Here is a 115,343-nt window from a genome sequence, read left to right on the forward strand (position 1 = left end):
AACCTTGCTCTTTCAGCCAGGCTGTCAAACGCTCCTGGGCCTGATTGAACTTGCGCTGTTTGTCGTTTTGTTCTTTTTGACGCGCTTGTTCACGTTCTTTTTGGGCCTGCTCCCAGCGCTGACTGCGTTGCTCGCGATCGCGCTGTTCGGCCTGTAACTGCCACAAATAGGTCTGCGCCAAAGGCATGGACTGCCAGGCCTGCACTAAAGCCTGCAAGCGCGGGCCGCGCTCGGCTTCGGGCCAGTTCTCGCTTAAAGGCAAGGACTGGGAGGCTATCGCTCCGGCCAATTGAGCGCGCTGTTCAAGCAGTTGCTCACGCAAGGCTTCATAAATATCCGCTTCCAGCTTGTCCACGCTCATTTGATACAGCAGGCGCAGGGTACGAATCACGACCTCGGGCACACCTTGGGACTGTAAACGCTGGTCCGCATCCTTCAAACCCAGTTCGGCAGCGATGATCTGATTGAAAAAGGCGGCGTCCTGCGGCAAGCGCCAGGCTTTCAGCCACACGCGCCGTATGCCTGCCCGGTCCTGAAAACGCGCTTTCTTGGCGACCTGACGAGCCACACCTTCCAGACGAGGGTAATCCAGCCATTGAGGATGGAGCAGCAAGCCCGCTTGAGTGGGAACGGGAGAATCGGAAACAGACGAAGCGCGACGCGCAGCCATAGGGCGGGGACCTGAAAATACGGGAAGAAGAGAACGAGAAAGGCAGACAAGCCGGTTCAAGCAAGCATGAGCAGCATTATACGGGTCTGCTCGGGGACGTTCAGAGGATACAGGCAATCACCGTGCTGCACGTCTTTGTGGGCAAGAAGACACAGGACTACTCAGCCAACCATTCCAGACAAGCTTGCGGCAAAGCAGCCAAACCGGACTGGCTGTGATTACAACCCGGCACGATGCGAAAACGCGGCTCACCACCTTGTTGCTGCGCCAAAGCCTGCGCCAGTTCGCGGGTGCCATCCACCATGCGGCGCTCTTGCAAACGTAAACGACGCAGCTCGCGCTTGTCCTCAGGCATGGCTTCTTCTGCCGGGCCCAGGCTTTGCTCGAACTCGCCAACGGAGAACTGTACGGGCATCGTCATAGCGGCTTTGGGCAAGGGTTGGGCCAGCAGTCGAGCCAGATAGCCCTCCCCCCACCAGACCGAGGGGCTGGACACCACCAGTGCATCGAACAATTCTGGCTGTTGATACAGCAGATGCAAGGCAAACAGGCCACCCAGGGAATGGCCGCAGAGCAAACGCCGCTGCGCATTCAAAGGCGCCTGTGCGTAGGCCCAGGGCAAGAAAACGTCCTGCATCATGGCCAGAAAATCTGGCGCGTGGCCCGCTTCTCCATTGAGCGCGGGGGTGAAGTCCTGATCGCGCCAGACCTCCGCGCCATAACCTATCCCCAGCACGGCACAGGCTTGTGGAGCCTGCTTTTCAAAGGTGGCCAACACCGCTTCAAATTGCGGTAGATCAAGCACACACAGCAATGGCCAGCCCTGCGCAGGCGCTGGCACGTCCGGCCAGGCCAAAGTCAGACGATACTGTCGGCCCAATGGGGAAAGAAAATCCAAATGTTCAAGCTGCATAAAAGAATCGCGGTAAGGACGCCAAAGCCCGGCTGATGAACTATACTTTCTTTCTATGTAAACGGTTATCATTCAGACACTTAATGTCCACATCTGCTGTTCCGGCTCCTGCGCTGGCCGACTATCAACACATCCTCAGACGTCGCTGGCTCCTGGTTGGGGCCCTGGTTCTTGTGATTCTGGCCTCGATTGTGGCCGACTTCATGTTGGGGCCCTCGGGTCTTAGCCTGGGAGAACTGAGCCATGCGCTGTTCAACCCGGAACAGTCCGACCCGACCACCCGCGTTATCGTCTGGGAAATCCGCCTGCCTTATGCCTTGATGGCCATGGCCATTGGTTTGGCACTCGGCCTGTCCGGTGCGGAAATGCAGACCATTCTGAATAACCCACTGGCCAGCCCCTTTACCTTGGGGATTTCCTCGGCAGCGGCGTTTGGCGCGTCCCTGGCCATTGTGCTGGACCTGTCGATTCCCGGCATTCCGCAAGCCTGGACCATTGCCGCCAATGCCTTTATTTTCGCCCTGCTGTCCGCCATGCTGCTGGACGCGGTCGCCCGCTGGGGCGCCATGAGCACCGCCAATCTGGTGCTGTTTGGCATTGCGCTGGTGTTCTCCTTCAATGCACTGGTTTCGCTGGTGCAGTTTGTGGCCAGCGCCGAAGCCCTGCAAGGGCTGGTGTTCTGGACCATGGGCAGCCTGTCGCGCTCCTCCTGGGGCAAGGTCGGCATCATGCTGGCGGTGTTTGCGCTGATTCTGCCGCTGTCGCTGCGTGATACCTGGAAACTGACCGCCCTGCGTCTGGGTGAAGACCGCGCCACCAGCTTTGGTATCAATGTCTCACGCCTGCGCCTGGTGTCCTTGCTGCGTATCAGCTTGCTGGCCGCACTGGCCGTATCCTTTGTGGGCACCATCGGCTTTGTGGGCCTGATTGCGCCGCATATTGCCCGCCGCCTGTTTGGTGAAGATCACCGTTTCTACCTGCCCGGCAGTGCACTGGTCGGTGGGGTGATTCTGTCGCTGGCCTCGATTGCCTCGAAAAACATTGTGCCCGGCATCATTATTCCGGTCGGCATCGTCACCTCGCTGGTGGGTGTGCCCTTCTTCCTGGGCGTTGTGCTGCGACGCCAAATAAAGTGAACCATGCTTGAAGTCCACGATCTGAGCCTGTCTTACGGCAAACGCGAAATTCTGTCCAAGTTGACCATCGAGCCTTTGCAGCCCGGTCAGCTGGTGGCTTTGCTGGGCCCCAATGGTAGCGGCAAATCCACTCTGCTCAAGTCCCTGGCGGGGCTGCTCAAGCCCACCACCGGCGAGATCCTGCTGGACGGTCAGGAGCTGAGCGGCGTCAGCTTCGAGCAGCGCGCCCAAAAAGTGGTGTACCTGCCCCAATCCCTGCCCGCCTCGGTCCACCTGCGTGTGTTTGAATCCGTACTGGTGGCGGCCAATGCCTCGGCCCCTGGTGGCCACGCCCGCGATGTGGATCATGAGCACATCATGCACATCCTGCAACGCCTGGGCATTGCGCACTTGTCCATGCACTATCTGGACCAGCTTTCGGGCGGTCAGAAACAGCTGGTGGGCCTGGCGCAAGCCCTGATACGCAAGCCTACCCTGCTGCTGCTGGACGAACCCTTGTCGGCTCTGGACCTGAACTATCAATTCCACGTAATGGACTTGCTGGCCCAGGAAACCCACGACAACAATCTGATCACCCTGATCGTGCTGCATGACCTGAACGTAGCTCTGCGCCATAGTGACTATGCGCTGATGATTGAAGGCGGTGGTCTGCTAGCGCAAGGCGAGCCAGCCAAGGTGATTACCCCCAACTCGCTGGCCCAGGCTTATGGCGTCCGTGCCCGCGTGGAAAGCTGCTCGCAGGGCACCTTACAAATCATTATCGACGGGCTGCAAGAGCCTGTGCTGTGACCTTCGGAGAACCCATGAACATCCTGCGCCACCTGCTGCTGTCGCTGACCTTGCTCTTGCCTTTGGGCGTGCAGGCCCAGCCCATCGAAGTTACTGATGCCATGGGTCGTACCGTTACCCTGCCTGGCCCCGCCAAACGCATTGTGCTGACTCAGGCACGTCACTTCCCGGTACTGGCTTTGGTCCACCCCGAGCCAGCAAACCTGATTGCAGGCTGGTCGGACGAGTTCAAAACCTCCTTCTCCAACGAGTACAAGACCTATCTGAAGCGCTACCCGCAACTGGCCAGTATCCCTATTGTGGGTCGCCATACGGCAGACACCTTCTCGATCGAACAGGCCCTGGCCCTGCGTCCGGATCTGGTCGTGCTGACGGCCGCCTTTGCGGGCCTGACTCCCGGCCAGGACACACGCGACTCGGCCCTGATCCAGCGCCTGACTGCCGCCAAAGTGCCCGTCATTGTGATCGACTTCTTTGTGAACCCGCTGGAGAACACCGTACCCAGCCTGCGCGCATTGGGCTACGCCGTGGGTGAGAAAGAACGCACCGACGAGTTCATCCAGTTCTACGAAGAACACATGCAGGGCGTTGCCCAGCGACTGGCCGATCTGCCCAAGGAGGATCATCCGCCCGTTTTTGTGCATGCCCATGCAGGCAGCACGGACTGCTGCAACTCGCCCGGCGCAGGCACCTTTAACGACATGATCAGCTATGCAGGTGGCCACAATATTGGCGCGGATGTCCTGAAAAGCTCCACCGGCAAGCTGAATTTTGAATACATCAATTCCCGCGCGCCTGTGGTCTATGTGGCTACGGGCACAGGCGCAGGCAAGCGCACCACCTCCGGCGGATTGGCTATTGGCACAGGCGTCAGCGAAGACCAGGCTCGTAAAAGCCTGCAAGCCATTATTGACGGCAATCGTCTGCAAGCCCTGCCAGCCGTGCGCAGCGGCAATAGCCACGGCATCTGGCATGCCTTCAACGATTCGCCTTTGCACATGATCTTTATCGAAGCACTGGCCGCCTGGATTCACCCCGACCGCTTCCAGGGCGTCTCGGCTCTGAAAACACTGGAAGAAGTGAACCAGCGCTTCCTGACCGTGCCGATGGAAGGCACCTACATGATTGATTTGAAGTCCGCCCTCTAAGCCTTCATGTCACGCCTGATTCCACTGGAACTGCCGCCTGCGGGCGGCCATCCCCATCACGTCTTGCTACGCCTGCCAGACAGCAAGCCAGAACACGGCCCCCTGCCTTTGCTGTGCCTGCTCGATGGTCAGTGGACCTTGCCCTTGCTGGAAGAAAGCGGCCACCCCGCCTTGCAGCACTGCGCGATTCTGTCGCTGGGTTACCAAGGCGAGCGCGATCAGATCACACGTTATCGCGCCCTGGATTACACCCCGCCCAGCCCGGACGGCACTCTATGGGAAGACCCACGCGTCCCCCAATGGCAGGCGGGTGGCGCTCCTGCCATGATCGAACAAGTGCGTATGGCACTAGCCTTGGCCCAAAGCATGGAGCCTGCGCTGACCCGTTCGCGCATCAGCCTGTACGGCCACTCCTACGCTGGTCTGTTTGTGCTGTATGCCCTTAGCCGGCAAAGCCTGCCCATTCAGCACTACCTGTGCGCCAGCCCTTCCTTGTGGTGGCGTGATCCCCTGATCTGGACCTTGCTGGAGCGGGTAGACAAGCCGGTACTGGTAGATATTCTGGCCGGTGCCTCCGAGGCCTGGTATCCGCTTAGCGCTCAGGCAGCGGGCCCGGAAGGACGCAAAAATGGTGTGCCTACCCTGCCCACCATGCAAAAACTCCAAGCGCACTTGCAAGCCCAAGGCATGCAGGCGAATCTGCATGTTCTGCCCGGAGCCGGCCACGGCCACGTTCTGGCACAAGCCACCTTGCGTGCCCTGGAACTGGCTTGTGGCGCGGCTTAGCCGTGTTCTCCCGGCGCGCATGACACGCCTTTTCACTTCATATCCAAGTTTTCCCGCCCTAGGGTAACTCCCCCCATTCATCCTCTTGTTTTAGGCCTCAACTTCTTTTAGTCTGTATTTATATGCAAGTGCATAGAAATCAAAAAAAGAGATTGGAGACAAACATGAAGGTAGCGGTATTAGGTGGCGGGCACGGTTGTTACGCAGCAGCGGCAGACTTGAGCGAACAGGGCCACGAGGTCCGTTTATGGCGTCGTGATACGGCCCAGTTGCAGCCCTTGCTGGACCGTCCAGTCATGACCTTGAAAGACGAAGCAGGCGAGCGCGAAATCCCCATTGCCAAAGTCTGCGCCGATATTGGCGAGGCCATCGCCGGTGCCGATCTGGTACTGATCCCTTCGCCCGCCATTGCCCAAACCGATATTGCCCGCGTCATGGCTCCGCACCTGACAGACGGCCAGGTCGTATTTCTGCCCCCAGGCACCTTTGGCTCCTTCATCATGAGCGAGATCGTGCGCGGCACCGGCAACAAGGCCGATGTCAGCTGGGCCGAAACCGGCACCCTGCCCTGGCTGGCTCGCAAACATGGCGATACCGTCATCAACATCACCACCCGCGCCACCCGCCTGCCTACTGGCGTGTACCCTGCGCGCAATACCGATCACGCCCTGGATGTGATTGGCAAGGTCTTCCCCAGCGTGGAGCGCTGCGAAGATGCCCTGTCCGGTGCCCTGATGAACGCCGGCCCCATCATCCACCCACCGCTGATCATGATGAACGCCGGCCCGCTGGAGCACTTCCCGGCCTGGGACATTCATAACGAAGGCACTCAGCCTTCGGTCCGTGCCGTGACCACGCAACTGGACAATGAGCGCATGCGCATTCGTGAAGCGCTGGGCTACGGTGCCCCGCACTTCCCGCTGTCCGACCATTATGAAAACGATCAGTGGATGTATGGCGACCGTTCCTCGCACTCCAAGCTGGTGAAAAGCGGCGACTGGCGCGAGAAGATCGACCTGCACGAACACCGTTACATGCGTGAAGACACCATGCTGGGTCTGGCCTTCTTTGCATCGGTAGCCGACTGGGCCGGTGTAGATGCTCCCGTCACCAAAGGCTTGCTGGCGATTGCCGGTGCCATCGTGGGTGAAGATTTGCGCCAAGGCCAACGCACACTGGCCAGCCTGGGTCTGGACACGATGAGCCGCGAGCAACTGCAAGAGATGTTGCAAGCCGGGAGAGCCTGATGAACGCGCCCGCCCCGATCAAACGTATCGTTGCGGTGGGCGCAGGTCGCATGGGGCGGGGCATCGCCCTGGCCTATGCGCTGCGCGGCCAAGCCGTGACCTTACTGGATTTCAAACCCCGTCAGCCTGCTGATAGTGTCCGTCTGGAAGCCGAAATACGCCAGGAATTGCGTGCCACGCTGGAACAACTGGCCGACCTGGGCATGTTCGCCACCGAACAGATCGACGGCCATCTGGCCTGCATCAGCGTCGCCCCCTTGAGCGCAGCGGCGCAAGTGCTGGGCCAGGCCGATCTGATTTATGAAGGCGTGCCCGAAACACAAGAAGCCAAGACCGACGCCCTGGGACGTATCGGTGAACTGGCCCGGCCCGATGCGCTGATCGCCTCCACCACTTCCACCATGCTGGCCTCGGATCTGGCCCCCATGTTGAGCCATCCGGAGCGTTTCCTGAACGCACATTGGCTTAACCCGGCATTCCTGATTCCACTGGTCGAAATCAGTGCCCACCCCGGCACCAGCGAGCAGACCTTGAGCCGTCTGCAAAGCAATCTGGAATCCATCGGCAAAGTGCCTGTGGTCTGTGGTTGCCACCCCGGTTTCATCGTTCCACGCCTGCAAACCCTGATCATGAACGAGGCCGCTCGCATGGTTGAGGAAGGCGTAGCCAGCGCAGCCGATATTGATAAGGCCACCCGATACGGCCTGGGTTTCCGCTTTGCCAGCATCGGCGTGCTGGAGTTCATCGACTACGGCGGCAACGACATTCTGTATCACGCCGGGCAATACCTGTCGCAGAACCTGGACCCGGAACGCTACGCCGTACCCGACATCATCACCCGTTATATGGAAAGTGGACGCAACGGTCTGCGCAGCGGACAAGGCTTTCACGAATACCCGGTGGACCAGCAACAAGCGTATCGACGCGACGTGCTGGCCCGCGTACTGGGAATGCTGGATCACATCGGCCTGGCCCCTGCCCGCGCCGAACACCTTGCCAAGGAGACACAGGAATGAAAAAAGACTCCCACGCTGCGCCTTCGTCTTGCTGCCCTCCAAGAGGGCGCTCTTCATCTTGGGACGGCCCTGCGATGAAGAAAACCGCTGCGTTGCTGTTTGCCCTGATGAGCTGTCACGGTCTGAGCCAGGCTCAGGAAGTCCCCACCTTGCGGGTAGGCTGGACCATTCCGGGCGAGGAAGCCAAATACCTGATGGCCAAGCGCCCCGAGCTGTTCCCGCAACTGGGCAAGAAATATCAAATCCAGTGGACTCAGTTCCAGGGCACTTCGCCCATGGTGCAAGCCATGCGTGCTGGCGTTCTGGAATGCTCCACCATGGCCCCCATGTCGCTGGCCAATGGCGCTATTGAAAGCGGTCTGGAAGCCTATATCGTGGCCCAGCACGTGCACTCGGACGATGACCACTTCTCCGTCTACTGGGCCGTGAAGGAAGACAGCCCGATCAAGACCGCGGCGGACCTGAAAGGCAAGGTCATTGGCACCAATGCTTATGGAGCCGGTGTGTACTTCGACATGCTGCTGTGGCTGCGCCAGAACGGTATTGACCCGGACAAGGATGTAAAAATCGTTGAAACCGGCTTTCCACCTGCAGCTGACGCGATTCGCAGTGGCCGTATTGATGCCGGTCCCATGGCCCAGCCCTTTGCCCTGCTGAACGAGAAGAAAGGCGGTTTGCGCAAACTGTTCTCCCTGTCCGAAGTGGCCAGCCCATCCGTACAGATTTTCGAAGCCTGCAGCAAATCCTATAGCGACGCCAATCCCGAAGTGGTGCGCGCCTATGTGCAGGACTTGAAAACAGCCATGGGCATGCTCAGCAAAGATCCTGCACTGGCCGTAGAAGTCACGGCACAAATTACCCGTGCGCCCAAGGACTTGCTGGCCCAGTACCTGTTCACCGACAAGGACTTTGCCCGCGTCCCGGATATGCAGCCCAATCTGGAATCCATCCAGGGCACCTACGACCGCTATCACAAGGCTGGTTTCCTGAAGAAAGCCTTGAACGTGCAGGACTTTTATCGGGCTGATTTACGCGAGGCAACACCATGATTGAACTGGATGGTGTCGGTAAAACCTTTAACACCCGGCAGGGCCGCAGCCATACGGCCCTGCAAGACATCGCCCTGAACATTCCGGCAGGGCGTTTTGTGTCTATTCTGGGACCCAGCGGTTGCGGCAAAAGCACCCTGCTCTATATGTTAGGGGGCTTTGAGTCCTGCTCCAGCGGCCAGATCCGCGTCAAGGGCAAGCCCATTACCGGCCCAGGCCCAGACCGGGGCCCGGTATTTCAGGAATACGCCCTGTTCCCCTGGAAAACCGTGCTGGGAAACGTGGCCTACGGCATGCGCGAACAAGGCATGCCCAAGGACCAGGCCGAACAGCGCGCCAGCGAATGGCTGGACAAGGTCAAGCTGGGGCCTTACGCCTCCTTCTATCCACGTGAACTGTCCGGCGGTATGCGTCAGCGTGCGGCCATCGCCCGCACCCTGGCCTATGAGCCGGACATCCTGCTGATGGACGAGCCCTTCGGGGCGCTGGATGCCCACACGCGCGTCACCCTGCAAACGGAACTGCTCAGCTTGTGGGAGCAGTTACGCAACACCGTGGTCTTTGTGACGCACGGCGTGGACGAGGCCGTCTTCCTGTCCGATACCGTGATTGTCATGACTGGCTCGCCCGGCCGTATCAAGGAGGTGGTGGAGATTGACTTGCCCCGCCCCCGCGTCCGTAGCGAGCTGCTGCGCAATCCGGTCTATCAGGAAACCATTATTCGTCTGGAGCAATCCTTGATGGCGGAGGCCCACCCATGACGCCACAGCACTGGTATGAACATCGCTGGGCCTCCTTGGTCATGGCGGCCATTCTGGTGCTGCTGGCCTGGGCAGGGCTGGCACGTTGGGTAGGGCTGGATTCCTTCCCCAGCCCTTGGGCGGCCTTGGGCGAACTGCCTGCCCTGATCAGCGACCCGATGGCCTGGTCGGCAATCCTGCAGTCGGTTGGCCGCATGTTTGCCGGTTATGCCCTGGCACTGGTCGTGGCCGTCCCCCTGGGTCTGGCCATGGGCCGCAGCCGCCTGGTCTATACCGCTTTCTATCCTCTGGTGGCCCTGGCCTATCCCATGCCCAAAGCGGCCTTGATGCCGATCTTGATGCTGTGGTTCGGTCTGGGGGATTTCTCCAAGATCCTGGTTATTGCGCTGGGCGTGTCCCTGCCTTTGCTCTATCACAGCTATCACGGCGCAACCCGCATCGAGCCCAAGCTGATCTGGGTCGCCCAGTCCATGGGCATGGGGCCCATTGCCCGTCTGGGCAAGATTGTTCTGCCCGCCTCCTTGCCGGAAGTCATGATTGGCTGCCGGGTCGGGGTGGTCATGGCCCTGATCGTGATGGTGTCCTCCGAGATGATTGCGCGTCAGGAAGGTATAGGCAATCTGCTGTTCACCTCCATGGATATGGCGCAGTACTCCACGGTGTATGCCGTCATCATGCTACTGGCCGTGCTGGGCATTGCCTGCGATGCGCTGTTCGAGTTTGTCCGCAAACGCTGCACACACTGGCATGACTCGACCCAGAGCCTGATGGACAAAGGATGACGCTATGACCACCAAAACCTTAGCCTCACCGGGACAAGCTATGCGTTCTACTCAAACCCGCCCGGCCAAACGCCGGGATTTGTCGGGACTGTCTTTATGCATCAGTCCGGCCCTGATGCTGATTGTCTGGGAGCTGTGCACCCGCTCGGGCTGGGTCAGCCCGCAGTTGCTGCCTGCCCCCTCTTCCATTCTGATGCGTGTATTGGAACTGGCCGGTCAGGCGGACTTCTGGCAGAACCTGGGCATCACCGTCTACCGCCTGATCAGTGGTTTGCTGATTGCCTGTGTGGCCGGTGTGGCCCTGGCGCTGATTGCACAGCTGACGCGCTGGAGCTCGTTTCTGCTGGATGCCCTGATCCGTCTGCTGGCCCCTATCCCCAAGATCGCCCTTTACCCGGCACTGATCCTGATCATGGGGTTTGAAAGCTCATCGAAAATCGCTCTGGTGGTCTCGGATGCGATTTTCCCTGTGCTGATGGCCAGTTGGGTGGCTGCGCAAACGGTGGACCGCAAGCTGATCTGGTCGGCGCGTGCCGCCGGGACATCTCGCAGCGCCTGCCTGTGGAAAATCATTTTGCCCGCCATCAGCCCGACCGTGCTGGCCGGTGTACGGGTGGCAGGCGTCATTGCCTGCGTGGTGGTCTTTCTGGCCGAGATGATTGCCTCCACCGACGGTCTGGGCCATATGCTGACCGCCGCCGCACGCAGCTACCGCACGATTGATATGTTTGTACCCTTGGTCTGGATCTGTGTGCTGGGCTTCGCACTGAACCTGACGATTGCCGCTTTGCAGCGCAAAGTGGATCATACGAACTGACACTGAACCAACCACTTGCCCGGCCAATGGCAGCGCTGGTCGGGCTTTCGCAGGCTCACTCAATCACTCTGAACGAGTAGCCTGCTTTTTTTTTGCATCAAGGAAGCCGCTTCACTATGGCCAGCCGTACTCTGACTGACGCCTATACCGGGCACGATACGTTTATCCCCTATCTGCTCAATCGCAGCACCTCGGCCTTAAATGCTGACTTTCAAACCTTGCTGCGCAGCCATGAACTGACCTTGCTGCACTGGCGCGTGCTGGCATTTCTGAACGAAACCGATGGCCTGGGCGTCAGTACCCTGGCGCAATATACCGACGTGGATCAAACCACCTTGTCGCGCGCCCTGGTGGTAATGGAAAACGCGGGCCACCTGTCCCGCCAGCCCGACCCGCTGGACCAGCGCCGTGTACTGATCCATCTGCATGAGCAAGGTCGCCAGCACTTTCTGCGTGTTCTGCCCGCGGCTCTGGACATTCATCACCGCGCCATCCAGGGCTTTTCGGCGGAAGAACTGACCCAGTTGCGCCAGTTCCTGAACCGCATTCGCGCCAATATCAATGGAGATGCGCGCTAAATAGCCCGCCCCTGTGCGTTTTTATAAAGCGTCCGCGTGACCGTTTTCATACCGTTGTCACCCTGAATCCGCCCCCAATCGGGGCGCGTTGCCTTTAAAGACCCACGCACGAAATGGACATTCAAGGGTATGAGCCTTTATTTACGTCAGGAAAGACCATAAAATGATAATGATTAACATTTAGTAGCGCAGCCTCCTGCCTGAGATGTCCTGCCAGGCAAGCTTGGCTTTCTTACGGAAAATAAGATCTCGTGACTCTCTCCCCTACCCGTGCTGGACGTCGCCAGCTTTTGCTGGCTGCCGCAGCCAGCCCTTTGCTGTTTGGCGTTCCCCGCCTGCTTCGCGCCCAAGACGGTCCCCTGAAAATTGCCCTGCTGACATCCTTGTCCGGCCCCTTCGCCTCCTTGGGCGAAAGCATGCGCGCCGGTCTGGAGTTGATGCTGCAACAGTGCAATTACGAGATGGGCGGGCGCAAGGTGCAGTTGCTGGTAGAAGACGACCACGGCAAACCGGACGAAGCCATCCGTAAAGTGCGCAAGCTGATCGAGCGCGACAAGATCGACGTTCTGGGCGGTGTCATCAGCGCCAATATCGCACTGGCCATTCGTGACATCGTGCACGATGCGCAACTGCCTACCTTCATTTCCAATGCCGCTGCCAATGGCCTGGCTCGTGAAGCAGCCAGCCCCTACGTATTCCGCCCCACCAAAACCAGCTGGATGCTGGGCCACACCGGCGCCTTGTGGGCCTTCGAGCACATTGAAAAATCCGGCGGCATCACGCTGGGTTCGGACTACACCGCTGGCCGCGAATACATTGAAGACTTCGCCAATACTTATCAGGAACAAGGCGGCACGCTGGGTGAGCGGATCTGGACGCCCTTGGGCACACCCGACTTCGCACCTATCCTGATGAATCTGGCCGCCAGCAATCCCAAGTTTGTCTACACGTTTCTGGCCGGTGCCGACGCTGTGCGTTTCCACCAGCAAATGCAGGACTACCAACTGCACGGCAAGATCCAGATCGTGGGCCCCGGTGCCCTGTTCGATCAGGAAGACGTGATTACCGCTGTGGGCGAAGCTGCTTTGGGTGGCGTCAGTACCTTCCACCAATCGCCCGGCGCTCCGGCTGCCCAGGACTTTGTGGCTGCTTACCAGGCCAGCCGTGGCCGTTTGCCCGGCGAAGCCAGCACCTCCGGTTACGTGACCGGCCAGGTCATCAAGGCCGGTCTGGATGCGGTCAAGGGTGATTTGTCCAACAAAGTGGCCTTCAAACAGGCCCTGCTGGACAAACCTATCAACACCGCCTTTGGCCCCATGGCTTTTGACCCGCGCAATAACCAGTCCATTCTGGATATTTACGTCAACCGGGTGGAAAAAGACGCGCAAGGTCGCCCCTTTAACACGGTGGTCCACACTTACCAGCGTATCCAGGACCCCGGCCCGCGTTCTTGAGCTCCACCTTGTCTTATTTTCTGCTTCAAATCCTCAATGCCCTGTCCTTCTCAGCACTGCTGATGTTGGCGGGGCTGGGGCTGTCTTTAGTGCTCAGCCTGATGAACTTCATCAACCTGACACACGGCTCTTTTTTCCTGCTGGGCGGCTATATCAGCGTCCAGTGGCTGGCATCCGGCGCGCCCTGGTGGCTGGCCTTTCCCGCCGCTTTCGCACTGTGCGGGCTGATGGGCCTGTTGCTGGACCGCTTCCCCTTTCGCCAGTTCTACCAGCGCACCCACTTGATGCAGGTGCTGCTGACCTACGGCCTGTCCGTCATTCTGGCGGATTTGATGCGCTGGGGCTTCAGCGCCGACACGCTCTCGCCCATGCTGCCGCAAGTGCTGCGTGGCGGCGTGTGGATCATGGGCCTGCCCTTCCCCACCTATCGTCTGTTCCTGATCGTCACCGGCCTGACGCTGGCCTTGCTGTTCTGGTTCCTGCTGGATCGCACCCTGTGGGGTGCCGCCATTCGCGCTTGCGTGCAGGACGCCCAGATTGTCGAGACCCTGGGCTTGAACTCGCGTCGCCTGTTTGCCATCGGCATGGCGCTGGCCGCTGGTCTGGCCGGTTTGGGCGGCGCCCTGGGCGCTGGCATGCTGTCGGTTTACCCCGGTCTGGATGAAGAAATCCTCTTGCTGGCCTTGCTGGTGGTGGTCATTGGCGGCTTGAACTCGGTACGCGGCACCTTGCTGTGCGCGCTGATTCTGGGTTTCGTCACCACCTTTGCCCGCGTCTGGGTTCCAGCCTTTGCCAATGCCGCCACCCTGGCCGTCATGCTGGGCCTTCTGCTTTGCTGGCCCAATGGCTTGAGCAAATCCGCTACGCGTCAGGTTTAAATGAACAAGCTCAACACCTGTCTGCTGCGCACTGGACTTTGGCCTGCTCTGGCTTGCCTGGTCTTGCTGAGCAGCTATTTCTGGGGCGACGCCTTCTTATGGCGCTTTGGCACCGAAGCTCTACTGATCGGTTGCGCTGTCCTTAGCATCAACCTACTGATAGGTTACGGCGGCCTGGTAACCCTGGGCCACGGTGCGGTTTTCGGCTTTGCCGCCTACGCCACCGCCGTCAGCAGCCAGTATTGGGGCGCGTCCCTGCCGCTGATGCTGCTGGTGGGCATTGGGGCGGGCACCCTGTTGTCCATATTGATGGCGCTGATCAGCCTGCGCAGTTCCGAGCTGTTTTTCATGGTGGCTACGCTGGTCGCCGGTCAATTGATCTGGGAAGTCGCGTTTCGCTGGCGTGATGTCACGGGCGGTGCCGATGGCCTGCGCGGTTTCCCGCGTCTGAGCCTGGGCGATCTGCCCTTGAGCGCCCCCTACACCCTGATGATTCTGGCCCTGGCGCTGGCGGTCATCTGCTGGTTGCTGCTGCGTTCTTTCAGCCGCGCCCCAATCGGGCTGGCCTTGACCGGTCTGCGCGATCAGCCCTTGCGCATGGCCGCCCTGGGTTATCAGGCATGGCGTATCCGCCTTTACACCTTCATGATTGCAGGTGCGGTAGCAGGTGCTGCTGGCGGCCTGTATCCCTTTGCGAATCAGTACGTCAGCCCGCAACAAGTGCATTGGAGCTTCTCGGCCACGCTCATCATCATGGGTGTGATCGGTGGCATACGCACCTGGCGCGGCGCATTTATTGGGGCCACCTTCTATCTGTTTGCCCAGACCTACCTGAGCTCCTACACGGATCGTTGGCAGTTACTGGTAGGTTTGATCTTTGTGCTGACAGTTCTGTTCATGCCCAATGGTCTGGCAGAACGACGCAAGAGGTCTGCATGAGCGTTTTATTAAGCACTCGCGAACTGGCCTTGCATGTAGGCGGTCTGGATATCCTGACGGACGTCAGCCTGGAGCTGCGTGCGGGCGAAACCCTGGGGCTGATTGGCCCCAATGGCGCAGGTAAAACCACACTGTTCAACATCATCAGTGGTCTGGCCACTCCTTCCAGCGGTCAGGTGTTCCTGGAAGGCAAGGACCTGCGCAGTCTGGGCCCGATTGAACGCGCCAAACAAGGTATGGTGCGCAGCTTTCAGACCAGCCGTATTTTTCCTGAACTGACCCTGCTGCAAAACCTGGCTCTGGCCGTGCGCATCAAAAAAGATTGCGCCTACCTCTGGTGGGGCCGCAAGGCCGCCCGCGCCGCCAGCCAAGAAGCAGCCGAAGCATTGCTGGAACATAGCGCCCTGGCCGGCCGGGGCCATGTGCTGGGTCGATCCCTGTCCTATGGAGAGCAGCGCATTCTGGATTTGCTGATCGCCCTGGCGCAGCAACCCCGCGTGCTCTTGCTGGACGAGCCTACCGCTGGTCTGTCCGAGTCCGAATCGCGTGAAGTCATGGCATTGGTCCACGCCATGCGCGGCCAATGTGCCGTGCTGCTGATCAGCCATGACATTGATATTGTTTTCCAGGAATGTGACCGGATTGCCGTGCTGTCATCGGGCAGCTTGTTGACCTGCGACACCCCGGACGCCGTGCGCCAGCACGAAGGCGCGCGTCAGGCCTATCTGGGCGAACTGGCTTTGGAGGCGGCATGAGCACAGCGCTGAACATCTCCGGCCTGCATGCACGCTACGACCGTGCCGACATTCTGCAAGAAATTTCGCTGGATATCCCCGCCGGGCAAAGTGTGGCCCTGCTGGGCCGCAACGGCGCCGGAAAAACCAGCCTGCTGCACTGCCTGTTCAATATGGGCCCGCAGTGGAGCGGACAAATCAATGTGCACGGGAAAAACATTGCAGGTTGGCCCACGCACAAAATCGCCCTGCTGGGCATGGCTTTAGTGCCCCAAGGCCGAGGCCGTTTCCCAACGCTGACCGTGCAGGAAAGCCTGCGTTTGGCCGGGCTGGCACGACGTCCGCGCTCGGATGATCGTTGGACGCTGAACAGCATCTACGAAGCCATGCCGCGTCTGTACGAACGCCGCCAGTCCTCCTGCTCCGCCTTGAGCGGTGGCGAACGACAGTTGCTGGCACTGGCCCGTGCGCTGCTGACGCAGTCCTCCATTATTGTTCTGGACGAACCCAGCGAAGGCCTGGCACCCATGACGATTCAGGACACCTTGCTGCCGCAGCTGCAAACGCTGAACGAGCAAGGCATTACCGTACTGATCGCCGAACAGAATTTAAGTCTGGCTCTGCAGTTGGCCGAACGCGCTTTGTTATTGGGTAATGGTCAACTGGTGTATGACGGCCCTGCCGAGCAACTGCGCCAGGACGCCGCCCTTTTGCAACGCCATTTGGGACTTTGACATGCTGTCCGTATACAGTTTGTCGCTTCCCTTACCCGCTGGTATGGAATCCTGGTTACGAAACCAGGTTCCCGACCATACCTTGGCGGTGATTGCCCGTCGCAGACAGCAGTCGGACCAGCATTTAAGCCTGCTGGCCCACGGTGCGCTGCGCCATTTTCTGGCGCCCTTGCTGGGCTGCACGCCACGCGCCGTTCCCATCACCCAACTGGAACATGGCAAGCCCGTGCTGGATCTGGACGATGCCGATCTGCACTTTAGCCTGTCGCACAGCGGCGAGCGCGTGCTGATTGGAATTGCCGACCGAACTATAGGCGTAGACATCGAGGCCATGCGCCTACCCGTCAAAGCAGGGCTGGTCGAACATTGCAGTGTGCCGTCCGAGCGTTCTTGGCTAAAGAGCGATCTGGACTTCTACGCGCTTTGGTGTGGCAAAGAGGCCGCCCTGAAACATGCAGGCACGGGTTTTCATATTCAGCCTCAAGAATTATCCTTGGACGGTCACCCAGATCATGGATGCACCGTACAATCCCCCCATCCCATCTTGCAAGGTTTGGTGGTGCGCAGTCACCGGCCGGTGGAAAACTATGCCGCCGCCATCTGCCTGAACACCCCCTTTGCTCCGTGGACAGTCAGCTTTTTGGACAGCGCTCAACTGCCTGACACCAAGCTGACTGAGCACGAGTAAATCTGACAAGCCTACTTATTTATGTAATAGTTCTCATTACCATGATGAAATCTATTCCTGTTGAACAAATTTGGCCTGACGCTTTTGCCCAGCGATACCGCGATGCTGGACACTGGCAAGGGGAAACTTTTGGCGCTTTGCTGCGCACGCGCGCGCAAAACCACCCGGAACGCGAAGCCATTGTTGGCGGCACCCAGCGCTGGACCTATGGCGCGCTGGACCAGTACGCCAGTCAGATCGCGGCGGGCCTGCTGCAAGCCGGTCTGCGCAAGGGCGACCGCGTCCTGGTGCACCTGCCCAACATCCCTGAGTTTGTCAGTGTGATCTTTGGCCTGTTCCGTGCCGGTCTTTTGCCCGTGTACGTCCTGCCTGCGCACCGCATCACCGAAGTCGAACACTTTGCCAATACTGCTCAAGCGCGCGCCTATATTGGTGTGGACGCTCATGCCGGTTTTGACTACCTGCCTTTGGTACGCGAACTGCGTGAACGCTGCCCGCAGGTCGAGCAGGTTTACATCGTGGGCGACGCACAAGAATTTACGTCCCTGGCCCAGTTGCAAAGCAGCGCTGCCAATGTAGACGTACCCGTATCGGCGGCCCAGCCTTCCGAAGTGGCGTTCCTACAAATCTCGGGGGGCAGCACCGGCTTGTCCAAGCTGATCCCCCGCACGCACGACGACTACATCTACACCTTGCGCGAAAGCGCCAAGACTGCCGGACTGGACGAGAACAGTGTGTTTCTGGGCGCTTTGCCCATTGCCCACAACTTCCCCATGAGTTCGCCCGGTTTTCTGGGTGCTCTGTACGCCGGAGCCAAAGTGGTGCTGAGCCCCGCCCCCAGCCCGGACGTTTGCTTTGAGCTGATCGAGCGCGAAGGCGTAACCGACACCAGTCTGGTCCCCCCGCTGCTGATGCTGTGGATGGATGCAGCCACCAAGACCGATGCCAAGCTGGATTCATTGAAAGTCATCCAGGTGGGCGGTGCCAAATTGAACGCCGAAGCGGCCAAGCGTGTACGTCCCACTCTGGGTGTGACCTTGCAGCAGGTGTTCGGCATGGCCGAAGGCCTGGTGAACTACACCCGCCTGGACGATCCCGAGGACACCATCATCAACACACAGGGCCGCCCCATCAGCCCGGACGATGAAATCCTGATCGTGGACGACAACGGCAATCCGGTCGCCCCTGGGGAAACCGGCTATCTGCTGACACGGGGTCCTTACACGATCCGTGCCTACCACAACAACCCCGCGGCCAATGCCCGCTCCTTTACCGAGGACGGCTTCTATCGCACAGGCGACGTGGTACGCATGACGCCCGAAGGCTACTTGATGGTTCAGGGTCGTGCCACTGACCACATCAACCGCGCTGGCGAAAAAATCTCCGCCGAGGAAATTGAAGATCATCTGCTGGCTCACCCGCAGGTCTTTGATGCTGCCGTGGTATCGGTGCCCGACGAGTTTCTGGGCGAGCGCAGCTGCGCTTTCATCATCCCCAAGGATGACAAGCCCCGCGCGATTGAACTGAAGAAATGGATACGCAGCCGCGGTCTGGCCGACTTCAAAGTGCCGGATCAAATCGTGTTTGTGGACCGTTTCATGGAAACTGCGGCCCTGAAGATCAGCCGCAAGGAATTGCGCGCCCAACTGCGCGAACAACTCGAAAACACAACGCAAGAACAATCATGAGTACTGCACTTACCCTGGAACGCATGCGCGCAGATATTGCCGCCATGCTGCATGAAGACCCCCAGGACATTCTGGATGATGACAATCTGATCGACCTGGGTCTGGACTCCATGCGCGTCATGACCCTGGCCACCCGCTGGCGCGAAGCTGGCGCTCCTATCGAGTTTTCCGAGATGGCCTCGGTGGTCACCTTGGGCCAGTGGTGGTCCCTGATCGAACGCGCCCAACAAAACGGCCGTTGATTTTCTTACTGCAACACGCTTATGTTTAGCTCCCCTTCCGAACTGCCATTGCGCCCCCTGACCGAAGCACAAGAAGGTCTGTGGTACGCCCAGCGTTTGGACCCGCTCAACCCGATTTTCAATACCGGGCACTGCACGCATATCCATTCGGCGCTGGACACCGCGCTGTTTGCGCAAGCCATCAATCTGACGCTGACCGAAGCCGATGCCTTGACCTTGCGCATGGTGGACACGCCCGACGGCCCGGCCCAGTACCTGCGCCCGCAAGAGCCCATTCAACTGGAAATTGTGGACCTGTCTGCCCACGCAGACGGGGCCGAACAAGCCCAAGCCCAGCTGATGGCAGACCTGCGCACACCGCTGGACCCAACCGTTGCGCCACTGGCACGACACATCCTGTTTGTACTGGGGCCCAAGCACCATCTTTGGTATCAGCGTATCCATCACCTGGCCGCTGACGGCTATGGCATGGCGCTGATCGAGACGCGAGTGGTCAAGCTCTACAAGGCGCTGCTAAGTGGCCGTGAAGATCATGGGCATAAGCTGGAATCGTTCACCCTTTTGCAGGATGATGATCAAAGCTATCGGAGTAGCGAGCGCCGCAGCAAGGACAGACAGTTCTGGCTGGACACATTAAGCGATGCAGAGCCCGCCCAAAGCCTGAGCGAATCCCAGGCTTTGAGCGATCATCATTTCCTGCTGGCACGCAGCGCCGTCAAGCCCGAACTGACAGCCAGCCTGCAAGCATTGGCACAAAGCAGCGACATCAGCTGGCCAGACATTCTGACGGGCCTGACCGCCGCCTATGTGCGCCGTCACAGCCGCCAGGACGAATGCACGGTGGGCGTGCCCTGGATGGGCCGTCTGGGCCATATCAGTGCCCGTATTGTCTCCACCGTCATGAACGTGGCTCCGCTGCGTTTGCAGATCGACGAATCCCAGCCGTTGAATCAGTACCTGATTCAGGTTTCCAAGGCTCTGCGTCAGGCACGTCGTCATGGCCGCTACCGTAGTGAACAACTGCGCCGTGATCTGGGTTTGCTGGGTGGCATGCGCCGCCTGCACGGCCCCATCATCAACGTGCTGCCGTTCGATGCGCCCTACGAACAAGCGGGCCTGACCGCCAGCCAGACCGTGCTGTGCGCTGGCCCCGTGGAAGACTTGAACTTCACCTTCCGCGCCCAACCCGATGCCAGTGGCTTGCGTCTGGAAGTGGAAGCCAACCCGCGTCTGTACACCGACGCACAGATTCAAACCCATCTGGTCCGTCTGGAGCAGTTCCTGCTGCGCGCTTTGCAGGCTGAAACCCTGTCTGCCGTGCCGACCTTGACGGATGCCGAACACCACCACTGGATTGAGACCGTCAACCAGACCGCTCACCCGGTTCCTGAAACAACGCTGTGGGCACTGATCCACGCCCAGTTGCAGGCTCACCCGGAACAAAGTGGCCTGGAATTTGAGGGCAAGAAGCTCAGCTACGCCCAGATCAACGAACAAACCGCCAATCTGGCCGCGCAACTGCGTCTGGCCGGTGTGCAGACCGGCGATATTGTCGCCGTGGCCCTGCCTCGTTCGCTGGAGCTGGTGCTGTCCTTGCTGGCTATTCACCGTGCTGGTGCTGCCTACTTGCCGCTGGATCTGGACCAGCCTGCCGATCGCCTGAACACCATCTTGCAGGCCGCTCAACCGCGACTGCTGGTCGGCCAGCCCGGTTGCACGCTCAATGCCTCTTTGCTGGTCCCGCAGCCTGAACAAACCTGCACTGCGCCAGACTGGGCCGCCGCCGGTCCGCACGATCCTTCCTACCTGATCTACACCTCCGGCTCTACCGGCACACCCAAAGGCGTGCTGGTTAACCACGACGCCATCGTCAATCGTCTGGTATGGATGCAGACGCACTACAGCATTGGTGCCGGTGATCGAATTTTGCAGAAAACCCCGGCCACGTTTGACGTGTCGGTGTGGGAGTTCTTCCTGCCCTTCCTGTCAGGGGCAACCTTGGTCATCGCCCCACCACAAGCGCACCGCGATCCGGCTCATATTGCCCGCCTGATGCGCGAACAAAGCATCACAGTGCTGCACTTTGTGCCCTCCATGCTCAGCGCCTTCCTGGATGAGCCTGCCGCTCGTGGACTGGCTCCGCGTCTGGTGTTTTGCAGTGGTGAAGAACTGTCGGCCGCTACCCGCGACCGCTTCCATTCTCTGCTGAACGCCGAGCTGCACAATCTGTACGGCCCAACCGAAGCTGCCGTGGACGTGTCCTACTGGCCTGCGTCGCGGGATGACCAATCCCAGCCTGTGCCCATCGGTTTCCCCGTATGGAACACCGCCCTGTACATTCTGGACGAGCAGTTGCAACCTGTACCGCCCGGCGTGGCCGGTCATCTTTACCTGGCTGGCCGACAGTTGGCACAAGGCTACTGGGGCCGCCCGGACCTGACTGAAGAACGCTTTGTGCCCGACCCTTACGCCCTGCATGGCCACCGCATGTACGCCACTGGCGATGTGGCCCGCTGGCGTGAAGATGGCGCGGTTATTTTCCTGGGCCGCTCCGATCACCAGATCAAACTGCGCGGTCAACGTATCGAGCTGGGTGAAATTGAAGCCTTGCTGGCGCGTCATCCCGATGTGGCCCACGTAGCCGTGATTGCCCGTGAAGACATACCCGGTCAAATGGCGATTGTGGCTTACTGGGTACCGCAAGCAGGCAGCCAGTGCACGGACAACACGCTGGCCGCTTATGTAGGCGAGCACTTGCCGTCCTACATGGTGCCCAGCGCCTGGATCAGCCTGGATGCCCTGCCGGTGACAGCCAATGGCAAGCTGGACCGCAAGGCGCTGCCCGTCCCTGCCTTGCAGGCCCGCTCGGCAGGTTTGCAGCTGGACGGTGCCACTCAGCACCAAATTGCCGCCGCTTTCGCCACCGTGCTGGAAAGCAGCGAAGCGTTTTACGCCGACGACGACTTCTTCGCCCTGGGCGGACACTCGCTGCTAGCTGCCAAACTGGCCTTGATACTGCGCGAAGCACGCGGTCAGGCCGTATCAATTGGCACTATTTTTGAATACCCCACTATTGCCCGTCTGGCCAAACATCTGGATCAGTCTGGCAGCGCGGCAGCCGATGGTTTTGGTCCCGTCATCACCTTGCGTCCGGGGCCGAACGATCAGCCCGCGCTGTTTGTGGTTCACCCGGCCGGTGGTTTGTCCTGGTGCTATGCGGCACTGGCACGTCACCTGCCTGCCGGCCGCGCTGTTTATGGCTTGCAAGCCAGTGTGCTGTCTGACGCCTCGCTAGGTCTGGATGGCAGCCTGGATGCCATGGCCAAGGTGTATGTGGATCGTATCGAGCAAGTTCAAGCACAAGGCCCCTACCATCTGGCAGGCTGGTCCGTGGGCGGCATTATTGCTCAGGCCATGGCCGTGGAGCTGCGTCGTCGCGGTCAACTGGTAGGCATGTTGTCCTTGCTGGACGCCTATCCCAGCGACGCGTGGCGTAACGAACCGGCCCCCGAGCCCAATGCCATCTACAAGGCGCTGCTGCATATTGCGGGCCACGACCCAGACAGCTTGCCCGACGTTTCCCTGACCCGTCAGGGTGTGGTGGACTTCCTCAAGCGCAGCGGTCACCCGCTGGCCGAGTTGCCCGACACGCGTCTGGACAGCGTATTTCAGGTAGTGGAAAACAATAACCGCCTGGTGCGCCTGTACGAGCATCACGTCTATGACGGCCCCATGCTTTATTTCCGCGCAGCGCTGGATCACGCCGGCACACAATTGCATCCCGATTTGTGGAAGCCCTACACAGGGCAGTTGGATGTGCACGACATTGCCTCCTTGCACGCGCATTTGACCGGTACTGAAGCCGTGGCCATCATGGCCCCGCTGATGGACTCGGCCATGGCTTTTGCCGAACAGGCACAAGCCCAACCTGAACTCGATGTATAAGCCATGTCTGTAAGACGTTTCTTTCTGGATATCTCGCCACTAATCGAAAGTCGAGCATTCCGCTTTGCCTACTTCGCTCGGGCCGCCACGGTGCTGGTCACCGGCATGTTGATGGTGGCTGCCAGCGTGCAGCTTTATGAACTGACCAAATCCAGTGTGGCCGTTGCCTTTCTGAACGTATCCATGGCCACCCCCATGGTGCTGGCACTGATTGCCGGCGGTGTCTTGTCGGACCGCATGGACAGGCGCAGCCTGATGGTCTGGTCGCGCAGTGTCTACATCATCAGCGTGGTGCTGTTCCTGCTCAATACGCTGATGCCCAACCCGCAGGTCTGGTTGATCTATGTGGCCGCTGCCATTGGTGGTGCGGCAGGCGGGATCAGCGTCCCGGCCATGATGTCCGCTACCCCGGCACTGGTCGGTCGAGACAAGCTGGCCGCTGCGGCAGCCCTGTCCGGTCTGGCCATGCAGTTGGGCGGCATTATCGGCCCCGCACTGGCTGGCGTGTTGATCTCCGGTCCCGGCCTGATTTTCTGCTACGTGATCGTGCTCTGCGGTGTCATCATCACCCCTTTGCTCTTGCGTGCTCTGCCGCCCTTGCCTCCGCAAGCGGGCAAGCAGCCTCAGAAAAACGCCTTCCAATCCCTGCGTGATGGCCTTGGTTTTGTGGCCAGCCACCCCTTGCTGCGCGCCCTGTTGCTGATTGATCTGGCTGCCCTGATTCTGGCCACGCCTTTGGCCCTGATGCCCGAGTGGGGCGACACTATTTTGAAAATGGGCGCCACCGCCACCGGCTATCTGTATGCCGCTCCGGCTGTGGGTGCCACGCTGGCCGCCCTGTCCAGTGGCTGGTGCCGTCAGGTATCCCGCCCAGGTGCCGCCATCGTGATTGCCGTACTGATCTGGGGCCTGGCGGTAGCAGCCCTGTCCGTGCAAGCGACCCTGTGGTGGGCGCTGATCTGCCTGGCCATCATGGGTGCTGCCGACACCATCTCCAAAATCATGCGTATGGCGCTGGTTCAGCACCACACCCCCGATTACCTGTTGGGCCGTGTCTCCAGCTTGTGGATGACGCAATATTCCCTGGGCCAGGCCCTGGGCAATATGCAAATGGGTTATCTGTCCCGTCTGCTGGGCCCGGCAGTCGCCGTGGCCGTGGGTGGTTTGGCCTGTGCCGCTGTCGCTTGCGGTTTCGGCGTGTTTAACCAAGGCCTGCGTTCGGCCAGCAAACAGGATGGCCCGCCCAATGCCTGACATCTCGCTTTTGTTCTACCCACGCCTGCTGCACGCCTGTAGAAAGATCTCCTACATGGACCGTCTTGTCGACCGAACCTTTATTTAGGATTAAAAGATGCTAATCAATGTCAATTGCATTCGCCGTACCCCTGCCGCACTGCTGCGCAAGGCCGGCCTGAGCGCAGCCGTCCTGTCGCTGTCCCTGGCCAATGCCTTTGCAGCCCCCGCTTTTGACCAGCCTGATGCTGACTTTCGCGGTTCCCTGAATGCTGCTGGCGTGGTCTATGCAGGCTCCGAAGCCCAACTGGCAGGCCGTGGTTTCACCCCCGGCCAGGAAGTGATCCTGCTGCAAAACGGTCACACTCTGACCCCTCAAGCCCTGGTTGCCGACAAAGAAGGCAATCTGAGCACCAAGATCACCATCCCCGCTGACGCCGCTGTGGGCGTGCACCCTGTGGTCATGCAAGTCAGCAAGCCCTCGACGGCCGACATCTTCAATCTGAAGGTGTCCCCAAAAGTTGAGCTGAGCGGTCAGGACAAATTCGAACTGCAATCCCAGCACCTGGTTCCCGGCTTGTACCAAAGCGCCTACAGCCCCAAGAACAAAGTGCTGTTCGTGACTTCCGCCGTGGGCCGCCCACCCGTCAAGCAGTCGCAATTGGTGAAAGTGAACCCCAAGACCCTGGCGGTTGAAGCCAGCGTGACACCTGCCGCCCAAAAAAGCCGTGATGATGGTCAGGTTCAAGCCGTTTACGGTGTGGACGTGGACGACAAGCAAGGCAATGTCTGGGTCACCAACACCCGCAGCAGCTCCATTGCTGTCTACAGCCAGAAAGACCTGAAACTGGTCAAACAGTTTGAAGACGGCGTCGTCAGCCACCCACGCGACGTGGTTGTAGACGAGAAAACAGACCGTGCCTACGTGTCCTCGCCCGGCGCCAACACCATCGCTGTATTCGACACCAAGAAGCTGACTCAGCTGGACCCGATCGAACTGCAATCGAAAACCCGCAACAAACCCGGCACCATGAGCCTGGTACTGGATGCTGAAAAAGACCGTCTGTACACCGTCAGCGCCAGCACCAACGAGCTGATCATTGTTGACCTGAAAAACGACAATGCCCAAACCGTGTTCCCCGTACCTGGCGCACGTGGTCTGGCTGGCGTGTCGGTAGACAGCAAGAATGATCAGGTCTACATCACCGCCCAGGGCAGCGACAACCTGCTGATCATCAATGCCAAAGACGGTGCCGTTCAGCACGACATCAAGATCGGTGCCGGTGCCCTGAACGTGGTGTTCGATCCCAAGACATCCCTGGCTTACGTGGCCTCCCGCGGTGCGGGCACCGTGACGGCCGTGAATGGTAAGGGTGAAATCGTTGCCAACCTGGACGGTGGCAGCTTCCCCAACCACGTCTCCCTGGATGGCGAAGGCAATGCCTATCTGGTCAACAAATCCAAAGGTAAGGATGACCAGACGGCTGACCGCATCACACGCCTGCATCTGAAGTAAACCGCCCGATGCGCCCCTTCCATGAAAAGGGGCGCCAAGGCAAAACCCTTGCCCCAAAAAGGACTCCTATGAATAGCCGTATAGCCGACCAAGTCCGCCATGCCACCATTGAAGAATGGTTAGGTCATTACCAGGCCGACAGCAGCGTATTTGCCTCTCCCACCGTCAGTTTGATGGCACACGGCACGGCACTGGAGCGGCATACCAACAATGCCCAAGGGCAACTGCTCTCTGATGCCCAAACCTTGCTGGCGCAAGCCGCTCGGCAAGGTCTGGATGCTCCCCTGTTGATGGGAGTGATCCCCTTTAACCCGACTCGCCAGGCTTACCTGCGCGTTCCCAAAGAATATCAGCGCGATCCCGTCCTGCTGCGCCCGGTACAACGCCCGCCGTTGGCCAAATCCAGCAACAGCATTGCCAGCCAAAGCCTGCTGCCTGATGGCGAAGGCTACGAAGACAGCGTCAGCCGCATCCTGGCCACGATGCGCGAACAGAACATTTCCAAAACCGTGATGGCCCGCACTGTCACCATCACTTTGAACGAAGCCCTGGACCGTCAGACTGTGTTGAGCAATATGCTCCACAGCAATCCTGCCGGCTACACCTACGCCCTGCCCTTGCCGGGCGGCAAGGCTCAAGACCCGGATCTGTTTTTTGGGGCCAGCCCCGAGTTGCTGGTGCGTCGCCAGGGCGATCTGGTTACCGTCAACCCGATGGCAGGCACCGCCCCTCGCTTTGCCGACCCACAGCGCGACCAGGCCAGCGCCGACAGCTTGATGGCTTCCAGCAAAGACCTGCGCGAGCACGCCTACGTGATCCAGGACGTGGTGCGCATCCTGTCCCAGTTCTGCGACTCCCTGGACGTGCCTGATGGCCCCAGCCTGACCAGCACCGCCAACCTGTGGCACCTGTCCACCCGTATCAGCGGCCGTTTGCGTGACCCGTCCGTCACCTCTTTGGAGCTGGCACTGGCCATGCACCCCACGCCGGCCGTTTGCGGCCTGCCCACCCAGCCCGCCATGCAGGCCATCGAAGCCACTGAAGTCTTTGATCGCGGCTACTTTGCAGGCGCCATAGGCTGGAACGACCACGAAGGCAACGGCGAATGGGCAGTCGCCATTCGTTGCGGCCATTACACCCAGCAAGAGCTGACCTTATCGGCTGGCGCCGGCATTGTGGACGGCTCCGTCCCTGCCCTGGAACGCCAGGAAACCGGCAATAAACTCATGACCCTGATTAACTCATTGGGTCTGGCCCAGAACATAACCCTCTAAAGGAGACACGATTCATGACCATTCACGCCTTGCCCAGCTACGAACTGCCTCAAACCCCCGTAGCCAACCGCGTCAATTGGCGCCCACAGCCCAATCGTGCCGCCCTGCTCATTCACGATATGCAGACCTACTTTCTGCAGAAATACGATATGAGCCAGGCTCCTATCCCCATGTTGATCGAACGCATTGCCGCCCTGCGCGAGGTTTGCCACAAGCTGGGAATACCCGTGTTCTACACCGCCCAGCCTACCGAGCAACCCGAGAAAGACCGCGCCTTGCTAAACGACTTCTGGGGCCCCGGCCTGACCGCCAGCGAATTTCATGAGCAACAAGCCGTGGTTCCCGAGCTGACACCGGCCGAAAACGACATCATGCTGACCAAGTGGCGCTACAGCGCCTTCCAGCGCTCCGACCTGCGTGAGCAACTGCGCAATCTGGGCCGCGATCAACTGATCATCACCGGCGTTTACGCCCACATCGGCTGCATGACCACCGCCCTGGAAGCCTTCATGCAAGACGTGCAGCCCTTCCTGGCTATCGACGGCGTTGCCGACTTCTCGCTGGAAGAACACCACATGGCGATCCGCCACGTCTCGCAACGCTGCGGCGTCAGCCTGACCTGCGCCGAAATCCAGGACAGCCTGCAAAGCTAAACAGGAAGCACACATGAGCACACAAGAATTTGCAGGTGAATGCATAGCCGTCACGGGCGCGGCCCGTGGCATTGGCACTGCCGTCACCCAACTACTGCTGGAACGAGGCGCCAGCGTCATCGCCCTGGACCTGGACGTAGAAGGACTGACCCAACTGAGTCAATCCGAATACAGTGATCGGGTTTCCTGCCACCTGGTCGACATCAGCCAAGCCGATGCCGTCGATGCAGCGCTGGCCCAAGGGCAGGAAAAACTGGGGCCCATTCATCGTTTAGCCTGTGTCGCGGGCGTCCTGCAAATGGGCCGCATCACCGAGCTGAGCAACGAACAATGGGATCGCACCTTTGCCATCAACACCACCGGCGTCTTCAACGTCTGCCGCAACGTGGCCAAAGGCATGATCGAGCGCAAGCAAGGCGCGATCGTCAACGTCAGCTCCAACTCCGCCGCCACACCACGCATCGCCATGGGAGCCTACGCCGCCTCCAAAGCCGCCGTCACCCAACTGAGCCGCTGCCTGGGCCTGGAACTGGCCCCACACGGCATCCGGGTGAACATCATCTCCCCCGGCTCCACCGACACCCCCATGCAACAAGCCATGTGGGCACAAGGCAGCTCGCGCGAAACCGTCATCGCGGGTTCCGGCGAAAACTACCGTCTGGGCATCCCCCTGCAAAAAATCGCCACCCCCGAAGAAATCGCCGAAGCCGTCCTGTTCCTGCTCTCGGACCGCGCCAGCCACATCACCCTGTCCGACTTGCGCGTGGACGGCGGTGCCACACTGGACCAAGGCTAAACAGCCAGACGCAAAAAAGGGCGGAATCTCCGCCCTTTTTATTGCCCATCGGAACGAGTCCGAACGCAAACATGCGTACATCGATATTAGTGTCAGTGCCGATAAGGGCTGAGCACATATTGCCGAGCTAAGGAGCAATACAAGCGAACCAGAACATCGCGATCCAAGCGCCCCAACCAACAACCGTTGAAAGCAGGCCCACTCAAGAGCACTGCCACCATGCTGTTCGGGTCGGGGCAGGCTCAGGCGGGGCGGATCAGAGTGCTTGCCGCGGGCCTGAGATTGCGTAGGGATGCAAGGGGCCTGCTGTTTGAGCCAGGCGCTTGTACTTGGTCCGGGGGACCAAGTACCTGGCGAGTTCAGGCCCCGCCCGTAGCAATCTCAGGACAAGGGAACTGGTGCGCAGCACCAGCAAGCGCTCAGCCCCGCCGGAGCCTGCCCCGACCCGAACAGCCCCCCGGTCCAGCCTCCTGAGCCCGCCTATAGCCCGTCCCTCACAGCTTAAGTCCAGCTACTTCTTGTTCTCGACCGGAGCCTCAACCTGCTCAATCCCGAACAAATGCTCCAAACCCAAGGCCAAAGCATCCCGCCACGCCACAAAATCATGTGCCGTCGCACTCTCCACGTAACGCACGTCATACCCCCGCGCCCGCAGCACATCATCCAGATGACGATTAGCCTGCACCAGGCTGACATCCCGGCTGGAACCTGAAGACTCAAACACCCCGGCACTCATATAAATCTTCACTGGCACAGCTTCTGAGTCCGCCATCTGCCGCGTCAGCCACTGCCCACGAGCATCACCCGGAGGAGCCCACCAGAACGACCCCGACATGCTCAGAACATTGCCAAACAGTTGCGGCAAACGCCAAGCGGCATTCATGGCTGCCAAACCACCATAGCTGGAGCCGCCAATCGCCGTCTTGTCCGCTGTCGACTGCACCCCCTGGGCCTTGAGCCAAGGCATCAATTCCTTATCCAGAAACTTGATATAAGCCTCATTAGGCGGCAACTCCCGCGCCCGTTCCGCCATGCCCGGATTGTCCACCAGGACCAGCCACATAGGCTCCACGCGCCCCTGCGCAATCAAGGTATCCAGCATGGCCGGCGCACGCGCCAAATCCCGATAGTCCCGACCATCGAACAAAATCAAGGTGTGATCAATTTCCTGAGCCCGAGTGCCCGCAGGCTGATAAATCTGCACCTGCCGTTCCACACCCAAAGCCTCGCTGGGCAAGCGCTCCGTACGCCATTGCCCCTGCCCCAACTGCTGCGGCTCCAGGCTCACCACTTCGGCAGGTGCCTGCGTCAAACGCAAGACCGACTCACCATCAAACAGATCCTTGCTGTTTTCCGGCAAAGCCTTGGCATTATGAGGATCGCGCTGCAACGCCGCCCGCAGCACTTCGCGCGCCAGGTTCTGGCCCACATAAGGCACATCCGGCGCCATGCGATAGGCAAAGCGGGCATCACGCGGCAAATCGTAGGTGATGTACCAGATATCCGACTCACCCAAACGATGCATGCGATCGCTATACGAGAAAGGCCCGCCATGCAGACGCACCTCGTTCTGGGCACCGCGCCAGACAAACGTGACGCGATCATGCGTAGTGCTGTAGCGCTCCACCAAAGGCGAACCTACACGCTGCACATAGTCCCAGAAACCGCGAGACGGCTCGCCCGCGCGCAAGCGCATGCTCCACTGACGGATCACATCGCCTTGCAAAGGCTCGGCCTGAGCCGGCGCTTGGGGAGCCGTAACCGATTCAACCTGCCACTGATACTCGCCCTGCCCCTGCACACGCAAACGATATTCGCCCGCCGTGCTGGCAATAAAGCCAAAAGGGCCACCCCGTTCCGGGGCATCTGCCCAATGACGAATCGCCTTGCCATCCGGGCCGAACAATTCCAGCGCCACATCACCACTGTGCTGCCAACTGCCTTGCACCAGCTCATTTTGCTGCAAGCTCAGTATTCGTTCATGATGTTCGTGCGCCTGAACCTCACCTTGAGCCGAAGGCAGCGTAGCCGCCCAAGCCGACCCAACCATTCCCACCATCAATACAGCAACAACAGGTGCGCGCAACATACATCCTCCTAAATGCCGGTTTGCCGCAGGACAAGCCCAGTACCAAGAAGCAGTATACGATCAAAAATAATCAGCGCACCCCTTGGCTGGCTCGAGGCGGCGCCATTCATCACTCTAGACGGAAAGCCTGAATCAAACGATCCAGCTCTTGCACCTGCTCCTGCAACTCGCTGGAGGTGTGCGCCACCTGGTTCACCATCTCCGCATTTTGCTGAGTGGCCGAATCCAACTGCCCCACCGCCACGTTGATTTGCTCGATACCAATGGTTTGCTCGCGAGTAGAAGCCGCAATCTCGTGAACAATCGTCATCACTTGCGAGCTGCCGGTGACCATCTCCTCAATGACCTCACCGACCTGCCCCATCAACTGCACGCCTTCGCGGGTGCTATTGGAGGACGCTTCCACCAGTTGAGCAATCTCCTGGGCTGACGCCGTCGTGCGCTGCGCCAGAGCACGTACCTCACCCGCCACCACCGCAAAGCCTCGACCTTGCTCACCGGCTCGCGCCGCTTCCACAGCCGCGTTCAAGGCCAGAATATTGGTCTGAAAGGCAATCGAGTTAATCACCGTGGTAATGTCCGCCACCTTGCCACTGGTATCGCGAATCGCGCCCATGCGGTCCACCAGTTCACTGACCATCTGACCACCATGCTGGGCAGTTTTCTGCACCTGGCTGGAGACTTCCTCGGCACGCATGGCGTTTTCTTCGCTCATGCGAACGGTGCCCGTCATCTCTTCCATGGCCGATGCTGTTTCCTGCAAGGCCGCCGCCTGCTGAGTCGTGCGACTGGACAGCTCCAGATTGCCCACAGACAGTTGCGAGGTATCGTCCGCAATCACTCCACTGCTGTGTTGCAGCGTGCGCATCACCTCGTTCAACTTCAGGCGCATCTGCTCGATGGAGGCCATCACGCTATTGTCCGGAATCGAACGTAGGGAATGAGCAACCCGCAAATCCCCATCAGCAATCGCTTGAGCAGCATCATGCAGCACCTTAGGTTCAGCCCCCAGCTCGGCAAAGATCTGGCGCGCCAGAAACACAGTAACCGCTGATACCAGCAGCACGATCAGAACGAACACGAGTGACGAGCTGAGCAGATTGCTCAGGAAGCGCGCCTGAATATTGTCGATATAAACGCCCGAGATCAGCACCCAATCCCACTGCGTCACCCCTTTGCCAAAGGCCAGTTTGAGGGCATTGCTCTTGTCGCTAAGCTTGGGCCAGTGATACTCCAGAAAACCTTCGCCACCATTGCGGCCGATGCGGCTCATCTCGGCAAAAGGGTGCACGCCGTTGCTGTCGACCACGGCACTGACGTTCTGGCCGTCCAGCTCCGGTCGGCTGGGATTCATGATGGACACCACATCGGTCGATAACACCGACACATAACCTTCCTGCCCAAAACGAATACTAGCGATGCGTTGCAGCGCCTGCTTTTGCGCCTCTTCCTTGCTGAGAACGCCTTTGCTGACCAGTTGCTGATAGTCCTGCGTAATGTTTACTGCAATATTGACGATGTGCTGCAAACTACTTTTTCGCTCTTCCATCTGTGCCTGATAGAGCTGATAGTTCACAAACGCAAAAACCGCCACCAACGCCATCAAGCACAAGATCAATGGCAACCACAACTTCTGTTTCAAGCCCAAACGCATCATATTCCCCGAGCAACGCTGAAAAGACAGGTCCCAGGTACGCAAAAACCGACCGTGTCACCACGGTCGGCCTGCATGGAGGCCCCATCGAACAAGCTGGGTAACGGCCTCGGGCTTGAAATACTTAATTAAAGTTACATATCGAGATAATTGGATGCTAAGGCGGCTTATAAAACACTACCGCTCAAGCGTCGGGAAGCTTCATGGCCTTGGCCAAAAGAAGGTTCGCTGCTGGCCAGAGTCAGCAAGAAGCCATCTTCAGACATCAATTCCGAGGTCAGACGCCCCTGGTAATGACCCAGCTCCAGATTCACGGCAAGATCGCGCTGTTCCAGGTTATCGACGCCTTTGATAACCAGCTCAAAACCCTGCTCGCTCAGTAAATGGCACGCGGTTTCCAGCAATGCCTTGAACGTCGGTTCACGGCAGGCGCGCTGAATAACCTCGGCTTCCAGTTTGACGCCGCTGATTGGCCAGCCACGCAAACGGTTGAGCTTGCTGTTCTCAATATCGGGGCTGGTCAGCCAGACCTGAATGTCCTGTTCTTTCAGAAACTGCAAAGCCTGGATCAGTTCTGGTGTTTCTTCCAATTCCTCGTCGCTGAACAAGTCCAGCTCTACACAGCAAGGTTGCAGCTCGAACTGACTCAACATGCTGGGCATGCGCTTATAGAGGGGCAGCAGCATATCGATGGGCAACTTCAGACCAATATGGCTGGCACGCAGCGAATACTCCTGCCACCAGCGACGCACGTCAGCCATCAGAGTACGCAGCATCCATTCGCACAAAGCCTGACGGTGAATGGCGTCAGGCATATGGCGCAGCACCAGATCCGATGACAGACGCAAGCCTGTGGGCGAGGTCCAGAACACCTGGGCGTCCACACCACTGTATTGGCCCGTACTGGTCGCCACCCGCAACTGATAAGAGAAAGACAGCGCTTCGCTGGCCTGCGGATCAAGCACATCCAGAGTTTCCAGCGCACGCAAGAGTTCCAGCGGCGTGGGCTGGGACGCTTCCTGCTCGTCGCGCTGGGCGTAAAACTCCATGATTTCAGTATCTTGCGGCTCTTGCTGGGCGATCAACTTGCCCGTAAAGGTGTAGCCCCAGCCGTGCACCGACTTGATCGGCAAGGCCACCCCTGCCTGAGTGGCCTTGCGGCGCAAACGGCTGATCAGGGAATCCACTGCACGGCTGTCACTGGCAGCCAGGCCTTTGTCGCGCATCAGGTCTTCACGGCTGAAACGGGCATCCGCATGGCGGATGAATGCGTCCATTAATTGACGTTCGCTATGCGTCAGTTCCAGTCCCACCCCATTGGGAGCCACCAGAGTCCAGCCTTTATCGCGCAAGATCCATTCCTGCTGGCCACTCTGATCCTGAACCTCTTCCATCGCCTGGGCGGCACCCACGGCGGCATACACATTACGGCGGCGCACGGCATGGCACCAGGCCATCAGCTCGGGAACTTGCACATCCATAGCCAGACACGCATCAGCACCCGTCAGCAGCAACTGCACACGAGCACTGGCAGACAGGCCGGACTGAACGGCCACAATACCCAGCGAGCCAAAGTCATTGCGCAATTTGGCCACCATCAAAGGCACGTAGCCCGTCTCAACAGGAAACAGCAACAGATCGGCCTGGCTCAGACGCGCCTCGGCTACCTTCTCCAGGGATCTGACAACGCTTGTCTTGGTACCGAAAACCCGCAGTTGCTCCAGCCAGTAGTGCAAGCCTTCGCCTTCTTCCAAAACAATCAACACGCAGTGTGCATGTTCCATAAGCGCCTACTATTTAATTATTGTCAGTCCCACGACGGTCCCGGCGAGGGCCGACAATACTATTTTTATCAATAGTTAGAATTATCACTTCTAGAATACGGAGCACAAAGTAAAGAATGGTCAAATGTGGCGTTTGAAATTTTTTGTCTTCAAAATAACGTCCGCCTTACCGCCTGAACCATCTCGGGATTATTTTCTAATCGCTGTTCTTTTAAAATCATGCCCCACAAATAATTATAGTTTCCATAACGATGGGGCATAAAAAACCCGCTCGAAAGCGGGTTGTTCTAGCTCAAGACCAGGCAGAATACTTACTGGGCGGCAGCGTCCAGGCGAGACTGCAACTGGGCAGCAGGCAGCCAGCCATCAGCGCGGCTACCATCGGCAAAGTAAATGGCCGGGGTACCTTGAACGCGCAGTTTTTGTCCCACTGCCAATAACTGATCCAATGGATGCTCACACGAGGCTTTCTCGGGTCGCACTCCGCCCCCCATCCAATCACTCAAGGTTTTAGCGGGGTTTTGGGCACACCAGATGTCCTCGGCTTTGCGGCGGCTATCCGGTCCCAGGATGGGAAACATCAGGCTATAAACCGTAACATTGTCGATCTCCTGCAAAGTTGTATGCAGACGTTTGCAATAGCCGCAATTGGGATCTTCAAAAACCACCATTTGACGGCTACCGTCGCCTTTTACCAGCTTGATAGCCTTATCCAGCGGCAAGTCATTCAGCGACACACGATTGAGTTCCTGCATGCGCTGCTCGGTCAGATCAACACGAGTTTTGCTATCCAGCAAAGAACCCTGCATCACAAAGCTGGCCTGCGGGTCGGTGTAGAGCAAGGTGCCGCCCACTTCCACTTCCAGCAAATTGGGAAATGGTGTGGCGCGAATACCATCGACCGTCACGCCGGGGAAAGCGGCTTCAAAGGCCTGGCGGGTAGTCTCGAAACGTGTGTCTACTTTGGCGGGGCTGGCGGCCTGAGCCAGGCTGCACAGCGACAAAAGCGCCAGTGCCAATACAGAACGAAGGTGCAACATCATGACGTACTTCCTTTGCTAATCGACAAGACCCTAGCGGCCTTAGAACAAGAGCGCGCCGGGGCTGACGCCGGCAGCATGCGCAATCAGGCGGCGTTTCACCCAGGGCAGGCGGTCCACCACTTGCATACCGGCATTGCGCAGCATGGAAGCCGGTGCCCCCGGTGCCGCAAACAGACGATACAAGCCATCGGTGGCTGCCCGCATGGCCGCAATCGGTTCAGCGCGAGCGCGCTTGTAGCGATTGAGTACACGCATATCACCGACCGAATAATGCGGGCCGCGCTCGGACAAGACCTTGATCAGGGCTTCGATATCGCCCAGACCCAGATTCAAACCCTGGCCTGCCAAAGGATGGACGCGATGCGCCGCATCACCCACCAAGGCCACACCGGGCGACACCAGGCCGCTACGCTCAAAGGTCAAAGGGAAACCGCGTACCGGGCTACGTAAGCTTAATTGCCCCAAACGGCCGTTGGATAAAGAGAACAAGCTGTTTTGCAGATACTGCGCCTGCTCCTCTGAGGGCATGGCCAGCACCTTGTCGGCCTGCGCTTGCGGCACGGACCAGACCATGGAGACTTGCGGTCTACCATCCACATCCGGCATAGGCAACAGGGCCAGAATCGAATCGCCAGTAAACCACTGCAAGGCAACTTGCTGGTGCGGGCGCTCTACGTTGAAGTGGGCCACCAAACCGGCGTCCCCATACTCACGACCATGATGCTCAATGCCAGCGGCAGACCGCAGGCCGGAACGGGCACCATCTGCCCCCACAAACAAATCGGCGCTGATGCGCTTCTGTCCGGCGGTGATGATGGTCTTGCCTTCCAGACGCTCGAAACGGTCTTCAATCCAGGGCACACCGAACACTTGCAAGGCCTGATACAGCGCCTGCTCCATCTGTCCGGACTCAACGATCCAGGCCAGATAATCCTGCGCGTCCTGCCAAGCATGCAGATTCAGGCAACCGCCGCCATCACCATGTACTTCCATGGCCTGCACTGGCGAAATGCGCTGGGCCGACATCAAGTTCCAGGCACCCAACTGCGTCAGAAAACGCTGGCTGGCGACCGAGACGGCGTAGACACGGGGGTGATACTGCCCCGCCGCCAGTTCCATAGGCTTGTAAGCGGGGGACAGGATGCTGACATCAAACCCGGCCTTGCGTAAACCCAGGGCGCTGGCCATACCGGCCAAGGCCCCTCCACACACCACAATTCGTTCTTTGCTCATCGTGCGCTCGGTGCTCCTGCCTGACGTGGCCACAACAGCCACATTTGACCTTGCTGCTTCATGCGCCCTGCCTGCGCACCAGCCTGATCGCCCGTGCCCCAGTACAAATCGGTACGTGCGGCACCTTTAATCGCCGCGCCCGTGTCCTGAGCAAAAACCAGTCGCTGCAAAGGTTGGTTAGAAGCAGGCTGCGAGGTAGCCAAGTACACAGGCGTACCCAAAGGCACGTACGTGGGGTCAATAGCCACGGAACGCAGACCAATCAAGGGAATGCCATAGGCACCTTTAGGGCCCAGCTCCGGATCCACAATGGCCTCTTCGCGGAAGAACACCATAGCGGTATTTACATTCATCATTTCCTGAACGCGATGCGGATTGCGCTTGGCCCAGGCCTTGATGTTTTGCATGGAAGTCTGCGCCAAAGGCATCTCGCCCTGCTTGGCCAGCCATTGGCCTACCGAGGCATAAGGGCGACCGTTATGGTCGGCATAGGCCAGACGCACGGCGCTGCCATCGGGCAGGACCGCACGACCCGAGCCCTGGATCTGCAGAAAAAAGCCTTCTACCGGATCTTCCGCATACACGATCACGGGTGGCTGGCGCTCCTGCCTGGATACGATCTGCTCGCGTGTGTCGTAAGGCACAATGCGTTTGCCCACTTGCTTGCCGCGAATACGCTTGCCAGCCAGCTCGGGATACAAGCTACCCAGATCAATCGTCAACAAATCATCCGGCGCAGCGAAAAGCGGCCATTGATAGCTGGAACTACGGGTGCGCGAGGCCTTGAGCAAAGGCTCGTAATAGCCCGTGACCGTATTTTGAGCCACCTTGCCGTCGCCGGTCAGCAAACGCCAGGGCTGCAACTGTTGCTGCAGAAAATCACGTACAGCAGCCGTATCTTTGGTGTCAGCGTTCAGACCGGCAGAAGCCGCAGCCTGACAAACAGGCTGCCAGGCACGGGGATTGGCACGTGCGGGCATGGCCAGCGAACCGCTGACAGGACGCATCAGGCCCTTGCAGTTATTGATGAAACCTTTCCAGACATGGTCCAGCGAATCAGCCTGCCAGCCCGGCAAGGCGGACCAGTTCACGGCTTGATAACGCCCTGCCAACGCACGCGCCGGGGTTTCCGGCAGTGCCGACAAGGACGGCACGCGCAACGGTTGCAGAGCGATATCAGGACCGCCTTCTGCTGTACCCGGAGCCGTTGGCGAAGAACCCTGATCCCCAGGAATGGTGGAACAGGCACTTAATGCCAGCAGTACGGCTGGCACGCAATAAATTATCTTCATGGCTGGGTTTGGCCCTTAGTGCAAGGTACGGGGAGAGGAAAGGATGAACTCCTGAATGGCGACCTCAAAGGGCACACCATTTTCACCAACACATTGATAGCTGCCGCGCATGGTGCCAAACGGCGTGTTCAGGGGGCAACCACTGGTGTACTCAAAGGTCTCACCTGGAGCCAGCACCGGCTGTTGCCCTACAACGCCCAGGCCACGCACTTCCTGAACCTGCTGATTGTCGTCCGTAATGATCCAGTGACGACTGATAATCTGGGCCGTCTGCTGTCCATTGTTGGTAATCCGTACGGTATAGGCAAAAACATATTGATTGCTATCGGGCTCGGATTGCTCAGGCAGGTACTGGGGCGTGATCTGCACCTCAATATCGTCAGGCTTCATGATGGATTCCAGGTTACGGCTGTACAAATACGGGGCGCTGCACAGCCCCCCGCTTGAAACTATAATGATGACATATGGCCACGATTTTCGTGATGTCTAATCTTTACGGCACCTATTATGTCCCAAGCCAGCTCCACACGTATCGCTCCCAGTATTTTATCGGCCGACTTCGCCCGCCTGGGTGAAGAAGTCCGCAATGTTATCGCCGCCGGTGCCGACTGGGTTCACTGCGACATCATGGACAACCACTTTGTACCGAACCTGACTTTCGGCCCCATGGTCTGTGCTGCGCTGCGCCCCCACACCACTGCCCCCATCGACGTACACCTGATGGTGGAGCCCGTGGATGCGCTGATCCCCGAATTTGCCAAAGCCGGTGCCGATTACATCAGCTTTCACCCCGAAGCCTCGCGCCACGTGGACCGCACCCTGTCGCTGATCCGTGACCACGGCTGTAAGGCCGGCCTGGTATTCAACCCGGCCACCCCGCTGAACTGGATGGATCACCTGATGGACAAGCTGGATCTGGTCCTGCTGATGTCCGTTAACCCCGGCTTTGGCGGCCAGGCCTTTATCCCCAGCGCCATGGACAAGCTGCGCCAAGCCCGCGCCCGCATTGATGCGTGGACTGCAGAGGGTGGTCAGCCCATCCTTCTGCAAATCGACGGTGGCGTGAAGGTGGACAATATCGGCGCCATCCGTGCAGCCGGTGCTGACACCTTTGTGGCCGGTTCGGCTATTTTTGGTCAGCCCGACTACGCTCAGGTCATCCGCGACATGCGCGCGCAAATCGCTCTGGCAGAGCAGGCCTAAATCCTGCGTCCGGCCTGCTGTTTCCGCTACTGCAACGTCGTATTGCGGCTATAACTGCTCTGCCGAACCGCACTGTCGGGGCGGCGGCGCTCCACAAACAAGGCATTGCCCTGTACACGCTTGGCCTGTGCCTTGGCAGAACTGGCCAGCTCCGCAATTAAAGAGCCCGAATACAATTCGGGCTCATCGACTGTGACCACACCTAAAGACAGGCTCACTAGCGGGTGAAACACCAGCACGCCTTGACGGTTTTCAGCCAGATAGCCGCCTGCTTGCCGATGCTCCACTCTATACAAGGACTCCAGCTCTTTTTCCAGCTCGTCCAGAATGCTTTGGCAGCGCTCGGCCCAGTCCGGGCTGGTAAACACCAAAATAAAATCGTCACCCCCCACATGGCCCACAAAGTCCATGCGAGCCACCGCGTAACGGGTGAAGAGCTCGGCCATGGAGCGTAGCAGCTCATCGCCTTTGCGATAGCCGTACAAATCGTTATAGGGTTTGAAGTGGTCCAGATCCGCATAGCACACAGCGAAGTTCTGCCGATTACGCAGCAAACCATCAATATGCTCATTAATCGGCACATTACCCGGCAATTGCGTCAGTGGATTGGCATAACGCGCCGTCATGATCTGAATCTGCGTAATTTCACGCATCAGCTCCACACTGGAGCCCAGGCCCAGATACTCGCCCGCCCCGGTAATGATGAAACCATCACTCAAGGCATCCCCCGCTCCCTGCGTCATCAAGGTGCCCAACTCCAGCAAGCTGGTATCGCAGTCAACAATCAGCGGTGGGGTTTCAATAAACAGGGAGCATGGCTTGTTGCCATACAGCTCGCGGTGATAAGGGCGGGCAAGCTGATCATAAAGCTGACTACGACGCAAAATACCCGTCGGTCTGTCCCCTCTCACCAGAGCCACGGCACTAAGATCCGGGTGGCTTTGAAACAGCTCATACACACGATTCGTGGGTGTATTATCAGGCACCGCAGGCGCGGCACGCAGTAAACGCCGCACGCTCATGGAGTCACGGCCTTGCACTTGACGCTGAGTGCGCACAGTGGATGGTCCAAACAGCGCGGCTTGCGCGGGCTCCAGCTGAGGCGGGGGGTTAGGTTGAGGGCGACACAGCAAATAGCCCTGCCCACAGGCCACGCCCAAATACCGCAAGGTGCGTAGTTCCGCGCCGGTTTCAATCCCTTCTGCAATCACAACGGATTGAGCATGGCTGGCAATATCGCAAATGGAGCGTACCAATTGCTGCTTGAGCACATCAGTATCAATATCGCGCACAAAGTATTTGTCGATCTTGACGTACTCGGGCCGCAATTCGGACCACAAGCGCAGCGAGGCATAGCCTTCACCCAGATCATCAATGGCAAACTGCAGGCCTTCTTTTCGATAAAGCTCAATAGCCTGATTCAGATAGTCGTAGCTGTCAGTACGCTCGGATTCGGTCAATTCGACCACCACCCGGCTCCAATCAATGCCATCCAGCTGAGGCATACCGGTACGCGGTTCGATGCGGGCCGAAGGCAACATGCGCATCACCACATCCGGGCTGGAGTTCAAAAACAGTTTGCCCGCCAAACCCTGCTGCTTGAAACTGCTGACCAAGGTATGGCAACACAGCTCTTCCAGATCCCATAAGCGGCCACATTGCCGGGCGGCGTCAAACAAGGCCAAGGGCGAATAAAAACTGCTGTCCTTTGGCCCTCGAATCAAACCCTCGTAACCCAGAATCAAGCCGGACTGCAAATCCACAATGGGCTGAAAGACCGGCGTAACTTGTTTTTCTACGAGAATCTGATGAAATGTATCGAGCATCATACTTCCGCTCCTAGGGCCTTTCTGAACGGACTATCGAAAGCCAATCTTGTACCAAAATACGGTTTGCTCACTAAATTGATAAGCCCGCGTGCAGTAAGGAGCTTTAACATGATGAATCAAACGAAATGAAAACCCGACGTTCCGAAAACTTTTTTCTGCTCGACCTTAACAGGAATTTGACAATATTTTGTCACAAGTCCGCTACAAAAAGATGAATATTTTCTCTGTGCTGTTTGATTTGGATGGAACCCTGCTCGATACCATTCCCGATCTGGCCTCGGCATGTAATGCCATGCGTATCGACCTGGGTTTACCCCCGCTCCCAGAGGAGCGCATCGCCACTTTCGTGGGTAAAGGCTCGGAAAACCTGGTGCGACGCGCTCTGACCGATCTACCTGAACCTCCTGCCGACTACACCCCGGCATTGGAATCATTTTATTACCATTACCAATTATGTAATGGCCAACACAGCCGCCTGTATCCGGGTGTACTAGAAGGATTGGATGACTTTAAAAGCCAGGGATTGCGTCTGGCTGTGGTCACCAACAAGCCCGAACAATTTGCCCGCCCCTTGCTGGAACAAACAGGTTTGGGCCCGTACTTCGAACTGGTGGTGGGCGGTGATACCTGCCCGCGCAAAAAGCCCGACCCCATGCCTTTTGTCTACGCCTGCGAGCAAATGAAACTGGCTCCCGAACAGGCCTTGGTCATTGGGGATTCCATGAATGACGCCCAGGCAGCGCGTGCGGCGAACATCCCCGTACTGTTGGTTCCTTACGGCTATAACGAAGGCAAGGATGTGCAAAGCCTGGATTCCGATGGTATAGTTGCCTCTATTGCCGACGCGGCCACCTGGCTGCGCAATAAACGCAACACCATATTTACGTCATAAAATTCATGTCTACTCGCACTCACGCATCCACAATCTACGGCGCTTATTGGCGCTGGTGGCGTTCGTGTATCGGGTAGATATAACCTTGAAGTCTGGCGTCCCTGCAAAGTAGTACACAGCGGACCGCCTCCAGGAAAATAAGCCCGGTAATCACAACGACCGGGCTTTTTTTGTTTCTGTCCGGCTCGTCGTACCCACTGACCCTCGAGATCCCAATGACAGAAATAGAATTCAATGCCCTAGCAGCAGAAGGCTTTAACCGCATTCCCCTGATTGCGGAAACCTATGCCGACCTGGATACGCCCCTGTCGATTTATCTGAAACTGGCGCACAACGGCCCCGAAGGCGGACGTTACAGCTGCCTGATGGAATCGGTTGTGGGCGGCGAGCAGTTCGGTCGCTACTCCTTTATTGGCCTGCCTGCCCGTACCGTGATCCGCAGCTACGGCCGTCATACCCAAGTGCTGCACGATGGCAAAATTGTCGAAACAGCCGAAGGCGATCCGCTGGAATTCATCGAGCAATTCCAGGCCCGTTTCAAAGTAGCCCTGCGTCCTGGCATGCCCCGCTTTGCGGGTGGTCTGGCCGGTTACTTCGGCTACGACACGGTGCGTCACATCGAACCGTCCCTGGGCATGAACCGCAAACCCTTCCCTTCCGACCAGGAAGAAGGCGTGCCGGACATCATGCTGCTACAAGTGGACGAACTGGTGATTGTGGATAATCTGGCTGGCCGCACTTACCTGCTGGTCTACGCCGATCCCGCCCAGCCCGAAGCCTACGTACTGGCCAAGCGTCGTCTGAAGGATCTGCGCGAAAAGCTGCGTTCACCCGTCGTGATCCCTTACGCCTACGCCAGCATGCAAACCGAATGCGAGCGCGACTTCGACAAAGAGGATTACCTGAAGGCCGTGGCCCGCGCCAAGGAATACATTGCAGCCGGTGACCTGATGCAAGTGCAAATCGGCCAGGTCATCACCAAACCTTTCCGCGACTCGCCCCTGTCCCTGTACCGCGCCCTGCGTTCGCTGAACCCATCGCCTTACATGTACTTCTGGAACTTCGACGACTTCCAGGTCGTGGGTGCATCGCCAGAAATTCTGGTGCGTCAGGAAGAACACCGTCAGGATGGCCGCAACATGGAGCGCGTCACTATTCGCCCACTGGCCGGCACTCGCAAACGCGGTGCCACACCTGAAGCCGATGCCGCACTGGCCGCCGAGCTGAAGTCCGACCCTAAAGAACGCGCCGAACACCTGATGCTGATCGACCTGGCCCGTAACGATATTGGCCGTATCGCCAAAACCGGCTCGGTACAAGTCACGGACACCATGGCAATCGAACGTTACTCGCATGTTCAGCACCTGGTCTCCAATGTCTGCGGCGAACTGCAGGACGGCATGAGCCAGATGGACGTGCTACGCGCCTCCTTCCCTGCAGGCACCCTGACCGGCGCCCCCAAGGTACGCGCCATGGAAGTCATTGATGAACTGGAGCCAGTACGCCGTGGCGTTTACGGCGGTGCTGCTGGCTACCTGAGCTACTCGGGCGAAATGGATCTGGCTATTGCCATTCGCACCGGCGTCATCAAGGACGGCATGCTCTATGTGCAGGCCGCCGCCGGTGTCGTGGCCGACTCCGATCCCGAAAAAGAATGGCAAGAGACCGAAGCCAAGGCACGCGCCGTGATCCGCGCTGCCGAACAAGTGCAATTCGGTCTGGACGAGCCTATTTAATCGCCCCACTGCCATCCTTTTTTTGCCGGAGAATTCCCATGCTGTTCATGCTCGATAACTATGACTCGTTTACCTATAACCTGGTCCAGTACTTTGGAGAACTGGGTCAGGAAGTAGTGGTACGACGCAACGATCAAGTCACACTTGAAGAAATTGAAGCCTTGAATCCCAGCCATCTGTGCGTCTCGCCCGGCCCCAAATCCCCTGCAGACGCGGGCCTGTCGGTTGCACTGATCCAGCACTTTTCCGGCAAGCTACCGATTCTGGGCGTCTGCCTGGGTCATCAAGCAATCGGACATGCTTTTGGTGCGCGCATTATCCGTGCGCAGCAAATCATGCATGGGAAAGTCTCCCCTATTACTCACCAGGGCACGGACGTATTCAGCAACTTGCCCTCGCCCTTTAACGTCACCCGTTATCACTCCCTGGCCATCGAGCGCGACAGCCTGCCCGACTGCCTGGAAGTAACCGCCCAAACCGAAGACGGCGAGATCATGGGTGTCCGTCACCGCGAATTGCCTATTTATGGCGTGCAGTTTCACCCCGAGTCGGTGCTAAGCGAGCATGGCCACGCCTTACTGAAGAACTTTCTGGACCTTTAAATCATGAACACCATCACTCCTACCGAAGCACTGGTGCGCTGTATCGAACACCGGGAAATCTTCCACGACGAAATGCTGCATTTGATGCGCATGCTGATGCGCGGCGAAATGTCGCCTCAGATCGCGGCTGCCTTGCTGATGGGCCTGCGCGTGAAAAAAGAAAGCGTGGGTGAAATTTCTGCCGCCGCCCAGGTGATGCGCGAATTTGCCACCCCCGTCATTACGCCTAACCCGGACGAACTGCTGGATATGTGCGGTACAGGTGGCGACGGCTCCAATACCTTCAATATCTCAACCGCTTCCATGTTTGTGGCCGCCTCCGTAGGGGTGAAAGTAGCCAAGCACGGCAACCGCAGTGCGTCTTCCTCGTCCGGCAGTGCAGACGTGCTGGAAGCCCTAGGCGTGAACCTGACCTTCTCGCCCGAGCAAGTGGCCGACAGCATTGCCGAAACCAATATCGGCTTCATGTTCGCCCCCGCTCACCACGGAGCCATGAAAAACGTGGCTGCCGTCCGCAAAGAGCTGGGCGTGCGCACTATTTTCAACATTCTGGGCCCGCTGACCAATCCTGCCGGTGCGACCAACCAGCTGATGGGCGTCTTCCACCCCGACCTGGTCGGTATTCAGGTGCGCGTAATGCAACGCTTGGGGGCCAAGCACGTGCTGATCGTGCACGGCAAGGATGGTATGGATGAGGCCTCTCTGGGTGCGGCCACCCTGGTGGGCGAACTGAAAGACGGTCAGGTGCGGGAATACGAAATTCACCCCGAAGACTTTGGCATGGCCATGACCTCCAACCGCAGCATTCGCGTCTCCAGCAAGGAAGAATCTGCCGTGATGATTATGGAAGCCCTCAATAACCAAGAGGGTACGGCTCGTGATATCGTGGGCTTGAATGCTGGTTTGGCCATCTATGCTGCCAACCACGCCGACTCCATTGAACAAGGCCTGCGCATGGCTTTTGAGGCCATTGCCAACGGTGCCGCACGCGAAAAACTCGAACAATTCCGCGCTTATACAAGGAAGTTAAATCCATGAACGACATTCTGGCCAAGATCCTCGACACCAAAAGAGCTGAAGTCGTCACCGCCCGCCAACTGCGCAGCGAGTCCGATCTGCTGCGCGAAGCGAAGAACCGGAACGACCTGCGCGGCTTTGCCAGCGCCATTGAAGACAAGATTGCTCAAGGCAAGCCTGCCATTATTGCGGAAGTCAAAAAGGCCTCCCCGTCCAAGGGTGTGATCCGTGCCGACTTCAACCCGACTGAGATTGCCTCCAGCTACGCCGCCCACGGGGCGGCCTGCCTGTCGGTCCTGACCGATATCCAGTATTTCCAGGGTTCCTACGACCACCTGCGCCAGGCCCGTGCAGTATGCGCACTGCCCGTACTGCGCAAAGACTTCATTATTGACCCCTATCAGATCATCCATGCCCGAGCCATGGGTGCCGACTGCATCTTGCTGATCGTCGCCGCGCTGGAGAAGGATCAGCTGATGGAGTACGAAGAAATGGCCCACGAACTGGGCATGGACGTACTGGTTGAAGTACATGACCGCGCCGAGCTGGATATTGCCTTGCAAATGAAGACCAGCCTGCTGGGCATCAATAACCGCAATCTGCGCACCTTTGAAACCAGCACCCAGAACACGCTGGACCTGCTGCCCTTTATCCCCAGCGAAAAACGCGTTGTCACCGAAAGCGGTATTCACACCATTGAAGATGTGGCCCTGATGCGCGAGAACCAGGTGCAAGCCTTCCTGGTCGGTGAGGCCTTCATGCGTGAACCTGATCCAGGCGTTGCCTTGCAGAACCTGTTCTTCGGTCAGCCTGCATGAGCACCCACGCTTGCCCCCTGTGTGCCTTGAAACCCGATCAATTGCTATGGTCGGGTGCAGGGCTGCAGGTATTGGCCGTCACGGACAGCCCGTTTCCCGGCTATACACGGATAATCTGGCAAGATCATGTGGCTGAAATGACAGACCTGTCTGAAGAACAACGGCAGCACATCATGGCAGCCGTATATGTGGTTGAGCAGACTCAGCGTGAACAACTGGGAGTCGCCAAGATCAATCTGGCTCAATTCGGAAATCAGGTGCCGCATCTGCATTGGCACATCATCCCTCGCTGGAAGGACGACCCTTTCTTTCCGGACTCTGCCTGGTCACCCGCCCCCACACGCACCGAAGAGCAGAAACAAAGCTGGGCTTCCCACGAGGAACGCCTGCTTGAACAAGTCAGCCAGTATCAGCAGGCACTTTGTATTGCGCTAAAAGCACGATTCAAGCACTAAACCCGCTATTCAAGTCCTGCTATTAAAGAAATACCCGCTGGCCTGTAAAAAGTCAGCGGGTATTTTTTTGCCTCCCGGAAAAGAGACGGCGCACTGTAACAGACAAGTACACCGCTTATCCGTGGAGCCCGCTACAGTGCGACTCCACCGGCAGGAGCCAAGCTGCTGTTGTGCTACTTGCACGCAACCCACATAAACAGCTTGCTTGCTTGCTTGCTTGCTTGCTTGCATAGCATGGCCATAGCCAACTCTTTATACCTGGCAGCATGACCACCTCGACTTCACAAATCTCCACCTACGAACGATCAGAGTAAGGAGTGCCCAACGACTTCTTTCCGACAACCCCCTTGACCCAGTCACTTCGAGCACAAAATTAACCTAGATCAAGCCTGGACGACAATCGCCTAGCCCCTTCAAAAACCACCATATATAGTGTCGTGAATCCTAAAAATCACTATATATAGGTTCTGGTGAAAAATATGGCTACCCAGGAAACTGCCTCGCGTCCAGCTGCTCAGCTGGACATCATCCGTTCCATTACTGAATATCTGGACCGCCAGGACTGGCGCGTGCAAGCCAATGCCAACCAGGGCTACTCGCTGGGCGGTCTGATTCTGAACAGCTCGGGCAAGATGATTGCCAACTACTGGCTCAGCCACGTTTACCCCGAAGCAATCGGCCAGGCACACCGTCAGGCCGACCTGCACATCCACGATCTGGACATGCTCTCTGGCTACTGCGCCGGCTGGTCCTTGCGCACTTTCCTGAACGAAGGGCTCAATGGCGTACCCGGAAAGATTGAATCCGGCCCACCGCGGCATCTAAGCAGTGCGGTCGGTCAGGTCGTCAATTTCCTGGGCACCCTGCAGAACGAATGGGCCGGAGCCCAGGCCTTCAGCTCCTTTGATACCTATATGGCGCCCTTCATCCGCAAGGACGGCCTGAGCTACAAACAGGTGCGCCAATGCATGCAGGAGCTGATCTACAACCTGAACGTACCCTCACGCTGGGGGACGCAGACGCCCTTTACCAATCTGACCTTTGATTGGGTTTGCCCCGAAGACCTGCGCGAGCAAGTGCCGCAAATCGGTGGCGAAGAAATGCCGTTTTGCTACGGGGATCTGCAGGCCGAAATGGACATGATCAACCAGGCCTATATCGAAGTCATGAGCGAGGGTGATGCCCGTGGCCGTGCCTTCACCTTCCCGATTCCCACCTACAACATCACCCGGGATTTTGACTGGCACAGCCCGAATGCCGAGCGCCTGTTTGCCATGACGGCCAAATATGGCCTGCCCTACTTCCAGAACTTCATTAACTCCGAGCTGGAACCCAATATGATCCGCTCCATGTGCTGCCGCCTGCAGCTGGATCTGCGCGAGCTGCTCAAACGCGGTAATGGCTTGTTTGGCTCTGCCGAGCAAACCGGCTCCCTGGGAGTGGTCACCCTGAACTGCGCCCGCTTGGGGTATCTGTATCAAGGCGATGGAGCTGGTCTGTTTGCCCGTTTGGATGAGCTGCTGGAAATGGGTCGTGACAGCCTGGAAATCAAGCGCACGGTGATCCAGCAACATATGGACCAAGGGCTGTTTCCCTACACACGCCGCTATTTAGGCACCTTGCGTAATCACTTCTCCACGCTGGGAGTTAACGGCATTAACGAGATGATCCGCAACTTTACCCAGGACAAGCAGAATCTTTGCACGCCGTGGGGGCACCGCTTTGCCTTGCGTTTGCTGGATCACATTCGGGAGCGCATGGTGGAGTTTCAGGAAAGTACCGGCCACCTGTACAACCTGGAAGCCACCCCTGCCGAGGGCACCACTTACCGCTTTGCCAAAGAAGATCGCGCCCGCTGGCCCGACATTCTGCAAGCAGGGACCGAGCAAATGCCCTACTACACTAATTCCTCACAGCTGCCGGTGGGCTTTACTGAAGACCCCTTCGAGGCATTGGAGCGACAAGACGAGCTGCAAGGCAAATACACCGGCGGCACCGTGCTGCACCTCTATATGACCGAAGCACTGTCCAGCACTGATGCCTGCCGCAATCTGGTGCAACGAGCCTTGAACCGTTTTTCCTTGCCTTACATCACCGTTACGCCCACATTTTCTATCTGCCCCAAGCACGGCTATCTGTCTGGAAAACATGAGTTTTGCCCGCATTGCGACAGCGAATTGCTGGCCAACAAGTTAGCTCAAGCTCGGGCCGAGGCTGACGTTCAAAACGAAGTTATCGCGGACACGTCAACGCCGTCGTCGACACCGACACCGACACCGACACCGACACCGACACCGACACCGACACCGACACCAGTCCATTAAAGCCGATCTCTTCAAGCCAACTTTTTACCACGACAGGCTAAACCCAATCCACTTGGCTCAACTAAAACCAGGCTTTTAGTTGTCCTCAGCCTTTATCTACAACCAGCCTCTTGGCACACACCCAGGCTAGTCACATCCGCATAGCGTGACGGCCCTTTTTTCCAAGGAGTTATTCATGAACACCGACACCATCACTCTTCAAGATTCCGAACGCCAGCCTTGCGAAATTTGGACACGCGTCATGGGCTATCACCGTCCCATGTCGTCTTTCAATATTGGCAAGCAAGGTGAGTTTCATGAGCGACGCTACTTCACCGAAGCCAGCGCCTGCGCAAGCAATACCGTCCCCACCCGATAAACAGCCCGGTCAAATTCCATGACTTACGCCACGCGCCATCTTTACCCGGCCACGCCTGCCCACAAAGTGGCATTGAAAGTGGGTGGCTGCGCCCCTTTCTCGGCTACGGATTACCCCGGCCAATTAGCCGCTGTCATCTTTGTGCAAGGCTGCCCCTGGCGCTGTGGCTACTGCCACAACCCCCACCTGCAAGAGCGCACACCAGACAGTGCTATTGATTGGAACGCCTTGCTGGACTTTCTGAATCGCCGCGTCGGCCTGCTGGATGCCGTCGTCTTTAGCGGCGGCGAGCCCACACTGGACCCGGCCCTGGGCTCCGCCATCCGCGCGGTGCGCAGGCTGGGTTTCAAAATCGGTTTACACACCGCAGGCACACATCCGGCCAGACTGCTGGAAATCCTGCCTTGGGTGGACTGGATAGGCCTGGATATCAAGGCAGAGTTCAGTCACTACGACGCCATTACTCAACGCAGCAATAGTGCCGCTGCGCCCTTACGCAGTTTGCAGTTGCTGCTGAACGAAGACGTTCTGTTTGAGTGCCGCAGCACTATTCATCCCCAGCTGCACAGTCCCGCCTCGGTACAAGCTTTGGGACAACACCTGCATGAGCTGGGCGTCCAGCGCTATGCCGTGCAGATTTTCCGCACACAAGGCTGTGATGATGATTTCCTGAATGAAACTGGGCAGGCTTTGCAGGCCTACCCGGGAGCGGAAGTTTTGGAAAACCTCCAGAAGCTGTTTCCGCACTTTGAAGTGCGACGCTCTTAATTGTCTCAGGAAGAAGCGGGGGTGCGTATCGGGCGGCGCAGCACATCCTGTAAAGCTGCTTTACCCTGTTTAAGCACTGCACGCGGATGCAGAATATCGGGGTCCAAGGCGTCCAGGGTGTTTTTCACCATCAGACCCAATTCGGTATCACCCTCAATCGACAGACGTCGATTAAAGAACAAGGTATCCGGATCTTCCTGCCGCTGCAAAAGCTGATAAAAAGCCCAAAGATCCGCTTTCAGAGTCAAATCCGGACGTTGTACGCGTGCCGACAGAGGATAAAAAGCCCCTTGGCGCCACGTATAGTCAAACGCTAAGCCGGCATCCGCCACCTGTATGCGTAAAGCTCGCCCTTCCAACCGTTCCGCAATGTCAGCCGGCAAGTGCGGACGCATCAGCACGTTCAAGCCCGTACAAAACAAGCGGGAGCCGGGCCACGGAGGTAATCGGCTTAAAACACCCGCCACAACAGCGGGTAAACGGGGAGTCGTTATTTCATTCATTCTTCCATCCCTCCCTTAAAAACGCTCTGACACCGGCGACACCCATTCCAAACCGGGGCGACCATGCCAGAAACCGTTGCAGGCCTTAGCGGGCAGTAAAGGCAGCATATCCTCGTGGGCATCCCTTGCCTGAATACGCCCCTGAATCACGTCATTAAACAAATGCACGACCGCATCCATATGCTGAGATTGCGGACTCAAACGCAGCATATTCACACCCAAATCGCGCAAATCCTGTACCTGCTCCAGTAAGGTGTACACCCAGGCGGATTGAGTCTGGATACCGTTAATCGTCAGAAAACCCTGCCCTTCACGGGTTTCCAGCAGCAAGCCATCGGGATAGTCCATGCACACGTACTGGCAATTGTCCTTGGGCAGATTGCGGTTACGCGCCGCAAAGCAACGGGCCGAGAAAGCCAGGGGCAAACGCCCGAAGGCAAAGACCTCGGTTTCCAAACCGGCAGGTCTGTCTTGCTGCAACTGCGCCAATCCTGCACGGCCCATTTCCAGAGGCATCACCCAACGCACCGCGCCTTGAGAAGCAATCAAATCCAGCACTGGCCCGTTATAAACATTTAAAAAAGGGCCAGCGACAAAGTCCCGACCCTGCATCAAACGTACTGCTCCCATATCATTGGCTTCGACCAGATAATCAGCCTGTTCGGTGACCTTGCGTAGCGTATTCACGTCCCGCCCGGACTCCAGCAAGACCTGACTAGACAGAACCGGCACCTTGCCAGCCTGGGCCAGCATCTGGGCAATATCCAGCCAATCATCCAGTCGTAGCTCGTGACGACGCGAACATACGGTCTCGCCCAGATACACCACATCGATCGGCCAGTCGCAGGCCGACTCATAAAACTGCATCGTGGCAACGCGGGACCAGTAATACTGCAAGGGGCCTAAAGATAATTTCATGATTGAGCCTCCCATGCTCTACTTCCAGGGCCGAGAATAGGCACCCAGCGTATGTTGCTGCCCTTCGGCCAGTTTGTTCAAAGCCCCCATCCAGGCCGGATGGACTGAATAACGGGCTGGCGTGGATTTGGCCGAATCAATGGCTTGCCGCCAAACCTGGGTAACTTGAGCCACATAAGCCGGGCTGCGCTGTCGGCCTTCAATCTTGATTGCGCTGACACCCGCCGCCAACAGTTGTGGCAACAAGGACAAAGTGTTCAGGCTGGTGGGCTCCTCCAGTGCGTAATAGTTTTCGCCTGCCACATCAAAACGCCCTTTGCACAAAGTGGGGTAAGCCGCATTTTCACCATCCTGATAGCGGTCGATCAACACACCATTCAGACGCGACTCCAGCCCCTGATCTGTCTGCTCCCAGCGCACATGCCCGGCGGGGGAACAGACTCCATGTGTATTGGGGGACTCACCAGTGGCATAGGAGGACAAGGCACAGCGGCCCTCCACCATCACGCACAAGCTGCCAAAGCCAAAAACCTCAACCTGAACAGGGACCTGCTCACAGACCTGCTCCACTTGGGTCATGGACAGGACACGCGGCAAAACCACGCGCTGAATACCGAAGTTCTGGTGGTAATACTTGATGGCTTCCGGATTGGTGGCTGAACCCTGCACCGACAAGTGCAAGCGCAGATTGGGATGTGCCTGACTGGCATAGGCCATCAATCCTGGGTCTGCCATGATGACCGCATCGACCTGAGCCTGGGCAGCTCTGTCCACCGCGTCGCGCCACTGTTGCCAGGCATTGGGTTGCGGGTAGGTATTGAGAGCCAGCAAAACTTTGCGGCCGCGCTGGTGTGCGTAATCAATCCCTTGTGCAATCGCCTGTGCATCAAAATTAAGCCCGGCAAAGTTCCGGGCATTGGTGGCATCCCGGAACCCCAGATAGACACTATCGGCTCCGTTATCAATGGCTGCTTTCAAAGCAGGCAAGCTGCCCGCTGGGCAAACCAGTTCCATCTGCGGGTTATCGGACGCGGCTAAAGCCGTGGACGCTGTATTCATGACACTCCCCGATCAGCAATCTGGCCAGGGTGGATCCTGGCTCGACAAGACCACCACTATGCCTGCTCTGAAATTAAGGGGCCTTAACGCATATCAAATTCTTCCCACCTCCTGACCCGTGGCAAACAAGTCCCACTTTGCCTGCGCCATAGGCGGGCAGAATGGTCCACAATGCCTTCCAAGCCTTTCGTGCTGGAGTCTTGATGACACAAACTGAGATCACGCTGGATACTCGCGGCCTGCCCGCACCCGAGCCTTTGGAGCATTGCCTGGAAGCACTGGCTGAACTGGCTCCCACCCAGGCCTTGCTCATGTGGCTGGATCGAGAACCTTTCCCCTTGTATGAAATCCTGCGACGCAGCGGCTTCAAGTATCACGGCACCCACCAAGAAAACGGCTTCAAGCTCATCATCCGCAGGAACTAAGTCTATGCAACGCGCTTTATCGCTGGATCAGTCACCCTCTTTGTCACTGACCTTGCCCCTGTTTGCGAATGTCCCTTTTTTTGGACTGCTGGCTGCCATGCTGGCGCTCTATAGCGGACCGGAATTATTCAACTCCCGCTGGCACCCCGCCACCTTGGCCATAACCCATGCCTGGACCTTGGGGATCGTGGGCAGTGCCATGTTTGCCTCTTTGGCACATATTCTGGCCGTGGCCTGCAATGTGCGTATTCAGGTGTCACGCGGTCAGGCGCTAGCTTTTTGGGGCTTGCTCAGCGCTGGCACACTATTTCTGATGACGGGCTTTCTTAGCTGGCAAAGCTGGGCTTACACGCTGGCAGGCGCTTGTCTTGCCTTTGCTTTGGGGGCTTATCTACTGACTGCCATGCTGGCCTTGTGGCGCTCTCGGCGCGACGTCTTTCGCGGCGCCAAAGAAATCGTTGCTCCTATCCGACTGGCTTTGCTGGGACTGTTGCTGACTGTCTCAACGGGGCTTGCCATGCTGGTCGCCTTGGCAAGCGAACAAGCCGTCGCCAATTTGCTGAATCTTCACATGACGATGGGCTTGGCAGCTTGGGCAGGCTTGCTGCTGATTGCCATGTCGTTCCAACTGCTGCCTATTTTTCAAATCACCGAACTCTACCCGACGCCTCTAGTACGTTGGCTACCTTGGGTCGTAGGAGCCTTGTTGATTGCACAGTGGGCCCTGGCCTCCTTACCTGGCTCCTGGTTACCTTTGCGTGATCTGGTCACCTACCTGATCTTTTTAAGCTACGGCTTATGGGCGGTGATTACGTGGGCGCGCCTCTGGAAACGCAAGCGTCCGACAGCAGGAGCCAGCACTTTATTCTGGTATAGCTCCTTAAGCAGCCTGTTGATTGCTGTTCTGTTGAACTTCTGGACCCACAATCCCGCCGCCTCCAACGCAGAGCTGGCGATTGGTGTCTTGCTCATTATGGGAGCCTTGGGTTCCGTCGTCTGTGGGATGCTCTATACCATCGTGCCCTTTCTGCTTTGGCGCGAGGCCCAGGAGCATGTCAGCATGGATACGGACAATACCGAGCACACGCGTGCCCTCTTGCGCCTTATCCCCAAGACTGCCAACTACATCCCCGCGCCCACCGCCCGCGCGCATTGGGCTTTGCATAGCCTAAGTCTGGTGCTTTGGACAGGTGCGAGCTTGGGGATCGAGTCTTTCGCCTGGATAGCTGCTCCTGCTTTGCTGCTGTCTTTTGCAAGCTTGACTTGGAATCTATGCACAGCCTGGCAGCGCTATCGCCGTAGCCTGCGCGCTATCCGCGCATATCAGGCAGAACACCATATTGTCGCAAAGCCACGCTGTCCAGAATCGTAAAATTACGTCGCTGAACCCGAATCAGATCCCGGTCCATCAAATCACGCAAGGTACGTGATAAGTGCTCCGGGGTCAGATTCAGGCGGGAAGCAATGACGGACTTACCGACATCGATCCTGAAGGGGACACCCTCTTCGCCCGGCCACTCCTGCAAAAGGTAATTCACCAGACGTTGCACACCATTTTGCAGCGTATAGGCCTCCAACTCGCCCATCAAGCGATAAAGCCGCTCACTTAAACCAGCCAGCATCAGGCGAGCAACATCACTGCCCTTCTCCAGCTGCTCCATCAAGGTGTCTCTATTGATATGCAAGAGCAGAGAGTCCACCAAAGTCTGGGCCGTCACAATGTAATTACGGCCCATGAACATCAGCGCCTCACCAAACCCCTCTCCTGGCCCCACCAGGCGAACGACGCGCTCTGAGCCCGTGGACGAGACAAATACCAGCTTCACCCGACCATAGACCAACATGTGAAAGCCCAAACAAGGATCTCCACTGTGAAATAAAGTCGTACCACGCAAAGCGTGTACTTCCTGAGTACCTTTAGCAATGGGCTCCAGTTGTTCCGGTGGCAGCTCCTTGAATATAGGCAGATGAGCCAGCTGGGCCTTTATCCGCTTCCAGCGTCCCGGCCCTTCACCCTGCAGTAGCCTGGTGTCTGACAATTCTTCATTGCTTGCCTGCGAGGCCATGTCTTGAGCCGCCATATCTTTTCCGTATGCCAAATAGAACCATAGCTAGACTGACATACTCCGTTCCCTCTTGTTCAGATTAGCTCGGTGCCTGATTGATACACGTCAAACAGATAAATCGAGGTTTTAAAGAGGACGTAAAAAGATAGTCAGAACTGCTAGTTCAGCATGACTTAGGAACAGATCCAAGCAAGAAGCGGTCAAATTTGACCATGTTAGAGGTAGGGAATATTGAGAGGGGAAACTGATTGGGAACAACCTCATTTCCAAATCGACTTGAATTCTGCATGGAGGCGATAGGCCTTAACAGAACCAGCAACGTCGACGTTAAAGAGAAAACTGAGTAGGAATTTCAGGGGAATCAGGGAGGACGAGTAGGACAAAGGCGGGTAATAACTAGGCACGTTATATGGCCATACAGAACCTGATGCCGACAGCTGTACGCCCTATCTTGGTCATCAAAGCTGATTGATGCAGAAAGCTCAGCAACTAATGCTACAAGCGCGCAGAGTAGAACGACCGAGCCCCCTGCAGGTAAGCAGCGACGGATTGAACGTCAATCCTAGGGTGCAGAGACAGGATGCCAAGACCGACCTGCTAGGGTTGGGCCAATCGGCGTCGGTAAGAACACGGAATACACGCAGCCCGGAACGGGCCAGGAGGGGTGGCGGTACGCCTGAACCGGGTGGTCCAGGGTCAGGCCTTCGAGCAATCCGAGACAGGCCGGTAGCCTGCGCTTTTGTCGCCGCATAAAACAAAACCCCCGCAAGAGATGCTTGCGGGGGTTTTGAGGAATAAGAGCTTGACGATGACCTACTTTCACAGACGTCCGTCCACTATCATCGGCGCAAAGGCGTTTCACAGTCCTGTTCGGGATGGGAAGGTGTGGGACCACCTTGCTATGGTCGTCAAGCGTAACTGGTTGCCGAGTCGTCTTTTTAAGGGACGCCCCAGCCAATTGGAAGAAGCACACCGCTAGCGATCAGTACGGATCAGCTAGCAGCGGTTACGAAGGTGTCAAGCGCGGGTTGCGCTGCACTTCAATATTACGTTCTGTGGTCAACAACTTAACTCACTACAACCTCAAGGGTTATAGGATCAAGCCACACGGGCAATTAGTACTGGTTAGCTACATGCATTACTGCACTTCCACACCCAGCCTATCAACGTCCTGGTCTCGGACGACCCTACAGGGGGGTCAAGCCCCCGGGATACCTAATCTTCAGACGAGTTTCCCGCTTAGATGCCTTCAGCGGTTATCTCTTCCGTACGTAGCTACTCGGCAATGCCATTGGCATGACAACCGATACACCAGTGGTACGTCCACTCCGGTCCTCTCGTACTAGGAGCAGGCTCCGTCAAGTATCCAACGCCCACGGCAGATAGGGACCAAACTGTCTCACGACGTTTTAAACCCAGCTCACGTACCTCTTTAAATGGCGAACAGCCATACCCTTGGGACCGGCTACAGCCCCAGGATGAGATGAGCCGACATCGAGGTGCCAAACACCGCCGTCGATATGAACTCTTGGGCGGTATCAGCCTGTTATCCCCAGAGTACCTTTTATCCGTTGAGCGATGGCCCTTCCATACAGAACCACCGGATCACTATGTCCTACTTTCGTACCTGTTCGACTTGTCAGTCTCACAGTCAAGCACGCTTATGCCATTGCACTATCAAGACGATTTCCGACCGTCTCTAGCGTACCTTCGAACTCCTCCGTTACACTTTAGGAGGAGACCGCCCCAGTCAAACTGCCCACCATGCACGGTCCCCGATCCCGATTAGGGACCTAGGTTAGAACCGCAAACAGACCAGGGTGGTATTTCAAGGATGACTCCACGCGATCTGGCGACCACGCTTCAACGTCTCCCACCTATCCTACACAGGCCGGTTCACAATCCAATGCAAAGCTACAGTAAAGGTTCATGGGGTCTTTCCGTCTAGCCGCGGGGAGATTGCATCATCACAACCATGTCAACTTCGCTGAGTCTCAGGAGGAGACAGTGTGGCCATCGTTACGCCATTCGTGCAGGTCGGAACTTACCCGACAAGGAATTTCGCTACCTTAGGACCGTTATAGTTACGGCCGCCGTTTACCGGGGCTTCGATCAAGAGCTTGCACCCCATCACTTAACCTTCCGGCACCGGGCAGGCGTCACACCCTATACGTCCACTTTCGTGTTTGCAGAGTGCTGTGTTTTTAGTAAACAGTCGCAGCCACCGATTCACTGCGGCCTCTTCATGCTTTGTGCGCAGGCACATCACACTAATGAGGCATACCTTCTCCCGAAGTTACGGTATTAATTTGCCGAGTTCCTTCTCCTGAGTTCTCTCAAGCGCCTTGGAATATTCATCCCGTCCACCTGTGTCGGTTTGCGGTACGGTCTCGTAGAGCTGAAGCTTAGAGGCTTTTCTTGGAACTGCTTCCAGTTAGTTTAGAGCCGAAGCTCTATCCAGTCACACCCTTGAATTACGCACCCGGATTTGCCTAAGTGCCTTCTATGATGCGCCAACGGGGACATCCAACACCCCGATAACATTCTGCAATCCGTCCCCCCATCGCACTCTACGACGGTGCGGGAATATTAACCCGCTTCCCATCAGCTACGCATCTCTGCCTCGCCTTAGGGGCCGACTCACCCTGCGCCGATGAACGTTGCGCAGGAAACCTTGGACTTACGGCGAGGGGGCTTTTCACCCCCTTTATCGCTACTCATGTCAGCATTCTCACTTCCGATACCTCCAGCATTCCTCACGGAACACCTTCACAGGCTTACGGAACGCTCTCCTACCATGTGTACAAAGTACACATCCGCAGCTTCGGTCTATGGCTTAGCCCCGTTACATCTTCCGCGCAGGACGACTCGATCAGTGAGCTATTACGCTTTCTTTAAAGGATGGCTGCTTCTAAGCCAACCTCCTGACTGTCTATGCCTTCCCACTTCGTTTCCCACTTAGCCATAGTTAGGGACCTTAGCTGGCGGTCTGGGTTGTTTCCCTCTTGAGTCCGGACGTTAGCACCCGGTGCTCTGTCTCCCGTACTGTACTTGCCGGTATTCGGAGTTTGCCATGGGTTGGTAAGTCGCTGTGACCCCCTAGCCATAACAGTGCTCTACCCCCGGCAGTAATATACGAGGCACTACCTAAATAGTTTTCGGAGAGAACCAGCTATCTCCAGGCTTGTTTAGCCTTTCACTCCGATCCACAGCTCATCCCCTAATTTTTCAACATTAGTGGGTTCGGTCCTCCAGCACGTGTTACCGTGCCTTCAACCTGGCCATGGATAGATCGCCTGGTTTCGGGTCTACACCCAGCGACTGAATCGCCCTATTCGGACTCGCTTTCGCTACGCCTCCCCTATTCGGTTAAGCTTGCCACTGAATGTAAGTCGCTGACCCATTATACAAAAGGTACGCAGTCACACCACGAAGGTGCTCCTACTGTTTGTATGCATACGATTTCAGGATCTATTTCACTCCCCTTCCGGGGTTCTTTTCGCCTTTCCCTCACGGTACTGGTTCACTATCGGTCGATCACGAGTATTTAGCCTTGGAGGATGGTCCCCCCATATTCAGACAGGATTTCACGTGTCCCGCCCTACTTGTTCGATGCTTAGTTCCACGTACTGAATTTCGCCTACAGGGCTATCACCTGCTACGGCTGGACTTTCCATTCCATTCGACTATTCACTACGCTAAAACATCCAGGCTGGTCCGGTTTCGCTCGCCACTACTTCCGGAATCTCGGTTGATTTCTTTTCCTCGAGTTACTGAGATGGTTCAGTTCACTCGGTTCGCCTCCACATGCCTATGTATTCAGCATGGGATACCGTATTACTACGGTGGGTTTCCCCATTCGGACATCTACGGATCAAAGCTTGTTTGCCAGCTCCCCGTAGCTTTTCGCAGGCTACCGCGTCCTTCATCGCCTGTGATCGCCAAGGCATCCATCATATGCACTTATTCGCTTGATCCTATAACGCTTGATGCTGTTATAGGAATATGAGTATACGTTGTTGCCGTTCATCAATCCTTAGCTGTTATCCAATCCGAAGATCAGACAACGTCTATATTTTTGAGAACTTTCGTTGAACATAATTTGTTCTGTTGCAATCACAACCCGTGTATTGTCATCACAAGGCGACTAATCGTCTTGCGTTTATTAGACAACACACCTTCGTTGTGCTTCTTCCTAATTGTTAAAGAGCAATTCGTGGGTTGCATAACCCAACGAGCAGTATTCTTTAAAAAGAACACTCTTCGTTGAATCTAGCGCCAGGTCAACCGCTGTTGGCCTGTGCCCTATACTCTGTCATGAACCTTGCTGTATCGACAACCAACCACAAAAGCGGTGGTGGAGGATGACGGGATCGAACCGACGACCCCCTGCTTGCAAAGCAGGTGCTCTCCCAGCTGAGCTAATCCCCCGAGGTAATCGTTGGTGGGTCAAGTTGGAATCGAACCAACGACCCCCGCCTTATCAAGACGGTGCTCTAACCGACTGAGCTACTGACCCATCTATCACCAGTGGGCGATACCTTCAATGGTCATGACATTAACTAACAGCCAATAAGTGTGGACGCTTTCGCTTTGCGAGCCATTCGCTCTAAAAGGAGGTGATCCAGCCGCACCTTCCGATACGGCTACCTTGTTACGACTTCACCCCAGTCATGAATCCCACCGTGGTAAGCGCCCTCCTTGCGGTTAGGCTACCTACTTCTGGTGAAACCCACTCCCATGGTGTGACGGGCGGTGTGTACAAGACCCGGGAACGTATTCACCGCGACATTCTGATCCGCGATTACTAGCGATTCCGACTTCACGCAGTCGAGTTGCAGACTGCGATCCGGACTACGATCGGGTTTCTGAGATTGGCTCCCCCTCGCGGGTTGGCGACCCTCTGTCCCGACCATTGTATGACGTGTGAAGCCCTACCCATAAGGGCCATGAGGACTTGACGTCATCCCCACCTTCCTCCGGTTTGTCACCGGCAGTCTCATTAGAGTGCTCTTGCGTAGCAACTAATGACAAGGGTTGCGCTCGTTGCGGGACTTAACCCAACATCTCACGACACGAGCTGACGACAGCCATGCAGCACCTGTGTTCCGGTTCTCTTGCGAGCACGGCCAAATCTCTTCGGCTTTCCAGACATGTCAAGGGTAGGTAAGGTTTTTCGCGTTGCATCGAATTAATCCACATCATCCACCGCTTGTGCGGGTCCCCGTCAATTCCTTTGAGTTTTAATCTTGCGACCGTACTCCCCAGGCGGTCAACTTCACGCGTTAGCTGCGCTACTAAGGCCTAACGGCCCCAACAGCTAGTTGACATCGTTTAGGGCGTGGACTACCAGGGTATCTAATCCTGTTTGCTCCCCACGCTTTCGTGTCTGAGCGTCAGTATTATCCCAGGGGGCTGCCTTCGCCATCGGTATTCCTCCACATATCTACGCATTTCACTGCTACACGTGGAATTCTACCCCCCTCTGACATACTCTAGCTCGGCAGTTAAAAATGCAGTTCCAAGGTTGAGCCCTGGGATTTCACATCTTTCTTTCCGAACCGCCTACACACGCTTTACGCCCAGTAATTCCGATTAACGCTTGCACCCTACGTATTACCGCGGCTGCTGGCACGTAGTTAGCCGGTGCTTATTCTGCAGATACCGTCAGCAGTATCCCGTATTAGGGGATACCTTTTCTTCTCTGCCAAAAGTACTTTACAACCCGAAGGCCTTCATCATACACGCGGGATGGCTGGATCAGGGTTTCCCCCATTGTCCAAAATTCCCCACTGCTGCCTCCCGTAGGAGTCTGGGCCGTGTCTCAGTCCCAGTGTGGCTGGTCGTCCTCTCAAACCAGCTACGGATCGTTGCCTTGGTGAGCCTTTACCCCACCAACTAGCTAATCCGATATCGGCCGCTCCAATAGTGAGAGGTCTTGCGATCCCCCCCTTTCCCCCGTAGGGCGTATGCGGTATTAGCCACTCTTTCGAGTAGTTATCCCCCGCTACTGGGCACGTTCCGATATATTACTCACCCGTCCGCCACTCGCCGCCAAGAGAGCAAGCTCTCTCGCGCTGCCGTTCGACTTGCATGTGTAAAGCATCCCGCTAGCGTTCAATCTGAGCCAGGATCAAACTCTTCAGTTTAATCTCTGTGGTTGTCCCGTCTTGCGACGAGACCGATTGTGTCTCAAAGAAAAATTCAGAGTTACACAAGGTAATTCTTCATCTTTCGTTTGTGAGCACTTGATACAAACTTGTGGCGATCCCCGAAGGGTTCGACTCGCTCATTCCAAGCGCCCACACTTATCGGCTGTTAATTGTTAAAGAGCAGTGACAGTTGCCTGTCGTTCTACTGACTAACCCGGCTGGCTCGTCGCGCTTGGCGCTTCGTACCTTGCTGTGTTAGCAGCAGAGAAACGAGATTATGAAGCAGATCAGGTAGTGTGTCAAGCGTCTTTTTGAAGAAGCTAGAAAGTTTTAAAACCGTCCAACTCGTCCCGCTTAAACCAGAACTTTCGTTCTTTCTTACCTGCTGAACAATCAACCGTGAGGTTAACTATCCAACTTCACAAACAAGGGTAAATTCTCAAAACCGTTTCAACCTGCAAAACCGCTTAAAAACTTAACGTTGCGTTCTCTGGAGCAGAACCTAGAACTTTAACACAGAATTTTCTGATTTGTCAAGCTCCGGGTTTTACACCCTGTCAGTTTCCTGACCAGTCATTCAAGCTTCGGTGCGGGCCTCTTGGCCAAGGCGGTGAAACTTGTTTAACTGCTCTCTGCGGCGCTTCGGGGAAAACCCTGTGTGTGCTGCAGCGAGAAAAGAACTATAGCACGACGATTTTCCGCTTTGCAAGTTTTTTACCTCAAAATTTCATGTAAAAGAGGCGGTTTACAGTGCTTTTCCACTTAGATCATTGTTATATATGATAAAATTTAAATGCAACCAAATGATACTAAAATGACTATATTTCGTTCATAGCTGGAGAGACACCAGAACTGGCAGGTGAAACGCCCGGATGCCCCATCGCAGAACAGGTCGATTCCAGGCGTATCCTCTCCAGCTCAGCATCGATTCTCCTGTTTCGCGCTGAATTCCCGCCCCAAACGTATTTTCGCAGACAGACAGACAGACAGACAGACAGACAGACAGACAGACAGACAGACAGACAGACAAGATAAGAATGCAGTTGCAATCCTGGGGAAGGCTACACAAATCCCAGGCTACCACCATGGACCGCTAATCTGGAACCTGGTCTACAACACTCTATATATAGAGCGCCGGTCATCCCTCTATATATAGAGGCATACCAAGCACCTACTTTTGACCGCCAAACCCCTCTCTATATAGAGGCACCCCATCCAAGCAGATAGGTAGGCCACCTCTCCCCTATTACAATAGGCGGACAAATAACTCTGTATGCAGACTATGGCCCGCTCATCTTCTCAAGCCCCTGCGGCACAGCTCAGCCTGATTGGTGAGGAACTACTCTCCGGCAATCTCCTGACCGAGAACATCCTGAATCAAATTGCCCGCCTTCCCAGCGACTGGCGTGCAACATTGGATCGCCCGGAGCTGCAAGACATATTGGCAACTCTGGCCAAGTGGTTGGACAAGGAGTGCCAGGATGGCGCCTCTATTTATCCGGCCGCCCCTTTCCGCGCACTGGAGCTGCTGCCATTGCAAAAAGTCAGCGTAGTGATTCTGGGCCAGGATCCTTATCACGGGCCCAATCAGGCACAGGGCCTGTCATTTTCTGTGCCTGACACCTGCCCGGCTCCACCCAGTCTGCGCAATATCTTTAAAGAGTTGGAGCTGGAGTATCCCGACACCGCCTTGCCAAACAGTCATGATCTGAGCAACTGGGGTCGACAAGGTGTCTTGCTATTGAATACATCGCTGACTGTAGAAGATGGTTTGCCTGCCTCTCACGCCAAGAAAGGCTGGGAGCAGATTACTGACTCCCTGCTGATGAACCTGGCCCAGCAGACTACACGCCCTATTGTTTATATGTTGTGGGGTGCCCACGCCCAAGCCAAAGAAGCACTGATTCAGCAGCACTCCCAGCATCCTTACCTAATTTTGAAAGCCAATCACCCTTCCCCCTTGGCTGCTCGCCGCCCCCCTGTTCCTTTTATTGGTTGCGGTCATTTCCAGCAAGCCAATGAGTGGCTCAAGGAGCAAGGCGTCGCTCCCATACAATGGTTTGCCACCGGCGCTTGACCATCCGTTCCCCTTACCTGATCCAGAACCATGCCTTTAAGCCCTGCCAATCCAGAATTAAGCTCTCAAGAACAACATGCTCTTTGGTCGAACGAACTGCTCGAACAATATGGCTGGCAATTTCAGGGAGAAACGCCATTTGCCGTCCCCTTAAGCAGCCTGCCCTTGCTGGATGAATTGTTCAAGTTTGTGAACGAGACCATCAAGGACTCTTTTGATCGCTCTTTATTCTGCTGGACTGATCTCAAACAAGACAGCAAAGGTCTGACGGCCTGGTATCTGGGCGTCGAAGATTACGACGAAGTGCTGGAGCCTTATATAGAGAGCTTGTCTACCAAGGCTCTGGCCCAGAGTGATGCAGTAGAAAGCCCACCGTCCGAATAAATAGACACCGGCAAGCATTGATACAGGCAGCCAGGGATACATGCCCCAAAAACCGCTAACGGCTCGCTGGCTGTCCTGGAACCTGTAAAAAACAGGCAGACGCGGATCAACAACACCGGAAAACCCGGAAGTCATAAAAAACCCGGCGCCAAGGCCGGGTTCTTCAAATAAAAGCCAAGTCTTACAAAGACCTGCTCTCTTATCTTTAAGGTTGCACACCTGCTGCATGCGCCTGCTGGTCTGCATGATAGGACGAACGCACCATGGCACCAACCGCCGCATGGGTAAAGCCCATTGCATAGGCCTCGCGCTCAAACATCAAGAATTCATCAGGCGTCACGTAGCGCATCACGGGCAAGTGGTGGCCGGATGGCTGCAAATACTGGCCAATGGTCAGCATATCAATATCGTGAGCACGCATATCGCGCATCACTTCCAGAATCTCTTCGTTGGTCTCACCCAAGCCAACCATCAAACCAGATTTGGTTGGAATGTTTGGATGCAACTTCTTGAACTCTTGCAACAGTTTCAAGGAGTGGTGGTAATCCGAACCAGGACGCGCCTGCTTGTACAAGCGAGGTACCGTTTCCAGGTTGTGGTTCATCACATCTGGAGGGCAGGCATTCAGGATCCCCAACGCACGATCCAGACGAGCACGGAAGTCCGGCACCAGCACTTCAATGGTCGTAGTTGGCGAATGCTCGCGCACCTGACGGATACATTCCACAAAGTGGGCAGCGCCACCATCACGCAAATCGTCACGGTCTACGGAGGTAATAACCACGTAGGACAACTTCATGGCACCAATGGCCTTGGCCAGGTTGGCAGGTTCATTCTCGTCCAGCGGGTCAGGACGGCCATGGCCCACATCACAGAATGGGCAACGACGTGTGCACTTGTCACCCATGATCATGAAGGTGGCCGTGCCCTTGCCAAAACACTCCCCGATATTGGGACAGGAGGCTTCTTCGCACACCGAGAACAGCTTGTGCTCGCGCAGAGTTTCCTTGATCTCGTAGAAACGGGAGTTCGGTGCAGCCGCCTTCACCCGAATCCAATCAGGCTTTTTCAAACGCTCTGCCTGCACGACCTTAATGGGAATGCGCGAGGTCTTGGCCTCGGCCTTCTGCTTTTGCGTTGCGTCGTATTCGACAACGCGAGGGCGCACAGTAGGTTTGGAATCGACGGACGTATCTGTAGGGGTGGTCATAGGCGTCTAAATAGAAAAACAGCGTGCGGGCAACATCACTAAACGATGGGCGCAGTGATCGATTGTAGCCCCTTCGCTTTACAAGCGCCTAGAACAAGGGCGATAGTTTGTACCAGACCCCTCTAATATAGAGGTCGACTTAACGATGCAGCAACACCCGAAAATAAAACCTGCACATACTATAAGTACGGAGACTTGCATGTCACAAGAGCACCTCGCCGATCCCGTCCTGCTGGAACAGCATCAGGGACTGGCCCGCATCACCTTGAACCGGCCCGCCAAGTACAACGCGCTGTCTGAAGAAGTGTTGGACTCTTTACAACACATTCTGGACAAGCTGGCCCAGGACCCCAGCTTGCAGTGCGTCATCATTCAGGCGGAAGGCAAGGCCTTTTGTGCCGGGCACGATCTGAAACAGATGCGCTCCAAACCTGAACATGACTACTACCGGGATCTGTTCAGCCGCTGCAGCCGGGTCATGCAAGCTGTGCTGGCCTTGCCCGTGCCGGTGATTGCTCGTGTGCAAGGGCTGGCCACCGCAGCGGGCTGTCAGTTGGTTGCCACCTGCGATATGGCTGTGGCCGTCGAGTCCACTCGCTTTGCAGTATCCGGCATTAATGTTGGTCTTTTCTGCTCCACCCCTGCTGTTGCCCTGTCACGCTGCGTGCCACCCAAGGCCGCCATGGAAATGTTGATGACTGGCGAATTCATCAGCGCCCAACGAGCTCAAGAGCTGGGGCTGATCAATTACGCGGTAGCCGAAGACCAGCTGGATCAAACCGTACAGAAACTGGCCGACAGCATCATGGCCAAGAGTCCGGTCGCCGTCCGCGCAGGCAAGGCCATGTTCTACCGCCAGCGCAGCCTGGCTATTGAACAAGCCTACGACTACGCCGGTCAGGTCATGGCTGACAATATGATGAGCAATGATGCCTGCGAAGGTATTGATGCTTTTATCGAGAAACGCGCGCCGCACTGGAGCGGAACCTGAGGCGGCACTTGACGAATAAATAACAATATAAAGATGAGCGCCGCCACATGCGGCGCTTTATCGCTGCGCTATTTAAGCTGCCGCTGCCTGTAGGCGCAGAGCCATCGCTTGCGATAGATAACTAGACAAATACTGTGCAACCTCGTCCATAGGGACCACAACACCTTGCGAACGCATATCCGTTGTTTGCAGCCCTTCATAGCCACAGGGATTGATACCGCTAAATGGGCTTAGATCCATGCCTATATTCAAGGCCAGTCCATGGTAAGAGCGGCCATTGCGAATCTTGATCCCCAATGCGGAAATCTTGGCCAACTCCTGGCTTGCCACCCCTTGCGGTACATAGACACCCGGTGCCCCTGGCTTGCAGCAAGCTCCTTCGACACCAAAATGCGTCAGACAGGCAATAACAGCCTCTTCCAAAAGGCGTACGTATTCTTTGACGTACAGGCCTACCCGGCGCAGATCAAACAGGCAGTACACCATTAACTGCCCAGGGCCGTGATAGGTAATCTGCCCGCCCCGGTCGGTTTGCACCACGGGGATGTCACCGGGGTTCAGCAGATGTTCCGGCTTGCCGGCCTGTCCTTGCGTGTAGACAGGCATGTGCTCGACAAGCCAGATTTCATCAGCAGTCTCTGGCCCGCGCTGCTCGGTAAAGTCGCGCATTGCCTGCCAGATGGGTTCATAGGCGCTAGGCCGCTCAAACCACTTGATACGAACTGAGTCGGACATGAACGCCTGATCCCTGCTTTACATCACCACACGCACCAGATGATGCGCATGCAGGGCACGGTAAAGGTTATCCAACTGCTCACGCGAAACAGCGCGCACCGTGAAAGTCAGGCCCGTGTAGTTGCCTGCCTTGCTGGGACGCACCTCGATAGTGGCAGCGTCAAAGCCTGGATCATGTTCCAGCACGATAGCCAGCAATTCGTCTTGCAGGGTTTCGTGAGTCTGGCCCATGACTTTGATAGGAAAGTCACTGGGGTATTCGATCAACGATTCTTCGGGGGAAATGGTCATGCTTGCTCCGCAGCCTTGATGGCCTTGTCATAGCCCTCACGTAATTTGGCAAAGACAGGGCCGGGTCGTCCGTCACCGACGGGCTGACCGTTAAATACAACGATGGGCAGCACCTCTTTGGTGGCTGACGTCATCATAATTTCATCGGCAGTGTCGACCTCTTCACGAGAGATCTGACGCGCCTGAAAAGCTATACCCGCCTGGGCGGCCAGCTCTTCCATCAAACTGTAGCGAATCCCTTCCAGGATCAAATTGTTGCGCATGGGTGCCAGCAAAGTGCCGTCGCGCACAATCCAGATATTGCAGGAGGCCCCTTCGGTCAGAAAACCGTCTCTGAACTGAATGACCTCGTCCACGCCGGCTTCAACCGCCTGCTGCTTGGCCAACACATTGCCCAGCAGAGAAACGGATTTTATATCGCAACGCAGCCAGCGTTCATCTTCAATAGCCACTGCCTTCAAACCCGTTTCGCGTTCTTGCTGCACACGCTTGAAGGGCGAGACCATGATGAAGATGCTGGGCGGCACATTGCTGGGGAAGGCATGGTCGCGCTTGGCAACACCGCGCGTCACCTGAATGTAGACCATGCAGTCGGCACCTCGGCCTGAACGTGCCAGCATATCCAGCACCAGCTTTTCCCACTCACGTCGAGTGAAAGGATTGGTAATGCCCACTTTTGCCAGACTGCGCTCCAAGCGCCCCAGGTGTCCATCTATACGGAAAGGTTTCCCGTGATAAGCAGGCACGACATCATAAATGCCGTCGCCAAAGATGAAGCCACGATCCAGTACCGAGATCTTCGCTTCGCCCAGGCGCACGAAATCGCCGTTCAAATAAACAATGCTGTCGGGGTCAATGCCTGCAATCATAGGGTTCAGCCTCGCACCAATGAATTACTCAAACATCAAGCGCACTTTGTCAGCCATACGACCGAAAAAGCCTGCCTCGGGCACATCTTGCAGCACCAGCAAAGGCTGTTCTGCCAATACTTTGCCATCCAGGGACAAAGTCAGTGTACCGACCTTGTCACCCTTGCTCAACGGAGCCAGCAAGGGCTGGGTATAGTTGGCGACAGGCTTGATTTCCGAAGACTTGCCGCGCGGAACCGTCAGCCACAAGGCTCCTTCTGTACCCAGGCCTACATTCTCGACCTCACCTTCCCAAACACGGGCGGTAACAGCAGGATTGCTGGCGTCGTACAACTTCACGGTTTCGAAGTTCTGGAAGCTCCAGTTCAGAAGCTTCAAGCTGTTTTCTGTACGAGCGGCGTCATTTGCCGTGCCCACCACAACCGACACTACGCGACGGCCATCGCGCAAGGCGGTCGACACCAGGCAGTAACCGGCCGATTGGGTGTGGCCGGTTTTCAGACCGTCAACCGTGTTATCCAGCCACAGCAGGCGGTTACGGTTGGGCTGCTTGATATTGTTATAGGTGTACTCTTTCTGGCTGTAGTAGTGCAGGTACTGAGGAAAGCGGGCAACCAGCGCAGCGGACAACACGCCCAGATCACGTACCGAGGTCAGATGCTCGGGATCAGGCAAGCCGGTGGAGTTCTTGAAATGCGTAGCCGTCAAACCCAGCTTGGCGGCTTCTTCGTTCATCAAGGCGGCAAAAGCACCTTCGCTACCCGCAACGGCTTCGGCCAAGGCAACAGAGGCGTCATTACCCGATTGCACGATCACGCCTTGCAGCAGATCATTCACGGCCACTTGCGAATTAACTTTCACGAACATGCGCGAACCTTCGGTGCGCCATGCCTTGTCCGAAATCACAACGGTCTGATCCAGCTTCAGGCGACCGGATTCCAAAGCATCAAAGACCAGATAGGCCGTCATCAGCTTGGTCAGGGAGGCAGGCTCGACCTGTTCGTTCAGCCCTTCTGCCGCGATGATCTGGCCACTATTAACGTCCATGGACAACCAGGCACGTGCCGTCAGGCTAGGTGCGGGTACAACGGACAAATCACCTGGCAAGGCAGGCGTCTGAGCGCCAAGCACTTGAGCCGATTCTGTCGGGGTAGGGGTTTGAGTCTGTGCCTGAGCCACCATAGGCAGCGCCAGGGCAAGTGCCACTACACAACGAGAAAGGACTGGAGATGCAAATTTTTGAATAGAAGTCATGGAAAAAATCGATTGCTTTGACAGTGGCGGAAAGAACCCATTATGGCAGAGCCATCTGGGCCTGTGAGGGGCAAGGCCCCTGAGTCTGAACAGGAAAACGCAACGATTTGAAAGCAAAACCCGGCTTAGGTTCCAAGCCCGGCCAAATGACGGCTGACCAACTCACGCAACTGAATCAGCTTGCCATGAAAAAAGTGGCCGGCCTCTGGCAGCACAACCATGGGCAACTGATGCTCACGCGCAAAGTCCATGCCTTCCGACAAGGGAACGACATCGTCGGTTTCACCGTGCACTAGCAAGGTATCGGCAGGAGGGCTGACATCCCGGAAGCGGAAACGATTGACCGCAGTACCAGTCAGGATGAAGGCGCCGGGCAAAGGTGCCTGGGCTTCCTGCAGGCTGGCATACACTTGAGCAGCGACTGCAGTGCCAAATGAAAACCCGGCCAACATGGATGGGCCGGAACTCCACTGCGGGAAATGTGATGGGAATTGCTCAATCAAAGCCAGCATATCGGCAGTTTCGCCGCGGCTGCTATCGAACTCCCCGGCAGACTTTCCGACACCACGGAAATCCGGGCGTACTGCCAGCAAACCATGTTGAGTGGCACTGCGCGACAAGGTTGTCACCACTTTGTTGTTACGTGCCCCACCATGCAAAGGGTGAGGATGCAGCAACAAGGCCCAACCCTTGGGCTCGCCCGCTGGCCAGTCCAGAGCACAGTCAATAACACCGGCCTGGCCGGAAAATTGGATTGTATCTACGCGTTCAGACATGCTCAGATCAAATATCACATAAGATTACGTTTAACTCATCCAGTGTACCGGATTGTCATGAATACCTCTTCTGCATTCACCCTACCCAGCCCGCGCGATATGGTGGCAGAGCTGCGTACGCGCTTGCCACATTTTCCCCAGATACGCTGGGTAGACTCGACCGAATCGACCAACGCCGACTTGCTTGCCCTGGCTCGTCAGGAATCCGGGCCGCGTGTGCGTCCCTGGTTGCTGGGCGCACATCTGCAAAGTCGTGGTCGTGGGCGTGCCGGACGCACATGGGAGAACAGCGTCGGTGCAAACCTGATGTTTTCCTGTGCCTTTGATATTTTTCTGCCTGCGCGGCAGCTGCCTACTCTTTCGCCGCTGTCCGGTCTGGCAACAACGGAAGCACTGCGCCAGTTTCTGGAACCGGCAGTGCGTAATCGTCTGGCCATGAAATGGCCGAATGACGTGCTATGGGATCAGGCCAAGCTGTCCGGCATTCTGGTTGAGGCGACCCGCGCCAGTGCAGCGCCCAGCTCCAGTGACCATCATGTGGTGATTATCGGCATAGGCCTGAACCTGCGTGAGGCAGAGACCATCAGCCAGAACACGCAACGCGCCATTGCAGACTGGACCAGCATTGCTGAGCACTCCCAGCAAGCATCTCTGGCACGCTGTTCGGACCTTGTGGCCAAAGTCGCGCAAAGCCTGTACCTGAGCCTGAACCATGTCACAGCCCACGGTTTTGCTGATCTGCCTACACGCTACGCGCAAGTTGACGCACTAATTGGCCAGCAAGTCCATATTATTGACAATGGCCAAGTCCTGCATACAGGCATCGTGACGGGCATCAATACCTCGGGGCAATTATTATTGCGCCACCCCGATGGTTCCGAACGTGCGGTCACAGTGGGCGAAGTTTCCGTTCGCGCTCACCGCTGATCGCTATACTGCACCCTTTTTAGCTCTAACGATCCGGCATGACCCTGCTCATCGACTCTGGCAACACCCGTATCAAACTAGGGTGGTGTCATCCTTTAAGCGGCGCGCGCGAAAGCCAGCCGGTTAGCGTGCATGCCGACCAATTGGATCAATTGGCGGTTTGGCTGGAGGCAGGCCAGGCCCCGCTGCAAGAATTCGCCCAACAAAAAGGTGTACAAGCACTAGGGGTGAATGTGGCCGGGCCACAGGTCCAAGCGCAAATTGATGCAGCCGTCAGCCGTCTGGGCTTGGGCTCGGTACGCTGGTTGCAGGCCCAAGAGCAGGCTTTTGGGCTGCACAACGATTATGAACAGGCTGGCCAATTGGGTGCCGACCGTTGGGCCTCCTTATTAGGGTTAAGCGATTTGCTAACCCAGGAATACCCGGTCGACCAAGGCGCCTTGCTGATCAGCTTTGGTACTGCTACCACGATTGACTTGCTGGGACCTGCACAAAATGGAGTGCGTCACTTTTTAGGTGGCTCCATTCTGCCCGGTCCCAGCTTGATGCTGGCTTCACTCAAGCAAAATACGGCGCAGCTTCCTGAGGCGCATGGGCAAACTGCGGCGTTCCCACGCAATACTCAGGAAGCTATCAGTACCGGGGTGGCTGCAGCACAGGCTGGAGCCGTATTGCGACAATGGGAGAAAGGCCGTCAGCATCTGGGACACAGCCCATTGGTCTTTCTGGCGGGCGGTGGCCGCGCACTGGCTCAGCAAGAACTGTTAGAACAATTAAGCCATCATTGCCGTTTGCTCAATATAGAGCCCCCCCATCTACACGAGCTGGAAACTCCTGCCTTGCGGGGTCTGTCGCTGTTTGCGGCCCACCCGTAAGTCGATTCGAGCTTATAACCGTCCCTCTGCCCCCTCTTGCCTGTGAACTGCCGGTGACCCATAGATACGATTGGCATTAAAACGGATGAACTTAAACTCCCCTACCCGTACAATCTTGGGTTGAACTGTATTTTTCAGGGCATTTGCGATGCGACTGCTTTTCATACTGATCCTGGTGGCAAACCTTGCCTTGCTGGCTTTTGGACAAGGCTTTTTTGGCACGCCCCCCAGCGAACAAGGCCGTGAGCCTAGACAGTTTTCGCAGCGTAACCAAGATGCCATTCAACTTGGAACCCCGGCCCATCCAACACCCGCTTCCCCTTGATCCTCGATTGACGACACTATGAAACCCATACGCAAAGCAGTTTTCCCCGTCGCCGGTCTAGGCACACGTTTTCTGCCCGCCACCAAGGCCATGCCCAAGGAAATGTTGCCAATTGTCGACAAACCACTGATTCAGTACGCTGTCGAAGAGGCTGTCGCCGCTGGAGTCACAGAACTGATCTTTATCACTGGCCGCAACAAGCGAGCCATTGAAGATCACTTTGACAGCATCCCGGAACTGGAACACGAACTGGAAGGCAAGAACAAGCTGGAATTGCTGGATGCCGTTCAAAACATCATTCCCAGCCATGTCAGCTGTATTTACACCCGCCAGCCACGCGCGCTGGGTCTGGGCCATGCCGTGCTGTGCGCTGCACCCATCGTGGGCAACGAGCCCTTCCTGGTCCTGCTGGCGGACGACCTGATCGACGCCACCACACCTGTATCGCGGCAACTGGTTGAGGCTGCGCATCAATACAACGGAAGTATTGTGGCAACTCAAAATGTAAATAGAAATGAAACAAATAAATATGGAATTGTTTCGGGTAATTTAGTCGACTCAAAAGCAACTCGACTTAATGGAATTATTGAAAAGCCCGCACCCGAAGTAGCCCCTTCTACACAAGCCGTTGTAGGCCGTTATGTATTGGAAGCGGAAATATTTGACCACCTGCGACGCACTCAAGCAGGGGTAGGTGGAGAGATTCAATTAACGGATGGAATTGCCAGTCTTTTGGAAAGTCGTGCGGTATATGCATATGAATATGAAGGCACACGTTACGACTGTGGTAGCAAGTCCGGTTTCTTTCATGCTACGCTTGAATTTGGTCGTAAATACCACGGACTTTAACGAGGGGCGCAGAGGGGTCCGTTACGATAACAAGCTTGGTTGCAATTGTTGATCAAACACTGCCTTAAAACCACGCAGAGGGTCGATTTAGCTTGACTTACAGGTTAAATACCCCCTACGATTGGCGGTGCAGGATTTCAAGTTCGTCGAAGTTTGTTCAATACGGTATTGTTTCTAATACTCATTGCCCTGATTTTTACATCTTGACAATCTTTTTTGAGCAGATTGCTCGTCATTTTTAGGGAATGCAGGAAATGCAAACAGAAACCGGTATCGTGAAATGGTTCAATAACGAAAAAGGCTACGGCTTTATCTCCCCCGACAACGGTGGCAAAGATCTTTTCGTTCACCATTCCGACATCTTGGGCACGGGCTTTAAATCCTTGGAAGAAAACCAGCGTGTTTCGTACGTGTCGGCTGAAGGCCAAAAGGGTCCACAAGCTAAGAGCATCCAAAAACTGTAAATCGATCTCGATCAGTTTTTAGATCTCAAAAAAGCCCGCTATATGCGGGCTTTTTTATTTAACTTGATTCAAATCAAGACGAGCTGTCATCAAATCGCCACAAATTCCAAAACACGTAAAACTAAATACTTATTAGCTAATAAACAGCCACGTATTTAATCGCAGATTTGTGCCAATCCAGAAAGTACACGCTGCACTGCGCCTTCGTGCATTTGAACCCAATGCAAACCCGCATCAGCCATTTTGTGATGACGTGCTGGATCATCTACTAGCTCCAGTGCCTGCTGCAACGCCAAGGCTGGCGTACCCGCACGTATCGCAGCGCCGGCCTGCATGGCATCTTGCATGGCTTGGGCAAAATTATGAGTATGCGGGCCCACAATCACAGGGACACCCACTGCGCAGGCCTCGATAAAGTTCTGCCCGCCCAAGGGCTGGAAGCTGCCCGCCACAATGGCGACTCGTGCCAGGCCGTAATACCAGTGCATTTCACCTAGGGTGTCGCCCAGCAGCACATCTACTTCACGACACGCCTTGATAGCACTGGTGCTGGTATCGCCCTGCTCCAGCAACTCGCTACGCCGCACGGAACGCAAGCCTAGCTGATTCAGATAATCTGCCGCTTCTTCAAACCGCTCCGGGTGACGTGGAATCACAACAAACAGGACGGGGCTATGCAGCTCGCTCCCATGCTTGCGTTCACGGCGCAGGTAATGGGCAATGGCATCAATGAAATCGACATGCTCAGTCTCGCGCGTACTGGCGATCACCACCACACGCCGTCCCAGGTCACTGGCAAAGCCACGGCCACGTGCAATCTTGTCCTGTGGCAAAACTACATCAAACTTCAGATTCCCTGACACGCGCACGCCTTGTGCGCCCGCCAACTCCAGCCGCTGTGCATCAGCCAGGCTTTGTGCATAGATCAACTTGAAGGAGCGGTAGGCCTCTCGCATGACCGAACCTGCTTTCAGGCTGGTACGCAATGCACTTTCCGAGAACCGGGCACTGGCCAACATCATGGGAACACCTTGCCGGCGTGCCGCAGCCAATAGATTGGGCCACACCTCGCGTTCAATCAGCACCCCGGCACATGGCCGGTAATGGGCGAAAAAACGTCGTACCGAGCCCGGAAAGTCGTAAGGTAGCCATTGTTGCAGCAATTTCCCGCTGGCAATCTCAGCCGCAAACGCAGTCGCACCTTCTGTACGGCCCGTAACTGTCATATGGGTTAACAGGACCGTCTCACCCTGATCCAGCAAAGCACGAATCAAAGGCTGCGCCGCACGCGTTTCACCCAAGCTGACCGCATGCACCCACACCGGGGCTTTCTTGGGCGCAGGCAGCGAACCATAAAAACCAAAGCGGGGACCCGATAACACCTGCCATTCGCCACCAGCTCGACGGGCACGCAAGCCCATCCAGGCCATCAAAGCTGGAGCCAATATGCGAATAGAGGCAGTATAGAAGAATCGGTTCACCCGCTTAGCCTCAGTACGAAATCAGCAGCAGCCAAGCCACGCTCGGCGCTACCAGGAAGACGAATAGAAAATAATGTCAGGCAGACAAAGGGCCTGCGCCCAGGCGGGGCTGCAGGCCCCTTAGCATCGCGTATTGTAAGCACAAAGCCAGCTGACAAAAAAACGAATTGGCGATCAGACCCGAACTAGCCTTTTGGCGCGTCCAACAAGGCCGCCTCCGGCACGCCTGTCCGCCCCAGCGCCTGATCGATGGCACAGAGCACCGTTTCCGCTGAAGGAGGATGCCCACGCTCGCCCAGGCTGGCGGTGTAGGCGGAACCTTCCAGGGGGGTACGCACTGGGGTCGAGGCTTTATAGATACCAATAGTAGGACGACCCAAACCGGCTGACAAATGCGTCAGACCACTGTCCAGACCCACCATGACTTGCGCTCCAGCCAATTGCAGAGCGATAGGCGTCAACTCCATTCGTGGCATCACCTGAGCCTGGCTGCGACCGACAATCAGCGCCTCGGCACGGGCAGACTCGGCAGGGCTGCCCGCCAACAAGCGCAGTGCCATCCCTTCCCCTTGCAGGCGATCAAAGACCTGTTGCCAGTTCTCCGGCTCCCAGAGCTTATCGTCGCGGCTGGCCGACGGCATGATGATGGCGTACGGATCCTCGTCCTTGGGGGCTTGCGCGGCCAAACCCTGCAAACCAAAATCAGGAGCGCCTTCAAACTGATAGCCAAAGGCAGACGCGGCCAAGCTGCGCTGACGGAACACAGCAGGCTGCCAGAAACCGACGCGATGACGCACATCGTAGAACAGCGAGGCCAGCGGTTCACGCGCCGACTTCCAATCCAGCCCATGACGACAGCCTTTAGTCTGCCGTACCAGCCAGATGGATTTCATCAGCGCCTGCATATCCAGCACAACATCGTATTGGCGTGATTGCAGTTGTTCGCGCAAGGCGGCGCGTTCCTGGCGTGTCTGGGCAGACCACCACTGTTTGCGCCAGCGCCGATGCGCCACCGGGATCACTTCATTTACTGCCGGATGCCAGCCCGGAATCTGAGCAAAGCTCTCTTCTACGAGCCAATCAATTTGTGCACCGGGCACATGGCGTGCAATGTCCGAGATTGCTGGCAGCATATGCACCAGATCTCCCAAAGAGGATGTACGCACAATCAGTATCTTGCAAGTCATGGGCGAATTATAGTGGTGGCCGCGTCCAATCAAACAAAGATGCAGAAAAATATCCGCCTGCTCTACTTATGCCCGCCAATTGCCATCAGGCATAATAAGACTGCCTATTTTCTGGACCGGAAACATGATTGATCTCAAACAGATCGAAGCCTTTGTATGGGTTGCCGAGCTTGGCGGTTTCCGGGCAGCTGCCGAAAAACTCAACACGACCCAACCGTCTATTTCTCAGCGTATCGCCGGACTGGAATCCAGTCTGGAGCTGCGCTTGTTTGATCGGGGTGCCCGGGGCATCAAGCTGACCGATAAAGGCCAGGAGTTGTTGTCGCACGCACAGCGCATGCTGGATCTGCGTACCGAGATGCTGCGCGCCGCCAAAGAGCAGAACGCCATCCGCGGCCTGCTGCGTCTGGGGGTGGCTGAAACCATTGTGCAGACCTGGCTGCATGAGCTGATCGACAAGCTGCATCAGGAATACCCGGCTTTGGTCATCGAGATTCATGTCGACACCACCAGCGTGCTGCGCCAGCAACTGGCCAGCTTCCAGATTGATATGGCCATGATTGTGGGCGTAGGCCAGGATCCCAAAGAACAATGCATTCGACTGTGCGCTTATCAGTTAGGCTGGGTCGCCAGTCCCGAATTGAAGTTGCATAGCCGCAAAGTCAGCGTTTCCGAGCTAGGGGTTTACCCTGTAATCACCTATCCATCCGGTAGCGTTCCCTACCTCGCCACACGCGAAGCTTTGCTGCGTGCCGGCGTCAAATCCCCACGTATTTTTGGCAGTGCATCGCTAAGCACAATCGTGCAAATGACGCGTCATGCCATGGGCCCCAGCGTGCTGGCTCCCGAGGTCATAAAAGACGAGCTTTCCGAGGGAAAACTGCGCCTTTTGAAGGTGGATCAGCCCCTGCCGGCCATCGAATTTTTTGCCTGCTGGATGGATTCTCCGGACAGTCATATTGCCCGCGTCGTGGCCAATCACGCCCAAGAAATCGCCCAACAATACGTGCAGTCCGATAAGTAATCGTTATGGCCTAGGATTCAAACATACGATTGGACACAAATTATCTGATCGGTTGCAATCCGAGGCTGTGATCAACCCCCTTTGTGCGAGTGGTCATCATGAACCTGCAAACCCTGCCTGTGCTGGCGCCCGAGGCTGAAAAATGCCGCGAGCTGATCCGTCAAGAAACTCATACTGGTCCTACCGCAGGACTGGCCGCAGGCTATGTGCAGGCCAACCTGATGATTCTGCCCAAAGACTGGGCCGATGAGTTCCTGCTGTTTTGTCAGCGCAACCCCAAACCCTGCCCTTTATTAGCCGTGACGGAACCCGGTCAGTTTCAGGTGCCAACCTTGGGTGGCTCGATTGATCTGCGCACGGATTTCCCTCGTTACCGTGTCTGGCAGAACGGCGAGCTCAGCGCCGAGCCACTTAACATCGAAGATGTCTGGCGCGATGATCTGGTGTCCTTTCTGATTGGCTGCTCCTTCTCCTTTGAAGAAGCGCTGCTGGCCGACGGCATTGATGTACGCCATATCAGTGCGGGCGTGAATGTGCCCATGTATCGCAGCTCTATCCAGACCCAGGGCACACAGCGCCTGTCTGGCCCGCTGGTGGTATCGATGCGCCCCATGCGTGCGGCCGATGCCATTCGCGCCATTCAGATCACCTCGCGCTTTCCGTCCGTGCACGGTGCCCCGGTTCATATTGGCAATCCGTCCCTGATTGGAATCAGCGACCTGCAACAACCCGACTATGGCGATGCTGTGCCAGTCGGCTCCGACGAATTACCCGTTTTCTGGGCTTGCGGCGTTACCCCTCAAGCCGTCGCCGCCCAGGCCAAGCCGCAGTTTTGTATCACGCATGCCCCTGGCCATATGTTGATTACCGATCTGCCCAACACACGGCTGGCCGCGCTTTAAGCAAGTTTTGACCGACACAAAACCGGTCACCCCTTTGGTTTCAATATGCAGCCCCTTCAAACAGGGAGCGCACTCTATCAACCATACAGCTGGACCGCTATTAGGAGCACCTTATGAAAAAAATCGTACTGACCTCCCTGGCTTTGGGCTCGCTGGCCCTGGGCTCTGCTGCCATGGCCCAGGAACTGCCCAAGACTTCTTTGAAAGTTGTCGGTGGCTTGAGCAACCTGACCGCCTACCAGAACACCGAGCAGCCCTTCTGGACCAAGAAAGTACCTGAGCTGTCCGGCGGCCAGATCACGGCCGATATCAAGGGCTTTAACGACATGGGCCTGAAAGGTCCTGAAATCATGCGCTTGATCAGCCAAGGTGTGATTCCTTTCGGTACCGCCACCCTGGCTTACTTTGCCAGCGACAACTCCATTAACGAAGCGATCGACCTGGCTGGTCTGGCTCCCGATATTGAAGTGGCCAAGAAGCTGACCGACGCGTTCACTCCCGCCTACGAACAGTTCTACGCCAAGAGCAACGTCAAGGTTCTGGGCTTTTCCACCTACCCTGCCCAAGTTCTGTTTTGCAATGGCAACTTCAATGGCCTGAGCGACCTGAAAGGCAAGAAGGTGCGTACCAGCAGCCGTACTCAGGCTGAATTCGTTCAGGCTCTGGGCGGCAACAGCGTGACCATCCCATTCGGTGAAGTGGTTCCCGCACTGCAAAACGGCGTGGTCGATTGCGCCATTACCGGCTCCATGTCCGGTTACTCGGCCAAATGGTACGAAGTCAGCTCCAAGCTGTACGAAATGCCAATCAACTGGAACCAGCAGATTCACGCTGCCAACCTGGGCACCTGGAACAAGCTGGACCCCAAAGTTCAAGAGTTCCTGGCCAGCAACATCAAGGCCATGACCGAAGAAATCTGGGTTGCCGCTGCCAAGGAAACACAGGAAGGCTATGACTGCAACACGGGCGCCGACGCTTGCACGCAGCCCGTCAAAGGCAAGATGACTCTGGTCAAGCCTACCGACGCTGACCGTGAACTGCTCAAGAAAGTCATGAGCGAGACCGTGGTTCCCAAGTGGGCCGAGCGTAGCGCCGCCGACACCGTGGCTGCATTCAACACCAGCCTGAGCCCGATCCTGGGCTTCGAAGCCAAGAAGTAAATCTGTACGTCCTGCCTGCCACCAGACTCACGGTGGCAGGCTGCCTGTACCCCAGGCCCCTCCCTCCTAGACCCTGTACGGGGTAGACATCATGGAAAATACCGAAAAATTCGCCATGCTGAACCGTTTGCTGTCCGCCGCCACATCCCTGTCGCGCGTCGCCATCTGGTTCGCAGGCAGCCTGACATTGATCAGCGCCCTCTACATCACCGCGGACGTCCTGTTCCGCAAATTCAGTGGCAGCTCTCTGGGCGGCTCGGATGAACTGTCCGGCTATGCCTTTGCCATCAGCATTTCCTGGGCACTGTCCTTTGCCACCCTGCAACGGGCCAATATCCGTATCGACGCCATCTACCAGCACCTGCCTGTTCGTCTGGCTGCCCTGCTGGACTGGATTGCTCTGGTGGCCCTGTCTGTTTTCATTGTCTACCTGACCTTGTACGCCACTGACGTGGCCAGCCTGTCCTGGACCAACCAGTCCACCGCCAACACCGCCATGGGCACTCCCTTGTGGATTCCCCAGTTCCTGTGGGTGGGCGGCCTGATCTGGCTGTGCGTCGTTCTGGCCTTGATGCTGCTGCGCTCCAGCCTGGCCCTGATTACAGGTGACCTGGCCGGTATCCAATCCCTGTGCGGTATCCGCAGCACCCAGGAAGAAGCCTCTGAAGAAGCCGAGGCTGGCAAACGCATGGTGCAAGGAGACGCCAAATGATTACAACCGCACTGACTCTCTTGCTCGTTCTGATCGGACTGAGCATTCCCGTGGGCGCTGCCCTGGGTGTTTTGGGCCTGATTCTGGACCCGCTGTACTCCATGCTGCCCCTGACCGGCGCATTGGGTGAAATTTCCTGGGGCACCAGCAACGAATTCCTGCTGGTGGCCATTCCCCTGTTCATCATGCTGGGCGAGATCCTGCTGCGCTCGGGCATGGCTGAACGTATGTACAACGCCATGAGCCTGTGGCTGTCCTGGCTGCCCGGCGGCCTGATGCACGCCAACATTGGTGCCAGCGCCCTGTTTGCCGCCACCTCCGGTTCCAGCGTGGCCACTGCTGCCACCGTGGGCACCGTGGCCCTGCCGCAAATCAAGAAACAAGGCTATAACGAGCCTCTGTTCCTGGGTAGTCTGGCCGCTGGCGGTACCTTGGGCATTCTGATTCCGCCTTCGATCAACCTGGTGATCTACGGCGTACTGACCAACACTTCGGTGCCCAAGCTGTACCTGGCCGGCATCATCCCCGGTTTGGGCATGGCCTTGCTGTTCATGTTGGCAATTGCTGCTGCATGTATGGTCAAACCCAAATGGGGCGGTGCGAAGATCAAGGCCTCCTGGGGCCAGCGTTTTGCCAGCCTGGTGCACCTGGTTCCACCACTGGGCATTTTCCTGCTGGTCGTGGGCTCAATTTACGCCGGTGTTGCCACCCCAACCGAGGCTGCTGCCCTGGGTGTGGTCGGTGCTCTGATTCTGGCTGCCTTCTCGGGCCGTATGAGCTGGAACATGATCAAGGAAGTGCTGGAAGGCACCATGAAAGCCACCGCCATGATCATGCTGATCGTGATCGGTTCGGCCTTCCTGAACTTTGTCATGTCCGCCACTGGCCTGACCAATGCGCTGACCGACGCCATCACGGGCCTGGGTGTCTCACCCATGGTCATGTTGATGATCATCGTGGTGTTCTACCTGGTGCTGGGCTGCTTCATGGAAACCCTGTCCATGATGATCACCACCATCCCTATCGTGGCTCCCATCATGATCGCCCTGGGCTTTGATCCGGTGTGGCTGGGTATTGCCATCATCATTCTGGTGGAAGTGGCGCTGATCACTCCGCCGGTTGGTCTGAACCTGTTTGTGGTCCAGAGCCTGCGCAAGAGCGGCAGCATGAATGACGTCATGATGGGCAGCCTGCCCTTTGTGATCATGCTGCTGGCCATGGTGGGCCTGCTGGCTATCTTCCCGGATCTGGCTTTGTGGCTGCCACGCCTGTTCGGTTAATCCCAATCTGTCTTTGAGTAAACGAGTACTGCTATGCGTTTGACCTTTGAACTGGCCCAGGCCACCCACACTGAAATCATCGAAGCTGATTTGCAGCACTGCATCGTGGCCGGCTGGGCTGGCCGCGATCTGGCTGCCATCGAGCACCATATTGAAGAGCTGGCCGAACTGGGCGTACCGCGCCCTAGCTCGGTGCCTTTGTACTACCGCATCGCCGCCAACCAGATGATCCAGGATGCCGACATCCAGGTCGTGGGCTCCGGTTCGTCCGGCGAGACCGAAGTGTTTGTGTTCAACCACCAGGGCCGCCTGCTGGTCAGCCTGGCCTCGGACCACACGGACCGCGTACTGGAAGCCCACAGCGTGGCCCTGTCCAAGCAGATCTGCGCCAAGCCCGTTGCTCGCGAAGCCTGGTTGTTCAGCGACGTGGCCGACTACTGGGACGAGCTGATCATCCGCGCCTACATTCAGGAAGACGGCAAGGAAGTTCTGTACCAGGACGGTCCCTTGTCCACCCTGAAGAACCCGCTGGAGCTGATCGAAGGCTACTTCCAGTCCACCACCATGCCTGAAGGCTTTGGCATGACCTGCGGTACCGTGGGTGCCATCGGCGGCATTCGTCCTGCTACCCAGTTCACCATGGAACTGTATGACCCCCGCCGCGAACGCAGCATCCGTCATACCTACGTAACCGAAATCCTGCCTGAAGTAGCCTAAACTGGCCCAGCCCGCCCCACCCATTTATTTTGCGAGTGACCCATGCTAGCGACTATTACCGAACTGCAACGTGCTCTTGATCGTGGCGAAACCACCTCGGTCGAACTGACCCAGCAAGCCCTGGACCGTATCCAGGACGAAAGCCGTGACGGCGCTGCCACGTTCATCGAAGTGTTTGCTGAACAGGCTCTGGCCGCCGCCAAAGCCTCCGACATTTTGCGCGCTGCCGGTTTGAGCCGCTCGCTGGTTGAAGGTCTGCCCATGTCGGTCAAGAACCTGCATGACATCGCGGGCTACATCACTCTGGGTGGGTCGGCTGTGCTGAAAGACGCCGAACCGGCCGAACAGAACGCTACCATTGTGGAGCGCCTGCTGCGCGCCGGTGCCATTCTGATCGGCTCCACCAATATGACCGAGTTTGCCTTCTCCGGTCTGGGCATCAACCCCCACTACGGTACGCCTCGTTCCGTTTGGGACCGTGACAATGCCCGCATCCCGGGGGGTTCGTCCTCCGGCGCCGGCGTGGCCGTCGCTCAAGGCATGTCGGTTTTCTCCATTGGTACCGACACGGGCGGCTCCATCCGTATTCCTTCGGCCTTTAACGGCCTGACCGGTTTCAAACCCACCGCCGAGCGCGTTCCCAGCGAAGGCACCATGCCTTTGTCGCGCAGCCTGGACTCCAATGGCCCTCTGGCTGCCTCGGTAGAGTGTTGCGCCATTGTGGACTCCATCCTGACCGATCAGCCTTATGTGCCCGTGGCAACACCTGCCCTGGACACCTTGCGTCTGGCTGTGCCCAAGACCTTTGTGTTTGACGGCATTGATGAAACCGTGCGCGCCGCCTTTGACCGTGCCATCGCCCTGCTGCGTGAGCAAGGCGCTGTGGTTGAGGAAATCAACTTGCCCGAGTTTGACCAACTGCCGCAGATCAACCGCAAAGGCGGTTTTGTCTGCGCCGAAGCCTGGTCCGTGCACCGCGACACCCTGCAAAGCAAGGGCGAGCAATACGACCCACGCGTGGCTTCCCGCATTCTGCGCGGCAAGGACATCGATTGCGCCGACTACATCGAACTGCAAGACACCCGCCAGGCCTGGATCAGCGCGGTGGAAAGCCGTCTGGAGCGCTACGACGCCGTCCTGATGCCTACCGTGCCCGTTGTCGCTCCCCGCATTGCCGATCTGAAAGAGTCGGACGAAGTCTACTTCGCCACTAACGGCCTGGTCCTGCGCAACCCCACCCTGATCAACTTCCTGGACGGCTGCGCCCTGTCGCTGCCTTGCCATGCCGCTGATGAAGCCCCTGTGGGCCTGATGGTGGCAGCTCCTGCCTACCACGACGAACATCTGCTGGCAGTAGGTTCAGCAATCGAACGGGTATTACCCCTGCGCAAACGCTAATCCAGTAAGATTTACGTTCCTTCCAGGACGGCCATCCGGCCGTCCTTGTGCTTTTCGTCAGGAGCCTGTCATGAGCACACCCCAGTCCTCCTCCTTGCCCCAGACCATGACGCCCACGGTCTTTCCCTTGGCGGGGGTGCTCATTCTGATTCTGTCTTCCTGGGCCCTGTCGGGTCTGGATGCCAGCGGAAAATGGATCATGGGCTTTGGTGTGCCCCTGCTGGTGATGTGCTGGTTTCGCTACGTCGTCCACCTGGGACTGGTGCTGGCGCTGGTCTTGCCGGTCAAGGGCCGAAAGATCCTGCGCAGCTCCCGCCCCAAAGCACAAATTTTGCGTGGCACAGTGATGATGCTGTCCACCTTCTCGTTTTTCAACGCCTTGAGCTATCTGCCTCAAGCCGAAGCCACCTCCATCAACTTTCTGGCCCCTTTGCTGGTGCTGTCTGTTGCCCCCTGGATTCTGAAAGAGCCACCGCGCATCAGTCGCTGGGTAGCTGCCGGAGTCGGCTTTCTGGGCGTGCTGATCATCATCCGACCTACCGCTGGCCTGCACCCAATAGGGGTGATGTTTGGCTTGATGACCGCCTGTCTGTTCGCCACGCAATTTATCGCAACACGTCGCGTGGCCGTGGACAATTCGCTGACCACCCTGATCTGGAGCGGTGCAGTCGGCAGCATCTGCCTGACCATTGCCTTACCCTTTTTACTGCCCGCCGCCCTGCCTGCCTTAAAAGAGCTGAGCTTTTTCCAATGGTTGATTCTGATTTCGACCGGACTGTGGGGTTGTCTGGGCCATCTGCTGCAAATACAGGCCTATCAACGCGCCTCGGCGTCTTTGCTGGCCCCGTTTGTGTATCTGCAAATTGTGGCCGCAGCCGCGCTGGGATGGCTGATCTGGGGTCAGTTCCCGGATGTCTTTACCTGGATCGGGATTGCCGTGGTGTGTACCAGCGGCATTGTGATTGGGACTCTGGAGTGGCGGCGCCAGAACAGGTCTGGCGCCTGAGTCCAGGTGGCAAGGCTTAGCGAGACTGCCAGCCCTGCACAAAGACGGCGACGGGCTGACGCTTGGAACCGGCTTTTTGCAGCTCCAGCAAACGCAACACACCTTCACCGCAAGCCACGTCAATGCCTTGGGCACTGACGTTCAGAACCTGACCAGGTTCTGCTGAATGCTTCTGCTCTAGCGCCTGAGCGCGCCAAACTTTCACGGGCTGCTCCAAACCGGGCAGGGACAGGGTGGAGCCAGGCACTGGGTCAAACGCGCGAATACGGCGCTCCAGCTCCTTGGCCGGTTGGCCTAACTCCAGCACTGATTCGGCCTTGGACAGTTTCTCGGCGTAGGTCACGCCTTCTTCTGGCTGGGGAGTCGCCTGCAAGGTGCCATCACGCACTTGCTGCAAGGCTTCCAGCAAGGCCTGTGCACCTAGCTGCGCCAAATCGTCATGCAGGGTTGCGGCACTGTGATCATCACGAATCGCCAGCTCGCTGCGCACCAGCATATCGCCGGTATCCAGGCCTTCATCCATCTGCATGATGGTAATGCCCGTGGCCGCATCACCCGCCTGAATCGCACGCTGGATCGGTGCCGCACCGCGCCAACGAGGCAGGAGGCTGGCATGAATATTGAAGCAACCATAGCGCGGCAGCTCCAAAGTCCACTTGGGCAAAATCAGACCGTAGGCTGCCACCACCATCAGATCCGGCTGTAAATCCAGCAAGGTCTGGCGGGCCTGGGCTGCTTCCTCGGGATACTTGCCATCCAGACGCAAGCTGTGCGGCTGCAGCACCGGGATATTAGCGTTCACAGCGGCTTGCTTGACCGGGCTGGGACTGAGCTTCATGCCACGGCCAGCTGGACGGTCTGGCTGCGTCATGACCAAAGGAACATCAAAGCCCTGTGCTAACAGGGCTTCCAGGGCGATACGGGCAAAATCCGGAGTGCCGGCAAAAACAATACGCATGGCGACTATTGCCCTGCCTTCAGTGCTTCACGTTGCTGCTTGCGCAGACGGCTGCGGATACGCTCACGCTTGAGCACGGACAGGTACTCCACAAACACCTTGCCATCCAGGTGGTCCAGTTCATGCTGAACACACACGGCAAGCAGGCCATCGGCTTCTTTCTCGTACCACTCGCCTTTTTCATTCTGGGCCTTGAAGCGAATATTGGCGGCGCGCTCAACCTTGTCGTAGGTATCAGGTACAGACAGGCAGCCTTCTTCGTAGACCTTCAGCTCTTCGCTTTTCCAGGTGATTTCCGGGTTGATCAGCACCAGCAATTCATTGCCGCTTTCCGATACGTCAATGACCACCACGCGCTCGTGCACGTCAACCTGCGTCGCGGCCAGCCCTACGCCGGGCGCGTCATACATGGTCTCGGCCATATCCTTGACCAGTTTGCGAATACGGTCGTCGACCTCCTGCACGGGTTTGGCAACCGTGTGCAGACGTGGGTCAGGAAATTTCAGGATAGGAAGCAAAGCCATTGTCATGTCCGAAGAAAAAGCGATAAGTCGATATAATAAAACAAGTTTCAGGGCGGCACCCGATTGCCCCGGCAGCATATGAAGCCCTAGCCCCCGAAGCGGCAGTCACACTGGATACAAACGTCCGGGCCACACAGAACAAAGATCGGTTTCGTGCCACACTACCTTATGCCTGATCATTTTAGCTCGGATGAAATCTCGGAAGAATTGCGTGCCTGGTTGCGCCTGTCGCTGGAGCCAGAGCTTGCGCCCGCCCAGGCCCGGCAATTGCTGGCTGCCTGTGGGCTTCCACCGCAAATCTATCAAAGCTCGGTTCAAACCCTGTCGCGCCATCTTCCGGCCGAACTGGCTGTGCAACTAAGCCAGGAACCACTGGACGAGCTGCAGGCGCAGATTGAACAAGCGGTGGCATGGCTCAAGCAAGCCAATCACCATATCGTGACGCTGGCTGACCCCACCTATCCCGCCTCCTTGCTGGACCTGCACGACGCTCCTTTGCTGTTATATGCCAACGGCGATCTGGGAGCCTTGCAACGCAAAGGACTGGCTATTGTGGGAGCCCGCAATGCCACCCAATCCGGCCAGGAAATCGCGACAGATTTTGCAGCTACTCTGGCCTCCAGAGGCTGGTGCATCATCAGCGGCCTGGCTAGCGGCATCGACCAGGCGGCACACAAAGGAGCGTTAAAAGCCGGCCCTTCTTCCGCAGGCACTATTGCCGTGATGGGGACGGGGCTGGACTTGGTCTACCCGGCAGCACACCGCGATCTGGCTCATCAGATCAGCGCTGACGGTCTATTGCTGAGCGAGTTTCCTTTGGGCACCCGGGCCATGCCCCATCACTTCCCACGCCGTAATCGCATTGTGGCTGCCTTGGCCAAAGGCGTACTGGTGGTTGAAGCGGCCAAACAAAGTGGCTCCCTGATCACGGCTCGTTTGGCCGGAGAATTAGGTCGAGAAGTTTTTGCCATTCCCGGCTCCATTCACTCCCCCTTGGCTCGCGGCTGCCATGCCTTGATACGCCAAGGTGCCAAACTGGTGGAAAGCGCCCAGGATATTCTGGACGAACTGGGCAATGTGCAAGGCGACTCCAATCTGGATAGGGCTCCACAAACTGGTTCAAAACCCAATCCTTATGAAGCCTTGCCCGAGGAATTGCGCCCTATTCTGGAGCGTATCGATTTTGCGCCTCTCAGCCCCGAACAGCTGATGCGACGCACAGGTCTGCTGGCGACCGAACTGCCTGCCGTTCTGGCTGAACTGGAGCTGGCAGGCTGCATCGAACCCCTGGCGGACGGACGCTTTCAACGCTTGAAACCTTAAAGACCATAGGGCAGTTCCTAGGACGCCAGCCCTGGCCTTCAAGAGGTATCATGACGATTACGTAAGGGCCTTCCAGCCCCAGCCATCTACCCCTTCAGGAAACTTCATGTCATACCCATCGCGCGTCAAGATTGTGGAGGTCGGCCCTCGGGACGGCCTGCAGAACGAAAAAGAATTCATCCCCACCGACATCAAGGTCGAACTGGTCAACCGCTTGTCCCACGCCGGTTTTGTGAACGTGGAAGCCGCGTCCTTTGTCTCGCCCAAATGGGTGCCGCAAATGGCGGACGGCGCAGATGTAATGGCTGCTATCGACCGACGTCCCGGTACGATTTATTCGGTTCTGACACCCAATATGCGTGGTTTTGAAGGTGCCCTGGCCGCCAAGGCTGACGAAGTGGTGATCTTTGCCGCCGCCAGTGAGGCATTTTCCCAGCGCAATATCAATTGCAGCATCGAAGAATCGCTGGAGCGCTTTGCCCCGGTTGCCCAGGCTGCCAAAGAAGCCGGTTTGCGTCTGCGCGGCTCCATCAGCTGTTCTTTCGGCTGTCCCTATGAAGGCGCTGTGGCTCCCTCCAATGTGCTGAAAGTGGGCAAACGCCTGATCGAATTGGGCTGTGACGAGATCGATGTGGCCGACACCATCGGCGTAGGCACGGCCCGCCAGGTGTATGACGTCATGCGCATGGTAACCGAGCACATTGACCCGGCTCATGTGTCCGGCCACTTCCACGATACCTACGGCCAGGCCATCGCCAATATCGTTGCCTCCATGCAAGCTGGCATCCATATCTTTCACAGCTCCGTAGCCGGTCTGGGCGGCTGCCCCTACGCCAAGGGTGCAACCGGCAACGTCGCCACCGAAGACGTGCTGTTCCTGATGCAAGGGCTGGATATTGAAACCGGCATTGATCTGAACGCCGTGGTAGACACGGGGCAATGGATTTCGGCTCATTTGAAGCGCAAATCGGCCAGCAACGCCGGTAACGCTCTGGCCGCCCGCAAGCAAGGGGCCGCCGCGTGCTGATGAGCCAAGCTCCCTCGAAAGAGGAAATTGATGCCATGTTGAAGGATCTGGGCTCGCTTCCCATTCAAGGCCGTTCCTGGCCCAAATGGGTAGCAGCCAGCGCCTGGATTGTGCTGGCCCTGATCGGCGTGCGTTTCGCGCTGGTGGCCAGCTCCCCACAAGGGGCCGCCATCAGCCCCGTCCTGGCGGGCTGCCTGGTCCTGCTGTTTACCGGCCTGATTCTGATTGCCTGGCATATGTGGCACGGCATCACCACGATTGACCAGAATGGCATACGCCAGAACTGGATCATGAAACGGGAGGTGCAATGGCAGGATATTCACTTTGCCAAGTTTGTGCCGCTGTTCAACTCCAAGCGCCTGATCTGCTTTACCCGGCGTGGCCGCCCTGTGATTTTCCAAGGTGCCACACAGGATCTGCAAGTGGCCTTTGCCAAGATTTCGCTGGTATTGCGGCGCAAGAGCTAAGTCTCCCTGTTTGCCCCATACGGCTTGCCATATCGGGGGAAACAATGCTGGACGTCTCCCATCCGAAAACCGCGTACTACAGTTACGTAGCCTATCTATCGCCGTGTTCCAACACACGGCGATACATGCACCAAGGGTTCAGGGCAGCCCATATCGCCAGGGGGCAAAAAGCACAAAGCTCATCAACGTCATAACCCCCAGATCGATCAGTCAATAAAAAAGCAGCCCTCAAAGAGAGCTGCTTTTTGCATATCGCGAATCCCGAAAGGATTAACGAATCGGCAGACCGTAGATCAGGCCACCGTCGATCCACAAGGCGTTCAGGCCACGTTCGATTTGCAGCGGGCTGCCTTTACCCACGTTGCGCTCGAAGGACTCACCGTAGTTACCAACTTGCTTGATGATGTTGTAAGCCCATTTCTCGTCCAGGCCCAGGTTTTTGCCGGCACCGGGAGTCACGCCCAGCAAACGCTGGATATTGGGGTTATTGCTCTTGAGCTTCTCGTCCACGTTGGCAGCGGTCACACCCAGCTCTTCGGCGTTGAAGCTGGCCTGAATGGACCATTTCACAATGTTCAGCCAGGCATCATCACCCTGACGGACGAATGGGCCCAGCGGCTCTTTGGAAATGATTTCAGGCAGCACCAGGTAGTCGTCCGGGTTCTCCATTTTGGAGATACGGATCGACGCCAGACCGGAAGCGTCGGTAGAGAACACATCACAGCGGCCAGCCACGAAAGCGTTAACCACTTCGTTGAACTGCTCGATCACTACAGGCTTGTACTCAACCTTGTTGGCACGGGCCCAGTCAGCCATGGTGTTTTCGTTAGACGTGCCAGTCTGCATACAAACCGTGGCACCGTTCAATTCCTTGGCGCTGGATACGCCCAGTTTCTTGGACACCAAAAAGCCCTGACCGTCGTAGAAGTTGATACCGGCGTGGATCGCACCGACAGCAGTGTCACGCTGCTGAGTCACGGTGGTGTTACGAGCCAACAGATCAATTTCGCCCGACTGCAGGGCCGTAAAGCGCTGCTGCGAGTTCAAGGGTACGGCCTTGAATTTGCTGGCGTCGCCCAGGGTGGCGGCGGCTACCGAGCGACACACGTCGATATCCAGACCCGTCCACGTGCCCTTGTCATCAGGGGCAGAAAAACCGGCAAATCCGGTGGTCACACCACACAGCACGTGACCGCGCTGTTTGACGTTGTCCAGGGTGTCGGCGTGGGCAGCAGGCATGCTGGCCATCAAGGCCAGGACTACAGCAGAAACTGGCACAAAACGCATCGGGCTCTCCTCAAAGATATAGGTATTGACTATTTTCCAGCATAGTACCGCAGCCCGACTGCTACTTGTGTGCATATCTACATGGCTAATTAATCGTAGCTGCGTTGGTCCTCGATGACTTTACCATCCCGAGGCAAGGCTCCTGGCTCCATGAACTCCACCTGGGCACGCAGTTTGGTAATTTCACGAATCGAGTCGGCCAAAGCGCCTTCCAAACCCTCAGGCTTGGACGCGACTTCTACCTGGAACACCATCTGGTCTTGTCCACTGGCACCACGCACCACCAAGCGCGCCTGGCCCAGTTCCTTGTGACGCAGACGAATCTGCTCCACCTGCCCTGGATGCACAAACATGCCGCGCACCTTGGTGGTCTGGTCAGCCCGCCCCATCCAGCCGCGAATACGCTGGTTGGTACGACCGCAGGGAGACTGGCCGGGCATGACAGCAGACAAGTCTCCTGTCCCGAAACGCACCAGCGGATAGTCGGGGTTAAAGGAGGTCACGACCACCTCGCCCACTTCGCCCGGTGCAACCGGCTGGCCTGTACCAGGACGCACAATTTCCAGAATCAGGTTTTCATTGAGCACCAAGCCTTCGCGGGCCTGGGTTTCGTAGGCAATCATGCCCAGATCAGCGCTGCCGTAGGCCTGGTAGCCTGCCACCCCGTGCTCACTGAACCATTTTTGCAAGGAAGGCGGGTAGGCTTCGCCGGAGAACAAGGCCTTGCTCAGCCCTGGCAGCGCAATCTGCATGGACTGGGCTTTTTCCATGATGATCTTCAGAAAACTGGGGGTGCCGGTATAACCATGCGGGCGCAAATCGGCCATGGCCTGTACTTGCTGTTCGGTTTGACCCACGCCTCCTGGAAACACCGTGCAATCCAGGGCATGTGCGGCGGTCTCCATCATGGAACCAGCCGGGGTGAAGTGGTAGGAGAAGCAGTTGAAAATCAGTTCCTCGCGGCGGAAACCGGCCGCGTACAGTGCGCGTGCAAAGCCCCAATAGTCCGGACGACGGCTTTCTGGCTCGTACATGGGACCGGGCGAGGCAAACACCTTGCGGGCCGCACCCCAGGCAATGGAGGAAAAGCCCCCGAATACGGACTGCGCGTAATCCGCAGACGGCGCCCCGGAGCGAGCCTGCTCGCGCGCTTCCAGCTGGGCTTTCAGCAGCTCGCTTTTACGAAACACCGGAATGGCCAGCAGATCCTCGCGGCTGCGCACGGCGGCCAGATCAACCGAACCCAGTTGCTTGGCAATCGCAGGGGCCCCTTTTGCGGCCGCTTGCAAGACCTGCGGCAAACGGGACAGTAAATCGGCTTCGCGCTCGTCCGGCTCCAGGGTTTCGCGCTCGTCGTAATATTCGCTCATCTCTCCTCCAGTGGGATGAATTGGCATTCAAACACTCCCGCGCCCAGCCGACGTTCTGTCCGCAGACAGACAGGTGTCGATACCAAGCTCTGCTACCACACCCCGTGTAGCCAGAAGCTGCCCAAAACTAAAAACGTCAAAAGGGGTCAGGGCGGCACCTTGTGTGCATCCCGATCGGTGGCCTGCTCCTGTGCTGATCCTGCTGCTTTCAATACAGGCCAGGCCCTGCTGATACATTGGAAATCCTTGGGAGTTAAGCCAGCCAGCGCTTGCGTCGTCGATAAAATTTATTGTCGCGAAAGCTCTTGCGCTCGCCCCCGGACACACCCAGATAGAACTCCTTGACGTCTTCGTTCTCGGCCAAGGCCTGGGAGGGTCCATCCATCATGACGCGGCCGTTTTCCAGGATGTAGCCGTAGTCGGCATACTTCAGGGCCACGTTGGTGTTTTGCTCGGCCAGCAAGAAGCTGACGCGCTCGCGCTGATTCAGGTCACGCACGATCTCGAAAATTTCTTCCACCACCTGCGGTGCCAGGCCCATGGAGGGTTCATCCAGCAAGATCATGCCCGGGTCGGCCATCAAGGCACGGCCAATGGCACACATTTGCTGCTCCCCGCCCGAGGTATAGCCGGCCTGACTGGTACGGCGCTGCTTCAGACGCGGAAAATACTGGTACACCTTGTCCAGCTCGGCGCTTAAATCGCCGCGTGACAAGGTACGGGTATAAGCCCCGGTCAGCAGATTCTCTTCAATGCTCAAGTGCGCAAAACAGTGGCGCCCTTCCATCACCTGCACCACGCCGCGCTTGACCAGATCAGCCGGAGTCAGTTGGTCAATACGTTCGCCACGCAGATGGATCTGGCCTTTGGTCACATCGCCACGCTCGGCGCGCAGCAAATTCGATACGGCCCGCAAGGTCGTGGTTTTACCGGCACCGTTGGCGCCCAGCAAGGCAACAATCCGCCCTTCTGGCACACGCAAGGACACGCCCTTGAGTACCAGAATGACGTGGTTGTAAATCACTTCGATGCCATTGACGTCCAACAAGATGGGCGTCTCATCCACTTGGCCTACGGTCTCACTCATAATCTTCCCCACGCAATGCAGTGCCCAGGGCGAACCCTGGGCGCCTGGGTTTAGCCTTCGCAGGTGCGAGGCGTAATTTTCTTCTCGGCGGCGTATTTAGCCGACATTTCCTTGACTAAAGGATCGACAAACTTCTTGTCGGACTGATACCAGTCGGACACGACGTCGAACTTGCTGCCGTCCCACTGCACGATACGGGCCCAGTCATCACCCATGTGGTTGTTGCACGAGGTTTTGACTGGACGCATGATGCCTTCAAAGCCCAGCTCTTTCAGGCGTGCTTCGTCCAGATTCAGGTTCTCGAAGCCCCAGCGCACTTGCTCGGGAGTCATGTGCTGACCTTTGCCGAACTTCTCTTGTGCGGTGCGGATAGCCTCAACCTGCATCATGGAGATCATCATGCCGCGGGTGTGAGCCAGCGTGCCGACGTACTTGTCACCGTTTTCAGCGCCTTTGCCTTTGGCGTGCATCTCGCGCACAGCGTCATGCACCGGACCGTCCCCAGCACTGTTGTGAATGGTGATGCCCTTGTAGCCCTTGGCGGTCTGGCCCAGATCGACCACATCGCTCTCGGAAGCTGCCCACCAGATGCCGTAGATCTTGTCGCGTGGGTAACCCACAGCCTGAGCTTCACGGATGGCGGTAGGCGTCATGATCCCGGCGCTCCACAGCAGGACGAAGTCAGGACGGTTCTTGCGCACTTGCAGCCAGGTGGATTTCTGTTCCACGCCAGGGGCGGTCACAGGGTACAGATCCAGCTTGAAGCCTTGTTCCTTGGCGCGTGCTTGCAACAGGGCGATAGGCTCCTTGCCGTACGGCGAGTCGTGATAAACCAGAGCAATGCGCTGGTCCTTCAGCTTGTCCTCGCCCACTTGCTTGGCGATGTCCTGGATCATGACGTCAGCCGCAGTCCAGTAGGTACCCAGCAGCGGGAAGTTCCACTCGAATACCGCACCGTTAGCCGAGTGCGACAGGCCGTAGCCCATGGTCTCAATGGTCACGCCATCCACAAAGGCCTTGTCGGTCAGCGCGAACGTAATGCCCGTGGACTGGGTGTCAAAACCAGACGCCCCCCCGTTCTTGCCTTTCATGCGCTCGTAGCACTCTACGCCACGGTCGGTGGCGTACGCCGTTTCACACTCTTCGTATACCAGCTTGACGCCATTCACACCGCCGTCACGTTCATTGACCAGAGCCAGATAGTCCAGCTTGCCATCCGCCCATGGAATACCCAGTGGGGCAAAGGAGCCGGTGCGGTAGGTCAGCAAGGGAATGTACTGTTCCTCGGCTGCTACAGCGGCTGTACTCATGGTCAGCATTGCAGCGCAAGCACTCAAACCGAGCACAGCGCGTTTCAGTCGTGTTGTCATCTCCTGGTCCTCCGATAAGTACCATTTGTCTAAGTACCCCGTCCCGATTGGCGGGGCTGTTGTTGTAATGAACTGCCTACCTGCTGTTAATGGGGGAAGGGCCACAAGCGCAGCTTTTCCTTACCAATACTCCAGAGTCGAGCCAAACCGTGCGGCTCCACAATCAAGAAAAATACGATCAGGGCACCGAATACCATGTGTTCAATATGCGAGGCGGTATCCACGCCAATGGACACACCAAACCAGTGCGGCACGTTGGTCAGGAACACGGGCAGCAAGACCATGAACGCGGCACCGAAAAAGCTGCCTACGATCGAGCCCAGACCACCGATGATGACGATGAACAGCAACTGCAAGGAGCGGTTCAGGTCAAAGGCCAGCGGCTCCCAGGAACCTAGGTGCACAAAAGCCCACAAGGCACCGGCCACACCGATGATGAAAGAGCTGACGGCAAAGGCGGTGAGCTTGGCGTAGACCGGACGAATACCAATCACTTCTGCGGCCACGTCCATGTCACGAATGGCCATCCATTGGCGGCCAATCGCACCACGCACCAAATTCTTGGCCAGCAGAGCAAACACCACCACGAAGATCAGCACGAACAGGTACTTCTGCATGGGGGTTTGAACCGGCAAGCCAAAGGCGCTCAAGGCAGGCACCGACACGTTGCCGGAAGGCGAGTAGTTCGTGAAGAAGGCAATACGCAGGAAAGCCCAATCCACAAAGAACTGTGCGGCCAAGGTCGTGACGGCCAGGTACAAGCCACGGATACGCAAGCTGGGGATACCAAAGGCCACGCCTACCAAGGTGGCGAACACGCCGCCCAGCAGGATCTGCAGGACCAGTGGCAGCTCCGGAATACGGACACCAAAGTTCCAGGCGGCATACGCACCCACAGCCATGAAAGCACCCGAACCGATGGAAATCTGGCCGCAATAGCCCACCAGAATGTTCAGGCCAATCGCTGCCAAAGACAGGATCAGAAAGGGGATCAGAATAGCTTGCAGGAAGTAGTTGGATGCCATGGCTGGCACCAGCAGGAATGCCACCAGCAACAAGCCCAACACCACATAGCGATCCTGGCGGATGGGAAAAATCTGCTGGTCAGCCCGATAGCTGCTTTTGAACTGACCATTTTCGCGGTAAATCATATCGACTCCACCTCAGACGCGATCAATAATCTTCTCGCCGAACAGACCTTGTGGTCGGAACAGCAGGAACACCAGGGCCAGCACATAAGCAAACCAGATCTCGATGCCGCCACCTACATAAGGGCCCAGGTAAACCTCGGACACTTTCTCGCCCACACCGATAATCAGGCCACCCACAATAGCGCCGGGCACCGAGGTCAGACCACCCAGAATCACCACCGGCAAGGCGCGCAGCGCTGCGGTCGACAAGGTGAACTGCACCCCGTATTTGGAGCCCCAGATAATGCCGGCAACCAGAGCCACCAAACCGGCTACGGTCCAGACCACCACCCAGATACGGTTCAAGGGAATACCAATGGATTGCGCTGCCTGATGATCGTCCGCCACCGCACGCAGGGCGCGGCCCACGCTGGTGTATTGGAAGAAGATGGCCAGGGCCACAACCAGCAAGGCCGCCACCACGGCCGAGCTCAAGTCTTCCAGACTGACCAGCACACCGCCTTCAAACATGGACTCCAGAATGAAAGCCGGGTCTTTGGGCATGCCCACATCAATGGAATACACGGAGCTGCCAAACACGATCTGACCCAGACCGTCGAGCAGATAGCTGATACCGATCGTGGCCATCAGCAAGGTTGTGCCTTCCTGATTCACCAGATAGCGCAGCACCCAGCGCTCAATGACGACGGCCAGCACAAACATCAAGATGGCCGAGACAATGAAAGCCAGCACATTGCCCAGGATGCCCGGCTCCATGCCCAGCAACTGCGGAATCCACTGGGACAGACGGGCCATGGCCAGCGCGGCCACCAGCACCATGGCGCCCTGTGCAAAGTTAAAGACACCCGATGCTTTGAAGATCAGCACAAAGCCCAGCGCGACCAGGGCGTACAACATCCCGCTCATCAGGCCGCCCAGTAACGTTTCAAGAAAAAATGCCATGTCCGTTCCCCTCAATGGCCAGCGCCAAGATAGGCGCGGATGACGTCCGGGTTTTGTCGTACTTCGTCCGGTACTCCGTCACCAATTTTCTTGCCATAGTCCAGGACCACCACACGGTCTGAAATATCCATGACCACACCCATATCGTGTTCAATCAAAACAATCGTGGTGCCGTACTCTTCGTTCACATCCAGAATGAAACGGCACATATCCTGCTTTTCTTCGATGTTCATGCCCGCCATGGGCTCATCCAGTAGCAGAATGCTCGGTTGCATCGCCAGTGCCCGACCCAGGTCAACCCGCTTTTGCAGGCCGTAAGGCAAGCGTCCTACCGGCGTTTTTCGGTAGGCCTGGATTTCCAGAAAGTCGATGATGCCTTCCACGTATTCACGGTTGCGAATCTCTTCACGCTCGGCACCGCCCAGTCGGAAAGCCTGGGCAAACACCCCGCTTTTCATGTGCAGATTGCGGCCGGTCATGATGTTGTCCAGCACACTCATGCCCTTGAACAGAGCCAGGTTCTGAAAGGTGCGGGCAATGCCCTGCTCGGCGGTGTGACGCGAGTTCATGCGGGCATAACTCTGGTCACGCAAGACAATCTCGCCTTGTTGTGGTGCATACACGCCATTGATGACGTTCAGCATGGAGCTTTTGCCTGCGCCGTTCGGGCCAATGATGGAGCGGATCTCGTGTTCACGGATGTTGAACGAGATGTCGGTCAGCGCTTTCACACCACCAAAGGACAGCGAAATATTCTTCAAATCCAGTACCACTGGGCCAATGCGACGGCCCGGCATTTGCGCCTCACTCATCATGCGCTCCTTGCTGCTGCGTCTGTCATGCGCTCAATGTGCAGGTCTGCCGAAATGCGACCGCTGCGCCCATCCTCAAACTTCACTTCTGTCTCCACAAACTGCCTGTCCAGGCCATTGAACAGGGCGTCGACCAGAACCTTGTATTTTTGCGCGATAAAGCCGCGACGTACTTTGCGGGTACGGGTCAGTTCATCGTCATCGGGATCCAGCTCTTTGTGCAGGATCAGGAAGGCGCTGATGCGCGATCCTGCCAGCTTGGGATCATTCGCCAGATCAGCATTAACCTGAGCCACACAGTCCCGAATCAGGGCATAGACCTCGGGCTTGCCTGCCAGGTCGGTATAGCCTGCGTAAGGCAGGTTGCGACGCTCGGCCCAGTTGCCCACGGCTTCCAGATCAATATTGATAAAGGCACACACTTCCTCCTGGCCATCGCCAAAAGCCACGGCTTCCTTGATGAAGGGGAAAAACTTGAGCTTGTTCTCGATGTACTTGGGTGCAAACAAGGAGCCATCGGCCAGCTTGCCCACGTCCTTGGCACGGTCGATGATCTTTAACTGACCATCGGTATCCAGATAACCGGCATCACCCGTGTGATACCAGCCGTCCTCGGTAAAGGACTCGGCCGTGGACTCGGGATTGCGGTAGTACTCCTTGAACAAACCGGGGCTGCGTACCTGAATCTCACCGTTATCGGCCACACGAATTTCCACGCCTTTCACAGGTGGGCCTACGGTGTCGGCACGCACATGGCCGTCTTCCTGGACGCAGACGAATACCGAGGTCTCGGTAGCGCCATAGAGCTGCTTCAGGTTGATGCCAATGGAACGGTAAAAGTCGAACAGGTCGGGGCCAATAGCTTCACCGGCGGTGTAAGCCACACGCACGCGGCTCATGCCCAGGGCATTCCGCAAGGGGCCGTAGATCAGGATATTGCCCACGCCATAGCACAGACGATCCCACATCCCCACGCCGGGGCGCTTGTCCAGAATCTGCACACCCACACGGTGCGCCAGAGACATGAAACGCTTGTACAAGGCGCGCTTCAGGGCACCGGCATCTTCCATGCGGATAGTCACTTGCGTGAGCAAGCCTTCCAGCACGCGGGGAGGCGCAAAGTAATAGGTCGGGCCAATATCGTGCAGATCGATGGACACGGTTTCGGGTGACTCAGGGTGATTCACCGTAAAGCCCGTGACCAGGAACTGCGTGTAGGAAAACATGTTCTGCCCGATCCAGGCGGGGGGCAGATAGGCCAGCACTTCCTCGGCATCGGTCAGCGATTCCAGTTCCTGAATGGCCAGGCCACGATCCACCAACGCGCCGTGAGTCAGTACCACACCCTTGGGCTTGCCGGTGGTGCCGGAGGTGTAGAACATGGCGGCGGCATGGTCAGGCGTAATGGCCTTCCAGATGCGTCGCACACAGTCCGGATCCCGCGCCAATTGCAGGCGGCCCTGCTCCATGACCTGCTCGATGTATTGCAGCTGTTCTTGCTGATAATTGCGCAGACCGCGTGGGTCGTCATAGATCAGCGCATCCAGATCGGGGCACTGGTCCCAGACTTCCAGCAGCTTGTCGACCTGCTCCTGGTCCTCGACCACGGCCACGCGTATGCTGGCATCCAGCAATACGTGCAGCATTTCCTGGGCTACCGCATCCTGATACAAAGGCACGGGCACAGCGCCCAGCATTTGCGCCGCCATCATGGCCAGGTACAGGCGCGGGCGGTTTTCACCGATCACCGCGACGTGCTGACCGTCTTTGACACCCAGCCCGGCCAGGCCCGCAGCCAGTTGCTCGGCCTGTTCAGCCAGCTCTTGCCACGTCCAGGTCTGCCAGATTCCCAGGTCTTTTTCGCGCATGGCAACTTTGTTGCCGCGCACCTGGGCATGGTGTTCTATCCAGGCTGGGAAGGTGCCGGGTAAACCCGCTACCTGCTCTTTATCCATCCGCACAACCATGTCTCCTCCGAATTTTCCCGGCTTGTTATGGTCCAGGAGGCTGCTTATGATTGCGGCAGAAGGCAGATGTTATGCCCTCAAGCTATTTGCAGCCTGTTAATAATCAAGTTATCGGTTGCCCGTCCCGAAGATTGTCACGGACATGACATTCGACCTTTATCGAGGGTTAATCCTCATGCATGTTGTAGATGCTTTATCGGAGCGAGCCGCCTGGTTTCGCTTGTTGACACCCGAGCTGCAAGAGCGTGTCCGCCGCGACACACTGATCACCGCATACGAGGCCGGGGCCATCGTCGAACGCAAGGGAGAACGCGCCACCGCGTGGATTGGCGTGCTCTCGGGTTTGCTCAAAGTGTCGGTGGGAAATTCCGAAGGCAAGATCGCTTCCATGACCGGGGTACCCGCCGGTGGCTGGATAGGCGAAGGCTCCTTGCTGAAAAACGAAGAGCGCAAATACGATGTGGTCGCCTTGCGCGACAGCCAGGTGGCCCGCTTGCCCGTACACAGTTTTAACGATTTGCTGGACCAGAGCATTGCTTTCAACCGCTACCTCCTGCATCAGCTCAATGAACGTGTGGCGCAATTTATCGGCAAGGCGGAATACAACAGCCTGTCTACCCCCGATGCCCGCGTGGCACGCTGTCTGGCAGAGCTGTTCAACCCGCTGCTCTACCCCGGAAAAGGTCTGCGCCTGGACATTACCCAGGAGGAGATCGGCTACCTGGCGCGTGTGTCGCGCCAACGAGCCAACCAGGCCCTGCGCCAACTGGAAAACGAAGGGCTGTTGTTGATCAAGTATGGTGGCGTCCAGGTGCTGGACCTGGACGGTCTGAAACGTTACGGCGATGAATATGCCGCCTGATTATGCGGCCACTGTGGGCCGCATCAAGGTCAATCCATACGGATGCCCGCACGCTCGATAACCGTGGCCCATTCAGCGCGTTCACGCTGGGCGTAAGCCTGGAATTCATCGGGCGTCATGGGCATGGGTTCCACCCCCATCTCGCGAATACGCTGATCCAGCTCGGGCGTTTTCAGGGCCTGCATCAAGTCCTGGCTCAAGCGTTGACGGGCGCCTTCGTCCATCTTGGGTGGGCCCACCAAACCTTGCCAGGCATAGGCGTAGAAGTCGGCAATACCCGCTTCGGCCATGGTTGGCACATCAGGCAACAGACTACTACGCTCGGGCGTGGCAACCGCCAGCACCCGCAATTTGCCGGCCTTGATGTTGGATAGCGCTGCGGCGGAATCCACAAAGGACATATCCACCTGACCGCCCAGCAAATCCTGAATGGCGGGTGCGGCTCCCTTGTAAGGCACGTGCACGATCTTGGTGTCCGTGCGCTGCTTGAACATCTCCAAAGCCAAATGGTGTGGAGAGCCACTGCCAGCGGACGAGGACGTCAGCTTTTCAGGTTGTTTACGCGCTGCTTCCAACAGATCGGCCACGGTTTTATAGGGCGACTCCTGTGGCACTGCCAGCATCAGGGGGAAGCGGGCCAGACCGCCCACATAGGTGAAGGCAGCCGGGTCGTATTGCAGCTTGCTGTACAAAGAGGAGTTAAAGGCCAGCGTGCCTGAATCAGCCGTGCCTACGGTATAGCCATCGGGCTTGGCATTGCTGACGTAGGTTGCGCCAATAATGGTGGCGGCCCCCGGTTTGTTTTCCACAATCAAGGTCTGGCCCAGGCTGCTTTCCAGCTGCTTGGCGACCAGCCGGGCAATCACATCTGAACCGCCGCCTGCAGGATAAGGGACTACCCAGGTGACGGCAGACTGGGGCCAGTCTGCTGCCAAGGCCGTTCCTGTCAGGCTGGCGCTTAGCAACAGCACACCGGCTCCAAAGTTCTTCCAATGCATGATGTCTCCTCCATGCGTGTAGACAGCGCTTTTGGCGCTATTTTTTTAAGTTTTAAGCATCCCGTCCGGGATGCGCAGAGACATTATGCGCGGACAGCCCTGCACAGGGCATTAGTAACGATGCGGATATCGATTAGCTGTAATCGCGTGCGCCAAACAGGGCCGAACCCACTCGCACTTCAGTGGAACCTTCCTGAATCGCCAGCTCGAAGTCACCGCTCATGCCCATGGACAGGCCTTGCACCTGTTCATGGCCCAACTCCACCAGACGATCGCGCCACTGGCGCAGGCTGGCAAAGCAGGCGCGAACTGCCTGGGGGTCATCGCTATTGACGGCCATGGTCATCAGACCACGGACCTTCAAGGTATCGAGCGAACGCAGGGACTGCATGAAGGCGGGCAGTTCTTCAGGGGCCAAACCAAATTTGCTGGGCTCGGGCGAGGTCTTGACCTGGATCAGCACGTCCAGGCTACGCTGCTCGTTTTGCAGGTGTCGATCCAGGGCCTGAGCCAGGGACAAACGGTCCAAAGACTGTACTTCGCTGGCCAAGCGTGCAATATCTTTAGCCTTATTGCTCTGCAGATGGCCTATCATCACCCACTGCACCGCGCGATCGGCCAGCTCTGCCTGCTTGTCTCGAATCTCCTGAACCTTGTTCTCGCCCATTCGCGACAGGCCCAAATCCAGGGCTTGAGCCAGCACGGGCACAGGAAAGGTTTTGCTTACCGGTAAAAGAGCCACCGCATCAGCAGGGCGGCCGGCCTGCAAGCAAGCCTGTTCGATACGTTGGCGCAATTGCGCCAAGCGACCAGAAAGGGAAGAGTCAGAAGAAGCCATCAATGCACACGCACCCAGATAAAACCATCGCAAACGCTGCAAACACAACAGCGGCCATTTCCGATAGCATAACTGTTGCACACGGCCACCGCTAAGCCCATCCACAGCGTGTTTGCCAGGTTCTGCGTCTGTGCGCAATCACACGTCTTCACTGTGTACTCGTATCCCGTTTCCCCAACCTTATCGAGGAGCTCATGACAGATCGTCCCACCCATGCTTTGCCGTCATACCTGAACGCCGACGACGTCGGCCCGTGGGGTATTTATCTCGAACAAGTGGAGCGAGTCACTCCGTATCTGGGCAAACTGTCCCGATGGGTTGAAACACTCAAGCGCCCCAAGCGCACGCTGATTGTCGACGTACCCATTGAACTGGATAACGGCACCGTGGCCCACTTCGAGGGCTACCGCGTTCAGCACAATACTTCCCGTGGCCCAGGCAAGGGCGGCGTGCGCTACCACCAGGATGTCACCCTGTCCGAAGTGATGGCTCTGGCTGCCTGGATGTCGATCAAATCGGCTGCCGTGAACCTGCCATTTGGCGGTGCCAAGGGCGGTATTCGTATTGACCCGCGCAACCACTCCCAGGCCGAACTGGAGCGCATCACCCGCCGCTACACCAGCGAAATCGGTGTGATTATTGGCCCCAACAAGGACATTCCAGCCCCGGACGTGAACACCAACGCCCAGACCATGGCCTGGATGATGGACACCTACTCCATGAATGTCGGTGGCACCAGCACCGGCGTAGTCACCGGCAAGCCTGTCTCCCTGGGCGGTAGCCTGGGCCGTGTGGAAGCCACTGGCCGCGGCGTGTATACCGTGGGTTGTGAAGCGGCCCGCGACGCCGGTATCGACCTGAATGGCGCCCGCGTCATTGTGCAAGGCTTCGGTAACGTGGGTGGCACCGCTGCCCGCCTGTTCCAGGAAGCCGGTGCCAAGGTGCTGGCCGTACAGGATCACACCGGCACGGTATACAACCCCAACGGTCTGGACGTACTGGCCTTGCTGAACCACATGGAACAGCACAAAGGTCTGGCCGGAGCGCCCAATGCCGAGGCCATTTCCAACGAAGACTTCTGGCATATCGAAACCGATCTGCTGATCCCGGCCGCGCTGGAGGGCCAGATCAACAAGAGCAATGCCGACCGCATCCGCGCCCGCATCGTGATCGAAGGCGCCAACGGCCCCACCACCCCGGAAGCCGACGACATCCTGAACGACAAGGGCGTGATCATTGTTCCGGACGTGGTAGCCAACGCCGGTGGCGTAACCGTGTCCTACTTCGAATGGGTCCAGGACTTCTCCAGCTTCTTCTGGACCGAGGACGAGATCAACAACCGTCTGGAAATGATGATGCGCTCGGCCTACACCACGGTGGCGGCGGTTGCCAAAGAGCACAACGTCACCTTGCGTACGGCTGCCTTTATCGTGGGTTGCGCCCGCATTCTGGAATCTCGTCAAGTACGCGGCCTGTATCCATAAACTCATAAGGCGGCGTACCCGGTTTATGCCGCTTTTTATGAGCAAAATACAGCGCTTGTGCAAAAAAAACAGGGGGAAAGCGGTAGAATCGGGGCATCCAGGATATGACACCCGTATGAAACCCTTACCCCCTTTCTCTTTGACCGCAAGGACGTTGCTGTGAATAACAATGACCTGAACGCGGCGGTCCAGGTACGCGACATCCACAAACGCTTTGGCACCAACGAGGTGCTCAAGGGCATTTCCCTGCAAGCTCACAAGGGCGACGTGCTCTCCATTATTGGAGCCTCCGGCTCGGGCAAGAGTACCCTGCTGCGCTGCATTAACCATCTGGTCGTCCCCGATCAGGGCGAAATCCAGATCGGCAATGACATTTTGCGCAGCCATCGCAATCGCAAGGGCATTTGCCAGACAGACAATCCGCGCCTGCTGGAACAAGTCCGCGCCCGCTTGGGGATGGTGTTTCAGAACTTCAATCTGTGGTCGCACCGCACGGTGCTGCAAAACGTCACCGAAGGCCCCATCCATGTCAAAGGCCGCCCGGCCCGTGAAGCGGCTGAATACGCCCGCGAACTGCTGGGCAAGGTGGGCCTGAGCAACAAATGCGATGCCTACCCGGCCGAACTGTCCGGTGGTCAGCAGCAGCGCGTGGCCATTGCCCGTGCCCTGGCCATGGACCCGGATGTCCTGCTGTTTGACGAACCGACTTCGGCGCTGGACCCGGAAATGGTGGGCGAAGTACTACGTGTGATTCGCCAGCTGGCCCAGGAAGGCCGCACCATGATCCTGGTCACCCACGAAATGAATTTTGCGCGTGACGTCTCTTCCGAGACCATTTTCATGCACAACGGCCTGATTGAAGAACGTGGCCATCCCAAAGATCTGTTCGATAGGCCACAATCCGAGCGTCTACAGCAGTTTCTACAACCAATGCAGTAAGATCATCGCTTCGTGAATACGACACCGGCTGGAAAACCAGCAGGGCCAATACGGCTCTGACCAGCCTATCCACAAAGGAGAGCCAGACCATGAGTTTCCTCAGCAAGACCCTGATCTGTGCCAGCCTGGCCCTGTTGGGCTCCCAGGCTGCAATGGCAGACACCCTGAAAATCGGTACCGAAGGCGGTTACCCACCATGGAGCATGGTGGACGCAGCCGGTAAAGTCACCGGCTTTGACGCCGACGTGGGCGCTGCCCTGTGCAAGGAGCTGAACAGCGATTGCAAATTCATCGTGCAAGCCTTTGACAGCCTGATTCCTTCGCTGGATGCCAAACGCTTTGACCTGATCATCTCGGGCATGTCCTACACCCCCGAGCGTGCCAAGCGCGTGAATTTCAGTATTCCTTACGCCGTTGAAGACGCCATTTTCGTTCTGCCCAAGAACAGTGAACTGGTCGGTGCCGACAACGAACAAGCTATTTTTGATGGCCTGGCTGGCAAAACCATTGGCGTTCAAGGTGGCACCACTCACGGCGCTTTCCTGTCCAAGAAAGCCCCCAAGACCACCGTCAAGAACTACGAGACCCTGGACCAGATGCAAATCGATCTGGACGCCGGTCGTCTGAACGGCACCTTTGCCGACCTGACCTCCCAGTCCAAGTTCCTGCATAAAGTCGGCGAGGACAACTTTGCCCTGTCCAAGCTGGTCATCAAAGGCTCCTCCGACCCTGAAACTCTGGGTTATGGCATTGCCGTCGGTATTCACAAAGACAATGCAGAACTGAAAGCCAAGGTTGACGCTGCCCTGTGCAAGCTGATCGACGATGGCACCGTCAAGACCGCCAGCGAAAAGTGGTTTGACATCGACATCGCCAACTACGAGATCTGCAAGAAATAAGTCGAGAAGTACCACTTGATGCTAGAGACCATTTTTAATGTGCTGCGCGAAGGCTGGGGCTGGATGTTCCTTCGCGGAGCAGCAATGACCTTGCTGATCTCCGTTTTGGGCATGGCCCTGGGCGTAGTCATTGGGATTACAGGAGCCAGCATCAAGACCAACGGGCCACGCTGGCTGCGTGGCCCCGTTAGCCTGTACACCACGGTGGTTCGCAGTATCCCCGAGCTGCTCATCATCTACCTGCTGTTCTTTGGCTCGGTCCAAGTCGTCTCCGATCTGGCCGATTTCATGCGCATGGAAGATGTAATGACGCGCTGGTTCCCCGCACTGGTCGGCATTTTGGCCATTGGCCTGATTGCAGGCTCGTACAGCGTGGAGGTGTTTCGCGGTGCCTTGCAAGCCATTCCCGAAGGCCAGATCGAGGCCGCCAAAGCCATTGGCATGTCCCCCTGGCAGCGCCTGCGCCGCATTATCCTGCCGCAAATGTTCTGGTACGCCCTGCCCGGCGCCAATAACGTCTGGCAAACCGCACTGAAAGACACGGCTCTGATCTCCCTGGTGGGTCTGGTCGAGATCATGCGGGCCGCGACCCTGGGAGCCGCCAACACGCGCGAACCCATGGCCATGTACCTGATTGCAGGCGTGCTTTATTTTCTGATTGGTGCCTGTAGTCAGGCCCTGTTTTTGCTGGCCGAACGCTATACCGGCAAAGGCATGAGAGCCCAGGCATGATTGATCTGGAATTATTCAATACCACCGTTGAAACCCTGTTCAAGGGGTTCGGCATGAGCGTCTATATCGGTCTGTGGGGCATTGTGCTGTCGCTGTTCATCGGCCTGTCACTGGCCCTGATGCGCCAGTCCCATAGCCGCATTTTGCGCAGCTTTGCCTTTAGCTACAGCACGGTATTTCGTGGCACCCCATTGCTGGTGCAGTTGTTCCTGCTGTACTACGGTGTGGGCACCCTGAGTTTTGTAAAGGACTCACCCACGTTGTGGTGGCTGTTCAGCGACGGCATGCGCTGCGCGATTCTGGCCATTGGTCTGAACAGTGGCGCCTACGTCAGTGAAGTCTTCCGGGGCGGTTTTCAGGCTGTGCCAGTGGGCCAGATCGAGGCAGCCAAGTCCATCGGCATGTCCGCCTGGATGCGCTTTCGTCGCGTGGCGTTTCCTTTGGCGATTCGCCAGGCCTTGCCCGCATACAGCAATGAAATTGTGCTGGCCATCAAAGGCACCAGTCTGGCCTCGACCATTGCCGTCATGGACCTGACCGGTCATGCCAAACGCTTGATGAACCAGAACTACGCCATCATCGAGACCTTTGTTATTGCGGGTCTGCTGTACCTGCTGATCAACTTTACCCTGCTATCGGTGGTGCACCTGGTCGAGCGCTGGTTGAAAGTGCGCCGTTAAACCGGCGCCACCCCAGGCTCTCCGCACCCCCTAGCGCAACAACTGGACGCGGAGCACCCTCACATGCCGACTCGCCCCAAACTGGCCCTGGTAGGCACCGGCGGCACCATTGCCGCCACAACCCAATCCAATCTTGGTCTGACGGACTACGACATCACCCAGGGCGTAGAAACGCTATTGCAAGCCGTGCCCGGTATCACCGAGCTGGCCGATCTGGAGTGCCATCAGATTTTCAACGTGGACAGCCGGGCCATGGGCTCGCTGATGCTGCTGGAGCTATCCCACAAGCTCAATGCTCTGCTCGCACGACCGGACATCAACGGCGCGGTCATTACCCACGGCACCGATACGCTGGAAGAAAGCGCTTTTTTCCTGCACCTGACCCTGAAAACCGACAAACCCGTGGTTATGGTGGCGGCGATGCGCCCGGCTTCGGCCTTGAGTGCCGACGGTCCGCTGAATCTGTATCAGGCCGTGCAAGTAGCCTGCTCTTCGCTGGCACAGGATCAAGGTGTACTGGTACTGCTGAACGACCAGATACACAGCGCCCGTTTCCTGAGCAAACAACACACCACTCAGACCAGCGCCTTCGGTTCACCCGATGCCGGCCCCTTGGGTCTGGTTGCAGGCGGGCAGCCGCGCTTCATGATGCGTACGCTGCTGCCCCATACGCACAGCAGCCTGTTCGATGTGCGCTCTTTGCACAGCCTTCCTAAAGTGCAGATTTTTTACGATCACCCCGATACTTTGGCCGAACTGTACCGCCACGCCGCACAAAGCGGTGTGCAAGGCATTGTGGTGGCGGCGACTGGCAACGGCAGCCTGACCCCCGGAGCCTTGGAAGGTGTCAGCCGGGCACACCGACTAGGCGTGGTGTGTGTGCGGGCTTCTCGCATCCATGCAGGACCTGTGACAGACAGTGCGTATGACCAGGATCACAACACCATTGCCGCGCATTACTTGCCTGCTCAAAAGGCCCGAATTTTATTAATGCTGTGTCTGGCTGCTCAACTGGAGCACGATGAGATAGAGGCGGCTTTCCGCGACTATTAAGGTTCGGGCTTTCGCCATCGTCCCTTGGACTAGCTGGCTAGATAAAGGGCACCAGCAGCAAGACTGGCTGTGGCTGTGGCTGTGGCTGTGGCTGTGGCTGTGGCTGTGGCTGTGGCTGTGGCTGTGGCTGTGGCTGTTCGACAATAGCGTACTCAAGCGCAATGCCAATAGGCTCAAGCCAATTCCAGCTGCCGCTGACTGCTGAGGCGTCTTTGCTCACCCGTTATGGGGTCCACAAAGGCAATGTGCCGAGCCAGCAACTGCAAGGGCTGGCTGAAGTCGTCCGCGTCACGCTCCGGCAAAAGCTCAGGGTAGAACACATCATTGATGATAGGTGCCCCCAGGCTGCTCAAATGCACGCGTAACTGGTGCTTGCGGCCACTTTTGGGACGCAGGCGGTACAAGGCCAGCTCCTGACCCTGCTCAGCCTGCCAGTGGCGTTCGCAAATAATTTCGGTGCTGCTATTGGCCTCGCCCTCAACCTCACACATGACAAACTTGCCGGGCACTTCTTTCATGCAGCTGCTGTACAGCAGCCCATTTGCCAGCTTTTCCTGAAACGGCGCGACCGCTTCATATTCTTTCTCGATCCCGCCCTGCTGAAACAGGGACTGGTAGGCCCCGCGAGCCGCAGGATCACGACAAAACAGCAAGATACCCGCCGTTTCCCTGTCCAGCCTGTGAATGGGGCTGATGCCATCCTCTCCGAAGTCCCGCCGCAGACGAGTCAGCGCAGTTTCGTACAAGTAGCGACCGCCCGGCGTTGTAGCCAGAAAGTGCGGCTTGTCCACAGCAATCAGACGCTCATCCGCGTATAGAACGGGCATATCGAAAGGGACGACCGCTTCGTTTTCCACCATGCGGAAGTACCATAACCAACGATCGGGCTGATAAGGCGAACCAAAATGTTGCGGCACCCCGTCCTGATCCAGAATATCGCCTCGTGCCAGTCTGTCCAGCAGGACCTCGGGGCTGACATGGGGGAAGCGTTCCAGCAAGAACTCCTCCAGCAAAAGCCAGGGCCCGCGTGGGCACCATACCTTGCTGGGGCTGACCCCATTGCGCGAAGGCAGGGGCGGCACACTTGTTATTGGTGTCATTACAAAAACAAAATAGATAGAAAATGGCCCGCTATTGCAGCGGGCCAGCCACCCAGTGGCATCAGTGTACTATCAGCCGCCGCCGAGGCTGCTGGCTCGCTCAACTCTGGACAGCACCTTGTGGGGCGGCATCATGACGGATCCGGCGGCCTTGCCTTAACCACAACCAGAGCAGAATCAGAAAAGCAGGAATATAAACCCAAAACTCGGAAGGACGATCTGGATGTGGCACTTTCACCTGTTGAATATCCCAGCCCTGCTCCCATCCGGCCCGCCGCGCTGAACTGCCAAAAGCCACCGAGGCAATTTGCGCCGTATCGCCGAAAGCCATCACCGTCAGCCCAGCCTGAGACAAACGCTTGCTCGCCGCTGCCAAGCCGGCCGCCCCATCTCCTTGCGGCAAGCCGGGCAATGATACAGCCACTGTTTTCTGCAAGTCTTTACCCTCCAGATTCATCCCCGCTAGTTGCACCACCAGATTGCCTCCGTCTGGCGTGTTCTGAACAATCTGCATCAACTCTGACGCGGGGCGACTCTGGTACTTCTCGCTGATATGGTCCATGAACCAGTCCGGTCGGAACAGCATGAACGTCACCAACAGGAGCAAGACGGTCTCCAGCCAGCTTGTTTTGATGCGCAGCCATCCCATGGTTGCCGCCGCAAATGTCAGGGAAGCCACGGTCGCTCCCACCACGACCATAATCAACTCCCAGACACCATGTATGCCGATCAACAAGAGCATAGGATTGAAGATGAACATGAAGGGCAGCACGGCCGTACGCATGGCATAGGTCACGCCCTGCACCCCTGTCTTGATCGGGTCCTCCCCTGAAATGGCAGCGGCTGCAAAAGTGGCCAAGCCCACAGGCGGGGTGATGTCCGCCATGATCCCGTAATAAAACACGAACATATGGACGGCAATCAGCGGAATGATCATGCCGCTTTGCGCCCCCAGCTCCACCACCACCGGCGCCATCAAGGTCGCCATCAGAATGTAGTTGGCAGTGGTAGGCATACCCAGGCCCAAAACCAGACACACAGCGGCGGTAAAAAACAGCATGACCAGCACATTGCCCATGGAGACCAGCTCCACAAAAGCTGTCATGCGCAGGCCCAGACCCGTCAAGGTGATAGCACCCACAATCAAGCCGGCCGTCCCGCAAGCAATGCCGATGCCCACCATATTGCGGGCACCTTCCTGTAGCCCCACCCAGACTTCACCGACGCCTTGGCGCAATGGCTGAGCTGTCGCCTGCTTGCGGAACCAGGCAATGATGGGACGCTGGGTTGCCATCTGGAACAACATGGCCACAACGGCCCAGAAGGCCGACAGGCCCGCAGACATCACTTCTACCGTCAGACACCAGACCAGAATGCCGATAGGGATCAGAAAATACAAACCGGCTCGCACCGTTGGCCACGGTTCGGGGCGCACCGGTGTGTTGACATTGATATCGGTGGGCAGGTCCTCGTGGTCTGCAGCCACTTTCAGCAAAAACACATACAGAACCAGCAGCAGGAACAACAAAATCCAGATAGCGGCGGCACCAGCTACCGCCTGAACCCCTACGCCTATCCAGTACACCAGTCCCATCACAATTAAAGTACCCGCCGTGCCCATGCCCCAGCCGGCCAGCTTCTGCATGAACGTTCTGGGTTTGCCCGATGACATCATCGGCTGTATTCCCAGCTTGAGCGCTTCCAGATGCACGATATAAAACAACGCGATATACGAAATGACCGCGGGCAGCAGCGCATGTCGAATGATGTCGGTATAGGGAATGCCAACATACTCAATCATCAGGAAGGCCGCCGCTCCCATGACAGGCGGCATGATCTGGCCATTGACGGAAGACGCCGTTTCAATGGCCCCGGCCCGAATACCGCCGTAACCGGCTTTCTTCATCAGGGGAATCGTGAAAATACCGCCCGTCACCACATTGGCAACGGAGGACGCAGACACAATGCCATTCACCGCCGAGGACACCACGGCAACCTTGGCAGGCCCACCACGCAAATGCCCCAGCAAGGCAAACGAGACCTGCATCATGTAATTGCCCGCCCCGCAACGATCCAGCAAGGAGCCCAGCAATACAAAAATAAAGATATAAGAAACCGAAACGCCCAGTGCGACCCCATAAACCCCTTCGGTAGTCAGCCACATATGCGAGACCAGGCGCTGCAATGAAGCACCACGATGAGACAGGGCATCCGGCAACCAGGGGCCGAGAAAAATATAAGCGATAAAGATCAGTGCCAACACGGCCATCGGCGCACCCAAAGAGCGACGTGTAGCCTCCAGCAACAACACCAGGCCAACACTGGCCACGACCACATCCATTGTGGTCGGGATGCCTGGGCGCATGGCCAGTTCTTTATAGAAAAAGAACAAATATGAGCCGCAAAAAGCAGCGATCAGAGCCAGGACCCAGTCATGAATTGGAATACTGTCCCGAGCCGACTTTTTGCGGGCAGGGAAAGCCAGATAGGCCAGAAACATGGCAATGCCCAAATGCAGGGCACGCGCCTCAGTGTCATTGAAAATGCCCATATTCAGGGCAAAGGGCAGCGGGGAAGCGTACCAAAGCTGGAACAAGGACCAGCCTATGGCCGCCAGAAACAAAACCATGCCCGCTGCGCCCGCAACAGTGCGCCCGCCCCTGTCTACGTCTGCAACCAGCTTTTCCAGTTCTGCCGTTTCATCCTGTGTCAGGGCGACGTCCGGCCCCATTTTCTTCTGTTCTTGTTGTGTCATTTGCATATATCTCCAGGAAAGTCTGGTTTGAAGCGCCGATGCAGCCGGGTCAAACGACCAGGCACCGATCACCTGGGCCAGGCAGCCCAGGAACTCCAAACCAGAAGCAAGACCACTGCCGGTGCGGTGGCACTTGCGACCAGGCCAGCGTAGCCAGCCTGGTCAATATCAGGCCGCCTTACAGCAGCCCTTTTTCCTTGAAGTACTTTTCAGCCCCTTTGTGCAAAGGAGCAGACAGGCCGTTCTTGACCATGTCTTCTTTTTTCAGGTTTGCCAATGCAGGATGCAAACGCTTGAAATCATCAAAGTTGTCGAACACGGCTTTGACGACGTTATAAACGGACTCTTCAGGGACATCCTCTGACGTCACAAAGGTCGCTAAAACACCGTAAGTTTGGACATCGTCTGGGTTGTTAGGATACAGACCACCCGGAATGACGGCCTTGGCATAGTAAGGATAGGTTTCGACCAGTTTTTCTACAGCAGGCCCCGTCAGAGGAACCAGCTTGGCGCCACAAGATGTGGTCGGGTCCTGAATATTGGCCGAAGGGTGCCCGACTCCATAGATGAACCCATCAATCTTGCCATCACACAGGGCTGGACCATGTTCGTCCGGGCGCAGCTCGGAGGCCAGCGAGAAAAAGCTGTTATCCAGGCCCATTGCCTGCAGCAACTGATCCATCGATGCTCGTGTGCCCGAACCCGGATTGCCTACGTTAAACCGTTTGCCCTTGAAGTCGTCAAAGGTACTGATATTGGCTTCTTTGCGCGACAACACCGTAAAGGGTTCGGGATGGATGGAAAACACCGAGCGCAGCTTGGTGTAGGCACCGCCGTCCTTGAACTGCCCTTCGCCGTTATAGGCGTTGTATCCCACGTCGGATTGCACCACCCCCAGATCCAGTTCGCCCGCCTTGATGGTATTGACGTTAAACACCGAACCGCCGGTAGACTCGACAGAGCATCGCACGCCATCGGTCCCACGGTCTTTATTCACCAACCGGCAAATAGCTCCACCGGCCGCGTAATACACCCCTGTCACCCCACCCGTTCCGATGCTGACAAATTTTTGCTGGGCACTGGCCGGCAAAGGACTCAATAACATGGCACATAAAGCGGCGGCTGTGCTTGATGCCAACACCAGTTTCTTACCTGTTTTCTTTGCAGTGTGCTTCATCTTTTGTCTCCCTTGGGGTGGACCCCATTTGAATTGCCGGAATGCCCGGTTTACTTTCTATCGTGGTGCTCAAGGCGGATTAGTGACAGCAACATCACCCTCCTGCCAATAAATCTCCTGACGGCGAAATGAGGACTCCAGCTGCGCAAGACGCTCTACTACTGTCTTGCCGCCCTGTGCAGCGATACGAGCCAGCAGATGTTCGGCTACGGTCACAGGCCCTACCAAGGAATGAAAAAAGCTGGCCATGGGCTGCTTGCCCGTATGAGGATCAAACAGCAATACATGCTTGGCACCTTGTGCAATGGGTGACAAGACGCTATCGGTCAGGGCCACCACGGTCGTGCCACGCTCCACCGCAGAGCGAACGCTGTTCACGACGGCCTTCACATACGGGGCCTGGCTGATCACAAGCAGCACACCACCACTTTCCAGGCCAGTTTCCAGCTCCACCAATACATCTGCGGCTCGGTTAAGCAGCACCCCGTTGCCACACATCAGTTGATAGGCGTAATGCATCTGGAAGGCGCAGGCAAAGCTGGCGCCCGCCCCTAGAAAGCCAACCTTGGGTGCCGCCAGAATGGCTTTGGCACATGCATCCAGACTGCCCGCCGGGTTAAGCCGAAGGACAGATTCCACGGCTGCCTCCTGCTGCTGGCCCAAGGCCTGGGTCTGCTGTTCTGCAGCGCGACTACCTTGCAAGGATTGAGCCCGCGAAGCCATGGTGTCGTCATTGCGATGCAAGGCTTGTTGAAACGGCGCCCGGAAACGGTCATAGCTGTCATAACCGGCAGCCCGTGCCAAACGCAGCATCGTGGCGGGAGCCACTGACAAGGCCTGAGCTTGCCTGCGCATGGACCAAAGGCTGACCTCAACAGGATGGCGTTCAACCCACTGGGCAGCCCGAAGCAACTCAGGCGTCAGTTCTGGCAAAATGCGTTGCAGTCGCAGCAAAGGTTCCATTCGGCTTCCATCGACGTTCTGCTGGAAATAAAACGAATGGTAATCTGAACCGACTAAAAAAAAACAAGTGTTTTCCTAGGGTTTGCCCGCAAACTATCCGACACGTAATCACTTGTTTGTCGGTGAAATGCGCCCCACCAGCTTCTGCCGTCAACGCTGCCGCGCTAACGTATATCAAAAAAATCGTAGCGTTTGTCTGTGTAAGAACGCTGGATATCTACCTGCTCGACCTGGGCCTGTTCAGGGCCAATATGCAGCCAGCTAACCATCTGGTCAATCGCATCCGTACTGCCCTGCAACACCAATTCAACCGACCCATTGGCCGCGTTACTGACCCAACCTTTGACGCCGTATAGATGAGCATGGCGCAGCGCACTTGCCCGAAACCCCACCCCCTGCACCCGGCCTTTAACACACACTTCTACCGTTTCACAATCCGCCATTAGCCTGCTCCCTGCTATTTGTGCCCGAAATGTGGCAGCATCCGCCCCGCATCTCAATATTCAGTTAAATTAGTCGCATCATTGTTGCATGACCGCACCCGCCCCCGATTACCTGCTTTGTGCAGCCTCTACCCTATGAATTTGCCCCGCCTTTTTACTCTATCGCTGCGCAGGGCAATGTACGTGCTAGGCATGCTGGCCACTCTGGGTTTCGTCGCCCCCGCCGCCCATGCTGCACCGCATTCCCAGCAGCATATTGTGCGCGTGGGTATTTACGAAAACCCACCCAAACTGCTGCTGGACAGCCAAGCCAGGCCCGGCGGCATCATGGGCGAACTCCTGCTGGAGATTGCCAAGCGTGAAGGCTGGACTCTGGAAGCCGTGCAATGCGACTGGCAGCAATGCTTGAATGCCCTGCAAAATGACTTGCTGGACATTGTGCCCGGCCTGGCTTATTCCCCTGAGCGCGCCGCCCTGTACAGCTTTCACAGTCGCGCCGTGCTGGAGGACTGGTCTCAGATCTTCACAGGTAAAACCACCCATATCGGTGCTCTGAACGACTTGAATGGCAAGCGCATTGCTGTCATGAGCGGCACCCTGCAACTAACCCAGCTCTACAATATTTTGCAGAAACTGGAGTTGGGTTCCAGGCTGGTCATTACTGACTCCCAATACAATGCCCTGAAACTGGTCCAAAGCAAACAGGCCGACGCCGCCGTAGTCGGCCATTTATTTGGAGTGCGCCATGCGGGCGAGCATGGCCTGAAAACCGCCCCCATCCGGCTGGAGCCAACCAATACCTACTTTGTCACGGCCAAGGACCGCCACCTGGACCTGCTGGCCGCCATTGATACTCACATCAAGCAATGGCAAGACAATAACGACCCGTTTTACACAGAAACACTGAACCAATGGGGCCTGCGCCTGATCGAGAAACCGACCAAGCCCTGGATTATCCCCGCCTTGCTGACACTGGGTGTCTTGCTGACCATTGCCCTGCTGACCGTCACCCTGATGCGCATTGGCCTGCGTCGTCAACGCAAGAAACTGGTCCGTACCGAGCACCATCTGCATACGGTACTGGATGCGATTGATGCGTACGTCTACATCAAGGACGATCAGTTTCGTTATCAGTACGCCAACCGCAAGCTGTGCGAAGACCTGAACTACACGACCGTCAGCATTGTGGGCAAAACCGACCAGGATTTGTACGCCAACAAACAAACTATTAACGAGTTCCGCCATAACGACGAGCAGGTGCTGTACAGCGGTGAACGCCTGGCCGTGGAAGAAGTGGTACGCGACCGGAAAGGCGATATACGCGCCACGTTCTTTTCCATCAAAATGCCGGTCAAAGACCCCGAGACCCGGCAGACCAGTCTGTACTGTATCTCCACGAATATCTCGGCCCTGAAAGCCACGCAGTCAGAGAACTACCGGCTGGCTTTCTATGACCCGCTCACCGAGCTGCCCAACCGCCGCCTGCTGCTGCAGCGTCTGGAACGTCACCTGCAGACCATAGAGCCGTACAAACGACCCGGTGCGCTGTACTTCCTGGATCTGGACCGCTTCAAGCACATTAACGATGCACGAGGGCACGCGATTGGCGATGCCTTGCTGCGCAAAGTCGCGCGCCGCTTGTCCTTGATGATTGATCCCCAGGACATCGTGGCCCGCCTGGGCGGAGACGAATTCGTCATCCTGAAAATCCTGCATCCCGGCACTGTGCGCGACTGCTACAAAGAAGCACTGGAATTTGCTGAACTGGTACGCACCCGTCTGGAAGAGCCCTACAGCATCGAAGGCCACTCCTACCTGAGTAGCAGCAGTATCGGCCTGGCGCTGATTACCGACAGTACGCTGACCTCTGAAGACTTGATGCGTCAGGCCGACACCGCCATGTATCGCTCCAAGGAGAATGGCCGCAACCAGATCACCTTGTACGAACCTGGCATGCAAGAGGCGCTTGAAGAACACCTGAGCCTGCAGCACGACCTGCGATTTGCTATTGGTTCGGATCAGTTGCGCCTGTTTGTCCAATCCCAGTACGACAAGCAAAACCGCATCAGCGGGGCCGAAGTGCTGCTGCGCTGGCTGCACCCGACACGCGGCATGCTGACACCCAACCTGTTCATTCCGCTGGCCGAAAGCACGGACTTGATCACCCCCTTGGGCGACTGGATCATGGCATCCGTCTGTGATCTGCTGCTGCAGACCCAGGAATGCAGCTTCCCCATTTCCATCAACGTCAGCCCGATTCAATTCCGCCGCCCTGACTTTGCCCGCCGTACACGCCAGATCCTGGAAACCAGCGGCGCACCGGCCCATCGCCTGATCTTTGAAATCACCGAGGGCGTGCTGATGGAAGACTTTTCCTCCGCCAACTCCATGATGCGCGAGCTGAAAGACCTGGGTATCCGCTTTTCCATGGACGACTTTGGCACTGGCTATTCCAACCTGGCCGCCATCCGCCGCCTGCCTCTGTATGAGCTGAAAATGGACCGCAGCCTGATCCTGGGCGTACCCATGGAACAGGAAGCCAACGCCATTGTGCG

102 protein-coding genes, 2 tRNA genes and 3 rRNA genes (2 of these 107 cut by a window edge) are annotated in these 115,343 nt (G+C 57.2%); 63 read left to right on the forward strand and 44 right to left on the reverse strand.

Annotated features, from left to right (window positions below; all coding sequences use genetic code 11):
- Positions 1–670, reverse strand: the beginning of a protein-coding gene (locus tag MID00_RS06490) for a DEAD/DEAH box helicase (protein WP_254500042.1). Its footprint begins 2,531 nt before the window's first position; 670 of the gene's 3,201 nt are visible here — the first part of the coding sequence; the start codon lies at positions 668–670; its stop codon lies off the left edge, out of view.
- 157 nt (positions 671–827) lie between these two features.
- Positions 828–1,583 (reverse strand): alpha/beta hydrolase, encoded by a 756-nt coding sequence (locus MID00_RS06495; protein ID WP_009462809.1) that lies wholly within the window; start codon positions 1,581–1,583, stop codon positions 828–830.
- Between the two features lie 83 nt (positions 1,584–1,666).
- On the opposite strand from MID00_RS06495, the gene MID00_RS06500 reads away from it, so the two are divergent.
- The 25 genes from MID00_RS06500 to MID00_RS06620 all read left to right on the forward strand — a co-directional run bounded on the left by MID00_RS06500 (position 1,667) and on the right by MID00_RS06620 (position 28,466).
- Positions 1,667–2,719: an iron ABC transporter permease gene (locus tag MID00_RS06500; protein WP_021447070.1), complete on the forward strand. Its 1,053-nt coding sequence runs from the start codon at positions 1,667–1,669 to the stop codon at positions 2,717–2,719.
- A 3-nt stretch (positions 2,720–2,722) separates the two neighbouring features.
- Positions 2,723–3,508 carry an ABC transporter ATP-binding protein gene (locus MID00_RS06505; protein ID WP_021447071.1) on the forward strand — a complete coding sequence of 262 codons (786 nt, stop codon included), beginning with the start codon at positions 2,723–2,725 and terminating at the stop codon, positions 3,506–3,508.
- Between the two features lie 14 nt (positions 3,509–3,522).
- Positions 3,523–4,656, forward strand: coding sequence for an ABC transporter substrate-binding protein (locus tag MID00_RS06510; protein WP_254500043.1), 1,134 nt, complete (start codon positions 3,523–3,525; stop codon positions 4,654–4,656).
- A 6-nt stretch (positions 4,657–4,662) separates the two neighbouring features.
- The gene (locus tag MID00_RS06515) at positions 4,663–5,442 is read left to right on the forward strand and encodes an alpha/beta hydrolase (RefSeq protein WP_009462823.1); all 780 of its coding nucleotides are present in this window, start codon (positions 4,663–4,665) and stop codon (positions 5,440–5,442) included.
- A gap of 164 nt (positions 5,443–5,606) precedes the next feature.
- A complete protein-coding gene (locus tag MID00_RS06520; RefSeq protein WP_060186119.1) occupies positions 5,607–6,689 on the forward strand; it encodes an NAD/NADP-dependent octopine/nopaline dehydrogenase family protein in 1,083 nt (360 codons plus the stop codon).
- Positions 6,689–7,705, forward strand: a complete 1,017-nt coding sequence (locus MID00_RS06525) for a 3-hydroxybutyryl-CoA dehydrogenase (RefSeq protein ID WP_254500045.1) — start codon at positions 6,689–6,691, stop codon at positions 7,703–7,705. Before MID00_RS06520 ends, MID00_RS06525 begins: the two co-directional genes overlap by 1 nt.
- Positions 7,706–7,779: 74 nt before the next feature.
- Positions 7,780–8,754: an ABC transporter substrate-binding protein gene (locus tag MID00_RS06530; protein WP_009462834.1), complete on the forward strand. Its 975-nt coding sequence runs from the start codon at positions 7,780–7,782 to the stop codon at positions 8,752–8,754.
- Positions 8,751–9,515 carry an ABC transporter ATP-binding protein gene (locus MID00_RS06535; RefSeq protein ID WP_254500047.1) on the forward strand — a complete coding sequence of 255 codons (765 nt, stop codon included), beginning with the start codon at positions 8,751–8,753 and terminating at the stop codon, positions 9,513–9,515. Before MID00_RS06530 ends, MID00_RS06535 begins: the two co-directional genes overlap by 4 nt.
- On the forward strand, positions 9,512–10,297 hold the full coding sequence (locus MID00_RS06540; protein WP_035268452.1) for an ABC transporter permease: 786 nt from the start codon (positions 9,512–9,514) through the stop codon (positions 10,295–10,297). The genes MID00_RS06535 and MID00_RS06540 overlap by 4 nt, the downstream gene beginning before the upstream one ends.
- Positions 10,298–10,337: 40 nt before the next feature.
- Positions 10,338–11,114: an ABC transporter permease gene (locus MID00_RS06545; protein ID WP_226349577.1), complete on the forward strand. Its 777-nt coding sequence runs from the start codon at positions 10,338–10,340 to the stop codon at positions 11,112–11,114.
- A 116-nt stretch (positions 11,115–11,230) separates the two neighbouring features.
- Positions 11,231–11,692 carry a MarR family winged helix-turn-helix transcriptional regulator gene (locus MID00_RS06550; RefSeq protein ID WP_009462841.1) on the forward strand — a complete coding sequence of 154 codons (462 nt, stop codon included), beginning with the start codon at positions 11,231–11,233 and terminating at the stop codon, positions 11,690–11,692.
- A gap of 251 nt (positions 11,693–11,943) precedes the next feature.
- Entirely contained in the window at positions 11,944–13,146 is a 1,203-nt protein-coding gene (locus tag MID00_RS06555) for an ABC transporter substrate-binding protein (RefSeq protein ID WP_254500049.1), read from the forward strand.
- An 8-nt stretch (positions 13,147–13,154) separates the two neighbouring features.
- A complete protein-coding gene (locus MID00_RS06560) occupies positions 13,155–14,024 on the forward strand; it encodes a branched-chain amino acid ABC transporter permease (RefSeq protein ID WP_035268872.1) in 870 nt (289 codons plus the stop codon).
- On the forward strand, positions 14,025–14,963 hold the full coding sequence (locus MID00_RS06565; protein WP_137430833.1) for a branched-chain amino acid ABC transporter permease: 939 nt from the start codon (positions 14,025–14,027) through the stop codon (positions 14,961–14,963).
- Positions 14,960–15,718 carry an ABC transporter ATP-binding protein gene (locus MID00_RS06570; RefSeq protein ID WP_254500050.1) on the forward strand — a complete coding sequence of 253 codons (759 nt, stop codon included), beginning with the start codon at positions 14,960–14,962 and terminating at the stop codon, positions 15,716–15,718. The genes MID00_RS06565 and MID00_RS06570 overlap by 4 nt, the downstream gene beginning before the upstream one ends.
- Positions 15,715–16,431, forward strand: a complete 717-nt coding sequence (locus tag MID00_RS06575) for an ABC transporter ATP-binding protein (RefSeq protein WP_009462853.1) — start codon at positions 15,715–15,717, stop codon at positions 16,429–16,431. Before MID00_RS06570 ends, MID00_RS06575 begins: the two co-directional genes overlap by 4 nt.
- Position 16,432: 1 nt before the next feature.
- Entirely contained in the window at positions 16,433–17,119 is a 687-nt protein-coding gene (locus MID00_RS06580) for a 4'-phosphopantetheinyl transferase superfamily protein (protein ID WP_254500052.1), read from the forward strand.
- A gap of 41 nt (positions 17,120–17,160) precedes the next feature.
- Entirely contained in the window at positions 17,161–18,807 is a 1,647-nt protein-coding gene (locus MID00_RS06585) for a (2,3-dihydroxybenzoyl)adenylate synthase (protein WP_254500053.1), read from the forward strand.
- Complete coding sequence (locus MID00_RS06590) at positions 18,804–19,049, forward strand: phosphopantetheine-binding protein (protein ID WP_003804459.1); 246 nt, start codon at positions 18,804–18,806, stop codon at positions 19,047–19,049. The genes MID00_RS06585 and MID00_RS06590 overlap by 4 nt, the downstream gene beginning before the upstream one ends.
- A 21-nt stretch (positions 19,050–19,070) precedes the next feature.
- A complete protein-coding gene (locus tag MID00_RS06595) occupies positions 19,071–22,994 on the forward strand; it encodes an amino acid adenylation domain-containing protein (protein ID WP_254500054.1) in 3,924 nt (1,307 codons plus the stop codon).
- 3 nt (positions 22,995–22,997) lie between these two features.
- Positions 22,998–24,248 (forward strand): enterobactin transporter EntS, encoded by a 1,251-nt coding sequence (gene entS, locus MID00_RS06600; RefSeq protein WP_254500055.1) that lies wholly within the window; start codon positions 22,998–23,000, stop codon positions 24,246–24,248.
- Between the two features lie 97 nt (positions 24,249–24,345).
- A complete protein-coding gene (locus MID00_RS06605; protein WP_254500056.1) occupies positions 24,346–25,743 on the forward strand; it encodes a YncE family protein in 1,398 nt (465 codons plus the stop codon).
- Positions 25,744–25,811: 68 nt separating this feature from the next.
- Positions 25,812–27,017 (forward strand): isochorismate synthase MenF, encoded by a 1,206-nt coding sequence (locus tag MID00_RS06610; RefSeq protein ID WP_254500057.1) that lies wholly within the window; start codon positions 25,812–25,814, stop codon positions 27,015–27,017.
- Positions 27,018–27,031: 14 nt separating this feature from the next.
- Complete coding sequence (locus MID00_RS06615) at positions 27,032–27,670, forward strand: isochorismatase family protein (RefSeq protein WP_009458555.1); 639 nt, start codon at positions 27,032–27,034, stop codon at positions 27,668–27,670.
- Between the two features lie 13 nt (positions 27,671–27,683).
- Entirely contained in the window at positions 27,684–28,466 is a 783-nt protein-coding gene (locus MID00_RS06620) for a 2,3-dihydro-2,3-dihydroxybenzoate dehydrogenase (RefSeq protein WP_254500058.1), read from the forward strand.
- Positions 28,467–28,977: 511 nt separating this feature from the next.
- Here the strand turns inward: MID00_RS06620 and MID00_RS06625 are convergent.
- The 7 genes from MID00_RS06625 to apaG all read right to left on the reverse strand — a co-directional run bounded on the left by MID00_RS06625 (position 28,978) and on the right by apaG (position 37,951).
- A complete protein-coding gene (locus MID00_RS06625; protein ID WP_254500059.1) occupies positions 28,978–30,555 on the reverse strand; it encodes an alpha/beta hydrolase-fold protein in 1,578 nt (525 codons plus the stop codon).
- A 109-nt stretch (positions 30,556–30,664) separates the two neighbouring features.
- Entirely contained in the window at positions 30,665–32,197 is a 1,533-nt protein-coding gene (locus tag MID00_RS06630; RefSeq protein WP_254500060.1) for a methyl-accepting chemotaxis protein, read from the reverse strand.
- A gap of 179 nt (positions 32,198–32,376) precedes the next feature.
- Positions 32,377–33,993, reverse strand: coding sequence for an EAL domain-containing protein (locus tag MID00_RS06635; protein ID WP_254500061.1), 1,617 nt, complete (start codon positions 33,991–33,993; stop codon positions 32,377–32,379).
- A 311-nt stretch (positions 33,994–34,304) separates the two neighbouring features.
- Positions 34,305–35,036 (reverse strand): DsbC family protein, encoded by a 732-nt coding sequence (locus MID00_RS06640; protein ID WP_009458548.1) that lies wholly within the window; start codon positions 35,034–35,036, stop codon positions 34,305–34,307.
- A 39-nt stretch (positions 35,037–35,075) separates the two neighbouring features.
- Positions 35,076–36,269 carry an FAD-dependent monooxygenase gene (locus MID00_RS06645; RefSeq protein WP_254500062.1) on the reverse strand — a complete coding sequence of 398 codons (1,194 nt, stop codon included), beginning with the start codon at positions 36,267–36,269 and terminating at the stop codon, positions 35,076–35,078.
- Positions 36,266–37,561 carry a murein transglycosylase A gene (locus MID00_RS06650; RefSeq protein ID WP_250756595.1) on the reverse strand — a complete coding sequence of 432 codons (1,296 nt, stop codon included), beginning with the start codon at positions 37,559–37,561 and terminating at the stop codon, positions 36,266–36,268. Before MID00_RS06650 ends, MID00_RS06645 begins: the two co-directional genes overlap by 4 nt.
- A gap of 15 nt (positions 37,562–37,576) precedes the next feature.
- A complete protein-coding gene (gene apaG, locus MID00_RS06655) occupies positions 37,577–37,951 on the reverse strand; it encodes a Co2+/Mg2+ efflux protein ApaG (protein WP_021447080.1) in 375 nt (124 codons plus the stop codon).
- Positions 37,952–38,068: 117 nt separating this feature from the next.
- On the opposite strand from apaG, the gene rpe reads away from it, so the two are divergent.
- Complete coding sequence (gene rpe, locus MID00_RS06660) at positions 38,069–38,764, forward strand: ribulose-phosphate 3-epimerase (protein WP_009458542.1); 696 nt, start codon at positions 38,069–38,071, stop codon at positions 38,762–38,764.
- 26 nt (positions 38,765–38,790) lie between these two features.
- On the opposite strand, the gene MID00_RS06665 is transcribed toward rpe, so the two are convergent.
- Positions 38,791–40,593 carry a GGDEF domain-containing protein gene (locus tag MID00_RS06665; RefSeq protein WP_021447081.1) on the reverse strand — a complete coding sequence of 601 codons (1,803 nt, stop codon included), beginning with the start codon at positions 40,591–40,593 and terminating at the stop codon, positions 38,791–38,793.
- Between the two features lie 211 nt (positions 40,594–40,804).
- Between MID00_RS06665 and MID00_RS06670 the strand changes: the two genes are divergently transcribed.
- The 9 genes from MID00_RS06670 to MID00_RS06710 all read left to right on the forward strand — a co-directional run bounded on the left by MID00_RS06670 (position 40,805) and on the right by MID00_RS06710 (position 49,563).
- Positions 40,805–41,485, forward strand: a complete 681-nt coding sequence (locus tag MID00_RS06670) for a phosphoglycolate phosphatase (RefSeq protein ID WP_021447082.1) — start codon at positions 40,805–40,807, stop codon at positions 41,483–41,485.
- 215 nt (positions 41,486–41,700) lie between these two features.
- Complete coding sequence (gene trpE, locus MID00_RS06675; RefSeq protein ID WP_009458527.1) at positions 41,701–43,221, forward strand: anthranilate synthase component I; 1,521 nt, start codon at positions 41,701–41,703, stop codon at positions 43,219–43,221.
- 38 nt (positions 43,222–43,259) lie between these two features.
- A complete protein-coding gene (locus tag MID00_RS06680) occupies positions 43,260–43,823 on the forward strand; it encodes an aminodeoxychorismate/anthranilate synthase component II (protein ID WP_254500063.1) in 564 nt (187 codons plus the stop codon).
- A gap of 3 nt (positions 43,824–43,826) precedes the next feature.
- Complete coding sequence (trpD, locus tag MID00_RS06685; protein ID WP_009458524.1) at positions 43,827–44,861, forward strand: anthranilate phosphoribosyltransferase; 1,035 nt, start codon at positions 43,827–43,829, stop codon at positions 44,859–44,861.
- Positions 44,858–45,658 (forward strand): indole-3-glycerol phosphate synthase TrpC, encoded by an 801-nt coding sequence (gene trpC / locus MID00_RS06690; RefSeq protein ID WP_009458523.1) that lies wholly within the window; start codon positions 44,858–44,860, stop codon positions 45,656–45,658. Before trpD ends, trpC begins: the two co-directional genes overlap by 4 nt.
- Positions 45,655–46,113 (forward strand): HIT family protein, encoded by a 459-nt coding sequence (locus MID00_RS06695; protein ID WP_254500064.1) that lies wholly within the window; start codon positions 45,655–45,657, stop codon positions 46,111–46,113. Before trpC ends, MID00_RS06695 begins: the two co-directional genes overlap by 4 nt.
- 479 nt (positions 46,114–46,592) lie before the next feature.
- Entirely contained in the window at positions 46,593–48,437 is a 1,845-nt protein-coding gene (locus MID00_RS06700) for a ribonucleoside triphosphate reductase (RefSeq protein WP_254500065.1), read from the forward strand.
- A 175-nt stretch (positions 48,438–48,612) separates the two neighbouring features.
- On the forward strand, positions 48,613–48,795 hold the full coding sequence (nrdD, locus tag MID00_RS06705; protein ID WP_250756490.1) for an anaerobic ribonucleoside-triphosphate reductase: 183 nt from the start codon (positions 48,613–48,615) through the stop codon (positions 48,793–48,795).
- Between the two features lie 18 nt (positions 48,796–48,813).
- Positions 48,814–49,563, forward strand: a complete 750-nt coding sequence (locus tag MID00_RS06710; protein WP_035268503.1) for an anaerobic ribonucleoside-triphosphate reductase activating protein — start codon at positions 48,814–48,816, stop codon at positions 49,561–49,563.
- A 5-nt stretch (positions 49,564–49,568) separates the two neighbouring features.
- Here the strand turns inward: MID00_RS06710 and MID00_RS06715 are convergent, their stop codons facing one another.
- Genes MID00_RS06715 through MID00_RS06725 form a run of 3 tightly spaced genes read right to left on the reverse strand, consistent with a single transcriptional unit; the run spans position 49,569 to position 51,998 of the window.
- Positions 49,569–50,066 (reverse strand): SCP2 domain-containing protein, encoded by a 498-nt coding sequence (locus tag MID00_RS06715; RefSeq protein ID WP_035268506.1) that lies wholly within the window; start codon positions 50,064–50,066, stop codon positions 49,569–49,571.
- A 15-nt stretch (positions 50,067–50,081) separates the two neighbouring features.
- Positions 50,082–50,984: a U32 family peptidase gene (locus MID00_RS06720; RefSeq protein WP_031232782.1), complete on the reverse strand. Its 903-nt coding sequence runs from the start codon at positions 50,982–50,984 to the stop codon at positions 50,082–50,084.
- Between the two features lie 18 nt (positions 50,985–51,002).
- A complete protein-coding gene (locus MID00_RS06725) occupies positions 51,003–51,998 on the reverse strand; it encodes a peptidase U32 family protein (RefSeq protein WP_009458516.1) in 996 nt (331 codons plus the stop codon).
- Positions 51,999–52,246: 248 nt separating this feature from the next.
- On the opposite strand from MID00_RS06725, the gene MID00_RS06730 reads away from it, so the two are divergent.
- Together MID00_RS06730 and MID00_RS06735 are read left to right on the forward strand one after the other, a co-directional pair.
- A complete protein-coding gene (locus tag MID00_RS06730; protein ID WP_035268878.1) occupies positions 52,247–52,468 on the forward strand; it encodes a DUF2249 domain-containing protein in 222 nt (73 codons plus the stop codon).
- A 4-nt stretch (positions 52,469–52,472) separates the two neighbouring features.
- Positions 52,473–53,840, forward strand: coding sequence for a hypothetical protein (locus tag MID00_RS06735; protein ID WP_254500066.1), 1,368 nt, complete (start codon positions 52,473–52,475; stop codon positions 53,838–53,840).
- On the opposite strand, the gene MID00_RS06740 is transcribed toward MID00_RS06735, so the two are convergent.
- The 6 genes from MID00_RS06740 to MID00_RS06765 form a co-directional block, all read right to left on the reverse strand.
- On the reverse strand, positions 53,779–54,549 hold the full coding sequence (locus MID00_RS06740; protein ID WP_254500067.1) for a Crp/Fnr family transcriptional regulator: 771 nt from the start codon (positions 54,547–54,549) through the stop codon (positions 53,779–53,781). The two genes, MID00_RS06735 and MID00_RS06740, sit on opposite strands and share 62 nt — an antisense overlap.
- Positions 54,550–55,334: 785 nt before the next feature.
- Positions 55,335–55,447 (reverse strand): 5S ribosomal RNA (rrf, locus tag MID00_RS06745).
- Positions 55,448–55,628: 181 nt separating this feature from the next.
- Positions 55,629–58,511 (reverse strand): 23S ribosomal RNA (locus tag MID00_RS06750).
- 378 nt (positions 58,512–58,889) lie between these two features.
- A tRNA-Ala gene (locus MID00_RS06755) sits at positions 58,890–58,965 on the reverse strand.
- 11 nt (positions 58,966–58,976) lie between these two features.
- Positions 58,977–59,053 (reverse strand) — tRNA-Ile (locus MID00_RS06760).
- 93 nt (positions 59,054–59,146) lie between these two features.
- A 16S ribosomal RNA gene (locus tag MID00_RS06765) occupies positions 59,147–60,683 on the reverse strand.
- Together the 16S, 23S and 5S rRNA genes with 2 tRNA genes alongside form the textbook arrangement of a ribosomal RNA operon.
- 1,285 nt (positions 60,684–61,968) lie before the next feature.
- Here MID00_RS06765 and MID00_RS06770 point away from each other — a divergent pair.
- Complete coding sequence (locus MID00_RS06770) at positions 61,969–62,763, forward strand: uracil-DNA glycosylase (protein WP_254500068.1); 795 nt, start codon at positions 61,969–61,971, stop codon at positions 62,761–62,763.
- 30 nt (positions 62,764–62,793) lie between these two features.
- The gene (locus MID00_RS06775; protein WP_021447087.1) at positions 62,794–63,147 is read left to right on the forward strand and encodes a hypothetical protein; all 354 of its coding nucleotides are present in this window, start codon (positions 62,794–62,796) and stop codon (positions 63,145–63,147) included.
- A gap of 205 nt (positions 63,148–63,352) precedes the next feature.
- On the opposite strand, the gene lipA is transcribed toward MID00_RS06775, so the two are convergent.
- On the reverse strand, positions 63,353–64,357 hold the full coding sequence (gene lipA / locus MID00_RS06780) for a lipoyl synthase (RefSeq protein WP_021447088.1): 1,005 nt from the start codon (positions 64,355–64,357) through the stop codon (positions 63,353–63,355).
- A 199-nt stretch (positions 64,358–64,556) separates the two neighbouring features.
- Here lipA and MID00_RS06785 point away from each other — a divergent pair, with 199 nt between their 5' ends.
- The gene (locus MID00_RS06785) at positions 64,557–65,348 is read left to right on the forward strand and encodes an enoyl-CoA hydratase (protein WP_250756486.1); all 792 of its coding nucleotides are present in this window, start codon (positions 64,557–64,559) and stop codon (positions 65,346–65,348) included.
- 72 nt (positions 65,349–65,420) lie between these two features.
- Here MID00_RS06785 and lipB read toward each other — a convergent pair whose 3' ends face one another.
- From lipB to MID00_RS06810, 5 genes are all read right to left on the reverse strand, one after another.
- Positions 65,421–66,083, reverse strand: a complete 663-nt coding sequence (gene lipB, locus MID00_RS06790; RefSeq protein WP_254500069.1) for a lipoyl(octanoyl) transferase LipB — start codon at positions 66,081–66,083, stop codon at positions 65,421–65,423.
- 18 nt (positions 66,084–66,101) lie between these two features.
- Positions 66,102–66,374, reverse strand: a complete 273-nt coding sequence (locus MID00_RS06795; RefSeq protein WP_009460108.1) for a DUF493 family protein — start codon at positions 66,372–66,374, stop codon at positions 66,102–66,104.
- Positions 66,371–67,243, reverse strand: a complete 873-nt coding sequence (locus MID00_RS06800) for a D-amino acid aminotransferase (RefSeq protein ID WP_009460109.1) — start codon at positions 67,241–67,243, stop codon at positions 66,371–66,373. Before MID00_RS06800 ends, MID00_RS06795 begins: the two co-directional genes overlap by 4 nt.
- A 24-nt stretch (positions 67,244–67,267) precedes the next feature.
- Positions 67,268–68,497 (reverse strand): D-alanyl-D-alanine carboxypeptidase family protein, encoded by a 1,230-nt coding sequence (locus tag MID00_RS06805; protein WP_035268521.1) that lies wholly within the window; start codon positions 68,495–68,497, stop codon positions 67,268–67,270.
- 125 nt (positions 68,498–68,622) lie between these two features.
- A complete protein-coding gene (locus tag MID00_RS06810) occupies positions 68,623–69,273 on the reverse strand; it encodes an alpha/beta hydrolase (RefSeq protein WP_021447090.1) in 651 nt (216 codons plus the stop codon).
- 57 nt (positions 69,274–69,330) lie between these two features.
- On the opposite strand from MID00_RS06810, the gene MID00_RS06815 reads away from it, so the two are divergent.
- The 4 genes from MID00_RS06815 to MID00_RS06830 all read left to right on the forward strand — a co-directional run bounded on the left by MID00_RS06815 (position 69,331) and on the right by MID00_RS06830 (position 72,713).
- A complete protein-coding gene (locus MID00_RS06815; RefSeq protein WP_009460113.1) occupies positions 69,331–70,200 on the forward strand; it encodes a biotin--[acetyl-CoA-carboxylase] ligase in 870 nt (289 codons plus the stop codon).
- Between the two features lie 38 nt (positions 70,201–70,238).
- Positions 70,239–71,075, forward strand: coding sequence for a type III pantothenate kinase (locus MID00_RS06820; protein ID WP_250756483.1), 837 nt, complete (start codon positions 70,239–70,241; stop codon positions 71,073–71,075).
- Positions 71,076–71,418: 343 nt separating this feature from the next.
- Positions 71,419–72,249, forward strand: a complete 831-nt coding sequence (gene galU, locus MID00_RS06825; protein ID WP_009460115.1) for a UTP--glucose-1-phosphate uridylyltransferase GalU — start codon at positions 71,419–71,421, stop codon at positions 72,247–72,249.
- A gap of 254 nt (positions 72,250–72,503) precedes the next feature.
- Positions 72,504–72,713 carry a cold-shock protein gene (locus MID00_RS06830; protein ID WP_026483779.1) on the forward strand — a complete coding sequence of 70 codons (210 nt, stop codon included), beginning with the start codon at positions 72,504–72,506 and terminating at the stop codon, positions 72,711–72,713.
- 155 nt (positions 72,714–72,868) lie between these two features.
- Here MID00_RS06830 and MID00_RS06835 read toward each other — a convergent pair whose 3' ends face one another.
- Together MID00_RS06835 and waaC are read right to left on the reverse strand one after the other, a co-directional pair.
- The gene (locus tag MID00_RS06835; RefSeq protein WP_254500070.1) at positions 72,869–74,194 is read right to left on the reverse strand and encodes a 3-deoxy-D-manno-octulosonic acid transferase; all 1,326 of its coding nucleotides are present in this window, start codon (positions 74,192–74,194) and stop codon (positions 72,869–72,871) included.
- A gap of 185 nt (positions 74,195–74,379) precedes the next feature.
- Entirely contained in the window at positions 74,380–75,381 is a 1,002-nt protein-coding gene (gene waaC / locus MID00_RS06840; protein WP_254500071.1) for a lipopolysaccharide heptosyltransferase I, read from the reverse strand.
- 124 nt (positions 75,382–75,505) lie between these two features.
- Here waaC and MID00_RS06845 point away from each other — a divergent pair, with 124 nt between their 5' ends.
- The 8 genes from MID00_RS06845 (at position 75,506) to MID00_RS06880 (ending at position 83,580) form a co-directional block, all read left to right on the forward strand.
- Entirely contained in the window at positions 75,506–76,405 is a 900-nt protein-coding gene (locus MID00_RS06845; protein ID WP_254500072.1) for a LysR family transcriptional regulator, read from the forward strand.
- Between the two features lie 98 nt (positions 76,406–76,503).
- Positions 76,504–77,307, forward strand: coding sequence for a putative hydro-lyase (locus MID00_RS06850; RefSeq protein ID WP_250756480.1), 804 nt, complete (start codon positions 76,504–76,506; stop codon positions 77,305–77,307).
- A gap of 113 nt (positions 77,308–77,420) precedes the next feature.
- Entirely contained in the window at positions 77,421–78,467 is a 1,047-nt protein-coding gene (locus tag MID00_RS06855; RefSeq protein WP_009460120.1) for a TRAP transporter substrate-binding protein, read from the forward strand.
- Between the two features lie 91 nt (positions 78,468–78,558).
- Entirely contained in the window at positions 78,559–79,179 is a 621-nt protein-coding gene (locus MID00_RS06860; protein ID WP_254500073.1) for a TRAP transporter small permease subunit, read from the forward strand.
- Complete coding sequence (locus tag MID00_RS06865) at positions 79,176–80,459, forward strand: TRAP transporter large permease (RefSeq protein WP_009460122.1); 1,284 nt, start codon at positions 79,176–79,178, stop codon at positions 80,457–80,459. The genes MID00_RS06860 and MID00_RS06865 overlap by 4 nt, the downstream gene beginning before the upstream one ends.
- Positions 80,460–80,492: 33 nt before the next feature.
- A complete protein-coding gene (locus MID00_RS06870; RefSeq protein ID WP_009460123.1) occupies positions 80,493–81,176 on the forward strand; it encodes a DUF2848 domain-containing protein in 684 nt (227 codons plus the stop codon).
- Between the two features lie 42 nt (positions 81,177–81,218).
- Entirely contained in the window at positions 81,219–82,574 is a 1,356-nt protein-coding gene (locus MID00_RS06875; RefSeq protein ID WP_254500074.1) for an amidase, read from the forward strand.
- Between the two features lie 70 nt (positions 82,575–82,644).
- A complete protein-coding gene (locus tag MID00_RS06880; protein WP_021447093.1) occupies positions 82,645–83,580 on the forward strand; it encodes a DMT family transporter in 936 nt (311 codons plus the stop codon).
- Positions 83,581–83,596: 16 nt separating this feature from the next.
- Here the strand turns inward: MID00_RS06880 and fmt are convergent, their stop codons facing one another.
- Together fmt and def are read right to left on the reverse strand one after the other, a co-directional pair.
- Positions 83,597–84,538: a methionyl-tRNA formyltransferase gene (gene fmt / locus MID00_RS06885; protein WP_009460126.1), complete on the reverse strand. Its 942-nt coding sequence runs from the start codon at positions 84,536–84,538 to the stop codon at positions 83,597–83,599.
- Positions 84,539–84,543: 5 nt separating this feature from the next.
- Positions 84,544–85,062, reverse strand: coding sequence for a peptide deformylase (gene def / locus MID00_RS06890; RefSeq protein ID WP_009460127.1), 519 nt, complete (start codon positions 85,060–85,062; stop codon positions 84,544–84,546).
- 168 nt (positions 85,063–85,230) lie between these two features.
- Between def and dprA the strand changes: the two genes are divergently transcribed.
- From dprA to MID00_RS06905, 3 genes are all read left to right on the forward strand, one after another.
- Entirely contained in the window at positions 85,231–86,385 is a 1,155-nt protein-coding gene (dprA, locus tag MID00_RS06895; protein WP_254500075.1) for a DNA-processing protein DprA, read from the forward strand.
- 106 nt (positions 86,386–86,491) lie between these two features.
- Entirely contained in the window at positions 86,492–87,412 is a 921-nt protein-coding gene (locus MID00_RS06900; protein WP_009460129.1) for a hydroxymethylglutaryl-CoA lyase, read from the forward strand.
- Positions 87,412–87,879, forward strand: coding sequence for a hypothetical protein (locus MID00_RS06905; protein WP_009460130.1), 468 nt, complete (start codon positions 87,412–87,414; stop codon positions 87,877–87,879). The genes MID00_RS06900 and MID00_RS06905 overlap by 1 nt, the downstream gene beginning before the upstream one ends.
- A gap of 270 nt (positions 87,880–88,149) precedes the next feature.
- Here the strand turns inward: MID00_RS06905 and MID00_RS06910 are convergent, their stop codons facing one another.
- From MID00_RS06910 to MID00_RS06945, 8 genes are all read right to left on the reverse strand, one after another.
- Positions 88,150–89,127 carry an amino acid ABC transporter substrate-binding protein gene (locus MID00_RS06910; RefSeq protein ID WP_250757277.1) on the reverse strand — a complete coding sequence of 326 codons (978 nt, stop codon included), beginning with the start codon at positions 89,125–89,127 and terminating at the stop codon, positions 88,150–88,152.
- 128 nt (positions 89,128–89,255) lie between these two features.
- On the reverse strand, positions 89,256–90,536 hold the full coding sequence (locus MID00_RS06915) for a phenylacetate--CoA ligase family protein (RefSeq protein ID WP_254500076.1): 1,281 nt from the start codon (positions 90,534–90,536) through the stop codon (positions 89,256–89,258).
- Between the two features lie 253 nt (positions 90,537–90,789).
- Positions 90,790–91,623 (reverse strand): ABC transporter ATP-binding protein, encoded by an 834-nt coding sequence (locus MID00_RS06920; protein WP_035268554.1) that lies wholly within the window; start codon positions 91,621–91,623, stop codon positions 90,790–90,792.
- 50 nt (positions 91,624–91,673) lie between these two features.
- Positions 91,674–92,993, reverse strand: coding sequence for an ABC transporter substrate-binding protein (locus tag MID00_RS06925; protein WP_031232792.1), 1,320 nt, complete (start codon positions 92,991–92,993; stop codon positions 91,674–91,676).
- 86 nt (positions 92,994–93,079) lie between these two features.
- Positions 93,080–94,144, reverse strand: coding sequence for a branched-chain amino acid ABC transporter permease (locus MID00_RS06930; protein ID WP_009460133.1), 1,065 nt, complete (start codon positions 94,142–94,144; stop codon positions 93,080–93,082).
- A gap of 12 nt (positions 94,145–94,156) precedes the next feature.
- The gene (locus tag MID00_RS06935; RefSeq protein ID WP_009460134.1) at positions 94,157–95,086 is read right to left on the reverse strand and encodes a branched-chain amino acid ABC transporter permease; all 930 of its coding nucleotides are present in this window, start codon (positions 95,084–95,086) and stop codon (positions 94,157–94,159) included.
- Between the two features lie 11 nt (positions 95,087–95,097).
- Complete coding sequence (locus tag MID00_RS06940; protein ID WP_009460135.1) at positions 95,098–95,883, reverse strand: ABC transporter ATP-binding protein; 786 nt, start codon at positions 95,881–95,883, stop codon at positions 95,098–95,100.
- A gap of 14 nt (positions 95,884–95,897) precedes the next feature.
- Positions 95,898–97,865 carry a long-chain fatty acid--CoA ligase gene (locus MID00_RS06945; protein WP_021447098.1) on the reverse strand — a complete coding sequence of 656 codons (1,968 nt, stop codon included), beginning with the start codon at positions 97,863–97,865 and terminating at the stop codon, positions 95,898–95,900.
- Positions 97,866–98,040: 175 nt separating this feature from the next.
- Between MID00_RS06945 and MID00_RS06950 the strand changes: the two genes are divergently transcribed.
- Positions 98,041–98,727, forward strand: a complete 687-nt coding sequence (locus MID00_RS06950; RefSeq protein ID WP_009460136.1) for a Crp/Fnr family transcriptional regulator — start codon at positions 98,041–98,043, stop codon at positions 98,725–98,727.
- A gap of 29 nt (positions 98,728–98,756) precedes the next feature.
- On the opposite strand, the gene MID00_RS06955 is transcribed toward MID00_RS06950, so the two are convergent.
- Both MID00_RS06955 and MID00_RS06960 read right to left on the reverse strand, forming a co-directional pair.
- Entirely contained in the window at positions 98,757–99,725 is a 969-nt protein-coding gene (locus MID00_RS06955; RefSeq protein WP_009460137.1) for a tripartite tricarboxylate transporter substrate binding protein, read from the reverse strand.
- A gap of 133 nt (positions 99,726–99,858) precedes the next feature.
- Positions 99,859–100,563 (reverse strand): YggS family pyridoxal phosphate-dependent enzyme, encoded by a 705-nt coding sequence (locus MID00_RS06960; protein WP_031232795.1) that lies wholly within the window; start codon positions 100,561–100,563, stop codon positions 99,859–99,861.
- Between the two features lie 194 nt (positions 100,564–100,757).
- Between MID00_RS06960 and MID00_RS06965 the strand changes: the two genes are divergently transcribed.
- From MID00_RS06965 to MID00_RS06990, 6 genes are all read left to right on the forward strand, one after another.
- The gene (locus MID00_RS06965; protein WP_009460141.1) at positions 100,758–102,047 is read left to right on the forward strand and encodes a Glu/Leu/Phe/Val dehydrogenase; all 1,290 of its coding nucleotides are present in this window, start codon (positions 100,758–100,760) and stop codon (positions 102,045–102,047) included.
- Between the two features lie 159 nt (positions 102,048–102,206).
- Positions 102,207–102,986, forward strand: a complete 780-nt coding sequence (locus MID00_RS06970) for an ABC transporter ATP-binding protein (protein ID WP_009460150.1) — start codon at positions 102,207–102,209, stop codon at positions 102,984–102,986.
- A gap of 89 nt (positions 102,987–103,075) precedes the next feature.
- Positions 103,076–103,885, forward strand: coding sequence for a transporter substrate-binding domain-containing protein (locus MID00_RS06975; protein ID WP_009460151.1), 810 nt, complete (start codon positions 103,076–103,078; stop codon positions 103,883–103,885).
- 18 nt (positions 103,886–103,903) lie between these two features.
- Positions 103,904–104,617 (forward strand): ABC transporter permease, encoded by a 714-nt coding sequence (locus tag MID00_RS06980; protein ID WP_009460152.1) that lies wholly within the window; start codon positions 103,904–103,906, stop codon positions 104,615–104,617.
- The gene (locus MID00_RS06985) at positions 104,614–105,297 is read left to right on the forward strand and encodes an ABC transporter permease (RefSeq protein WP_021447100.1); all 684 of its coding nucleotides are present in this window, start codon (positions 104,614–104,616) and stop codon (positions 105,295–105,297) included. The genes MID00_RS06980 and MID00_RS06985 overlap by 4 nt, the downstream gene beginning before the upstream one ends.
- A 63-nt stretch (positions 105,298–105,360) precedes the next feature.
- Complete coding sequence (locus MID00_RS06990) at positions 105,361–106,350, forward strand: asparaginase (RefSeq protein ID WP_009460155.1); 990 nt, start codon at positions 105,361–105,363, stop codon at positions 106,348–106,350.
- Between the two features lie 173 nt (positions 106,351–106,523).
- Here MID00_RS06990 and MID00_RS06995 read toward each other — a convergent pair whose 3' ends face one another.
- From MID00_RS06995 to MID00_RS07015, 5 genes are all read right to left on the reverse strand, one after another.
- Complete coding sequence (locus tag MID00_RS06995) at positions 106,524–107,450, reverse strand: pseudouridine synthase (RefSeq protein ID WP_254500077.1); 927 nt, start codon at positions 107,448–107,450, stop codon at positions 106,524–106,526.
- 100 nt (positions 107,451–107,550) lie between these two features.
- Positions 107,551–110,205, reverse strand: coding sequence for a TRAP transporter fused permease subunit (locus MID00_RS07000; protein ID WP_250756476.1), 2,655 nt, complete (start codon positions 110,203–110,205; stop codon positions 107,551–107,553).
- 178 nt (positions 110,206–110,383) lie between these two features.
- On the reverse strand, positions 110,384–111,382 hold the full coding sequence (locus tag MID00_RS07005; protein ID WP_009460158.1) for a TAXI family TRAP transporter solute-binding subunit: 999 nt from the start codon (positions 111,380–111,382) through the stop codon (positions 110,384–110,386).
- Positions 111,383–111,451: 69 nt separating this feature from the next.
- Complete coding sequence (locus tag MID00_RS07010; protein ID WP_254500078.1) at positions 111,452–112,345, reverse strand: MurR/RpiR family transcriptional regulator; 894 nt, start codon at positions 112,343–112,345, stop codon at positions 111,452–111,454.
- A 164-nt stretch (positions 112,346–112,509) separates the two neighbouring features.
- Complete coding sequence (locus MID00_RS07015) at positions 112,510–112,788, reverse strand: acylphosphatase (RefSeq protein WP_009460160.1); 279 nt, start codon at positions 112,786–112,788, stop codon at positions 112,510–112,512.
- A gap of 192 nt (positions 112,789–112,980) precedes the next feature.
- Between MID00_RS07015 and MID00_RS07020 the strand changes: the two genes are divergently transcribed.
- Positions 112,981–115,343, forward strand: the 5' portion of a protein-coding gene (locus MID00_RS07020) for an EAL domain-containing protein (protein WP_250756475.1). The gene runs 187 nt beyond the window's last position; the window shows 2,363 of its 2,550 coding nt (coding positions 1–2,363); its start codon is at positions 112,981–112,983; its stop codon lies off the right edge, out of view.

The sequence above is a fragment of the Alcaligenes sp. NLF5-7 genome (genome assembly GCF_024266725.1).
In the GTDB taxonomy this organism is placed as follows: domain Bacteria; phylum Pseudomonadota; class Gammaproteobacteria; order Burkholderiales; family Burkholderiaceae_B; genus Alcaligenes; species Alcaligenes phenolicus.

What these genes read in the sequence shown, in the direction of transcription:
- MID00_RS06495 (WP_009462809.1), bottom strand. Translation starts at nt 1,583, where the DNA reads ATGCAGCTTGAACATTTGGATTTTCTTTCCCCATTGGGCCGACAGTAT.
- MID00_RS06500 (WP_021447070.1), top strand. Translation starts at nt 1,667, where the DNA reads ATGTCCACATCTGCTGTTCCGGCTCCTGCGCTGGCCGACTATCAACAC.
- MID00_RS06505 (WP_021447071.1), top strand. Translation starts at nt 2,723, where the DNA reads ATGCTTGAAGTCCACGATCTGAGCCTGTCTTACGGCAAACGCGAAATT.
- MID00_RS06510 (WP_254500043.1), top strand. Translation starts at nt 3,523, where the DNA reads ATGAACATCCTGCGCCACCTGCTGCTGTCGCTGACCTTGCTCTTGCCT.
- MID00_RS06515 (WP_009462823.1), top strand. Translation starts at nt 4,663, where the DNA reads ATGTCACGCCTGATTCCACTGGAACTGCCGCCTGCGGGCGGCCATCCC.
- MID00_RS06520 (WP_060186119.1), top strand. Translation starts at nt 5,607, where the DNA reads ATGAAGGTAGCGGTATTAGGTGGCGGGCACGGTTGTTACGCAGCAGCG.
- MID00_RS06525 (WP_254500045.1), top strand. Translation starts at nt 6,689, where the DNA reads ATGAACGCGCCCGCCCCGATCAAACGTATCGTTGCGGTGGGCGCAGGT.
- MID00_RS06530 (WP_009462834.1), top strand. Translation starts at nt 7,780, where the DNA reads ATGAAGAAAACCGCTGCGTTGCTGTTTGCCCTGATGAGCTGTCACGGT.
- MID00_RS06535 (WP_254500047.1), top strand. Translation starts at nt 8,751, where the DNA reads ATGATTGAACTGGATGGTGTCGGTAAAACCTTTAACACCCGGCAGGGC.
- MID00_RS06540 (WP_035268452.1), top strand. Translation starts at nt 9,512, where the DNA reads ATGACGCCACAGCACTGGTATGAACATCGCTGGGCCTCCTTGGTCATG.
- MID00_RS06545 (WP_226349577.1), top strand. Translation starts at nt 10,338, where the DNA reads ATGCGTTCTACTCAAACCCGCCCGGCCAAACGCCGGGATTTGTCGGGA.
- MID00_RS06550 (WP_009462841.1), top strand. Translation starts at nt 11,231, where the DNA reads ATGGCCAGCCGTACTCTGACTGACGCCTATACCGGGCACGATACGTTT.
- MID00_RS06565 (WP_137430833.1), top strand. Translation starts at nt 14,025, where the DNA reads ATGAACAAGCTCAACACCTGTCTGCTGCGCACTGGACTTTGGCCTGCT.
- MID00_RS06570 (WP_254500050.1), top strand. Translation starts at nt 14,960, where the DNA reads ATGAGCGTTTTATTAAGCACTCGCGAACTGGCCTTGCATGTAGGCGGT.
- MID00_RS06575 (WP_009462853.1), top strand. Translation starts at nt 15,715, where the DNA reads ATGAGCACAGCGCTGAACATCTCCGGCCTGCATGCACGCTACGACCGT.
- MID00_RS06580 (WP_254500052.1), top strand. Translation starts at nt 16,433, where the DNA reads ATGCTGTCCGTATACAGTTTGTCGCTTCCCTTACCCGCTGGTATGGAA.
- MID00_RS06585 (WP_254500053.1), top strand. Translation starts at nt 17,161, where the DNA reads ATGATGAAATCTATTCCTGTTGAACAAATTTGGCCTGACGCTTTTGCC.
- MID00_RS06590 (WP_003804459.1), top strand. Translation starts at nt 18,804, where the DNA reads ATGAGTACTGCACTTACCCTGGAACGCATGCGCGCAGATATTGCCGCC.
- MID00_RS06595 (WP_254500054.1), top strand. Translation starts at nt 19,071, where the DNA reads ATGTTTAGCTCCCCTTCCGAACTGCCATTGCGCCCCCTGACCGAAGCA.
- entS (WP_254500055.1), top strand. Translation starts at nt 22,998, where the DNA reads ATGTCTGTAAGACGTTTCTTTCTGGATATCTCGCCACTAATCGAAAGT.
- MID00_RS06605 (WP_254500056.1), top strand. Translation starts at nt 24,346, where the DNA reads ATGCTAATCAATGTCAATTGCATTCGCCGTACCCCTGCCGCACTGCTG.
- MID00_RS06610 (WP_254500057.1), top strand. Translation starts at nt 25,812, where the DNA reads ATGAATAGCCGTATAGCCGACCAAGTCCGCCATGCCACCATTGAAGAA.
- MID00_RS06615 (WP_009458555.1), top strand. Translation starts at nt 27,032, where the DNA reads ATGACCATTCACGCCTTGCCCAGCTACGAACTGCCTCAAACCCCCGTA.
- MID00_RS06620 (WP_254500058.1), top strand. Translation starts at nt 27,684, where the DNA reads ATGAGCACACAAGAATTTGCAGGTGAATGCATAGCCGTCACGGGCGCG.
- MID00_RS06625 (WP_254500059.1), bottom strand. Translation starts at nt 30,555, where the DNA reads ATGTTGCGCGCACCTGTTGTTGCTGTATTGATGGTGGGAATGGTTGGG.
- MID00_RS06635 (WP_254500061.1), bottom strand. Translation starts at nt 33,993, where the DNA reads ATGGAACATGCACACTGCGTGTTGATTGTTTTGGAAGAAGGCGAAGGC.
- MID00_RS06640 (WP_009458548.1), bottom strand. Translation starts at nt 35,036, where the DNA reads ATGATGTTGCACCTTCGTTCTGTATTGGCACTGGCGCTTTTGTCGCTG.
- MID00_RS06645 (WP_254500062.1), bottom strand. Translation starts at nt 36,269, where the DNA reads ATGAGCAAAGAACGAATTGTGGTGTGTGGAGGGGCCTTGGCCGGTATG.
- MID00_RS06650 (WP_250756595.1), bottom strand. Translation starts at nt 37,561, where the DNA reads ATGAAGATAATTTATTGCGTGCCAGCCGTACTGCTGGCATTAAGTGCC.
- apaG (WP_021447080.1), bottom strand. Translation starts at nt 37,951, where the DNA reads ATGAAGCCTGACGATATTGAGGTGCAGATCACGCCCCAGTACCTGCCT.
- rpe (WP_009458542.1), top strand. Translation starts at nt 38,069, where the DNA reads ATGTCCCAAGCCAGCTCCACACGTATCGCTCCCAGTATTTTATCGGCC.
- MID00_RS06665 (WP_021447081.1), bottom strand. Translation starts at nt 40,593, where the DNA reads ATGATGCTCGATACATTTCATCAGATTCTCGTAGAAAAACAAGTTACG.
- MID00_RS06670 (WP_021447082.1), top strand. Translation starts at nt 40,805, where the DNA reads ATGAATATTTTCTCTGTGCTGTTTGATTTGGATGGAACCCTGCTCGAT.
- trpE (WP_009458527.1), top strand. Translation starts at nt 41,701, where the DNA reads ATGACAGAAATAGAATTCAATGCCCTAGCAGCAGAAGGCTTTAACCGC.
- MID00_RS06680 (WP_254500063.1), top strand. Translation starts at nt 43,260, where the DNA reads ATGCTGTTCATGCTCGATAACTATGACTCGTTTACCTATAACCTGGTC.
- trpD (WP_009458524.1), top strand. Translation starts at nt 43,827, where the DNA reads ATGAACACCATCACTCCTACCGAAGCACTGGTGCGCTGTATCGAACAC.
- trpC (WP_009458523.1), top strand. Translation starts at nt 44,858, where the DNA reads ATGAACGACATTCTGGCCAAGATCCTCGACACCAAAAGAGCTGAAGTC.
- MID00_RS06695 (WP_254500064.1), top strand. Translation starts at nt 45,655, where the DNA reads ATGAGCACCCACGCTTGCCCCCTGTGTGCCTTGAAACCCGATCAATTG.
- MID00_RS06700 (WP_254500065.1), top strand. Translation starts at nt 46,593, where the DNA reads ATGGCTACCCAGGAAACTGCCTCGCGTCCAGCTGCTCAGCTGGACATC.
- nrdD (WP_250756490.1), top strand. Translation starts at nt 48,613, where the DNA reads ATGAACACCGACACCATCACTCTTCAAGATTCCGAACGCCAGCCTTGC.
- MID00_RS06710 (WP_035268503.1), top strand. Translation starts at nt 48,814, where the DNA reads ATGACTTACGCCACGCGCCATCTTTACCCGGCCACGCCTGCCCACAAA.
- MID00_RS06715 (WP_035268506.1), bottom strand. Translation starts at nt 50,066, where the DNA reads ATGAATGAAATAACGACTCCCCGTTTACCCGCTGTTGTGGCGGGTGTT.
- MID00_RS06720 (WP_031232782.1), bottom strand. Translation starts at nt 50,984, where the DNA reads ATGAAATTATCTTTAGGCCCCTTGCAGTATTACTGGTCCCGCGTTGCC.
- MID00_RS06725 (WP_009458516.1), bottom strand. Translation starts at nt 51,998, where the DNA reads ATGGAACTGGTTTGCCCAGCGGGCAGCTTGCCTGCTTTGAAAGCAGCC.
- MID00_RS06730 (WP_035268878.1), top strand. Translation starts at nt 52,247, where the DNA reads ATGACACAAACTGAGATCACGCTGGATACTCGCGGCCTGCCCGCACCC.
- MID00_RS06735 (WP_254500066.1), top strand. Translation starts at nt 52,473, where the DNA reads ATGCAACGCGCTTTATCGCTGGATCAGTCACCCTCTTTGTCACTGACC.
- MID00_RS06740 (WP_254500067.1), bottom strand. Translation starts at nt 54,549, where the DNA reads ATGGCGGCTCAAGACATGGCCTCGCAGGCAAGCAATGAAGAATTGTCA.
- MID00_RS06770 (WP_254500068.1), top strand. Translation starts at nt 61,969, where the DNA reads ATGGCCCGCTCATCTTCTCAAGCCCCTGCGGCACAGCTCAGCCTGATT.
- MID00_RS06775 (WP_021447087.1), top strand. Translation starts at nt 62,794, where the DNA reads ATGCCTTTAAGCCCTGCCAATCCAGAATTAAGCTCTCAAGAACAACAT.
- lipA (WP_021447088.1), bottom strand. Translation starts at nt 64,357, where the DNA reads ATGACCACCCCTACAGATACGTCCGTCGATTCCAAACCTACTGTGCGC.
- MID00_RS06785 (WP_250756486.1), top strand. Translation starts at nt 64,557, where the DNA reads ATGTCACAAGAGCACCTCGCCGATCCCGTCCTGCTGGAACAGCATCAG.
- lipB (WP_254500069.1), bottom strand. Translation starts at nt 66,083, where the DNA reads ATGTCCGACTCAGTTCGTATCAAGTGGTTTGAGCGGCCTAGCGCCTAT.
- MID00_RS06795 (WP_009460108.1), bottom strand. Translation starts at nt 66,374, where the DNA reads ATGACCATTTCCCCCGAAGAATCGTTGATCGAATACCCCAGTGACTTT.
- MID00_RS06800 (WP_009460109.1), bottom strand. Translation starts at nt 67,243, where the DNA reads ATGATTGCAGGCATTGACCCCGACAGCATTGTTTATTTGAACGGCGAT.
- MID00_RS06805 (WP_035268521.1), bottom strand. Translation starts at nt 68,497, where the DNA reads ATGACTTCTATTCAAAAATTTGCATCTCCAGTCCTTTCTCGTTGTGTA.
- MID00_RS06810 (WP_021447090.1), bottom strand. Translation starts at nt 69,273, where the DNA reads ATGTCTGAACGCGTAGATACAATCCAATTTTCCGGCCAGGCCGGTGTT.
- MID00_RS06815 (WP_009460113.1), top strand. Translation starts at nt 69,331, where the DNA reads ATGAATACCTCTTCTGCATTCACCCTACCCAGCCCGCGCGATATGGTG.
- MID00_RS06820 (WP_250756483.1), top strand. Translation starts at nt 70,239, where the DNA reads ATGACCCTGCTCATCGACTCTGGCAACACCCGTATCAAACTAGGGTGG.
- galU (WP_009460115.1), top strand. Translation starts at nt 71,419, where the DNA reads ATGAAACCCATACGCAAAGCAGTTTTCCCCGTCGCCGGTCTAGGCACA.
- MID00_RS06830 (WP_026483779.1), top strand. Translation starts at nt 72,504, where the DNA reads ATGCAAACAGAAACCGGTATCGTGAAATGGTTCAATAACGAAAAAGGC.
- waaC (WP_254500071.1), bottom strand. Translation starts at nt 75,381, where the DNA reads ATGACTTGCAAGATACTGATTGTGCGTACATCCTCTTTGGGAGATCTG.
- MID00_RS06845 (WP_254500072.1), top strand. Translation starts at nt 75,506, where the DNA reads ATGATTGATCTCAAACAGATCGAAGCCTTTGTATGGGTTGCCGAGCTT.
- MID00_RS06850 (WP_250756480.1), top strand. Translation starts at nt 76,504, where the DNA reads ATGAACCTGCAAACCCTGCCTGTGCTGGCGCCCGAGGCTGAAAAATGC.
- MID00_RS06855 (WP_009460120.1), top strand. Translation starts at nt 77,421, where the DNA reads ATGAAAAAAATCGTACTGACCTCCCTGGCTTTGGGCTCGCTGGCCCTG.
- MID00_RS06860 (WP_254500073.1), top strand. Translation starts at nt 78,559, where the DNA reads ATGGAAAATACCGAAAAATTCGCCATGCTGAACCGTTTGCTGTCCGCC.
- MID00_RS06865 (WP_009460122.1), top strand. Translation starts at nt 79,176, where the DNA reads ATGATTACAACCGCACTGACTCTCTTGCTCGTTCTGATCGGACTGAGC.
- MID00_RS06870 (WP_009460123.1), top strand. Translation starts at nt 80,493, where the DNA reads ATGCGTTTGACCTTTGAACTGGCCCAGGCCACCCACACTGAAATCATC.
- MID00_RS06875 (WP_254500074.1), top strand. Translation starts at nt 81,219, where the DNA reads ATGCTAGCGACTATTACCGAACTGCAACGTGCTCTTGATCGTGGCGAA.
- MID00_RS06880 (WP_021447093.1), top strand. Translation starts at nt 82,645, where the DNA reads ATGAGCACACCCCAGTCCTCCTCCTTGCCCCAGACCATGACGCCCACG.
- fmt (WP_009460126.1), bottom strand. Translation starts at nt 84,538, where the DNA reads ATGCGTATTGTTTTTGCCGGCACTCCGGATTTTGCCCGTATCGCCCTG.
- def (WP_009460127.1), bottom strand. Translation starts at nt 85,062, where the DNA reads ATGGCTTTGCTTCCTATCCTGAAATTTCCTGACCCACGTCTGCACACG.
- dprA (WP_254500075.1), top strand. Translation starts at nt 85,231, where the DNA reads ATGCCTGATCATTTTAGCTCGGATGAAATCTCGGAAGAATTGCGTGCC.
- MID00_RS06900 (WP_009460129.1), top strand. Translation starts at nt 86,492, where the DNA reads ATGTCATACCCATCGCGCGTCAAGATTGTGGAGGTCGGCCCTCGGGAC.
- MID00_RS06905 (WP_009460130.1), top strand. Translation starts at nt 87,412, where the DNA reads ATGAGCCAAGCTCCCTCGAAAGAGGAAATTGATGCCATGTTGAAGGAT.
- MID00_RS06910 (WP_250757277.1), bottom strand. Translation starts at nt 89,127, where the DNA reads ATGGCCAGCATGCCTGCTGCCCACGCCGACACCCTGGACAACGTCAAA.
- MID00_RS06915 (WP_254500076.1), bottom strand. Translation starts at nt 90,536, where the DNA reads ATGAGCGAATATTACGACGAGCGCGAAACCCTGGAGCCGGACGAGCGC.
- MID00_RS06920 (WP_035268554.1), bottom strand. Translation starts at nt 91,623, where the DNA reads ATGAGTGAGACCGTAGGCCAAGTGGATGAGACGCCCATCTTGTTGGAC.
- MID00_RS06925 (WP_031232792.1), bottom strand. Translation starts at nt 92,993, where the DNA reads ATGACAACACGACTGAAACGCGCTGTGCTCGGTTTGAGTGCTTGCGCT.
- MID00_RS06930 (WP_009460133.1), bottom strand. Translation starts at nt 94,144, where the DNA reads ATGATTTACCGCGAAAATGGTCAGTTCAAAAGCAGCTATCGGGCTGAC.
- MID00_RS06935 (WP_009460134.1), bottom strand. Translation starts at nt 95,086, where the DNA reads ATGGCATTTTTTCTTGAAACGTTACTGGGCGGCCTGATGAGCGGGATG.
- MID00_RS06940 (WP_009460135.1), bottom strand. Translation starts at nt 95,883, where the DNA reads ATGCCGGGCCGTCGCATTGGCCCAGTGGTACTGGATTTGAAGAATATT.
- MID00_RS06945 (WP_021447098.1), bottom strand. Translation starts at nt 97,865, where the DNA reads ATGGTTGTGCGGATGGATAAAGAGCAGGTAGCGGGTTTACCCGGCACC.
- MID00_RS06950 (WP_009460136.1), top strand. Translation starts at nt 98,041, where the DNA reads ATGCATGTTGTAGATGCTTTATCGGAGCGAGCCGCCTGGTTTCGCTTG.
- MID00_RS06955 (WP_009460137.1), bottom strand. Translation starts at nt 99,725, where the DNA reads ATGCATTGGAAGAACTTTGGAGCCGGTGTGCTGTTGCTAAGCGCCAGC.
- MID00_RS06960 (WP_031232795.1), bottom strand. Translation starts at nt 100,563, where the DNA reads ATGGCTTCTTCTGACTCTTCCCTTTCTGGTCGCTTGGCGCAATTGCGC.
- MID00_RS06965 (WP_009460141.1), top strand. Translation starts at nt 100,758, where the DNA reads ATGACAGATCGTCCCACCCATGCTTTGCCGTCATACCTGAACGCCGAC.
- MID00_RS06975 (WP_009460151.1), top strand. Translation starts at nt 103,076, where the DNA reads ATGAGTTTCCTCAGCAAGACCCTGATCTGTGCCAGCCTGGCCCTGTTG.
- MID00_RS06980 (WP_009460152.1), top strand. Translation starts at nt 103,904, where the DNA reads ATGCTAGAGACCATTTTTAATGTGCTGCGCGAAGGCTGGGGCTGGATG.
- MID00_RS06985 (WP_021447100.1), top strand. Translation starts at nt 104,614, where the DNA reads ATGATTGATCTGGAATTATTCAATACCACCGTTGAAACCCTGTTCAAG.
- MID00_RS06990 (WP_009460155.1), top strand. Translation starts at nt 105,361, where the DNA reads ATGCCGACTCGCCCCAAACTGGCCCTGGTAGGCACCGGCGGCACCATT.
- MID00_RS06995 (WP_254500077.1), bottom strand. Translation starts at nt 107,450, where the DNA reads ATGACACCAATAACAAGTGTGCCGCCCCTGCCTTCGCGCAATGGGGTC.
- MID00_RS07000 (WP_250756476.1), bottom strand. Translation starts at nt 110,205, where the DNA reads ATGACACAACAAGAACAGAAGAAAATGGGGCCGGACGTCGCCCTGACA.
- MID00_RS07005 (WP_009460158.1), bottom strand. Translation starts at nt 111,382, where the DNA reads ATGAAGCACACTGCAAAGAAAACAGGTAAGAAACTGGTGTTGGCATCA.
- MID00_RS07010 (WP_254500078.1), bottom strand. Translation starts at nt 112,345, where the DNA reads ATGGAACCTTTGCTGCGACTGCAACGCATTTTGCCAGAACTGACGCCT.
- MID00_RS07015 (WP_009460160.1), bottom strand. Translation starts at nt 112,788, where the DNA reads ATGGCGGATTGTGAAACGGTAGAAGTGTGTGTTAAAGGCCGGGTGCAG.